This is a genomic window from Pseudomonas sp. MPB26 (genome assembly GCF_046605355.1).
In the GTDB taxonomy this organism is placed as follows: domain Bacteria; phylum Pseudomonadota; class Gammaproteobacteria; order Pseudomonadales; family Pseudomonadaceae; genus Aquipseudomonas; species Aquipseudomonas cedrina.
Genome location: NZ_CP176793.1, coordinates 5,182,192 through 5,297,534, shown reverse-complemented (window position 1 = coordinate 5,297,534; position 115,343 = coordinate 5,182,192). Strand labels below are relative to the sequence as shown.

The following is a 115,343-nucleotide window of genomic DNA, read 5'->3' as shown; positions in this document are numbered from 1 at the left end:
ATTGCCAATGGCATCCGTATGGGGCCATTGATGAGTTGGATACCACGGATGCTACCCGGCACATTGTTAAGTCATTTGTGCGGCGGCTGTAGTTCTGCGTTTTGCCGCTGGGTTATTTCCGAGCTGTTCGGTTTCTGCTGTTCGACCTGGGATCCGACGGGCGGGACAAGCGCAACGGGCGGATGCGCGCGGAGTTCGCCAACGGTGACGTGTGACGGCAAGCTCAAACTGCAGACAAAAAAAATCCCAAGTAGCTGATGGAAACTTGGGATTTAAAAATGCATAAACCGTGGGAGGTGAACGCCCGGTCATAATAGCGATAGAGAAAAGGCGTAACAAGATTATTTTAATCCTTTCGTCGGATTAGAAGCGTTGTAAGTCATTCAATAACCACATGTTTTTTAAGGTCGAGAGTTAGATGAGTGCCACTTTTTGGTGCAACTACGCCGACACTCTCGCTTATAAAAACGGCTATTAGATCCAGAAGAGATCAACTTTAGGACCTACTGCGCCCTGCTCTTCTCGTAACGCACATCGTGTTCCTCAACCTTACTAACCACGGTCCAGCCCAGCCGTCGGTAAAACCCGTTGGCGCGTATTTCGTCGCGACCATCGGTGATCAGGAACAGCCTGTCGTGGTGCTCAAACAGCGCGGCTTCGGCCACTGCCATCAGTTGGCGGCCCAATCCCAGATTCTCGTGAGTCGGCAACACGAACATCGCAAATACCTCACCCTCGGCCAGGTTGACCATGGCAAAGGCGACGGGCCGACCGTCCACTTCGGCGACCCATGCGCAAGGCGCGTCACGAATACTGTCCGCGAGCACTTGCGGCGTGATACCCAGCTCCGCCATCTGCTCGACGCTCAAATGGTTTTGCACCACCGAGGTGCGGATATGGAACAGCGTGTCGATATCGTCCTGCGTCGCCGCGCGGATTAGCGTTTGCATACTGGCCTCCGTTGGAAGACGCGATTGTAGGCACCTACACACACGGTGAATGTGGTGGATTTGTAAGCGCCTGCTGGGTCAAATAACGCTTAACGTGCATTTGCGTTGGCCCCTGCTCGTCGGGTCATTTACGCGCAACTTTATAGCGCACGCAATCCTGATAAAAACTTTGACGAATCGCCTCAGGCTTGAGCCGGGAGCGGCTGTCGTAGGTCTGTTCGGTAATGCCCATGGCCATCATGCGCATCCAGGATTTGTTGAACTTAATGGTCTGGATCTTCTGCCGCGCGGCGTACAGCGACACCCCCGACAGCTTGAGTTCCTGGGCCCTGGCGGCCGTACCGGCGCCCCAACTGCACATGTACTTGTCACCCTCGCGCAGCTCCCGTGCCTGCACGGCAGCCGCGCCGCCGGCCAGGGAGCAGGCGATCAGCATGATTCCAACGTTGCGCATCTGCATCCCTACCCTAACCACCTGAAATAAAAGCGATTCTGGCGAGGATTTGGTTACAAAGGGGCCATTAAAATGCCTTATCGGTTGGCTGTTACCATTGGTAAGTGGCGCTGGCTTGCACGGTGCGCTGTGAGCCGTACCAGCACCAGGAATAGGAATAGCAGGAGGCGACGTACTCTTTATTCGCCAGGTTGGTAGCGTTCAGGGCCAGGCGCAGATTGTCCTTGAGGTTGGCAATGTTCGGGATGTCATAATGCACCGCCGCATCAAACAGCGTGTAGCCCGGCACCTTGAGCGTGTTCGCGGTATCCCCCCAGGAAGACCCGACATAACGCGCGCCCGCACCGACACCAAAGCCCTTGAGGTGGCCGTCGTGGAAGGTGTAGTCAGCCCATGCCGAGGCAGTGTGGCGCGGTATCGCGTAGGTGGTGGTGCCTTCGGCGGCAAGGTTCGGACCTACGCCGATATCACCGATGGGCGAATAGCGCACGGTGTTGTTGGACTTGCTGATGCGGTTATCCAGGTAGGCGTAGGCCGCGGTGATGTCCAGGTTATCGTTGAGACTGGCCTTGCCTTCCAGTTCAAAGCCCCGGGATTGCACCTCGCCGTCCTGGCTCTGGCAACGCCCGCTGCCGCACAGGTGAGTGGGGTCCGGGTCGGTGGTCAGCACATTGGTCTGGCGCAGGTCGAAGACCGCTGCGGTGATAAAACTGTTGCTGCCCGGCGGCTGGTACTTGATGCCGACCTCATACTGTTTGCCTTCGGTCGGCTTGAACACCGAGCCGCCATACCCCGTGCCAGATTGCGGGTTGAACGACTCCGCGTAGCTGGCATACGGCGCCAGGCCGTTATCGAAGAGGTAAACCAGGCCGACTCGGCCGGTGAAGGCCTTGCTATCCAGCGACGACTTGCTCTTGGCACCGCTGCTGATGGTTTGAGTGCTGTTATCGGTGCTGGCCCAGTCATAGCGACCACCCAGCAACAGCACCCACTTGTCCCACTTCATCTGTTCCTGCAGGTAGACACCGGTCTGTTCGCTACGCGACGTGCCGTCGGTGGAATAGGCTGGCACCGGGACCGCTGCGCCGTAGACCGGATCAAAGATGTCCAGAGTTGGTCCGGCTTTGTAGACACCTGAGCCGGAGAGCGTGTCGGTGCTGGTGTTCTGATAGTCCAGCCCCATCAGCAACGTGTGCTGCAACGGCCCGGTATCAAATTTGGCCTGTAACTGGTTGTCGAGCGTGTAGGCATCCATGTCCACATCGCTGGCGATGGTTGAACGCTGGATGGTGCGGTAATCCGATAACAGGATGTTGCTGTAGAGGCTGCGGTAACGGCCTTCGGTGCGCAGGTAGCGGGCATTCTGGCGTACGGTCCACACGTCATCAAACTGGTGCTCAAACGCCCAGCCGATCGAGTAATACTTGCGGTCACTCTTCTCGAAATTCTTCTCGCCATCATAAAAATCCACATCGATCTTGCGCCCGGTCGGGCTATGCAACACCGATCCCCAGGCCGGCACCGAACCGTAGGAAGCGCCCTTGGGGTCCTTCTGGAAATGCCCGAGCAAGGTCAGCGACGTGGCGTCGTCCGGGCGCCAGGTGAAGGCGCTGGAAAGCGACTGGCGGCGGGTCTCGGTGTGGTCCACCTGGCCATCGGCATCGTCGAAAAGCCCGGCCACACGGTAGGAATACACGCCCTGATCATCCAGCGGACCACTCAGGTCGAAGGTCGTACGCTTCTTGTTGAAGGTGCCGTATTCCACGCCCACCTCATGGAACGGCGTGTCCAGCGGGCGCTTGCTGACCATATTGATCACCCCGCTCGGCGTGCCTTGGCCGTACAGCACCGAGGCCGGGCCGCGCAGGACTTCGACGCGCTCCAGGTCAAACGCATCCTTTTGTGGCAACGCGTCCCGGCTGGATGGCATGCGCAGGCCGTCAAGGTAGGTGGCCGGGGAGAACCCCCGGATCGTCAGTTGATCAAGACGCGACGCGGTGGCGCCACGAGTCTCCGGGATCACGGCGGCACTGTAGCGCAGGATCTGGTTGAGGCTCTCGGCGTTCTGTGCGCGCATCTGGTCTTTGGTGACAATCGAAATCGACTGCGGGGTTTCGATCAGCGCGGTGTCGGTCTTGGTGCCCGACAAGCTGCGCGTGGCCACATAACCGGACACCGGACCGGTCGGGCTCTCGGCCTGGTACGCGGCGCTGATGGTGGTGGCCTGCAGTTCCATCGCCCCGCCGTTATCCGGTATGGCTTCCAGGCGATAGCGGTCGGCGGAGATCTTCAAGGCTTGCAGGCCGCTGCCGACGAGCAATTGATTGAGTGCGGCCTCGGTGTCGTATTGCCCGCTCAAACCGTTGCTGCGCTTGCCCCGCGTCAGGCTCGCATCGAAGGCCAGCACCAGGCCCGCCTGCTCGGCCAAGCTATTGAGCGCCTGGCTCAGGTCACCGGCGGGAATCGAGAAACCGCGCACGGTGCTCTCTTCGGCGAAGGAGTTCTGGACAGTCAACAACGGCACAGCGGCAAAAGCCATCGCCACAGACAAAGCCAGTGGATGCAAGGGACGAGCAAGGCGCGACATGGGAAATCCTGCGTAATAGGGGTTCTATTAACCATGACGGCCATGTTGGGAAATCGGGCAAGGATGAGAGCGATTTTTATTTGAGTGCGGTTGCTGCAATCAGCTCTATCGCTTTTTTGTGTAGCTCTTTGGGTTGGTTTTTCGCGGTTTTTTCCCGTACGTAGTCGGCCTTTTCTGAATTTATCAACCGTTCATCCAGCCGCTTTTTGCTGCGGCATGCTCCGACGCCTTGCCCCTCGTCGAGACGTCACGGATGACCCACGCTGCCCACATTGCCCTTATCGAATTTGAGCTCAATGGCTTTCATCAGAGCCTGGAGGTTTATCGCCAGCAGATGAACGCCTGGTATTCCCGTGCGCTGGACTCAGTGAGCCATGCGATGGACATGCCGTCATTGCTGGGAATGGACCGAGTGTTGCGGGTGGGAAATTCGCAGCGTTCCGTGAGTATTTCCGACTCTGAATTTGCCACCGTGGCCCAGTGCCCGGTGGGCGGCGAGCTGAAGATCGAGAGCCTGTTCGAGTCGGTATATGACGTGCCGATCGGCAATATCCCGGCTGAGGTGATCGGACTGGATGACGGCAGTTCCACCCTGATCATGCTGGATGAACAGGGCAAAGGCTCGCACTACTGCGCGGCGGGCGGACGCTATCAGGTGCGGGTGCAGGGTTCAGTTTCCGAGGAGCAGGTGGACGCGCTGTTCGCCTCCTACACCGGGCTGACTTCAGACCTTGAGCAGTGGCTGCGCAAGCAATGGGCAGGTTTCAAACCGCATTGGGAGCAGTCCACCGCGAGTGCGATTGGCAGCGGCGTGCTGGCAGGCAGTTGGGCCGCGATTCGCGATGTGTGGGACAGCATCAAGCTGGTGCAGGCGATTCTTGAAGACCCGTTGAAATTCGTCGAGCAATTGGGTGATCAGGCCGCCCAGTTGGCGCGGATAGCGATTGATACGCCCAAGGTCATGGAACAGGCGATGTTGCTGGCCAGTGATGAAGCGGCGCTGTTCCTGATGGTGCGCACGGCGATGATCTGGTTGGACGCGTTGCCGCCCAGTGAGATCGCCGAGGTGGCCGCCGGTTTTTTTGTGTCGGTGCTGATTGATCTGGTAATTGGCGCGGTGCTGACCATCGCCTTGCCAGCGGCGGGTGTGGCGTATTTGAGTTTGCGGCTGGTCAAGTATGGCGCGCGGACTCTTGAGGCTGCGGTGGGCTTTGTTAAGGGTCTTTTAGGGATACTGACGCAGTTCATGCAGGCAGTGGATCGCTACAAGGCGGTCGCGGTGCGCGGGGTGGTTGGCGGGCTGAAGCAAGGCACGCTGCAGATGCGCTGGAAGGCGCGGCAGAACGCGGTGCTGAAGCAGACAGAGCATGTGGATGACGTGCCTGCTGTTGCTAAGAATCCGGCCGGGGATGCGGCGGTGGCTTCGGACAAGACCGTCACCAATGGTTGCCCGGTGTCGATGGTCACCGGGGAGGAATTGCTGACGCTGACCGATGGTGTGCTGGACGGGGTTTTGCCGTTCGAGTGGACACGGTTGTACCGCACCAGTGCCGTGGAAGTGGATGGCGGGTTGGGGTTTGGCTGGAGTCATTCTTTATCGCATCGGCTGAGTGTTTCCGGTGATTCGGTGGTGTGGGTCGATCATGAGAACCGGTCGACCATCCTGCCCTTGCCGACTATTGCTCGGCCGGCGATTACCAATAGCCTTGCCGAAGCGGCGATTTATTTGGGGTCGTTGCCGGATGAGTTGGTGCTGGCGCAAGCGTCACGTTTCTACCACTTTCGCGACGGTGTGCTGACAGCGATCAGTGATGCGTATGACAACCGGCTGCGTATTTCCCGAGATTTTCTGGGGCGCATTGAGCGGGTTGATAACGGCGTCGGGCGGTCGTTGTTTTTGCGCTACGCGTCAGGCCGCATTGTGGCGGTGGATTACCAGATTGAACGGGCGGTGGACGACGGTCCGTTTGTCTGGGTGACAGAGCAGAACGTTGTTTCCTACGCCTATGACGACCTTGGACGGCTGGTTTCGGCGACCAATGCCGTAGGCGAAAGTGAGGTTTATCGCTACGACGAGCAGCACGTCATTATTGAGCGTGGGTTGGCTGGCGGGGCGAGCTTCTATTGGGAGTGGGAACGGACTGGCAAGGTGGCGCGGTGTGTCCGGCACTGGGCGAGCTTCTCGCAGATGGACACACGGTATGCCTGGGGTGGTGACGGCAGCGTTGTCGTGCATAACGCCGATGGCAGTCAGGAAGTCTATGTCCATGATGATCGGGCGCGCTTGGTGCAACGCATCGATCCGGATGGCGCCCAACACTTCAAATCCTACGACGACAAAGGCCGGCTGACGGTTGAGCAGGATCCGCTCGGGGCAATCACGGCGTATCAGTACGACGAAGTCAGACGCTTGGTGGCGTTGTTTCCAGGGGACGACGAACCGACTTCCTACGAACATGACAACGGTTTCGTACGGGTTGTGCGGCGTGGTGAAGCGGTCTGGAAATACGAGCGTAATAATCAGGGCGACGTTACGCGTAGGACCGATCCCGACGGCAATGCTACGGACTATAGCTACGACAAATACGGCCAACTGGTTGGCGTTTGGTACCCCGACCACAGCTGTCATCGCTTGGCATGGAATGCGCGCGGCCAGTTGCTTGAAGAACAACTGCCGAACGGCGGAACCAAGCGCTATCGCTACGACGATCTAGGCCGGCAGGTTGCGCGCGAAGACGAACACGGCGTGCTGACGCAGTATCAATGGGATGCCGCAGGCCGCTTGCTGAAACTGACTCAACCCGGTGGCGCCACGCGGGAATACAGCTACAACCCCTACGGAAAAATCACCTCCGAACGCGACGAACTGGGCCACGTCACCCGCTACGAATACGCCGACGGCCTGCACCTGATCAGCCGCCGCATCAATGCCGACGGCACTCAGGTCAAATACCGCTACAACAACGCCCGGCTGTTGCTGACCGAGATCGAAAACGAATCAGGCGAAACCTACAAGCTCGACTACCACAGCAATGGCCTGATCCAACAGGAAGTCGGGTTTGACGGAAAACGCACCGCCTACGTCTACGACCTCAACGGCAATCTCCAGGAAAAGACCGAACACGGCGACGACGGCAGCCAGCTAATCACCCGTTACGACCGCGATCACGCCGGGAGACTCGTACGAAAAACCCTGCCCGACGGCAACATCATCGACTATGCCTACGACCGCCAAGGCAATCTCCTCAGCGTCGACGACGGCCACTGGGCTCTCGCCTACGAATACGACCCACAAAACCGCCTCACCGCCGAACACCAGGGCTGGGGCACCCTGCGCTACGACTACGACGCCTGCGGCCAGCTCCAAAACCTACGCCTGCCCGACAATAATCGCCTCACCTTCAACCACGACAAGGGCGGCCATCTCGCCACCATCGGACTGAACGGTGAAGTGCTCACATCACACCTGTTCAAAGCAGGCCAGGAACACCAACGCCAACAAGGCCAACTGATCAGTCGCTACCACTACGATGATCAACAGCGCCTGCACACCCACGCCATCAATCAACAGGAGCATTACCTTTACGAGCGCCACTACGACTACGACAAATCCGGCAACCTCACCCGCCTCAACGACACCCGCAAAGGCGAACACCACTACCACTACGACCCACTGAACCGCCTCACCCGCGTCAACCACTCTCAAGGCGAGCAGGAACGCTTCGCCCACGACCCCGCCGGCAACCTGCTCATGCAAGACCGCCCCGGCCCCGACATCGTCGCCGGCAACCGCCTGATGATCCAGGGCGACCGCCACTACGACTACGACGCCTTCGGCAACCTCATCCGCGAACGACGCGGCAAAGGCCAACAACTCGTTACCGAATACCGCTACGACTGCCAGCACCGCCTGATCGGCCTCACCCAACCCAACGGAAAAACCGCCAGCTACCGCTACGACCCGTTTGGCCGCCGTATCAGCAAAACCGTCGACGGCATCACCACCGAGTTCTTCTGGCAAGGCGACAAGCTCATCGCCGAACACCATGCGGAGCGGCACCGCAGTTACCTCTACGAACCGGACAGCTTCCGTCCGTTGGCATTATTGGAAGGCTTCGGTCCAAAAGAAACCAAGCCCTACTACTACCAACTCGATCACCTCGGCACACCACAGGAACTCACCGCCCCGGACGGCGAAATCGTCTGGTCCGCGCAGTACCGCGCCTACGGCGAAATCACGCGCCTCGACGTAAACAAAATCGACAACCCGCTGCGCTTCCAGGGTCAGTACTTCGATCGAGAAAGCGGCCTGCACTACAACCGCCATCGCTACTACAATCCGGATATTGGTCGTAACTTGACACCTGACCCGGTGAAGCTGGCGGGTAGCATCAACGCATACCAGTACGTGCCGACCCCTACAGGATGGGTGGATCCGTTAGGGCTGGCATGCAAACCTGTGAATTGCCCTCGACAGAGCGCTAAAAAAGAATGGGAATTGAACCCCGCTGTCGATCTCGACTGGCGTAACAAAGACGGAAGCGCCCATGAAAACATGCACAAAGGGTTAGATGAGGCCTTTCGCAGGGCAGGGATACCAAAGCATGATTACAGCGTGACTAAGTGGGGAAAGGATATGAATGGAAAAACTTTTCCAACTGAATGGCGCGTGATAAGAGGTCCAAACAAGGGTGCAGAAGTCAATATAGATGACCCAACGCTTGTTCCTAGTATTGAAGGGCCGCAATCACCGCACATCGGTTATCAAACTCCCGGCAAAAGAGCAGGTGGCGGGGCCACAAGAGGCCATATATTCCTTACACTGCTTCCTGTTAGCCGCTCAAAAATAGGAGTTACTCAATGAGCTATCTTGAAGAAGAAATAGATGAAGTCCTTAACGCTTTAAAGATCAACCACAATAAAACACATAGTGAAGACCTTAAAAAACTCGTAAAAAAAATAACAGGAAAATTCTTTAGATCTGAAAGTCAAATTTTAGATCCTGTCAATCTCATCGAAACAGCCACCGAGTACAACCCAAATTTCTGGAAAGAAATACCAGAACGTATAAAAAAAACAGACCTTATGCTATTGGTTTTCGACACAGACTATAGAGCATGGGAACTCAGGGATGCGCAAGACCTAGCATCAGTCATAGGTGAAACGACCGGCTATCCATTCTGGGTAACGGATCATAACTTAACTTTTTTAGTTTACTTAGATGACCATGACTGCGTGCTCTGGGCATATTAAAATTTTATAAAGAAGGCTTGCAAAAAATGAATTATTTTGACGAAGAAGTTATGACCAACCTAAATAACTTCAACATGACCTTTGAAGTCCTCACAGAGGCCGAGCACGTATCAATAATTAGAAACATCAATGAAAACGTACCGTTTTCGGGGAATAAAGTTGCTTGGGATAAATTATCGGCCAGTAACCACTTTGGGCTCACCTCATCGGATTTGGCGATATCAAATCTAGCCAAAGAAGTTCAAAAGTTCAATGACAATAATCTGATTTTTATCAGTGACTCTGCCTGTGACGAGGCGTACCCCATAAACTTAATGCACATAGACAAGGCACTTAGCATATTCTCAGAAATCCCCCAACATACCTACATCGTATCGAAATCACTGACATGGATTGCATGCATTGCATCTGAAGGAGACTTGGACTTCGCGAGGCCTTTATTAAAGTAAAAAATAAGTAAAACACATCACAACCATAGCCAACTACTCGTGGAGTTTGACTCACCCAACGAAAATGGTATTGCCTTATGGAACGGGCCGACACCAAAAACCGGACATACATTGGATGTAGAGCTGGACATAAATGAAACTTTATCTTGGCAAAAAAACATCACCCCTTCACTCAACAGAAAGTCGCTGATCACTGTTATCAATAACACAATCCAAATAACTGCAAAACTAATTCAAGGCGTTAACGACAGTTGCATAGCGTTAAAACTAGGAGATTCGGTAATCCTCATCGAGGTTGAAGAACCATTCCCTCGAACGTGTGGATTTGCACAAATAACCACAACCAAACTTAACCTATACCCAATAAACATTTAAACTCTAACTCGACAACTAAAGGCAAGAAAACACACAGAAATACCGACGGCACTGAATTACAGAGAACCTTAATCAGGGCTGCTCAGAATCGATGATCCATCACAGCAGGAAAAAACGCTATAGCCTTGCAGGCGTAGTTCCTGATACCGAATATCACCAACCCTAAATTCACGAGAAGAAAATAATGCTAGAGAAAAACAAAAGAATAGTACTTACCGGCGAAGAAGCACTTGACGCTCTTAGAGAGATTGAGTTTATTTAATATCTCTACATAAAATGGGCAGTTACTATGCCGAAAAACCTAGAGCCTTGGAAGAATATCGAAGAGTGACTACTGATTTCATCGACGATTGCGCCGTCACACAGCGCTTGGCAAGAGTCCGCGGGATAATCTCTCAGCACTTTGACGATTCTCTCGGCGATGATGATATGGATGATATAGAAAGACACGTTTCCGATTTGAACCTATGGAAACCCAATCAACCACTGAATCAAACAAAACAAAACCCGCAGCAAATTAGCATCTCAAAAGGTACCATTCAGCAAGTAACTTGCAAGCAAACTGAATTATTAGTAGTTTTTAACGACCAAGAGGGTGAAATGCTACTTATCACATTTTACAATCACAGTGCCTTTAAAGGTATGAATGCGATTGGCGCTGAAATATGCGGCATGGTTGAAGAGAGCGACTCTAACCTTTCGCAAAAATCAGAACGTGCCACGAACATAAAAACTGAGAAAAGCTACTGCTTCAAGGCCAGCAACAGTGGAGAAAGTATTTTTTCAGTAATTGCAGACGGGTATAGAATTGAAAAAATATAACTAAACCCACAAAACCATCCGATACCGTAGAATTTACTTGAAGAATTTAACATCTACAGCATTTACTTTGGCATTCTTTTCTGAGGCCGAGCACACCGCCCTAGTCATAGACGCTTTTAAAAGCGACTTAAACCTCGCAATTTTTCCATGAAGATAAAAATCAATCAATTACATGAGAACCAAGACGAATTACTAGTGACGTTTTGCTCACCGATCGGTAATGGCATTGCCTTGTGGAGCGGGATAAAGCCAACCATCGGGGAAACTCTGTATGTGGAACTGGATATAGATGAAACTTTTTCTTGGCAAAAAAATATTTTTTTATCGCCTGCCAATAAATCTCTTATAACCGTTATCAACGGCACAGTTAAAATAACTGCCAAACTAATCCAAGGCACTGAATACAAATGCGCAGCTTTAAAACTCGACGACTCGATAATACTCATTGAACTTGAAGACCCGTCGCCTCAAGGATCAGAATTTGTTCAAATAAGTACAAGAAAACTCTACCTACACCCTGTGTATATGTGAGCCCGACTCACCCCCACGCCACCACCAACAACCCCACCCCCAACACCAAACACAACGGCGAATAAACCCACGTATCCAACCGCGCAAACCGCGACCCACCCACCTTCTTGAAAAACCCCACCAATTCCGAATCCCCAATCGCCCTGGCAAACATAACCACCGCAATCACACTGATCCACCACTGCAACGCGCCATGGGACACCGCCGAAAAGTACAGCCCAGCCCGCAGGCACACCAGCAAGGCGATCCCCACCAGCCCCATCGCCACCAGCAAGGTGCCCAGCGCCGATGGCTTGAAGGCAGGCCGTGGCCCGCTGGCGAATTCGCCGGGCAATTGCGGGATGGCGGCGAGGCTGCCGAGTTTGCCGCCGGCGGCCCAGTACAGGTGCACCATGCTGATACCGGTAAAAACCCCGACGATCCATCGTGCGATGACAACGCTCATGGCGGATGCTCCCTGGAAAGGTGCGAAACAGGATAGTCGGCCTGCGATTTTTTGCAGGCATTTCGTCGGCGGCTGATGGTAAAGTGCCGCCCCATGAAACTTGCCCGTGCCGACCGCTCGCTCATTGCCTGGACGCTCTACTGCTGCGTCCTGTTCAATGTGTTCGCCTGCAGTATCGGGCATGGTCAGATGGTCGGGATGCAGCTCAATGGCATCGGCGGCCAGTTTTGTACGGTGGACCCGCGCACCCAGGCGCCCAAGCCGTCCAACTCCACCGAAGAGAACCTGCCCACGCTGTCCAAGGCGTTTGGGTGTCCGCTGTGCTCCACCGGCGGCATGGGCCCGGCGCTGAGTTCCAGCTTGAATGTGGCGGTATTGCCGCAGCCCCAGGCGCCACCGCCGGCGGTCGTTCTGGCCGCTGACATCCCTGCCCCCTTCAACTGGCCCACGGCGCATCCGCGCGCGCCGCCTGTTTTCGCCTGATCCCTTCGCTTTCCAATCTGCACTGACCACCGTTTCCGCAAGGAAGCACGGGCGGCTGTGCGTTGTTTTCAAGCCAAGTTTTTCAGGATTCAACCATGAAACATCTACCTCTGTTAGCGGGCCTGTTCGGCTGCCTGCCTGTTTGCGCCTGGGCCCTCGAGTTGGCCCCTACCACCATCGAGGGCGAACAAACCGCCGAGCCTGGCCTGGCGCTGGACCAACCCAGCGGCATGGCGTCGCGGTTGGGCTTGAGCGTGCGTGAAACGCCGGCGTCGGTGGCCATTGCCAATCGCGATGATATCCAGCGACACGGCGCCAAGACCTTCCGCGACACGGCCAACACCCTGCCCGGCGTCAACGCCAGCGCACCGCCAGGCTTTGGCGGATTTGTCTCCTATCGCGGCTTTACCAGCAGCCAGATCACTCAGATGTTCAACGGAATCAGCGTCGCAACCGGCCTGGCCCGGCCCGTGGATGCCTGGATCTATGATCGGGTGGAGCTGGTGGGCGGCCCCTCCTCCTTGATCAATGGCGCAGGCTCCGTGGGCGGCTCGCTCAACTACGTGACCAAGTTGGCCACCCGTGAAGAGCAGGCTGGCGAAGGGCAACTCACGTACGGCAGCCATGACACCGCCGGCATGGCGTTTGGCGTCAACCACGCGCTGACCGAACCCGGTGCCGACGTGCAACATTACGCGCGCCTGGATGTGAGCCGTAATACCAACCACAGCTACATCGACCGTGACACGCGCGAGGCCTGGAGCCTGGCTTTTTCCCTGCTCAGTGACCTCACCCCCAACCTGTCCCACACCCTGGCGCTGGAATACCAGGACGAGCACGAAGACAGCCCCTACTGGGGCACGCCGGTGCTGAACCCCAAGGTCGGCGAGTTGAAGATCGACAAGCACAACCGTTTCAATAACTACAACGTCGCCGACGGTCGCTATGAACAGCGCACGGTCTGGGCGCGCTCGATCATCGACTACCGCATCAACGACAGTACCACCCTGAAAAACACCCTGTACCACTTGGACAGCCAGCGCGATTACCGCAACCTGGAAACCTACCAGTACAACATGAGCAACAGCGCCGTAAACCGCTCGACCGCCTACCAGGTGCGCCACCAAGGCGAACAGCAGGGCGACCAGTTCGAGCTGCGCCACGATGCCCATGTGTTCGGCCTGTCGACTACCTGGTCCGGCGGTGTCGAGTACAAGGTCAACAGCACCACCAACACTCCGCTGAACGTTCCGGGCAACAGCACGGTGGACCCGAACGCCTTCAACCCCGGCCACTTCTATGACATCCCGCGAACCCGGGAACGCTTCGGCAAGGACAAGACCAACCAAGTCACTACACGGGCATTGTTCGTAGAAAACCGCCTGGGGCTCACCGATACCTTGTCGCTGCTGACGGGCCTGCGTTATGACGCCATTGACCTGGATGTTACCAACCATCGCGCAGTCACAGCGACCAACCCCCGCCACTTCAAACGCAGCTGGGAGCCGGTGACCGGTCGCGTGGGCCTGACCTACCAATTCATCCCCTCGGCTAATGTGTATGTGCAATACAGCACAGCCGCCGAGCAACCGAGCACCACCACACAGGTGTTTGATGTCTCGACAGGCAAACAGTGGGAAGTGGGCAGCAAGTTCGACTACCTGGACGGCCTCGGCTCGGCGACTGTTGCCGCCTATAGGATCGAACGCAAGGACTTTGCCGTGGCCGATCCGCAGGACCCGACCAACAGCATCCCGGTCGGCGCGCAGTCATCCAAGGGCATCGAATTGGCCAGTTCATTGCGCATCACGCCAAGGCTGCTGGCGGAAGGCAACTTCGCCTGGGTGGACGCCAGGTACGAGGACTTCAATGAAAAAATCGTCACTGGCGCGGTGGTCTCACGCAAAGGCAACACGCCGACCAACGTCCCCCGGCGCGTGGGTAACCTGTGGCTGACGTATGAGTTTGCCGAAGATTGGCAAGGGGGTGTGGATGCGCGATACGTGGCCCAGGTGTATGCGGATAATGCCAACACGCAAACGGTGCCGGCCTACACGCTGTTCGGGAGTTTCCTGCGCTATCAGGTGAATTCGCACACCTCGGTGACGGGCCGGGTGCGCAACCTGACGAATGAGGTGTATGCCGAGTTTGCCCATGTATCGCCGGCATATTACCTGGGGTCGCCAAGGACCTTCGAGCTGGCCATACAGACCCATTTCTAACATGTGAATACAATCAATGTGGGAGCAGGCCCGCTCCCACATTTGATCTTCATTTGGCAGTGCTGGCCGTGTTCTACTTCAGGCTTGCCTCGACCTTCTGCGCCACATCCTCAGTCAACCATGCCTTCCACACTTCAGGATGCTCCTTGAGGAACGCCTGGGCCGCTTCCCGTGGCGCGGTGTGTTTTTCGCTCATGGCCGCCAACGCTTTATTCAGCGGCTCAATGGGAAACTCAACCTTCTCAAAGAACTGAGCGATCTGCGGATGCGCCTTCTGGAACGGCGTAGACACCCCAATACTCAACTTCGATGCCAACGAGCGCGTTGGTTTCGGATCGGGATTGTCCGCATCCGTCAGGGTCTTCCAGGCCTCGGCGTCGAACGGTGGTTCCTCCAGCTGGATCAGCTTGTAGCGCCCCATCAGCGGCGTCGGCGACCAGTAGTAGAACAACACCGGCTTGCCGCGGCGGATCGACGAAGCGATCTCGGCATCCAGGGCCGCGCCCGAGCCACTGCGGAAGTTCACGTAGCTGTCATCCAGGCCGTAGGCCTTGAGCTTCTGTTTGTTGACCACTTCCGAGGTCCAACCGATGGGGCTGTTGAGAAAGCGCCCCTTGCCTGGGGATTCCGGGTCCTTGAACACGTCCTTGTAGCGCGCCAGGTCTTTCACGTTCTTGAGGTCCGGCGCCAGGGGCTTGATGCCTTTGGCAGGGTCGCCCTTGACCACGTATTCAGGCACCCACCACCCTTCGGTTGCGCCCTTGACCGTATCGCCCAGGCCGACCACCTTACCTTCAGCCTCGGCCTTGACCCACACCGGACTGCGGCCGGCCCATTCTTCACCGATCACCTGGATGTCGTTCTTCGCCAGGGCGGTTTCCAGAGTAATGGTGGTACCCGGTAAAGTGTCGGTGGGCAGGTCGTAGCCCTTCTCGACAATCACCCGCAGCACTTCGGTGATAAGGCTGCCGCTTTCCCAGTTCAGGTCGGCAAAATGAATCGGCGCCTCGGCGGCGTTGGCCGGCAGCGTCGTGACTGAGAGTCCAAGGGTGGCCAGGGACGCAGCCAACAGCATTTTCAATCCTTTCATGCCTTTGCACCTCGCGTTATCGCAGCCAATGGCAGGCGGCTTTGCTGCGTATGCGCGAAGCCTCTGAGTAGTTAAGGCAACTCAACTGTAGTAGAGGTTCCGCACCGCGGGTGTTTGAGGTAGCTGATGTTCATTCGCTGGCCTTGAAGGTCACCAGTTCACCCTTGCGCCACTTGGCGGCCTTGCCGGTCACGGCCTTCAGGGTTTTGGTCAGGCCTTCCTGCAGTTGCTCATTGGCGGCGAACACCAGCATCACGCTGTGGCCTTCCTTGAACACGATGCCCTGGCCCTCGGCCGAGGACACAAAGGCGTAGTCGCCCAGGCCATAGACAGTCAACTTGATGTCACGGAACTTCAATTCGAACTTGCCGCCTTCGCGACTGGGCAATACCGCCGCGCGGAAGTGATCACCGACTTTGAGTTCCAGGCGAGGTTTGTCATCCACCACCATCGCCGCTTCGGTGTCGATTTCGGCGATGTAGATGCCTTCCGGCGTCTGCTCGGTGATGTAAACGAAACGGGATTGAAATTGTTTGACCAACTTTGCGCGCAAATCACCCAGCACGAACAACGCGTGCATATCCAGATTACTGACTGCCAAGGAAACGCCCCCACATCGAAAAGAGCGCTGTCCGCCGGAGCGGGCAGCACAAAAAAACGGCCATTACGGCACGATCACATCACTCATTCTTTTGAAAAAAACTGAAGAAGACCCTGCTGTCGCGCCATAAGACCCGTACAGACGTACGCAAAGAACTTGTGCAAGGTCACCAGGCACCACAGGAGAACACAGGTTCACTGGCCCGAGAATACGGACCGATCCACTTCAGAGAATAACCCAGTTAAAAATGCAGTTTTCCGACACGCAAACACAAATAAACACGCCGCGATGGAACCGGGCGCTGGCCGCCGACGACAATACTAAAACAGCAACCCCGATCAAAACCACTCAAAAACGCAGCAATACAGTCATGCGGATCGATCGAAAGGAGCAAGCCATGCAACAATCAACCCATAACGCTATGTCTTCGCACACCTGTTCATCCTCTCGGGACGACGTTCAATACTACCGTTTGTACAGCTTTGACGGGCACTCGGATTCCGTCCTTTACCAGGTCGTGCCCGCCGGCAGAAATTTCTTCCATATCCGCGAAGTGCTCAGCGGCCGCATAAAAGGCTTTCGCAGCGACCATGTCAAGGCCTGTGAGTTGGCAAAAAAACTCGAAGCGATGTTGCAGGCGCCCCATGGCGCAATCGTTTCGTCAGCCCGATAACTTAACTGCGCCGCCGCCCCCTAACAACTGCCATACTGGCCCGTCCACTGAAGTGTGTGCCCTGCGGGCAGACTTCACCAGTGCAGTTATCTCCAAGGGAAGGCTCTACGTGACGGAATTTGATATTGGCGAATTTTTCATCCATGGCGACGCAAGGGAAGTAGACGGCGAGTTCCAAGCGGTGATCGTAATGCGGGCCAAGCCACCGCTGACCACCGTCACCACGCACCAAGTGGAAAAAGACCGCTGGTTCAAAACCTTCGACACCGCGGCCCTCGCGGCAAAAGATGCTGCGAAGGCCCTCAAGGCCGCCGTGGATGCCGGCGCGCTGACCTCCTGAGAATCCAATAGAACTCTGCTGCGTCCCAAGCCTCCCATGCAGACACACTGAACCGCATGGAGAATCTATGGACACCACGACCCCTACGCTTGAAACCCTGTTTGAACAACTGGGCCTGGATTCGAGCCAGGACGCGATTGAGCGGTTCACTGCCGAACACCGCCTGCCGGATGATGTGAAACTGATCGACGCACCGTTCTGGAGCGAGCAACAAGCGAGCTTCCTGAGGGAGCAATTACACGTAGACGCCGAATGGGCGCCGGCGGTTGACGACCTCAATGCATTGCTGCACGAGTCTCCGGTCGCCTGATCAAAAGCGGGCTGCCTGACAGTTCCAGGCAGCCCTCCTCCCTACTTTGCGCCCTTGACTGCCTCGGGCTTGTAGCCGAGGCGCAAGCCGCCCCAATGTCGGCCGTTGACCATGATCGGCACCGACAGATCGTGCATCAACTCCCCGGTGTCGCGGGTGTAGGTTTGCAGCAAGACGGCCTGTTGATGGCTACCGCAACGAATCCCGGTGCGGTCTTCGAACTTGCGCTTTGTGCGGTTCTGCACGGCATCCACTTGGGCATCGCCCGTCAGCGCCTGGGAAAACGCTTTATTGTGCGTCGGCACGTAGCCCTGAGGCGTGCAGGCAATGGCAAACACCAACCCTTCATGCCGTGGCAGCAGCGCCTCCTGAATCGCCGGCAACACCTGGTCGGTGTAACCGTCAAAGCGCGTGTGATATTTGCTCGGGCTGGTGTTGCCAATCGGCGTGTAACTGCGGTCGAACAGGTCATCCAGGCTGATGCGGTTCTGTTGCACATCGGCCTCGAACTGCGCGGCAATCTGACTGGCACCTTCGCGGGCCAGGTCGTAGATACGCTGGTGATAGTCATCCAGCCCGACTTCGGCCAGGCGCTCGCTGATGGTTTCGGCCTGGCCTTCCATCTGCACGGCAGCGTCGGCCAACTGACGGGTTTGCTGGTCACTGACGGTCAAGTCGCTGCGCATCTGCTCCACGGCATGGAACAGGCTGTCGAGCTGGGTGCGATTGGTGTCGGTGCCCTGGGCGATTTCATTGACCTGACCTTCCACATCCGCCGCCAGGCTGGCGATGCTTTGCAGGTGTTCCCCGGCGTGCTCCACCTGCTCCACGCCGGTGTGCAGGTCCGCCGAGAGCTGGCGAATCTGCTCGACCACTTGTGCGGTGCGTTGCTGGATATCCGCCACCATCACCCCGACCTCATCCGTGGCCGTCGCCGTACGGCCCGCCAGGCCACGCACCTCATCGGCCACCACGGCAAACCCGCGACCATGTTCACCGGCCCGCGCCGCTTCAATGGCCGCGTTGAGGGCGAGCAGGTTGGTCTGGTTGGCGATGGACTGGATCACCAGGGTCACCCGCTGGATTTCCTCACTGCGTTGGCTTAAGGCTTCGATCAGTTCACGGCTGGCGTTGGCGCGCTGGCTGAGCTGGTGCATGCGGGTGATCGATTGGGCCAGCACTTCGCGGCCTTCGATGCTGCGCTGGTGGGCCTGGCTGGCGGCCCCAAGGGCCTCGCGACTGAGCTGGGCGGTGACCTTTTCGGTGCCGATCATGACTTCGGCGCTGCCGACAATCTGCTTGGCCGCGCTTAACTGCGACTGCAAGCGAGCCGCCAATTGCTTGACCGAATAGGCCACGCCGGCAGCGGACAATGCGTTGTGGCTGGTGGTATGGGACAGGTCGCGAGTCAACTCGCCAATGGCATCGACAGCGTCGGCAGACGCCACAACGGGCGTACGGCTTTTCAGGCGAGGCAGCCAGATCACCAGCAACGCCAGGGGCAGGCAGAGGTAAAGCGGCAGGCTGGCCAGTGCCAGGCCCAGCAATATCAGCACCAGGGCGGTGCTTTGCGCAAGCGGCGTCAACCAGCCGGGCAACGTGCGCGCCGCCGCGCGCGGTGGCACAGCTGCGCCTATCAGAGATCCGTCTCCAGCCATCTTCGTCACCCCGCTGCTTGTCGTTATTGTCGCTGCATTAAACGCCACTATCGGGCCATTATCCATGGGCCTTTAGTGGGGTAGCTTGCAACAGATCAATAGACCGGGCGTAACGGGTCTTTCCCTGGGGAACCGCGCTGCGATCCCCCAGCTTTACGGCATCAGGCTTGACGCTGGTGCTTGTCGATCTGCTCGTGGCGCTCTTGCGCTTCGATGCAGTATTTGGTGGTCGGGCTGATCAGCAGGCGCTTGAGGCCGATTGGCTCGCCGCTGTCGTCGCACCAGCCAAAGGAGTCTTCCTTGATGCGCTCCAATGCGCGTTCAAGCTGCGGCAGCATGCGCTGGTCACGGTCGATGGCATTGACCAGCCAGGTGCGCTCTTCTTCCACAGAAGCGGCGTCGGCCGGATCGGCCGGGGTGTCCAGGCTTTCAATGGCGATACGGTTCTGTTCAATGCGCTCGTGGTGTTCCACTTTCATGTCCTGCAGCAACTTCTCGAAAAAAGCGTGCTGTTCGGCATTCATGTAGTCATCCGCCGGCATGGCCAGCAACTTTTCCTTTGTCATTGATTTCTCTATAAAAAATACGTGCATTAAGGCGAATAAGGGAGCGTTCCGGCTGACCTTTGCAGGCCTCGGAAAGGCGCCGTCCATTTCAAGCGCCACCCGGCACTCAATTTACGAGGGGCGGCAGTCTAAGGCCGACTTGAGGGCGCAGCAACTGAAAAGACAGGCAATTTTTCCGAGATAACCCCCAAAAGCACCAGGACGGGCTCGGCGAATGGTTATCGGAGTGCGTTTATAGCAAGAAATTCAGTGTCGTGGAGCTATATAGAAGACAAACGGTTGTTAATCGGCCAGCAATAGCTAACGCACGTCACCACGCAGAAAGGATTTAGCTACCGACCCTGCACTTTCGCAGTGAAAAAGGAGCTTTCATGACCCTCTTCACCTCCCCTGCTGCGCACGCCGTTGCAGCACAGTTCGCCACACGCCCGACCTTCGCCACCGTGGCCCGCCAACTACTGGAGTCCGCGCTCGCGCAAGCCTTTGCATCCTTGTCCATCGACCTCGACCGCACGCAACTGGCCGTCCCGGTCGCGGGGGGCGGCTGGGCGCTGTACCCGCTGCTCCCGCGCGTGCTGGCCTTTCTCTCAAGCGGCAGCGCGCTGGACATGCACGACAGGGATGGACGTCGCTGCTTTCTCAGTGACGCGCCACCCACCGCGCTCAAACTCGCCAATGGGCAACCGCTCGACGTCGCGGAGGTTGAAAAGCTAATCAAGACGCTGCCCTGGACCTTGCCCATCGCATTGCAAAACGCCCTGGCCGACTATTGGAGCCAGGCAGCGGACCGTGACAGCTCGCGATGGCGCTGGCTCAGTGACGCGCTGGCGGACGTCCTCTCGGTGTGCGCCACCCACCAGGCGGACCTGACCCGTCACGAGCGTGACATCCTCTACCAACTGGTCGCTCACCCGGAACGGGAACAGCGCATCGACCGCTTCGATGCCGACGCGGCTCACGTGTATTTCCCCTACGCCACCCTCACCGACGGCAACCGCACCCAGCATGTGCTGGGCCCGGACATGCTGGTGCTGTGCCCGCTCAATGGCCGTCCGCGTGCACTGCTGTGCCAGCCGGCGGGAACCTGTGAGCGCTTTGCCAGCGCCGACGCCGCCTTGCAAGCCTGGGCTGAGCGGGCAACCCAGGATCGCGTGGTGCGCCAGATTGCCCTGCACCGTTTCGAACCGGACGGTCATCTGTTCGAGACCCAGGCCGCGATCGTCCTTGAACAGCAGTTGCAACAGCTCGAGGCGCTAGAACTGCCTTCGACCCAAGGTCTCGACCCCCTGCAAGCGGTGTACCGGCAAATTTCAGAGCCGGCCAGTGCTTTGTCCCCTGTCTCGACGGCCAACCCGGCGGTGCTGGCGACGCTGCGCCCGCAGGTGCCGGCCTGGCTGAAACAAGCCTCACCCGCCGACCAGGCACTGTACCGCCACTACAGCCTGGCCTTGGCCAGTGCGAAAAAGCGCAGCGAAGGGCGTACTTTCCTCAGTGACATTGCCGATATCCGCACCTTCAGCCATGACGCATTGCGCCAATGGCTCGCGGCACAGGACGTCAACGCGCCCCCTCCCGACCCTGACGACCTGATCCTGACCTTCAACGTGGCGGCCGGTTATCCGGGGGGAGCCGGCTTTGTCGAGCGCGTGCAGATGAGCCTGACCGACCTGGCGATCCGCAACCTGCAAGGCCGGCCGCACGGGCAAATGACCGTGACCCACCGCAACAATGTGCCACTGCCTGTATGGTTGACCTCGGACGCCATCACCCGCAGCGGCGGGCTTATCCAACAGGTCGATATTGGCAAAACCTATCCGGACTTGCTCAAGTCAACCTTGCTTGGCGATAACGAGGCGGTGCGCCTGCGGGAAAAGCGCTTCGCCGCGCACACGGTCGCGCAGTTGCCGTTGCAGGCGCTCGAGTTGCACCTCAAGGGCGAACAAGGGTTTACGGCCCGAGGTGCCGCCTGCGTGGCAGCGCTGGTGGCCAGCAACGCCAGCGAACGTCAAGTCGAAGGCAACGCCATCGTGATCCGGCATTTGAGCCTGGTGCGCAAACCCCTGGCAACGCCCGACATCGTGACCAACATGTACGTCATCGAGGCGGAAAACGGCCAGCTCGGGCCGCATATTCTTTACCGCCCCCTGTACGCCGACAGCCTGCGTGAATTTACCGACCGCGCGCACTTGCTCGCCGCGATCGCCAGCGCTGGTGAGCTGCAGGCCAGCGTGTTGACCTGGCTGTCTGATGGCGCGCGGCCGATCTACGACAATGGCGGCTTCGAGCAACCGCACTACGTGCGATTCGGCCTTGGTGATGAGTTTGAACTGCCCGAAGTGCCGCAACCGGCCACCCTGGGCACCGACGGCGCCAGTGACGAACTGCTGCAATTTCACGCCAACGGCCAACTCATGGAGTACCTGTACGGCGCCAATGCACGGGCGTTGATCGACCAGGCGAACCGCGAGTCGGTGTCCAATGCCGAAAGCCGTTGGGCCGTGTTTCTGGAAGGCGCCAGCCTTCTGTTCAATACCTTGCTGCTGCCGCTGGCACGTGGTCCGTTGATGGCGGCGGGCTGGTTGCTCAGTCTGATGACCGCTGCCAGCCGCGACATTCCCGGCCTTGTGAGCGAGGATCCGGTGACCCGCGAGCTGGCTCTGGTGGACCTGCTGCTCAACGTCGGCATGTTGATGTTCGAACTCGCGCCCTCCTCCGTGTCGCCTTCGCCCACCGTGCCGGCAGACATGCAATGGCAGTCGCTGCGCTCGCCTTTGTTGCGCAGGCCGGCCGACGCTTGGCCCGAACCACCCGCGCCCACCGTGCAACAAGGCACGGTCCTGCTCGGCGGCGCAGGCCCGGGGCTTGCGGATACGGTGTTCGACTTCAGCTTTGCCAGCGCACGTAATCGTCTCACCCCCAGCCAGCAAGCACGCTTGCTGCAGTTCCAGGCACCCACACCACCGAATCTGGACAACGTCGTGCTCAACGGCCCCCGGCGAGGCCTCTATTCTCATTACCGTGACTGGTACGCCCTGGTCGAATCCCACTGGTACAAGGTGCGCCCGGAGGCAGACGGGGCGGCGCTGATTATCCACCCCTATGACAGCACCCATCAGGGGCCGTACCTGCAAGCGGACGCCGAGGGCAACTGGTCGCTGGACCTGCGTTTGCGCCTGCGCGGCGGCATGCCGCCCAAGCGGATTGCCGCAGCGCTCGAGCACAAAGCCTTGCGCATAAAGCAGCTGTCGCAGGAACAGGCCAACTTTCTCAACCCCCGGCAGGAAATGCGTCAAGGCCGCCTCGTACCGATCAAGAGCCTGCAGCAAGCGCTACAGGACAAGGCCGACAACGCGCAGCAACTGATGGACCTGGCCGCCAACGACCCCAAATACACCGAAAAGGCCCGCGCCAGCACCCGCAAGAACTTCGAGGCCGTCCTGCAAGAACAGATGGGCGCGTACAAAGGCCTGCTCGACACCCGCGAGGAACGCCTGAAGCTTCACATACCGCTGCCGGACAGCGCGATCGCGGCATTGCTGGAAAACATCGTGAACAATGCACGCAAGTGCGTGGTCGTCGCCGCGATGGATCGAAAGGCCTTGCTTGCCGAATACCCGGACATGAGCGCCGCCTGGACCACTCAGTTGAGCACTATGCCGTTTCTCACCGCCCCCGAGCGCTACGACCAGTTTCTCAAGGCGTTGACCGAGATCAATGAGCGCCAGATTCAGGCATTGGACATCAAGGATCGCGCCCTGCTGGAACTGTTCTCGCTCAACCCGTCCGGCAAGGACGCTTATAAGCGCCTGACGAAAGACCGCCCGGAGAATGAGCTCCGCGTACAGACGGTCAAATACGCGCAATTGTTGAACTTGAAACCCTTGAGCCAGAAACACTGGCGGCAACACACCATCATCGCCCACGACACACTCGACCCGCTTGGCACGCATGTGCTGACCCACGCCGAATTGAACAGCCTGAGCCTGACGCATGCCGACCGCCTGGCTGTGCTCGACAGCCTGTTCGAGCAGTACGGCCGGGCGATCGATGCGCTGCAGGGCGTCGCGATGATTCACGCTGAAGACCTGGAGATGGACTACTTCCGCCGTCTCCAGGCGCTGGTGGAATCGCTCTACCAAGATGTATTGCAACAACTCGCCGCCGAAGTCAAACCCCAGGCCAACGTTGAACAACCTCCGCCCATGCGGCCGTTGGTGAGCCTGGGCAAACCGACCAAAAAAGTCATCCGTACACGCACGCACGGCGTCCTGATCGGCGACCTCAAACCGGCCGGGACTGCCTTGCCGATCGACGTTGTCGAGCTACGCTCGGGGATGAGCGACCAGGTGCTGGCGACCTACTCCGAACATGAGAGCGGCTGGGATGAGGTGCTTGAGGTACGCCCTTCAAAGCCGTCGCTGCCTCCCGACACACGGCCCCTCAGTAACGTCAAAGGCGAAGCGCGCAAACGACTCAAGGCCCTGGAGGCGACCATCAAGCGCGAGGAAGGCTACGCCAGAGTCTCCCGGTACCCCATCGAAATCCAGGAGAGCCTGGATTATGAAGCCAGGCGTTTTGACGTGCTGGCAGGTGAATTGGAGCGCGCCATCGCGGCACAACCAGAAGAGCAGCCAGCTACCGATGATGATCGAGCGCTGGCCGCTCGCCTGCGTGCGGCAGTTGACCGGTTGACGGCCACCGGCAAATCACTGCGCATCAAACGCACCCTGGAATTACCACCCACCTCGGCGCATCTTCAGTTCCTGCTCGAAGCGGACAAAGTCCAGCTTGCAAGGCTGGGCGAGCGCATCGCACTGCGTGGGGAACGACGTGATTTCATCCAGGAATACGCCGTTAACGACAAGCACGGTTTTCCGCTGTGGTACGCCCATTTCCACTACCCCAAGGCGGACACGCCCAAGCTCGAGTACGCCATCGCCCACCTGAAAACCAAGGAACAGCGCCGCGAGAGTTATTACTCGTTGCTGGCCAAGGCCGAGAGCGCACAAAGCGTGGTGGATGTGCATCGCGGCGAGATCAGCCGCGCGTTGGCCGAGCGCCGCTTCATGCCGCTGGCGCCTTGAATACTGTGGGAGCTGGCTTTCCTGCGATGGCCATAGGTATCTACACAACTGCTTGCTGTTGCTGTTGCTCTGGCTTTTGATCTTGATCTCAGGCGCCCCGTCAAACACGCTGGCCGAACGCAGGCTTGATCCGTGGGTAACCCGGCAGGACGCCGGGTTAGCCGCCCCGCGCCATGGATGGCGCGTGGCGGCGGCCCACGGATTCAAGCCTGCGTTCGGGCACACCGAGCCTAAGCGAGGTGCCGAGTGTTGGGGCAAGAGCGTTTTGCTTACTTTTGCGCTTTTCAAAAGTGAGCCGCCGTAAGGGCGGAACCAATAGCAGTCGTTACCGCAGAAATGGATATGTACTCGGTCAGATCCAAAAAATCGTCGCCTGACAGACCGCCATCGCAGGCAAGCCAGCTCCCACATTTGAACCGGGATAGACATAAGAGATCGGTCGCCCCTCAGCGATGGCAATAGGTATCTACACATCTCTGTAGTGAGCGGGCTTGCCCTAATGCCAGTCAGTTAAGCGCAATCCCCTGTGGGAGCGGGCTTGCTCGCGAAAGCGGTGGGTCAGTAAACATCAATGTTTGCTGTGCCGACGTCTTCGCGAGCAAGCCCGCTCCCACATTTGATCTTCGTTGATTTAAGCATTGCGTTCACTTAACTGATCGGCATTAGGGCTTGCCCTAATGCCGTTCAGTTAAGCGCAGATACCCTGTGGGAGCGGGCTTGCCCGCGATAGCGGTGGGCCAGTCAACATCAATGTTTGCTGGGCCGACGTCTTCGCAGGCAAGCCAGCTCCCACATTTGATCTTCGTTGCTTTGAGCATTGCGTTTGCTTAACTGAACGGCATTAGGGCAAGCCCCGCGCTGGGCTGCGAAGCGGCCCCAATAAATACACCGCCGAGTGTCAGGTAGAACTGGGTCGCCTGTTGTGGGGCTGCTTCGCAGCCCAGCGCGGGACAAGCCCGCTCACTACAGAAAATTTTTCGGTCTTTTGTCGATCAAATCAATGTGTACAGGTGAGGCAGAGCGTCACAGGATGGGTCTGCCTCCGATTCAGCGCTTGAGCTTGCGCTTGTTGCGGTACTGGTCGATCACTACCGCCACCACAATGATCAGGCCCTTGATGATGTCCTGGATATAGGCGTCCACCCCGACAAAGGTGAACCCGCTGGCCATCACCCCCAGGATCAGCGCGCCGATCACGGTGCCGGTGATGCGCCCTACCCCGCCCGCCAGGCTGGTACCGCCGATCACCGCGGCGGCAATCGCATCCAGCTCATACGACATGCCCATGCCGGCCTGGCCGGTGGCGGCCCGTGCCGAAGCCACCACGCCGGCCAGGCCTGCGAGCAAACCGGCGATGCTGTAGACGATGATCAGGTGGCGCTTGACGTTGATGCCCGAAGTGCGCGCCGCCTGCATGTTGCCGCCGATGGCGTAGGTGTACTTGCCGTACTTGGTGTAGCGCAGGGCAATATGGAAAATCACCGCCACCACCAGGAAGATGATCACCGGCATCGCGCCATGGCCGATGGCCGTGTAGGAGTCCGAGAGCATGCTCACCGGCTGGCCTTCGGTGTAATAACGCGCCAGGCCACGGGCCGACACCATCATGCCCAGGGTGGCAATGAATGGCGGGATGCCCGTGACGGCGATGATGCTGCCATTGATCGCCCCCGCCAGCAGCCCCACGCCAAGGCCCATCGCCACCGGGATCCACACCGGCAGGTCGGTCAGGCTCGGAAACACCGCCCGGGAAAAGTCAGAGGTTTGCGCCAGGCTGGCAGCGATCATCGCCGACAGCGCGAGTACCGAGCCCGAGGACAAGTCGATGCCGGTGGTGATGATGACCTGGGTCACACCAATCGCCAGCAGGCCAATGATCGACACTTGCAGGATCATCAGCACCAGGCGCTGGGAGTTCATCAAGAAGCTCTGGTCACGCACGATCCAGCCGAACAGCTCAAACACCAGGCCGATGCCGATCAGCACCAGGAAGATACTCAACTCGGTGGGCAAGCGACGCCGTTGCTTGGCCGGGGCCGTGGCAGGCTTGTTGTCTGTTATTGCGTTCATAGCCAATCACCTTCTTATTCTGTAGTCAGTGGACTGCCGTCATTCCGGAAGCCAACTGCATGACTTTTTCCTGGGTCGCTTCGCTGCGGTCCAGGGTGCCCATCAGCTCGCCTTCGTGCATCACCATCACCCGGTCGCTCATGCCCAGCACTTCGGGCAGCTCCGAGGAAATCATGATCACCGCCATGCCTTCGCTGGCAAGGAAGGAAATCAAGCGGTAGATCTCAGCCTTGGCACCGACGTCAATGCCGCGAGTCGGCTCATCCAGGATCAGCAGGCGTGGGTTGGTCATCAGCCAGCGCGCGAGCAAGGCCTTTTGCTGGTTCCCGCCGGACAAGGTGTCGATGCACTGCTCGAGGGACGGGGTTTTCACCCGCAATTTCTTGCACATGTCTTCGCACAGCGCGCGCAGGGCTTTTTGCTGGATAAAACCGTTGCCCGAATAGTGCGGCAGCACGGCCATCTCCATGTTTTCCAGCACCGACAGGCACGGGAACAGGCCACTGAGCTTGCGGTCCTCGGTCAACAGCGCAAAGCCCTTCTCGATGGCCATGTGCGGGTCCGTGATGCGCACCGGTTCGCCGTCGAGGGTGATCTGCCCGCCGCTGCTTGGGGTGATGCCGAAAATGGTTTCCGCCACATTGGTGCGGCCCGAGCCCATCAAGCCGGCAATGCCGAGGATTTCCCCGGCGTGCAGGTCGAACGACACGTCCTTGAACACACCGTCCAGGCGCAGGTCGCGCACCGACAGCAGCAGCTCGCCGATCGGCGTTTCGCGCACCGGGAACAGCTGGCTCAGCTCACGCCCGACCATCATCGAAATCAGGCTGTCGCTGTTCATGCTGTCGGCACGCTGCAGGCCGATGTACTGGCCATCGCGGAACACCGCCACTTCATCGGCGATGGCAAACACTTCGTTCATTTTATGGGTGATGTAGACGATGCCTTTGCCCTGGGACTTGAGGTCGGCAATGATCGAAAACAGGTGGGCCACTTCTTTTTCGGTAATGGCCGACGTTGGTTCATCCATGATCAGGATGTCGGAATCGTAAGACACGGCCTTGGCAATCTCGACCATCTGCCGCTCGGCGATGCTCAGGTTGCCCACCTGTTCTTCCGGGTCCAGGTTGATGCGCAGGCGCGCCAGCAACTCGGCGGTACAGCGGTGCATTTCGCGGTGGTTGACCATGTGCAAACCGTTGAGCTGCTCGCGGCCGATCCAGATGTTCTCGGCGATGCTCATGTGCGGCATCAGGTTTAGTTCCTGGTGGATCATCGCGATGCCGGCCTTTTGGGCGTCCAGCGGCGTGTCAAACCGGATCGGCTTGCCGCGCAGGCGAATCTGGCCGGCGTCGGGCTGGTAGATACCGGCGATGATTTTCATCAGGGTGGATTTGCCGGCACCGTTCTCGCCCATCAGCGCCAGGACCGAACCTGGGCGTACGCGCAATTGCACGTCCGCCAAGGCAACGACACCGGGAAAGCCTTTGCTGACGTTGACGATTTCCAACAGGTAGGGTTCTTCCAGCTCAGGGGACAGCGTACCGGGAGGCTGGGAAGACGTCGCTTGAGCGAGCATAGGGAAGTTCTCCTTCTGCAGGGCGGCCGTGACCGCCCTGCCGGCTTATTGTTGTTATGTCGGGGCTATTTGAAGTCTTTGACGTTGTCCGGGGTGATCAATTGGTACGGAATGATCACGTTCTGCTCGACCGGCTCGTTCTTCGCCATCTTGCGCGCCGCTTCCACCGAACCGACCGCTTGCCCTTTGGCGTCCTGGAACGCCGAGGCGGCCATGTCACCCCGGGTGATTGCATTCAAGCCATCCGGCGTGCCATCAACCCCCGCGATCAATACGCTGCCCGGCTTGGTACCTGCGGACTTGAGGGCCATGGATGCACCGATCGCCATTTCGTCGTTATTGGCCAGCACGGCGTTGAACTCGCGGCCCTGGGTCAGCCAGTCGTTGACCAGGGTCATGCCGCGGTCACGCAGCCAGGTACCGGTCTGTTCCTGCTCGATCTTGATGTCGGGGTATTTAGCCAGAACCTCTTTCACGCCTTTGGTCCGATTGGTGGTGGCATTGTTGGCCAGATCACCCAGCAAAATCACGATTTTGCCCTTGCCGCCCATCTTTTCGGCGATGTACTGCATTTGCATCCTGCCCGCTTCGAGGTCATCGGAAGTCACCGCTACCACGCCCTTGGGCAAGTCTTTCTGGTCGGGACGACGGTTGACGAACACCAGCGGGATGCCGGCCTTGCTGGCGGCATTGATGATGTTCTTGGTCGACGCGGTATCCACCGGGTTGACGATGATCGCATCGACCTTCTGGCTGATGAAATTCTCGACCTGGCTCAGTTGCTTGACCACGTCGGCGCGCGCGTCTTCGAACTGCAATTGCACGCCGTCACCCTTGGGATAGGACTTGGCTTGCTTGTCCATGTCTTCACGCAGGTAGGTGAGGAAGGTGTCATCGAAGGCGGACATGCTCACGCCCACTTTGAGGTCGGCAGCGCATGCGACACCGCTGCCCAGCATCAACGACAGGGCCAGCGCGGTAAAACGGATCGGGGTCTTCATGAACGGTCTGTCTCCACTTTCTTGTTGGTTTTTTGGACGTAGCGTTTATCAGATATGAGCTCAGAGCGAAGATGACGGCAGTCGAACCACCGGTGCTCCCGGAATGCAGCACACCAGCGCGCCTTGGTTTTCGACGCACAGCATGTTGAGAAAGGAGAAATAGAACGGACGGGCGCGGGGCAGGCCGCGTGGCTTGTGGGCAGGGCGTAAAACGCGCAGTACAGCGTTGAAGATTTTCATCTGACGGTACCTGGTTGTTTTTAATCTTGTTTTTGTTGAGTCGCTCGAATCGCGTCCGAACGTACTTTCTGCAACCTGGAAAAGACTTTATTGGAAAAAAATTTCCATATCAACATCTTTTAGAATTTTGTTCTATTTCTGTGGAAATCTCCTACAGCGCCGCCATGTCGATGACCTGCCGGCGCTCCGCGCTGAGACGCGCGGCATCCAGTACACGGGTGGTTTCCAGCGCGTCATGGGCATCCACCGGTAACGGCCCCTGCCCTTGCACAGCTGCTTGCAACTGGCGATAGAACTGCGTCCAGCAACCTTTCTCCGACGGTACCCGTTCGCGCTCCGGGCCTTGTTCGAACCAGCCCCAGCGCCGATGTTCCTCGGCGCCCCAGTGCTCGCCTTCGGTTTTTGGTGATTTGCCGGCCATCAGCGCTTCTTCCTGACCATCCAGGCCGTCGACGGTGTAACAGCCCAGGCTGCCGCTCACACGAAAGCGCGGCGCCTGGCAGTTTTGCAGGGCATTGCCCCACAGGTGGGAAATCACGCCGTTGGCGTGGGTCAGGGAGACAAAGAAACCGTGGTCGATGCTGGGGTGTTCGGCGGTGTAATGCAGTTGCGCAAACACCCGCTCCACCGGGCCGAACAGTTGCAGCGCCTGGTCCACCAAGTGGCTGCCCAGGTCGCGCAACCACCCGCCGCCGCTGGCATTGCCCACCGCTTGGGGGCCGTAGCGCTCCACGCGGGATTCGAAACGGCTGATCTGGCCGAGGGCGCCGGCGTCGATGAGTTTGCGCAGGGTCAGGTAATCCGAGTCCCAGCGCCGGTTCTGGTAGACGCTCAACAGCACTTCATGGCGCTCGGCGGCGGTGATCAGCGCCTGGGCCTGCTCGGCATTGGCGGCGAAGGGTTTGTCGCTTACCACCGCCACGCCGTGTTCGATAGCCTCCAGCACCAGCGCCGGGCGGCCTTTGAGGGTGGTGGAAATGACCAGCGCATCGACACCGGCTTCAACGAGCTGGCCGATGGAGTCGAAGGCTCTCACGCCGGGGTGATCGCTGTGCAATTGCTGGCGGCGTTCGGGTGAACGGGTCACCACGCCGACAAAGGTTGCGCCTGGCAGGGTTGCCAGTAACGGGGCGTGGAAGAAACGCCCGCCGTGGCCGTAGCCGACTAGTCCGATTCGCATAATTCACTCCTTGTATGAAGTGCAAACCCGAGCAAAATGTGGGAGCGGGCTTGCTCGCGAATGCGGTGGGTCAGCTGCAAATTCAGTGACTGACACTGCGCATTCGCGAGCAAGCCCGCTCCCACATTTTTAACCGAGTTCTTCAGTGGGTTAGCCGTAAAAGCGCGGACGCTGCGGCAAGCTGACCTTCACAATCTGCTCGCTGCCCTGGGCTTCGATGCACGCATCCGCCGCCACCGCCGCGGCAAAACCATCCCACGCCGACGGCCCACCGACCTGGCCGGCGCGCACGCTGTCGATGAACGCCTGCAACTCCACGTCGTAGGCACCGATAAAACGGTCCTTCCAGTCCATCAGGATCGCGTTGGACAGCTTGGCCCCGCTGCGCAGTTGCACCTGGGACGGCTCCGGCAACTTGGCGATGCCGGTCTCCCCCACTACTTCGCACTGGATGTCGTAGCCGTACTGGCAGTTGACGAAGACCTCCACATCGATGCGCGTGCCCTTGGCGGTTTCCAGCAACACGATCTGCGGGTCGCGCAAATGAGCCAGCGCTTTGCTGGTCTTACGCGGGAATACCACTTGCACCGACACGTAGTCGTCATTGAGCAACCAGCGCAGCACGTCCAGCTCGTGGATCAAGGTGTCGGTGATCGCCATGTCGGTCTTGTAGTTCTCACCCACCGTTGGGTTGCGGTGCGCGCAGTGCAGCATCAGGGGCTCGCCGATCTGGCCGCTGTCGATCACGGCCTTGAGGGCGCGGTAGCCTTCGTCGTACGGGCGCATGAAACCGACCTGCACCAGGCGCTTGCCATGGGCCACTTCGGCCTCGACGATCCGGCGGCAGCCCTCGGCGGTGACGGCCAGGGGTTTTTCGCAGAACACCGGCTTGCCGGCGGCGATCGCCGCCAACACGAACTCCTCATGGCTCGGGCCCCACGAAGTGACCAGGACCGCCTCGACCTGCGGCGACTGGATCAGCGCATGGCCGTCCGCGTACACCTCGGCGTCCAGCTTCAACTCGGCGACGACCTTGGCCGCTTGCTCAAGGTTGATGTCGGTCACCGCCACCACCTGGCTGTTGAGCAAGGTCTGGCTGCAACGGCGAATATGGTCGCGGCCGATGGCGCCCGTACCGATGACACCTATGCGCAGTGAATTAGAAAGCAAAGACATGCAAACACTCCTTTTGTTATTAGTACTGCCGGGCTTTTGCCAATTGTTCATTGAGTTTTTTCGCGGCGGCGTTCGTGCGTTCGCTGGTGGACACCTGCGCCACGCCGACCCGCCACCACGACAGGTAGCCGTGGACCATGGTCTTGGGCAGCACCTTGATATCGATCAGCGTCGACACCGTCTGCGTGCGCGCATCGGCCAGGGCCGCTTCGAGTTGTTCCACGGTGCTCACCTTGTAGGTCTTGCAGCCGTAGGCCGCCGCGCTCATGGCGAAATCCACCGGCACCAGGCCGCCGTCGAGCTTGCCGCTCTCGGGGTTGCGGAAGCGGAACTCGGTGGCGAAGCTGTCCATGCCGTTGCCGATCTGCAGGTTGTTGATACAGCCGAAGGCCATGTTGTCGAGCAGCACCACATTGATCTTGCGCCGCTCCTGGATCGAGGTCGCCAGCTCCGAATGCAGCATCATGTAGGAACCGTCACCCACCAGGGCGTAGACCTCTTTGGTCGGCTCGGCGAGTTTCACGCCCAGGGCGGCATTGATCTCGTAGCCCATGCATGAATAGCCGTATTCGACGTGGTAGGTGTTCACGCCCTTGCTGCGCCAGGCACGCTGCAGGTCGCCGGGCAGGCTGCCGGCGGCGGCGACGATGATGGCGTCGTCGGCCAGGGTCTGGTTGAGCACGCCCAGCACGCGGCTTTGGGTCAGGCAGGAGCCGGTCAGTTCGATGAATTCACGTAGCACCGCGCGGTCCAGGTGGTCGTCGACCTCGGGCACGAAGCCGTCGCCGGCATACTCCACCTGATGCACGCGATCCACCTCTGCGTCCAACTGCGCCTTGGCGTCAGCGACCTGCTCGCCCCAACCGGAACGGTAATCCCCCAGGGCATCGGCGAGCGCTTGCAGGGCGGTTCGCGCGTCGGCCAGCACCTGCACGCCGTCGAGCTTCAAGGCATCGCAGGGGCTGATATTGAGGTTCAAAAACGTCACCTCGGGGTGCTTGAACAACGACTTGGACGAGGTGGTGAAGTCGGTATAGCGCGTGCCGATACCAATGATCAGGTCGGCCTCGGGCGCCAGCAGGTTCGCCGCCAGGCAGCCGGTTTCACCGATCCCACCCACGTTCAGCGGGTGACTGGAAACCACCGCGCTTTTGCCGGCCTGGGTTTCGGCGAAGGGGATATCAAAGCGCTCGGCAAACGCCTGCAACGCAGCATTGGCGCCGGAATACTTCACGCCGCCGCCACAGATGATCAGCGGTTTGCGCTTGCCGTCAAAGGCGGCCAGCGCATCCGCGATCATCGCGGCGGTGGCCGGGCGACGGTCGATGCGATGCACGCGTTTTTGCAGGAAGTAATCGGGATAGTCCCAAGCTTCGGCCTGTACGTCCTGAGGCAAGGCCAGGGTCACGGCGCCGGTTTCGGCCGGGTCGGTGAGCACGCGCATGGCGTGAATGGCCGCCGTCATCAACTGCTCGGGACGGTTGATGCGGTCCCAGTATTTACTCACCGAGCGGAACGCGTCGTTGGTGCTGATGCTCAAGTCATGGAACTGCTCGATCTGTTGCAGCACCGGGTCGGGCTGACGGCTGGCGTAGACGTCGCCCGGCAACAGCAACAACGGGATGCGGTTGGCCGTGGCGGTCGCGGCGGCGGTGAGCATGTTGGCGGCACCGGGGCCTACCGACGCGGTGCACGCGTAGATCTTGCGGCGCAGGTGCTGCTTGGCGAAACCGATGGCGGCATGGGCCATGCCCTGCTCGTTGCGGCCCTGGTGGACAACCAGGTCACCGCTGTCCTGCTCCAGGGCCTGGCCCAGGCCCAGCACGTTGCCATGGCCGAAAATCGTGAATACGCCGGCGACGAACTTGCTCTGCACGCCGTCGACTTCGATGTATTGGTTATCCAGGAACTTCACCAGAGCCTGGGCCATGGTCAATCGTGTTGTGGTCATGTTCGCACCTTGTATGAATGCAAATCTGTCGATCAACGGTAATCCAGTGTGGGAGCTCCCACAGGTTGTTCGGCGTCAGGTCCGGGAGTTGTTCAGGTGGGCCATGCTCGCACCCAACGCCTGCTGAATATCCGCCAACCCATGCACGCTCTCGGCAAACGGCTCGAACGACAGGTAACCGCTGTAGCCGCTGCTGAGCAAGGTGTCGATCTGCGCCGCATTGCCGAGGATGTCCCCCTCGCCTACCAGCACACGGTGGCCGTCGCGTATCGCATTGAGCGGCGCCTCGGCGTCTTCCACGCCGGAGATATGCACCAGCCCGGTCAGCTCCGGGAAGAACTCCTGCTCGCCGGCCAGGTGATGGTGGAAGGTGTCATGCACCAGGCGGAATACATCCAGGCCGCCGATGGACTTGATCGCCTCCACTGCCACGCGCTTGCGCCGCATGGCGCACTCTTCAAAGCCCAGGGGTTCGATGAAACCCATGATCGCGTACTCGCGCAGGATCGGCGCCAACTCGCTTAACGCCGTGCGAAGGCCGGCCGCGCGCTGGGCTTCGTTGCGCGTGTCGCCGGGCTCATTGAACGGGCACATCACCAGGCCCTGGGCACCACATTCGCGGGCGTAGGTCGCCAGCGCTATCGCCTGGGCACGGCGTTCATCGTTCCACACATCAAAGGGGTACAGCGCGTTGATCGACAGCACCGTAATGCCCTGCGCCGCGCACAGTTCGCGCACGCGGCTGGCCGGGGTGCCGAATTCGATTTGGCGGTCCGCCAGGTCGTTGCGGATCTCGATGGCATCGCACTTGAGCGTGGCGGCCAACTGGATGAAATCCGGCAGGGACAGGTGCGGCGCGACCATGCGGTTCAGGGCAAAGCGTAAAGGCGACTTCATTGTTATTGTTCTCCGTCCGGAACCGCTTAGAGGTCCAGCAGCCAACTGTGCTGCGGGTCGTTGTGGAAATGCCAGGCGCGCTTGGGGCCGGCCATCACGTTCAGGTAATAGGACTCGTAGCCATACGGCACGCTGACCGGGTGATAGCCCTTGGGCACCACCACCAGGTCGCTGTTTTCCACGGCCATGGCCTGGTCGATGCTGCGATCGTCGGTGTAGACGCGCTGGAACACGAAGCCCTGGGGCGGGTTGACCTGGTGGTAGTAGGTTTCTTCCAGGAAGCTCTGGTGCGGCAGGTTGTCGGTGTCGTGCTTGTGCGGCGGGTAGCTCGACGAATGCCCGGACGGTGTGCGTACCTCCACCACCAGCAACGAGTGCGCCGGCTCGCTGTCGGGCAGGATGTCGCACACGTAGCGGGTATTGGCGCCTTTGCCGCGCACGCTGCGCTTGCAGTTTTCCGGGCGAATCAGGCGCGGCGCGTAGCCTTGCGCGCCGGGTGCCGCGCAGACGGCGATCTGCACATCGCTCAAGGCGGTGACCTGGGCGTCGGTGCCCGGCGGCAGGTACGCGGCGAACGGCGATTTGTCTTCGAAGACCGATTGGCGGTCCCCCAGGTTCTGCCAGTTGAAACCTTCGCCCTCGATATTCACGCGACCGCTGAGCAGTACCAGGCACAGCTCTTTGTCGCCGGCGCTGACCGGCAGGGTTTCGCCCAGGCTCAGGCGGTAGGCGCGAAAACCCACATACTCCAGGCGGCCTTCTTCCAGGGCGACCAGGGTTTTGCCGCCTTTGCTGCCTTTGACCAACAAGCTCATTTTCCGGTCCTCTCATTCAAAAGAGCACGTAACGTGTCATAGCCTTTTTTCGCATATATATAGCTGGGCGCGACCGCCGGGTCCTGCTCGGCCTCGACCACCAGCCAGCCTTGATATTTCGCGGCCAGCAGCACATCGAGCAATGCGGCGAAGTCGATATCGCCATCGCCCGGCACGGTAAAGGTGCCGTTGACGATGCAATCGGGAAAGCTCCACATCTGGTTGCGCGCCAGCTGCACCACCGCTTTGCGCACGTCCTTGAAATGCACGTGGCAGATGCGGTCGATGTGTTTGCGCAACACCTCAAGCGGTTCACCGCCACCCATGTAGCAGTGGCCCGAATCGAACAGCAGGCCGACTTCGGGGCCCGTGCGTTTCATCAACTGGTCGATGTCTTCCGGGGATTCGACATAGGCGCCCATGTGGTGGTGGTAGGCCAGGCGCACGCCCTGGGACAGGGTAAAGCGCGCCAGTTCAGTGAGTTTGTCCGCATAGTCCTGCCAGGCCTGCTCGCTGTGAAAGCGCGGGCGTTCGATCAGGCGGATGCGCGAACCCTGGATCGAATCGGCGACCTCGCCGTAGACCAGTACCGTGGCGCCGTTGTGTTTCAACAACTCGACATGGCCGGCGATGGCCTCGATTTCTTCCGCTACCGAGCGTCGGGCCAGGCGGCTGGAATACCAGCCGGAGACCAGGACCAGGTCGTACGGGCGCAATACATCGCCAACGCCCTTGGCGTCCTTGGGGAATTTACCGTTGAGTTCGAAACCTTCGTAGCCGATTTCCTTGCCTTCGCTCAGGGCGGTGCTCAGGGGCGTCTCGCCGCCCAGGGCCGGTAGGTCGTCGTTGCTCCAGGAGATCGGGTTGATGCCAATTCGGATTGCGGGCATGGCTGCACCTATTGTTTTTATCTAGAGATCACTGGGATCTGCTTTATGTGGGAGCGGGCTTGCTCGCGAAGGCGGTGTGTCAGTTAACAGATTTATATCTGATGTACCGCATTCGCGAGCAAGCCCGCTCCCACATTGGATTGCATTTCAAGTTGAGACTCTGACTAGGCCCTGGCACTGCGCCAGGCATTGATCAGCTGTTCGAAGGTAGCCTGGACACGCTGGATCAGAGTCTCATCGTCAATCTCCCCCGCCATCCACGCGCGGCTCGGCTCCTGGAAAATCGTGCGGCCCACGGCGAAGCCCCGGCAGGTGGTGCTCAGGCGTGCCTGCCGGAAGCCCTCGGCGAGGCATTCGGCCGAGGCATTCAGGCCCAGCAGCACCACGCCACGGCAGTACGGGTCGCGCTCATGGATCAGCGCGTCCAAGCGCTGCCAGTCTTCGGCCGACTGCGCTTCGATCTTCCACCACGCCGGGTAGATGCCCAGGTTGTACAGGCGCTTGAGGCTGCGGTAGAGCACGTCCGGGTAAGTGGACGGATGATCTTTGGGCGGGATGACTTCCAGCAGCAGTTCATGGCCGCTGACGATCGAGGCCTCGTATACCGCCTTGAGTTGCGCCTCTTGCTCCAGGCGCAGCAATGGTTCGTCGTCCGGGTGGAATTGCACCAGGCACTTGATGATTTGTTCCTGGGGCCAGGCGATCAGGTTGCTGCCAATCGAGCGGCCATGTTCGAACGCCAGCGGCCGCGAGTTCTGCACTTCCACCGGGCGCGCGATCCACCAGCCGCGACCGCTGGCGGCGTTGAGCGCGTCCTGACCGAAGCGCTGGTCGGCGAGCAGGCCAACATCGGCGTCGACGCCCTGCTCGCTCAGTTTGCGCTCGACACGCTCGATGGCCTGGATAAACAGTTGCTTGGCGTCACTGATGCGCGCCGGGTCCTGACCGCCTTTTTGCGCCAGGTCCACCAATTGCCAGCGGTGGTCGAAGGCAAACACGAACAACTGCTTCCAAGCCTTGCGCGGCACGGTCACACGGTGCAGGCGTTGCAGAGTCACATCCTGGTCGGGCCGCGTGATCGGCACCGGACTGTTGAACAGATACTCCAGCTCCGCAGGCGTCGGCATGGCCGGGGCGCAGGCGTGGCGCGAAACGACCAGGCCACCGCAGGCGTTGGCCAACTGGCTGCAACGCTCATCGCTGGCATCGTTGATCCAGCCGCTGAGGAAGCCCGACATAAAGGCATCGCCGGCACCCAGTACATTGAGCACTTCAACGCGTACACCGGGATAAATGGCACCGTCTTCGAGCTGCGCCGGGATGGCACCGTGGATCACCGTGCAACCTTGCGGGCCGAGCTTGACCACCAGGGTCGCCGGGGTCAGCTCGCGCACTTTACGCAGGGCGGTGAGCAAGTCTTCACTGCCGCCGGCGATCAGGAATTCTTCTTCGGTGCCGACGATCAGGTCAAAGCGCGGCAGGATTTTCTGCACATGCTGGCTCACATTCTGGTCGGCAACAAACCGGGTCTCGCCATCCGCCTTGCCCGCCAGGCCCCACAGCACCGGGCGGTAGTCGATATCCAGCACGCGCTTGACGTTGTGCCGCGCGGCGTAATCCAGGGCCTGAATGCTGGCCTTGTAGACGCCGTCGGTGGAGAAATGCGTGCCGGTGATCAGCAGCGCCTTGCTCGAAGCAATAAAATCTTCATGAATGTCTTCGGCGCGCAGGGCCATGTCGGCGCAGTTTTCGCGGTAGAACACCAGGGGGAAGGTTTCGCGGTCCTTGAGGCCCAGCAGCACCAGGGCGGTAAGGCGCTCCGGGTCGACCTTGATACCGCTGACATCGCAGCCTTCACGAGCCAGGGACTCCACCAGGAAGCGGCCCATATGGTCGTCGCCGACCCTGCTCAACATGGCCGATTTGAGCCCGAGTCTTGCGGTGCCGAAGGCGATATTGGCGGAGGAACCGCCAAGGTACTTGGCGAAGCTTGCAACGTCCTCAAGCCGCGCGCCCACTTGCTGTGCGTAAAGGTCGACGCCCAGGCGCCCGAGGCAAATCAGATCCAATTGACGCCCACTGGCAAAACGAGTCTGGCCCATGCTGGCTCCTGTTATTTTTATCAGCCTGCGTTGTGCCGCCGTGGCGACGGCAAACGCTCTTGGTGCAAGCAGACTAGAACGTCCGGCTGCACCAATCAATATTTATTCCATATATTTTTTCAGTAGAATATTTTTTCCATTAAGCTTGCACAGGATCACTCCAGCCCCACTGCATCGTTTCAGCAGGCCGCGCCGCCCGTGATGCCGAGGTATTTTTTTGCGCCTACCCTGTAGACTTGCGCCACCCATCAGCGCATCAGAAGAAACTGTCAGAAGGATTGCCCATGTCCCGCACCGATCACGAGACCGCCCTGGAAGAACCTGTCGCCAGCCCTCCGATCAATGCCGACCGTCTGTTGCAGCTGATTACCGACGAATACGAGAGCCTGCCGCGCCAGCTCAAGCGCATCGCCAGCTACATGAGCCAACAGAGCGACCGGATCATGGTCGACCGCATCAGCGACATCGCCCGCGAGTGCGAAGTGCACCCGTCGGCCATTGTGCGGTTTTCCCAGCGCTTCGGGTTCAGCGGGTTCAGTGAGATGCAGGCGCTGTTTCGCGAGGCCTACACCCACAAGACCACGCCGGTGCAGAACTACCAGCAGCGCATCCGCAGCATGATCGCCAACAAGTCGCAAAAGGCCAGCGGCGGCGACCTGGCGCGCGAGTGCGTCAACGCAACATTGTCGGGTATCGAAAGGCTGGGGCTGGAACTGGATGACGTGGCCTTCGACAAGGCCGTGGACCTGGTGGTCAACGCCGATAATATCTATGTGGTCGGCGTACGCCGCTCCTTTGCGGTGGCGGACTACCTGGTCTACAACCTGCAGCACACCAACAAGCGCATTCACCTGGTCTCCGGCCTGGGCGGCAGCTACCGCGAGCAGATGCGCAGCGTGCGTGCCAATGACCTGGTGATCGCCATCAGCTTTACGCCCTATGGCAAAGAGACCCAGCACTGCCTGCGGATTGCCCAGCACCACCAGGCCAAGACATTGATCATTACCGACAGCAACCTGTCGCCCCTGGCCAAGCGGGCGAACGCGGTGTTGTTGGTCAATGAGGGATCATCGTTTGCCTTCCGCTCGCTGAGCGCCACGCTGTGCCTGTGCCAGGCGTTGTTTATCGCGGTGGCGTATCGGTTGGAGTTGAAGGTGGATGAGATTCATGAGCAGGTGGGGTTTGATGACTGACAAATGTGCCTGACGTTTGTCTGACACGGCGCAGAACCAAATGTGGGAGCGGCGGTGCGACGATTCGACTTGCTCGCGAATGCAGAGTGTCAGTCACCAGATGTGCTCGCTGGTACACCGCATTCGCGAGCAAGCCCGCTCCCACACTGGAACGGGCGTTGCTCAAATCACATAAAGATCGCGATCAGAATGATGATCGGAATCGGAATGCCGAGGAACCACAGAAGTAATGAGCGCATGATGTTCTCCTTTTATTAACGGACAAAATGTTCGGTTTCGACATACACCACTGCATCCCGGCGGCGACCGCCGAAGGTTGCAGCGAAGCTGGCGAAGAAGGCGCCAATCAGCAGCGCGATAAACATCCACAGCGACGTATAGGCGGCCACTTTGGCGGCAGTGTCGGCGGCTTGTTTGGCTTTGAGCTTGGCGTCTTCGACGGCTTTACGGGCATCGCCGTAGACCTTGTCGATACGCGCCTCGGCATCGGCCTGGCTGAGGTTGGTGCGCTGGCTGATCAAGTGGGCCAGGTAGGCGCGGTCTTCAGCAGCCAGCTCACCGTTGTTGCTCACGGTGCGACCGAGAATCCGTGCGACCACGCCGTGTACCGCATCGTCGCTGACCGCCGCAGGACGATCATCGCGAAACAGGCTGTCGACGTAGTAATCAAGGTGATCAGCACTGCCATTGGCCGCGGAACCGGCGGCTTGGGTCATGCCACCCGCGGCACTCGATACCACGCTGGCACCGGCTTTCACACCGCCGCTGACGGCACTGCTCACCGAACCGACCACCAGCATTGCCGTGATCAGCGTGGCCACGGCCCAGGCCAGGAAACCGTGGGCGGTATCGCGAAAGTACACCTCATCGCCATGCATGTTGGCCCACTTCACTCGCAACCGGCCGGCAATGTAGCCGCCAAGCCCGGACGCGACGATCTGGGTAAACGCCAGCCAGATAATTGTGGAGATGCCAAGCCCCTTGGCGCTGATACCGCTGTCGGCCCACGGCGATACCGCCGAAAAGCCCAGGCCGAAGCCCAGCAATACCAGGATCAGCGACAACGCCGCCGCCGCAGCGGCCCCGGCAAAGATCGCCCCCCAGGATACCCCGGAGAGCGTGCTCGACTCTTGCAGCGTGGATGAAGAGGTGATCATTGTTGTTTTGCTCCCGGCAGGAAAAATAGTGTTACAAGTCTCAAAAGAGACAGTGCAGGCACCATGCCAGTCGCTTCAGATTTTAAAATCTTTATATTTCAATAAGTTAACTAATTTGAACTAACACAAACCATGCAAGTTGCAAGAAGTGACCGATTTAAGCGGGCGTTATGCATCCCCCCACACGCCTGTCACTGTCCGCCCATGAAAGTTGTGTCAGTTTTGCCAAAGTGAAGTTTTATTTAGGAAGCGTTCAGCCATTTCTTGGCAAAATGCCCGCACTTCAGTGTGAATCGCTCACCAGGTAATCCTATGACCCGTATTTTGACCATCGAGGATGACGCCGTAACGGCCCGCGAGATCGTCGCGGAGCTGAGTAGCCATGGACTGGAAGTAGATTGGGTAGACAACGGCCGCGAGGGCCTGGTGCGTGCCGTGAGTGGTGATTACGACCTGATCACCCTCGACCGCATGCTGCCGGAACTCGATGGCCTGGCCATCGTCACCACCCTGCGCACCATCGGTGTGGCGACGCCGATCCTGATGATCAGCGCCCTCTCCGATGTCGACGAACGCGTGCGCGGCCTGCGGGCCGGCGGTGACGATTACCTGACCAAGCCGTTCGCCTCGGATGAAATGGCCGCCCGCGTCGAAGTGCTGCTGCGGCGCAAGAGCACGGTCAAGGAGTTCGAAACCGCCCTGCGCGTGGCCGACCTGGAGCTGAACCTGATCAGCCGCGAAGCCAGCCGCGCCGACCAACCGCTGAGCCTGTTGCCCACCGAATACAAGCTGCTTGAGTTCCTGATGCGCAACACCGGGCAGATCCTGTCGCGGATGATGATTTTCGAGGAAGTCTGGGGCTATCACTTCGACCCGGGCACCAACCTGATCGATGTGCACATCGGTCGCCTGCGCAAGAAAATCGACCCGCCGGGCCTCACGCCGCTGATCCGCACGGTGCGAGGCTCCGGTTATGTCATTGCTGAACCCCTCTAAGGGCTGGCGCTCTTCCAGCAGCCGTTTGCTGGCGCTATACAGCTCGTTATTCGTGGCCTGGAGCTGCATCCTGATGGGGGTGCTGTATTTTGAGGTGTCGGGTTACCTGGGCGATTTGTCGCGCCATTCCCTGCTGCAGCGCCAGCACCTGTTCCAGCGCTTCGACGGCGAAGAATTGGTGGAGGCGCTGACCACCAGCATGACCTTCGACATGAAGGGCGTGGACGCCTATGGCCTGTTCGACGAGCAATTGCGCCCCCTCAGCGGGCCAATCCGCGCAGTGCCGTCGGACCTGCCCCTGGACGGCAAAATCCATGCCCTGGCCAATTGCGTCGACTCCGATGATCCCAAACTGCCCGAGGACAGCTGCGACGCCGTGGCCACCCACACCGCGGACGGCCGCTGGCTGGTACTGGTGCGTGCCAACGGTTCGCTGTTCGGCGTGACCCGGATTATCTGGCATGCCCTGCTGTGGGCGCTGTCGCTGACGATCATTCCGGGCGCGGCCGGCTGGCATCTGTTGCGGCGCCGCCCGTTGCGGCGGATTCGCGGGATCCAGGCCAGCGCCGAAGCGATCGTCGCCGGCGACCTCACCCACCGCCTGCCGCTGTCGAACCGCCGCGATGAGCTGGACATGCTCGCGGCCATCGTCAACGCCATGCTGGACCGCATCGAAAAGCTGATGAACGAGGTCAAGGGCGTCTGCGACAACATCGCCCACGACCTGCGCACCCCGCTGACTCGCCTGCGCGCGCAGTTGTATCGCATCAAGCAGGAAGCCGAGGCAGAGTCGGACTGCGCAGTGAAGCTGGACGACGCGATTGCCGAGACCGACACCTTGATGGCGCGCTTTCGCGGGCTATTGCGTATCTCCGAACTGGAAGACCACCAGCGACGCTCCGGTTTCCTGGTGATGGACCCGCTGCCGCTGTTGCGCGAGTTGCACGATTTTTACCTGCCCCTGGCGGAAGAAGGCGAGCTGCAGCTGGTGCTGGAAGCGCCGGACTCGCTGCCCTGGATCACCGGCGACCGCGCACTGCTGTTCGAGGCCCTGGCCAACCTGCTGAGCAACTCGATCAAGTTCTCGCCGCCGGGCGGCGAAGTGAGGTTGCGCGGGGTCAACGATGCCGGCAGTACTCGCATCGAAGTGCACGACTCCGGACCCGGCATACCGGCGGCCGAGCGCAAGGCGGTGTTCCAACGCTTTTATCGCGTGGACGAAAGCGACCAGCAAGGTGGGTTCGGCCTGGGCTTGTCGATTGTGGCGGCGATCATCAACTTGCATGGGTTCAAGTTGGAGGTGGGCGCCAGTGCAAGCGGTGGGGCAAGGCTGATGCTGGAGTGCCGCCAGCAACTCATGCCCGAAGCCTGAGATCGCCTCGGTCAACCTGTGGGAGCTGGCTTGCCTGCGATAGCCATAGGTATCTACACAATTTTCAGAGGCTGGCGAATTACCCTGTGGCGAGCGGGCTTGTCCCGCGTTGGGTGGCGAAGCCGCCCCAATAAAGACACCGCGCAGCTTCAGACAAACCCAATTCACCTGGTTTGGGGGCCGCTTCGCAGCCCAGCGCGGGGCAAGCCCGCTCACTACAAAGATGCGTAGATACCTATGGCCATCGCAGGCAAGCCAGCTCCCACATTGGGTTTGCGGTGTTTGAAAGATCAGGCCGGGAAGTTGGCGCGCAGCGCCTCTAATCCGCCGCTGTACACGCCGGCAAACAACGCTTCGACCGCCGCATCTTCAGTCCCGGCCGCCGGGGTAAACACGCCAGACCAGGTCACCTTCGCCGACGACTCCGTCAGCGCCTCGACCTGCAACGTTGCCAGGTAGGCACTCACCGGAAACGGCGACTGTTCAATGGTGTAGCTGTAGGTGCGCGCCACGTTATCGAATGTCTGCAAGCGCTCGACGATCACGCCGCCGTCGGCGGTGCTCAGGTGTCGCAAGCGGCCCCCTTCGCCGGGCTCGCTCTTGGCGATAAGGGGTAGCCAGTCCGGCAGGCTGTTGAAGCCCCCCACCAACTGCCAGACCTGGTCGGCCGGCACCGGGATTTCAATTACGGAAGATGCTGTTGGCACGGTAAATCTCCAAAAATCGTAGGAAAACGTCGCCCAGCCTGCCACGCCCGAGGCATCAATGCATCCATTGATACAGGAGGGAGCAAGCCCCCTCCTTCCCTTGCTGGCAGGTCAGGGCAACGATTTGAGGAAGGTATTGACCAATTGGTTCACCCGTTCCGCCGCTTCCAACTGCACCATATGCCCCTGCCCCGGCAGAATCTGCACCTGGGCCGGCAACCCCTCGGCATGCGTCGCCGGGATGATTGCGTCATCGCTGCCCCAGATCACCAGGCTCGGCTGTCGCCCCACCCCACCGCGCAGATCGAGCTTCTGCCGCCCGCCCTCGAACAGTTGCTGATTGAGCTGGCGCAGGGCTTGGTCCACGCCTTCGAGCCGCTTGAACTTGAGCATGTCCTCCAGCATCTGCCGCGTCACCAGCGCAGGGTCGCTGAACAATTGGGTCAACTGGGGCTTGAGGGCATTGCGGTTTGTTGCGCCGGCAAAGCCTTGCAGGTAATCACCGTTGATATCCGGGCCCAGGCCGGCGCTGGCGATCAGGGTCAACGACACGACGCGCTCGGGTGCCTGGGCGGCAACCGTCAGGGAAACCAACCCGCCCATGGAATGCCCGGCCAGGTGCACGCGGTCGAGCTTGAGGTGGTCAAGCAGGGCCAACACCGCCTGGCTCAGCTCCTGGGCATCGGCGCTTTGCAAATGCTTGCCCGACTCGCCATGCCCCGGCAGGTCCAGGGCGATCACACGGCGCTCGGCGGCCAATGCCGGTTGGTTGAACAGCCAGTTGTTCAGGTCGCCACCAAACCCGTGGACCAGCACCAACGGCGTGCCGCCTTCGCCCTGGTCGAGATAACGCAGCAAGCGCCCGCCTATCTCGGCTTTCTGCGCAGTTGGCCCAGAGGCTTCGGCCTCGGCTGCGCTGGAAACAAACCCGGCGTTGAAGCGTTCAATCACAGCGTCAATCTCGGCTTCCGTGGCCTCGCCTTCCACGACGATCCCCAGCAAGGCGCCGACCGGCAAGGTCTCGTCGCTCAGCGCCAATACCCGGCGCAATACACCACTGAATGGCGCCTCGACGCTGCTGGAGATTTTGTCGGTCTCTACGTCCAGCACCTCCTCGCCTTTCTCCACCCGGTCGCCGGGTTGCTTGAGCCAGACATCGATGCGCCCTTCGGTCATCGACAGCCCCCACTTGGGCATGGTCAGGGTGTGGATCATGCGGCGTTCCTCTTGTCGGCGATCTTCAGCACGGCGGCTTCGATCTTCGCGGCGTTGGGGATGTACAGGTCTTCCAATGCGTCGGAAAACGGCACGGGGGTGTGCGGCGCGGTGACCATCTCAATCGGCGCGCGCAGGGAAGAAAACGCCCTTTGCGCAACCAGCGCACTGATATCGGTGGCGATCGAACAGCGTGGGTTGGACTCGTCGATCACCACCAGCCGCCCGGTTTTCTCGACGCTTTCAAGGATGCTGTCTTCGTCGAGCGGACTGGTGGTGCGCAGGTCCAGCACTTCGCAGTCGACGCCCTGGCGGGCCAGGTTAGCGGCGGCTTCCAGGGCGATATGCACCATGCGCCCGTAGGTCACCAGGGTCACGTCCTTGCCTTCGCGCACAAAGTTGGCTTCACCGAACGGCACGGTGTACAGCTCTTCCGGCACCTCGCCTTGCAGGCTGTAGAGCATCTTGTGTTCGAGGAAGATCACCGGGTCGTTATCGCGGATCGCCTGGATCAGCATGCCCTTGGCGTCATAGGGCGTGGCCGGGCACACCACTTTAAGGCCGGGAATATGCGTCCACATCGAGGTGAGCATCTGCGAGTGCTGGGCCGCCGCACGCAGGCCGGCGCCGTACATGGCGCGGATCACCAGCGGCGTGGTGGTCTTGCCGCCGAACATGTAGCGGAACTTGGCGGCCTGGTTGAGCAACTGATCGAGACAGCAGCCGATGAAGTCGACGAACATCAACTCGCACACCGGGCGCATGCCACGGGTGGCCGCGCCAACGGCCATGCCCACGTAGCCGACTTCGGACAACGGCGCGTCCAATACGCGCTCGGGAAATTCCGGGTAAAGGCCTTTGGTCACCCCGAGCACGCCGCCCCAGGCATCCTGTTCGCCAGGGGCGCCGGTGCCGCCGGACACATCCTGACCGATGATGAAAACGCTCTGGTCACGGCGCATTTCCTGGGCCAGGGCTTCTTTGATTGCCTGCTGATAGCTGATTTTGCGAGCCATGAAAATTCTCTCCGAAGGTTATTCTTATTAGCGGTAGGCGACGTAGACATCACTGAGCAGGTCGGCGGCCTGGGGCTTGGGGTCGGACTTGGCCAGGCGCACGGCGTCTTCGATCAGTTGCGCGACCTCGCCGTCGATACGCTCGAATTGCGCCGCATCCAGCCAGCCTTCGGCGTTACAGCGCTGGCGGAACAGCGCCAGGCAGTCAGCGTTCTCGCGCAGGTTCTTCACTTCATCGGGGCCGCGATAGGTTTGCGCATCACCTTCGAAGTGGCCGTAGAAGCGGCTCAGCTTCACTTCCACCAGCGTCGGCCCCTCGCCGTTGCGCGCCCGCTCTACCGCCACGCCCAGCGCCTGGTGCACGGCGAAGAAGTCATTGCCATCGGCGATAACCCCCGGCATGCCAAACCCTGCGGCGCGATCGGCGATGTCCTTGCACGCCACCGACCAGCCGGAACCGGTGGCCTCGGCATACCCATTGTTTTCCGCGACGAACAGGCACGGCAGTTTCATGATTGACGCCAGGTTCATCGCCTCGAACACAGCGCCCTCGTTGGAGCCGCCGTCGCCAAAAAACGCCACGGCCACGCCTTGGCTGCCCTTGAGTTTGGCGGCCAGCGCGGCACCGGCCGCCAACGGCGCACCCGCGCCGACAATGCCGTTGGCGCCGAGCATGCCTTTCTCTTGATCGGCGATGTGCATGGAGCCGCCCTTGCCGCCGCACACGCCGGTTTTCTTGCCGTAGATCTCGGCCATCATGCCGAACACGTCAACGCCTTTGGCGATGCAATGGCCGTGGCCACGGTGGTTGGAAGCGATGCAGTCGTCATCGTTGAGGTGGGCCATGACCCCGGCGGCGCTGGCTTCCTGGCCGGCGTACAGGTGCACGAACCCTGGGATTTCGCCCGTGGCGAATTCCACGTGCAGGCGCTCTTCAAAATCACGGATGGTGCGCATCACGGTATAGGCATGCAGCAATTGATCGGTGGACAGGTGGGTGGACATCTTGTTGTTCTCCAGGTTGTCTCGACACACAAAAGGCTGGCTGCGGCCAGCTGCAAACCCTTCAGCACAGCCTGTGCCAACGCCTTGGAAAATCTGCCGAAGCCTTGATCCAGAGCAGTGGCGCGCGGTTGTAACGGCGCTCCAGGCCGGCGCAGAATGAGACGCCGCATTGCAGCCTGCAGGCCGCGTCTCAGGCGGGATGAGACGCTGCGTCTCATCCCGTGCACTTGGTCAGGCCCTGCTTGTTCCGCCCGATGCATGCGCGCTTAATGGCGGGCATAACAACAAAGACCGAGAACCGGAGGCCTTATGCTCGCCGCGAACTCCAGAGAGCACGTCGACTGCGTCAGTCGCGTGGTCCGCAATGCCGATCGCCTGCCCCAGGCGCCGGTGCCGTCGCTGATTTTCGATTCCTGGCGGCGTTCCATGGAACAGCACAACCTGGACCCCGGCTCGCTGCAGGGCCCGCGCATCCTCAGTGAACCCTTGCTCAAGGAATGCCGCGAACGCGCCGAGCTGTTCATGCGCATCGCCAGCGAAGAAGTCGCGCAACTGCACCACCGCGTGCGGCATGCCGACTACTGCGTGATGCTCACCGACGCCCAAGGCCAGACCATCGACCACCGCGTGGACACCGCGATTCGCACCGACTGCCGCAAGGCCGGCCTGTACCTGGGCACTTGCTGGTCGGAAGCCGAAGAAGGCACCTGCGGCGTGGCCACGGTGCTGACCAGCAAGGCGGCAGTGACAGTGCACAAGCGCGACCACTTCCGCGCGGCATTTATCGGCCTCACCTGCTCCGCCGCGCCGATCTTCGACCCCCAGGGCAACCTGCTGGGGGTGATGGACGCCTCGGCGCTCAAGTCGCCGGATGATCGACGCAGCCAGCACCTGGTGCGCCAGATGGTGGCGCAGAGTGCACAGGCCATCGAAAACGCCTTCTTCATGCACAGCGCCCGCGAGCATTGGGTGCTGCAGGCCCATGGCACGCCGGGTTATGTGGACAGCCAACCCGACCTGCTGCTGGCGTGGGACCAGGACGGTCGCCTGCAGGCGTTGAACAGCAAGGCGCGCCAGGCGTTGCGTGTGTGCTTCGGCCAGGTGCCGGAGCATATCGGCGAGGTGTTCGACCTGGACGCGTTGCGCGCGGTGACCGACCAATCGGCCCAGCATTTGCCTTGGCGAGGCACGCCCGGCGCCCTGCACGTGCGCGTCAACGCACCGCGCCGCAAACCGCCGCGTGCGCCACGGGTTCCGCAGGTCGATGCGCGCGTGGAAGAGCACCTGCGCCTGGCCGTGCGGGTCAAGGACCGTAACCTGCCGGTGCTGGTGCAAGGTGAAACCGGTGCCGGCAAGGAAGTCTTCGCCCGCCAGTTGCACGAACACAGCGCCCGTCGCCACGGCCCGTTTGTGGCGGTGAACTGTGCGGCTATCCCGGAAAACCTGATCGAAAGCGAGCTGTTCGGCTATGTCGCCGGGGCCTTTACCGGCGCTTCCAGCAAAGGTATGCCGGGGCTGCTGGTGCAGGCCGATGGCGGCACCTTGTTCCTCGATGAAATCGGCGACATGCCCCTGGCTTTGCAGACGCGTTTGCTGCGGGTAATGGCCGAAGGCGAAGTGGCGCCGTTGGGCGCGGCGAAAACCCGCGCGGTGGACATCCAGGTGATCTGCGCCAGCCACCGCGACCTGTCGGCGCTGGTCAGCGCGGGCAGCTTTCGTGAAGACCTGTACTTCCGCCTCGGCTGCGCGCGCTTCTGCCTGCCGCCGTTGCGCGAGCGCACCGACAAGCTGGCCTTGATCAACCGGCTGCTGGAGCAGCAAGCGCGCAGCAGCGGCGTCGCCGTGGGTATCGGCCAGGCGGCGCTGGAGTTGCTGCTGGGGTATGCCTGGCCGGGCAACGTGCGGCAACTGCGACATGTGCTGGCCTATGCCTGCGCAGTATGCGAAGGCGCCACGCTGCAAGTGGCGGACTTGCCGGTGGAGGTGCGTGGCGAGAAGGCTGACGGGCGGGTGGAAGACAGCCTGAGCCCAGAGCGCCAGGTGGTGCTGGAGGCGTTGATCCGGCATCGCTGGAAGCCGTTGCCGACGGCCCAGGCGCTGGGCATCTCAAGGGCAACCCTGTATCGCCGGGTCAACCAGCTTGGCATCGACATGCCTGGCAAAACCAGTTGATGTGACGCGGTCAGAAGGTGGGAGCGTACAGCCGAGCGACAGGTATCGAGCTGGCGAAACGCGGGCCAAATGTGGGAGCTGGCTTGCCTGCGATGCAAACACCTCGGTGTAACTGATACACCGTTGTGATGCTATCGCAGGCAAGCCAGCTCCCACATAAGCCAGCTCCCACATCAAACCGAGCGGGCCTTGGGCATCAGCGGTAGACCAGGCCGCCGTCGATCAATGGCGCTTGCCCGGTCATGTAATCGGCGTCCGGCCCGGCCAGATAGGCGACCAACCCCGCCACATCCTCCGGCGTTTGCGCACGGCCCAGGGCGATGCCCTCCACATATTTCTTGTAGGTCGCGCCCACTGGCGCCCCGGTAATGTCAGCCATGCGCTTATCAATCTCCACCCACATGTCGGTGCCGACCACACCTGGGCAATAGGCATTGACCGTGATCCCGTCGCTCGCCAGTTCCTTGGCCGCCGCCTGGGTCAGCGCCCGCACGGCGAACTTGGTGGCCGAGTACACGCCCAGCAGCGCAAAGCCTTCGTGCCCGGCGATCGAGCAGGCGTTGATGATCTTGCCCTTTTGCTTGAGCGCCTTGAATTTCTTGCCGGCCGCCTGGATGCCCCACAACACGCCCTGCACGTTGATGCCCAGGGTGCGTTCGACTTGTTCAGGGCTGACATCGAGCAGCGAATCGATCTGCGCGACCCCGGCGTTGTTGACGATGATATCGAAGCCCCCCAGGGTCAGGTGCGCGTGTTCCACCGCCGCGATTACCTGTTCGCGCTTGGACACGTCGGCGACAAACACCGAGGCCTTGCGTCCCAACGCCACGACTTCGGCGGCCACCGCTTCGAGCTTGGCGCCATTGATGTCCACCAGGGCGATATCGGCCCCGTCCTGCGCCAGCCGCAGGGCGATGGCCCGGCCAATGCCTTGCCCGGCGCCGGTCACCAGCGCAACTTTTCCAGCGATCACTTTTCCAGCGACACTCATGGCTATCTCCTGCAAATGATGAGGGAAGCCTCGTCTATCGCAAGTACGCCTTCGCCTGTCGAGGCGCGGAGGGATTGGTGTGTGGGTCGAGACGGGATGTCTCAAGGCACGAACCCTTCTCGCACCCTTGTAAAAGTGTCCGCTTGTGCCTAGCTTATGCGCCCCCCATCCTGCGCTTTAAGGCCCTGCCCCATGGTTGTGCGTTTTCGTCCCGTCGTCACCTCAGGTTTCGCCCTCGGCCTGTTGCTCAGCGACGGCATCGCAAGCAGCCTGGCGGCTGAGATCGAGCTGCCGGCGGTGACGGTCCAGGGCCAGGATGAGTCCGGCTACCGCAGTGAAACCGCCTCGGTGGGCGGCTTCGATGACGCGCCGCTGCTCGACACCCCGGCCTCGATCAGCGTGATCAACGCCGCACTGATCAAAGACCAGCAGGCGCGCCTGCTCAGTGAAGTACTGCGCAATGACGCCTCGGTGGGCGACAGCTACGCCCCAATCGGCTACTACGAAAATTTTGTGCTGCGCGGCTTCTCGCTGAACGCGGCGAGCAGCTACAAGATCAACGGGCGGACCATCACTGGCGAGCAGAACGTCGCCTTGGAAAACAAGCAGCAGGTGGAAGTGCTCAAGGGCCTGGCGGGCCTGCAAAATGGCATCTCCGAGCCCAGCGGCGTGATCAACTACGTGACCAAGCGCCCGGAGGACGTGCGCTCGGTGACCGTCTCCAGCGACGATCGCGGCAGCGGCTACATTGCCACCGACGTCGGCGGCTGGTTCGGCAGCGAGCAGCAATTTGGCCTGCGCGCCAACGTGGCCCATGAAGACCTCAACACTTATGTCGAACATGCCAACGGCCAGCGGGACTTCGTGTCCCTGGCGTTCGACTGGAACATCAGCCCCGACGCCGTGCTGCAATTGGATGCCGAATACCAGAGCAAACAGCAACGCTCGGTGCCGGGCTACCAGTTGCTGGGCGGCACAACGGTGCCACAGGATGCCTCGCCGAAAAAACTGCTGGGGCACCAGAGCGGTTCCAGGCAAGTGGGCATCGATGCGCTGAACCTCAACGGCACGTTCGAATACCGCTTCAGCGACCAATGGAAAGGCAGTATCAGCGCCGCGCGCAGCAAGGTGGTGATCGATGACTACAGCTCGTTTGCCTGGGGCGGTGCCACCAGCGGCGTCGGTAATACCTTCACGCCCGAAGGCAACTACGACATCTACGACTACCGAAGCCCCGACGACACCCGCCGTGACGATGAAGTACAAGCGGCGATGACCGGGCTGTTTGACACCGGCGGCCTGGGCCATGAACTGACCTTCGGCACCAGCGCGTTCCGTCGGGTGATTGACAAACGCAAGCCGGTCAACGAGTGGATCGGCAGCGGCAGTATCTACGCCGATGCCCCCACCTTCTCCCCGACCGATGTCCCGCTGAACGACAGCCATCGCACCCTGGACAGCCGCCAATACGGCCTGTTCGTCAGCGACCGCATCCGCTTCAATGAGCACTGGCAGACCATCCTCGGCGGCCGCGAAGTACGCCTGGATGAACAGGCCTTCGATAACAATGGAAGCCTGGCACGCCATACCCGGCAATACGTGTTCCTGCCCCAGGCCTCATTGATCTACAAACCGATTGAAAACATCTCGCTGTACACCGCCTACAGCAAGGGCCTCTCCCTGGGCGGCACCGCGCCGTGGTTCGCCGGCAACGCGGATCAAACCCTGGCGCCGACCACCTCGCGACAGATCGAAGCCGGGGTGAAATACGACTGGCGCCGCATCAGCTTTGCCGCAGCCGTGTTCCAGACGCGCCAGGCCTACCAATATGCCAGGCCCGACGGCGCAGGTGCCTTCACCTATGTGCAACAGGGCGAACAGAAGAACACCGGGCTGGAACTGTCGGCCAATGGCTGGGCCACGCAGCGCCTGCAGATCGCAACCAGCGTGGCGGCGATTCGTGCGCGGGTGAGCGGCAGCGGCACCCCCGAATACGAAGGCCATCAGGCGATCAACGTGCCCACGCTGCGCGCCAGTGTGTATGCCGATTATGCGCTGCCCTGGGTGAACGGCCTGGCGGTGCTGGGCGGTGTGCAGTACAGCGCGAAGAAATACGCCAACCGCACCGGGAATGTAGAGGTGGGAGATTACGCGGTGGTCAATGTGGGCAGCCGTTACACCACAAAGGTGGACGGTTATGAGACGGTGTTTCGCCTGAGCGTCGACAACCTGTTCGACAAGCGCTACTGGCGCGACGCGGGTGAGTACATGGGCGATGACTATTTGTTCCAGGGCGCGCCGCTGACGGCGCGCCTGAGTGCCTCGGTCAATTTCTGAGGTTTACTGGGGCATCTTGCGAAAACCCACCGCCAGCCGGTTCCAGCTGTTGATGGTGGCGATGGCCACGCTCAGGTCGACTTGCTCCTTTGCGCTGAACTCGGCGCCCAGCGCGTTGAAGTCTGCATCCGGGGCGTGGGTCTGGCTGAGCAGCGTCAGGCTCTCGGCCCAGGCCAGCGCGGCGCGTTCACGTGGGGTGAAGAACGGCGTTTCCCGCCAGGCCGACAATGTGTACAGGCGACGCTCGGTTTCACCGCCCTTGCGGGCATCGGCGGTGTGCATGTCCAGGCAGAAGGCACAGCCGTTGATCTGCGACACACGCAGGCGCACCAGTTCCAGCAACGGCAGCTCGATGGACAGTTTGCCGACGGCGCCTTCCAGAGCGAGCATGGCTTTCATGGCGTCTGGGGAGGCGGTGTAGAAATCGGTACGGGCTTGCATGGTGATACTCCGGAGCGGTGGGGATTGGTCGCCAGGTTAGTCACCGAGGAGTTGGGGAGGAATATCCAATTTCGGGGAAGAATGGGTGACCAATTTTCCGTGAGGTATTACCGGGGCGAGCCTGCTTTTCTGTGGGAGCTGGCTTGCCTGCGATGCAAGCAACTCGGTACATCAGGCATACCCAGTTGATGCCATCGCAGCATGGGTATCTACACGACTTTCAACGGTGTGTGGCTTGGTTAACGGGGCGCCTCAGATCAAGATCAAAAACAAAGCGCGGCGGCCTTAGAGCCGACCGGTATTCATGTCGAACTCGGTTCAAAATGTGAGAGCTGTCGAGCCCCAGCGAGGCTGCGAAGGCGGCGGCACTGCTGGCATTTTCTTCGCCTGCCCCACCGCTTTCGCAGCCTCGCTAAAGCTCGACAGCTCCCACAGGGGGTGAAGTCAGCCTCTGAAAATTGTGTAGATACCTATGGCCATCGCAGGCAAGCCAGCTCCCACTTCGGCTAGACCACCCGCGCCATATGCTCCCCGATCCGCGCCCTCAACCACCGCTCCGCCGGGTCATTGTCATGCACCCCGCTCCACACCATCGATAACTCCGCGGCATCGATCGCAAACGGTGGGTCTTCTGCGCGCAAGGACGTGCCCTCGGTCAACGCGCAGGCCGCATAGTCCGGTACCGTCGCGATAATCTGTGTACCCGCCAGCAACGCCCGCAACCCGCTGAACTGAGGCACCGCCAGTACCACCCGGCGCGCACGGCCGATCCGCGCCAGGTCCAGATCAATGTTGCCGCTCAAATCCCCCGAGAACGACACCATCGCATGGGGCCGCTCGCAGTAATCATCCAGGGTCAGCGGCTCGACCCCGTCATCGCCACGCAGGACCTTGCACGGAATGTCCCGCAGCTTCTTGCGCTTGGCATTGGCCGGCAGTTCAGTGGTGTAGCTCACGCCCACGGTAATTTCGCCGCTGGCCAACAGCGATGACATCAGCAGGTAGTTCGCCCGGCGCACCACCACGATGATGCCTGGCGCCTCTTCGCGCAGTCGGCTGAGCAACGGCGGGAACAGCCCGAATTCGGCGTCGTCGGAAAGGCCGATGCGGAACACCGCACAGCTGGTGGACGGGTCGAAATCCTTGGCGCGGCTGACCGCCCCGGAAATAGTGTCCATGGCCGGTTGCAACTCCTTGAGTATCGCCACCGCGCGTGGCGTGGGCTCCATGCCCCGCCCGTTGCGCAGCAGCAACGGGTCGTCGAACAGATCGCGCAAACGCCCCAGTGCCGCGCTCACGGCGGGCTGGCCCATGAAGAGTTTTTCGGCGACCCGGGTCAGGTTCTTCTCGAACATCAGGGCTTCGAAAATCACCAGCAGGTTCATGTCGACGCGGCGCAGGTCGTTGCGGTTCATGGCGATATCCAAAACGGTTGGCAAGCCCACAGGTAAGCATGCAGGCCGCTATCGGGATTGCATGCCTGTGCTGTCTTTTCCACGTCGGGACCTGGCGAAATTAACAACGATTAACTCGCCAGCCAGACGGCCCGGCAACAAGATTGGCCACGTCTACACTGCATCCATCCACCGGGAACGCTCCCATCGACTGCGGATAATTGTCATGGCCCGACTCGCGCAATATGCCCCTCCTCGTTTATCCGCCACCGGCGGCCTCTGCCCCCGGCGCGAGCGCATCGCCAAGCAATTGATACTCGCCAACCTCGGCGAAAGCCTGGCCATTGCCGACCTGGCCCAGGCCTGCGCGTTGTCGCGCAGCCATTTTTCACGTGCCTTCAAGTGCACCACCGGGCTGTCGCCGCAGGAGTGGATTCGCCAACAGCGTATCCAGCGGGCCAAGGAACTGATCACCAGTTCCTCCATGAGCCTGACGCAGATCAGCCTGGAGTGCGGGTTTTGCGACCAGGCGCATTTTTGCCATATGTTCACCCGCAGCGAAGGCGTCAACCCGATGACCTGGCGAAATCACCACTCACGTCCCAAGTCGCATGTGATCGCAGCCTAGTGGTCTGCGCGCAGCTGGAATATGCTGGCGGCTCCCGACTTTCCGAGCATGGCCCGCCCATGAGTGACCTCAGCGACCAGGCCGTGCATTTCGGCCCCTATCGCGTCCACCCGCGCCAACGCCTGGTGCTTGAGGCGGGTCGCCCGTTGCGTTTGGGGCGGCGGGCGGTGGATATCCTGCTGATCCTGCTGGAGCAGGCCGGCAACGTGGTGAGCAAGCAGGAATTGATCGCCCGCGTCTGGCCCAGGAGCGTGGTGGAAGACGGCAACCTGCGCGTGCATATGGCGGCGCTGCGCAAGGCCCTGGGCGATGGCCAGGCCGGGCAGCGCTATATCGTGACCGTGGCCCAGCGTGGCTACAGTTTTGTTGCGCCACTGAGCATCGAGCCGATGACACTACCCACCGAGGGGGCAGCCCACTTCCAAGGCCACAACCTTCCGTTGCGCCGCACCCGCATGATCGGTCGCCAAGCCCTGATCGACAGCCTGGTTCAGCAACTGCCCGCCCAACGCTTTATCACCCTGACCGGCGCCGGCGGCATCGGCAAGACCACCGTCGCTTTGCGCGTGGCTGAGCTGCTGATCGGGCACTACCGCGACGGCATCCGCCTGCTGGACCTGGCGCCGCTCAGCGCGCCGTCGATGATCCTGCCCAATCTTGCCGCCCTGCTCGACCTGACCCACGCCGAACACGAACCCTTGGCCACCTTTGCGCGCAGCGTGCAGGAGCGCCAGATGCTGCTGGTGATCGACAACTGCGAGCACCTGCTGGACGACATTGCCATGATCTGCGAAACCCTGCTGCGTCACGCGCCCAGGCTGCACATCCTGGCCACCAGCCGCGAGGCGTTGCGTGCCGAGGGCGAGTACGTGCAGCGCCTGGAACCCCTGGCCTGCCCGCCGGCCACCGGTAACCGCGCCCAGGCGCTAGGCTATCCGGCCTTGCAATTGCTGATTGAACGGGCCATGTCCCATCAGGACAGCTTTGAACTGAGCGAAGCCGAACTGCCCCTGGCGATTGATATCTGCCAGCGCCTGGACGGCATTCCGCTGGCAATCGAACTGGTGGCGGCGCAGATCGAGCGCTTCGGCCTGCCCGGGCTGCTGGTGCAGATGGAGGACAACTTCCGCCTGCTCACCCGGGGCCGCCGCAGCGCCCTGCCACGTCATCAAACCTTGCGGGCCACGCTGGACTGGAGCTTTGAGCTGCTCACCGCCTGCGAGCAGATCTGCCTGCGGCGCCTGGCGGTGTTCCGTGGCGGGTTCAGCCTGGCCAGCGCGGCGGCGGTGATTGCCGGGGAACAGGTCGCGCCGGCGCAGGTGCTGGGTTCGATCACGCAGTTGGTGGCCAAATCCTTGCTGAATGTGGAAGCCGGCGATGACGAGATGGTCTATCGCCTGCTGGACATCACACGCACCTATGCGCTGGAAAAACTCAGCACGGCCGATGAGCTGCAGGCTACCCGCGAGCGCCATGCCGAGCGCTGCCTGACGCTGATGAACCAGGCCCAGGACGATTGGGAACTGATCGCGACCCAGCCCTGGATCGACCGCTATGCGCCGCTGCGCGAAGACATCCGCGCCGCCCTCGATTGGAGCTTGAGCGACCAGGGCGTGCCGTTGCTCGGCATTCGCCTGACCGTCAGCGCGATGCCGTTATGGCAAGAGCTTTCACTGCTGCGCGAGCACGGTTTGTACGTGGGCAAGGCCCTGGCGCGGCTCGAACAATCGAGTGCGCCGAGCCAGCGCTTGCACATGGCGTTGCAACTGGCACTGGGCAGTTTTTGCTATCACACCCAGGGCGGTACACCACAGACGATCGAGGCGTTCAGTCGCGCACGGCGCCTGGCGGAAGCCGACAAGGACCTGGCCGGCCAGCTGCGCGCCGTGTCAGGGCAGATGGCGGTGAACCTGTGCTGTGGCAATTATCACGACGCCTTGGCGCAAAGCCTGCACTTCGACCAGCTAGGCCCCCAGGCCGACCCTTTGCTGGCCCTCAGCGCCCAGCGTCTGCGGATGCTGGCACAGCACTTCGCCGGTGCGCAGGCACTGGCGCAGCACACGGCCGAGCAGGTGATCCAGCGCATGGCCCAGAGCGGCCATCTCAATCGTTTTACCCATGGTTTTGGCGTGCAGTACGACCAAAGCGTTGCCTCGCTGACCCTGCTTGCGCGCATCCTGTGGCTACGCGGTTATCCGGAACGTGCATCGCGCACGGCGAGCCAGGCGTTGGCGCTGGCCCTGCAGATCAACCACGGCACGTCGATCTGCTACACCCTGGCCCTGGCCGGAGTGGTCATCGCCCGCTACAACGGCGACCGAGAGGCGGCACGCGGGCATCTGGATCAGTTGTTGCAGCAGGCGCAGAAACACTCGGTGCCGCTGTTCCACACCTGGGCACGCTGCTACGACGGCACGCTGTCGATCGCCGATGTGCAGGGGCTGGGCCTGGTCGAAGATATTCTGCTGACGTTCAATGCCATCGAGGTCAGTGACGCGGTGTTCGAACGCGCCACACAGGGCGCGGCCGGCTGGTGCACGCCGGAAATCCTGCGCCTGCGCGCGCAAACCCTGGCCGACACCGACGCGCGCGAAGCGCTCCTGCTGCAAGCGTTGGCCTTGGCGCGCCAGCAAGGCGCACTTGCCTGGGAGCTACGGTGTGCGACCTCGTTGGCACGCTCGTGGCAGACCCAAGGCCGCATCGAGGCTGCGCACGACCTGCTCAGCTCAATCTACGCGCAATTCACCGAAGGCTTCGCCACCCAGGACCTAGTCGGCGTGCGCAGCTTGCTCGACGAGCTGCAAGACAAACGGCCGGCCTGAAAACGGCCCCAGGTAATGCCCATACCCCTGCTGCAAACGCGCCACCTGCACCGGGTCGCGCAGTTGCTCCAAGGCATAGCTGCGCAGGCAATTGAGCAGGCGGTAACGCGGTTTGCCGGGGCCGGGCTCGAGGGTCAGCAGCGACATCCCGACCAGACGGCCCAGCAGGTAGGACAGGTCGGCGTGTTCCAGCTCGGTGCCGGCGATCAGTTCGCTCAGGGTAGGCAAGGTCACCGCCATCTTGAACAAGCCCAATTGCAGGAACAGCCAGCGTTCGGGCAGGCTCAGGCGCTCGTAGGTCCAGTCCAGGGCGGCGCTGAGGGACCGATGCCGTTCGACCGCCGTGCGACGGCCGCGGGTCAGCACCTGCAAGCCGTTGCATAATTGTTGCTGCAAACCGCGCACGCCCAAGGCATCGACCTGGGCGGCGGCGAGTTCCAGGGCCAGGGGAATGCCATCGAGGCGCCGGCAAATTTCACGTAGCGGCGCCAGGTCCTGGGGCCGGAAGACAAAATCCTGTTGGCCCGCACGCACCCGCGCGATGAAAAGTTGCACCGCCGGGTAAACCATCGCCTGCTCGACACTGCCCAGCGCCGACGGTGCAGGCACCGCCAGCCGGGGCACGCGTTGCACCCATTCGCCGGGCGCTTGCAGGGCCTCACGGCTGCTGACCAGTACACTGACCTGCGGCGCCGTTTCACCCAGCACGCGCACCAGATGGCGACAGGCGCCGAGTAACTGATCGGCGCCGTCGAGTACCAATAGCAGTTGGCGGGTGGCCAGTTGGCGGCTCAGCTCGGTGGCGTTCGCGCAGGGCGCCAGGTGCAGCGCCGCGGCCACGTGGCGCAGCAGACCCACCGGAGCCTCGATCGTGGCCAGGTCAACCCACCACACGCCGTCGCGATAGCGCGGCAACACACGCTCGGCCAATGCCTGGGCCAAGGTGCTCTTGCCGACGCCGGCGCAACCGGTGAGCGTCATCAGGCGTAGGCCGAACAAGCGCCGCTGCAGCACGCCCAGCAATTCATCATGGCCTATGACCGGGCTGAGCCGCGCGGCCAGGTTATGCCTGGGCAGTACGCCTTGCACCGCGCCTTGCGCAGGGGCGGCGAAACAGTAGCCGCGTTGCGGGTCGTTGAGAATGAAACGTTGCCCGTCCAGGGCACGGCGCAATGCAGCGATATGCACACGCAGGTTGTTTTCTTCCACCACGCTGTCGGGCCAGACGCGCTCGATCAAGGTAGCCTTGCTGATGTACTGCCCAGGCGCCTGGAGCAGCACCGAGAGGATATCCAGCGCGCGGCCGCCCAAAGGCACCGGCAAGCCAGACTTGCTGACCAACCGCTGTTGCCGGTGAAACACATAGGCGCCAAAGCGCACCGTGCCATCAGCGTCAATCGCCTGAGGGTTGTTCATAGCTGTCATCGCGCTGAAACACCCGGCCTTGGGCGTCTGCGCATCCTTTTCCATGGGCTTGACGCTATCTTGCCAGTTGGCAATGGCAGGACAATGCTGGCACGGGGAGCGATACGGACAATCGGGTGTACGTGACGGACATTCTGTCGTTAACTGAACTGCTGTCGGTATTGGGTCGGGTTCAGCCCCAGTTTTTCGCTGAATAAAAAGCGCATATGCCGCACGCTGCCGAAGCCTGCGTGGAAAGCCACGGTCTTAAGCGGCAGGTCGGTGGTTTCCAGCAACTGCCGGGCGCGGTCGATGCGCGCGCCTTGCAGGAAAGCCATCGGCGTCATCTGCACATCCTTGGCGAACAGCCGCGCAAAATGGCGCGCGCTCATGCCGGCCAGCGCCGCCATGGATTCGATGGTAAAGGGTTGGTCCAGGTGCTCCAGCACATGGTTCTGCACCCGGGTGATCGCGGTTTCCTGGGGAGCGACCGCCGCCGTCAGCGGGCTGAACTGGGCCTGGCCGCCCTGACGTTTCATCACCACCAGCAACACTTTGGCCACTTCGACGGCAACCTGTTTGCCGTGATCCTGGGCAACCACCGACAGCGCCAGGTCGATGCCGGCGGTTACACCGCCCGAGGTGATCAATCGCCCGTCCTGCAAGTAGATGCGGTCGGTTTCAACGATCGCCTTGGGAAAGGCCTTGATCAGCCGATCAGTGTAGTGCCAGTGCGTGGTCACCCGATGATTGTCCAGCAGGCCGGCATGCCCCAGCACAAAGGCCCCGGTGCAGATCGAACCGAAGCGCCGGGACCGTGGAGCCGCCGCGTTGAGCCAGGGCAACAAGGCGGGGTGGCATTCGTTATAGGCGCCGGGACCGCCGGGGACCAGCAGCAGGTCATAGGGGTCCTGGGCCTGGTCGAGCAGCACGTCAGTGTGGACCAGCACGCCATTGGACGCGCGCAAGGGTCCAGCCTCTGTGCCGATGGTGAGGATCTGATAATGCGCCGCCGCCGGCAGATAGCGATTGGCGATCGAAAAGACTTCGAGCGGCCCGGCCATGTCGAGCAGGAGGAAGTCCGGAAACAGCGCCATGGCCACGGTTTTCATATCGGGTATATCCATCAGAGGGAGTGCGGCGGCCATTATGCCACGCTGCTTACTGTCAACTGCAATGAGACAGTTATTCAGATTCCATCTTCTTAATGAATTAGCCAGCAACCATTAATCTTCTTCTCAACGCCGGAGCCCTGCATGTCGCAGCCGCTCCCCTTTGAGGACAAGACCATGCTGACCCTTCGCAGAGCTTCCGAACGCGGCGCCGCCAATCACGGCTGGTTGAAGTCGTTCCACACCTTCTCGTTCGCCAACTACTGGAACCCGGATGAACAGGGTTTCTCCGACCTGCTGGTGATCAACGATGACCGCGTCGCGGCGGGCAAAGGCTTTGGCCAGCACCCTCACCGCGACATGGAGATTTTCTCCTATGTGCTCGAAGGCGCACTGGAGCACAAGGACACCCTGGGCACCGGCTCGGTGATCCGCCCCGGCGATGTGCAACTGATGAGCGCCGGCAGTGGCGTGGCCCACAGCGAATTCAACCACAGCCAGACCCGTGGCGTGCACTTCCTGCAGATCTGGATCGTGCCCGCCGTGGCCGGCGCCGAGCCGCGCTATCAGCAGGAGCACTTCAGCGAAGCGCAGAAACGTGGGCGCTTGCAACTGATCATCTCGCCGGACGGCCACGACGGTTCCCTCAGCGTGCGCCAGGACGCGCGGGTGTATGCCGGGCTGTTCAATGCCGGCGAAGCCGCGACCCTGGACCTGCCGCCGGATCGCCATGTGTACATCCATGTGGCCCGTGGCAGCGTTGAAGTCAACGGGCAGCGCTTGCAGGAAGGCGACGGCGCCCGCGTGCGCGATGAGCGCCAGATCCGCCTGAGCCAGGGCGAAGACGCCGAGGTGCTGGTATTCGACCTGCGTCCGCATGAACGGCCGCAGATGCCATGACCGGCCTTGCGATAGCCCGCGAAAACGGGCTATCGCTCGCGTCGATAGTCACCATCAGCCCAATGAAGTTCTCTTAAAAACTGCAACGCGTAACATCAAACCCATACCAGAGACACCCCAACTTAAACACTCGGAGCACACCCTCATGAAACGCCAAATCTTGCTTAGCCTTGCTTTCTCGGTACTTGCTGCAAACGCATTCGCTCACCCGGTTGTCGCTGAAGGTGGTTCGGATCGCCTGATTGAAAGTCGTGTGGCAGAGAGTGGTGCCGACCGCCTGCTGGAACGTCGTGTAGCCGAAGGCGGTGCTGACCGTCTGCAGGAGCGGGGTCTGGCCGAAGGTGGTGCTGATCGTTTGCAGGAACGGGGCTTGGCCGAAGGTGGTGCTGATCGTCTGCAAGGTAACAACGCTTAACCCCGCGCAGCTTGCGGGACCCCCAAACCGGCCTGATCAGCCGGTTTTTTTTCGCCTTGATCGTTCCCACGCTCCGCGTGGGAATGCCGCCTGGGATGCTCTGCGTCCCGACGTTGGCGCAGGGTGACGCAGAGCGTCACGGGATGCATTACCACGCGGAGCGTGGGAACGATCAAAACAAAGATGTGTAGATACCTTATGGCTATCGCAGGCAAACCAGCTCCCAGCTTTTGACCGCGGTGAGTAAGGCCTCTCCCACAGGGTTTGGTGCCGGTAAAGGCAGTTCATTTAATGCGGTAGTGGAAAGTATTGCGCACCGCCGGCACCGGAACGGGCTTGCCATCGACCATTCTTGGCTGGTAGCGAAAGGTGTTTGCCGCCGCCAGTGAAGGTCTCATGAACAGGGGGTGACAGCCCTCCAGCACCTTGGGGTTTTCCACGCGGCCCTGGGTGTTGACGGTGTACTCCACCGAACAGTCGCCTTCAATGTTCTTGTCCAGCGCACGCTCGGGGTAGTCCGGCGCTTGTTTGCTCAAGGGCTGGTATTGGCGGCTGTCGAATGCAGGGGCGGCCGCCGCGGGAGCGGGACGTGCGCGCTCGGCGGCGAGGCGTTCCCGGGCCTGGCGTTGTTGCTCCAGCTCGCGATTTTGCTGTTCGCTGGCTAACCTTTCCTGCTGTTCGACCTTCTTCTGCTCGACCCGCTTGCGCGCCAACGCGGCTTTCTGGAGTTTTTGCGCCTGGATCTGCGGGTCGACAGTGGGCTTCACGGGGGCAGGAACGGCGACGGGCTCCGGGGTTGGCCCGACCGCCACCGGTTCAGGCGCTGGAGCTGGAGCCGGCGGCAGCATCACCAATTGGGTATGCATCACCTTTGGCACTTGCACCTGCGGTTTTTCCGTCGACCACTCCACCATCAGGGCCGCCAGCACGCCCACATGCAGCATCACCGCCAGGCCCGCCGCCACGCTGTTCCTGCACAACCCGGACGTCGCCCGGGGCGCCATCGCCAGTGCCGGGCCGTGCATGATCATCGCCGTCATTGCACTGCCTCGGTCACCAGCCCCAGGTTGCTCACACCGCCCTTCTGCAACACCGCCATGGCCGCGACCACGCGACCGTAGCCGGCGTTTTCGTCGGCGCGGATATACACCTGGGTGTCACTGCGCGCCGCCACCACCTGCATGACCTTGGCGCCCATTTCGTCGAGGGTCACGGCGCTGTCGGTCTGGTGCCGGGTATCGAGTTCACCGCCGAGGTTCCAGTAATACCCCCCGTCGGCCTTCACCGACAACGTAAGGATCTGCTGGCGAGTGTCGGTGGCCAGCGCCTCGGCGGCCACTTTAGGCAGTTCGATCTTTACGCCCTGGGTGAGCATCGGCGCGGTGACCATAAAGATCACCAGCAGCACCAGCATCACGTCGATGTACGGCACCACGTTCATTTCGGCCTTGGGCCCGTGCTTGCGTTGCGGCCTTACTAACATGGGTTCGCTCCAGTTCAGGCGGCCGCGGCCAGGTTGATCGGCGTGCCGCTCAGGGCGCGATGCAGGCGCACCTGCAGTTCGTTGCCGAAGGCGTAGTAACGGGTGAGCAAAGTCTGGCTGCGCGCCGCAAAGCGGTTATAGGCGATCACCGCTGGAATGGCTGCAAACAAGCCGATCGCCGTGGCGATCAGGGCTTCGGCGATGCCTGGCGCGACCGTCGACAGCGTGGCCTGTTGCACCTGGGACAAGCCAATAAAGGAATTCATGATCCCCCATACCGTGCCGAACAAACCGATATAGGGGCTGACCGAGCCCACCGTGGCGAGAAATTGCAGGCCCTTTTCCAGCTCGATTTCCTGTTCGGTGATCGCGACCTGCAAGGCCCGCTCCACACCTTCCAGCACCGCCGGATCGTGGCTGTGCAGGTGTTGATATTCCTGCACCCCCGCGATGAAAATCGGCGCAATGCCACCCTCGCCCGCCTGCACGGTTTCGCGGTACAGCGCCTGCAAGTCGGGGGCGGCGCGAAAGCGCTGCACAAAGCCATTCAACTGGCGCTCCAGACGCCGCAGCACACTGCCGCGCTGGATAATCAGGTACCAACTGAGCAAGGATGCCAACAACAAAGTGACCATCACCGCCTTGACCAACAGGCTGGCGTCACTGATCAGGCCCCAGATCGTCATATGTTCCATTGTCGCGTGCATGGTTGATGCCTCCTCTGCGTTTTAACGTGCAGTGATTAAAAAGTAATGACCGGGTGATGACGGTTCACGGCAACTTCAGCGCGCGGGTCACCTCGGCCCACGGCACGAACTTGAAGTTCTGGGTTTGCTCGGGCATGCGCTTGCGCCCGTCCTGTACCACCAGCAGGCCTTTGCCCCAGGGGCCGCCGAGGTTGAGGGCGGTGACTTCCAGGCCATCGGTTTGCGACGCGCCGTCGATCCCGGCGGCGGCATTCAGGCCGACGCGAAAGGCACCGTGGGAGGCGAACGGTGGTTCGGCATCCAGCACCAGGTAGCTGTCATTGCCTTGGCTGGAGATCACCAGGTAGTCGTGCGCAGTGCTCTGGTACAGCGCCAGACCTTCGACGTCCGCATGCAGTTGCGGGCCGACCTTGATCACGCTGGTAAGCGTGGCCGGCTGGTCGGCGCGCGCATCCACCGCCCAGACGCCGACGTCTTCTTCACCCAGGAACAGGCGCTGGCGCTGGTCGTCGGCGACGCAGCCTTCAGGTTGGCTGTCGACCTTGAACCGGCGCACCAACTCGCCGCGCACACGGCCATCCGGCGCGCTCAAGCGGTATTGCAGGAAGGTGCCATTCTTGCCGTTGGCAATCGCGTAGAGCTCACCGCTGGCGGGCTGGAACAGGCAGATGCCGTAGATTTCCTTGAGCGGCGTTGGCACTTCACCGGCCTCGCGCAACTCGCCGCTTTGCCGGTCGATGCTGAACAGGCTCAGGCTGTTGCGATCGCGGTTGCTCGCCACGGCCAGGTCCACCGTCTGCTGGCCGAGCTTGAAGTTGGGGCGCACGTCGACGTTGTTCAGGCGACCGACCGCCAGTTCCTGCAGCAGCTTGCCGTCCAGGTCGTAAGCCAGCAGGCCCTGCTTCTTGTTGGTACCGAGTACGCGGCTTTTGTTCGGCTGTTCGGGGTGAATCCAGATTGCCGGGTCATCCGCCGCATCGCCCTGGCGGCCAACCGGATCGGTTTGGCGCACAGCGGCGACTTCCGGCAGCAGCGCTTCGGCCGTCACGGGCTTGGCCTGCCAGTTGAGGGTGCCCTGGTAAAGCCTGCCGGTGTCGTCGTCACGCATCAGCAACTGCTGGCCGTTGATAGCCAGTTGCTCGGGCTCCTTGAGGCCCGGCAGCGTCAGGCTGGCGTGTTCGACCCACCGCTCGCCGGTGTGCTGGAACAGGTGCAATCGAGCGGTTTTCGGATCAAGCGCCACCACCCCGCCCGGCACCAGCGCCATGGCGCCGGCTTCGCGCTTGGGGTTGTCGAACAGCGCCACGGGGGTGCGTTTTGCCTCGGCCTCCGGGTGCGCCGGGTAGGCCCACCAGCCGACGTTTTGTTCATTGACCAGCAACTGGTTCGTCGCGTCATCCACCTGGCAGAACTGCGCCGAGGGCGGCAGCGGCACACCACGTACCCGTTGCGGCTCGCTCAACAGGGTCGCGGCGTTGCCGACCAGCCATTGTTCGCCCTTGCCCTCCTCGCCTACCAGAAACACAAACAGGTTGGCCGCGCCGTCACGGTACAGGCACAGGCCGTTGACCGGGTAATCGCGGACGGGCAGGTACAGCGGTGTGCCAAAGGTGTTGGTCGATGGATCGAGGCTGACCAGCAGCGCTTGCTGGCGATTGTTGTCGAGGCTGGCGACCAGCACCTGGGAGCCTGCGGCGCGGCTGTCGAGGCTGCTGAAGCTGCCCGGCAGTCGCGCCCGTTCGGCGCCTGTGCTGTCCAGCCATTGCAGGCCATCGCGGATGCCGGCGGCGAGGCGATCAGTGCTGCCCGGCAGGAAAGCCACCGCCCCGGCGTTCAGGTTGGGGGCCCAAGGGGTCAGCGGCAGATCGGCGGCGAACACGTGGCTGCAGAAAGCCAGGGCCATCAGCCAATACAGCTTGGAAATTTTCATTGGCGTACAAATCCTTCGGAAACTATGAATATCTACTGTGGGAGCGGGCTTGCTCGCGAATGCGGTGTGTCAGGCAGCAGATTTGATAGCTGAACCTCCGCATTCGCCAGCAAGCCCGCTCCCACAGTTGGAATGTGTTGAGTTCAAAAATGGGTGAAGGTCAGGCCTACCTTGTAGGTGGGGCCGTACTCTTCGTACTGGCCGTTGTAGCTACGATGGCCGGTGTAGACGAAGTACGACTCATCGGTGAGGTTCTGCGCCTCGAAGCTCACTTGCAGGTTTTTGCTCAGCGAGTAGCGCGCGCTGAAATCGACGAACGTCTGCGCATCCACATGCAGGTCGTGGGCCTTGTCGTTGATCGAGGCCAATTCGTAGAGATAGGCCGACTTGTAGTTAGCAGAGAGCCTCAGGCTGAGCTTGTCGTCTTCCCAGCCGAGCATCAGGTTGCCGACGGTGTCGGACTGGTTGGGCAGGCTGATGGTGCGTTTGCGATTCGCGCCGCTGGCCGCATCGAAGCCTTCTATATCCGCACTGGAGCGGCTGAACGTGCTGTTGGCACCGACCAGCAAGCCATTCCAGGGCGCGGGCAACCAATCGAACTTCTGCGAGTAGGCCAGTTCCAGGCCGTAGAGCTTGGCGCTGTCGCCGTTGGCGTAGGTGTGGGCTTCGGAAAAGTTGGTCCAGGCCCCGGTGCCGGCCACGTCGGTGTTATAGACGAAGTTCTGGATGTCCTTGTAGAACACGAAGGCCGACACGGTACCGGCGCGGCCCATGAAGTGTTCGATGCCCAGGTCCAGGTTGCTCGACTCCAGGGGCTTGAGGTCCGGGTTGCCGAAGGTGGCTTCGTCATCGTCGATCACAAACCCCGGCGCCAACTGGCCGAAGGTCGGGCGTACCACGGATTTGGTCCAGGCCGCACGCACCTGGGTGTTCTTGTCGATCTGGTAGCGTGCGTGCAGCCCGGGCAGCCAGTGGTGATAGCGGCGCTTGGTTTCGGTGGCGGTGAACACGCCGTCCGTGGCGCCGGTGCCTTTGGCTTCGAACTCGGTGCCCTCGTAGCGCAGGCCGGCGATAAAGCGCCAATCGTCGATATCGAGGGTGTTCATCAGGTAGCCGGCGTTGATATCTTCGCGGATGGTGAAGTCATTGACCCGGGATTCGGTCTGGTCATAGAAGTTTGCGGCGTCGAGGCTGCCGATCAGTTGCTTGATGCCGCTGGGGCTGATGCCTGGGCCGTAGTTGCCCAGGCGGTAGTCGACGCTGCCCTTCTGGAACCGGCCGAGATTGAGTTGATCGGCGCTAAACCCCAGGGTGTCGAAGTCTTCGTAGACCCAGGCTTCCAGGTCATTGTCTTTGTTGCGACGGCTGACCTTGCCGCCGAACTTCACCTGGGAGGCGTAGCCGCTCAGGTCGTAGTCGCGCGCCAGGTCCAGGCGCAGGTTCTTCTCGGTATCCTGGGTGTGCTGTTTTTCCCAGTCGACCTTGTCGAGGCTGAAATTGCGGGGGTCGTAGAAGCCACTGCCAATGATCGGGCGTGGCTTGTCCTTGTCATAGAAGCCACTGCCTGCAAAGTCGCCGCCCTCGAAAGTCGCACCGGCGATGTGCCCCGGGCTGTCTTCGCTGGACTGGCTGTAGCCGGCCTGCCCGCTCAAGGTCCACAGGCCGAGCATGCGTTCGCCGCCAAACACGTAGGATTGGATTTCCTGGGTTTCCTCACGGTTTTTCAGCTTGCGCTTGGCTTCGGCACCGCCCAGTTCACCGGCTGCCAGCGGCTCGGCAAACTCGATGCTGGTGGAGTTGCGGGTCTCGGTGTCGGTGTAGCGGCTGTAAAGGGTGCGCAGGTAATAGCTGCTGAGGTCATCGGGCTTGTAGTCGAAGTTCAGCCCGCCGCCCGCGCGTTCACGGCTGATGTCGTAGTCGCGCTGTTCGAATTCGTTGAGCTTGGCGCCATTGCTGAAGTCCCACGCGCCGCCGGTTTCGACGTTGTCCGAGCCGAAGTCACGCTTTTGCCAGCTCAAGGCTGCGGCCACGCCGAAGTTGTCGATGCCGTCGCCAAGGCTGAAACGGTTGCTCGCGGCGCCGGAAAATTTCGGGCTGGTCTGGCGGCTGTTCTTGTCGTAGCTGGCTTCGGTGCTACCGGTGTAGAACAAGCCCTTGTGGTCGAAGGCCGACAGGCTCTGCACATCGACCGTGCCGCCGAGGGAATTGGCGTCCATGTCCGGGGTGAGGGTCTTGATCACCGACAGCGACTGCACCAGTTCCGAGGGCAGCACGTCGAGGGCCACGGCGCGGCGCGCGCTTTCCGGGGCCGGTACGAGGGTGCCGTTGATGGTCACGCTGTTGAGGTCCGGGCCCAGGCCGCGCACGCTGACGAAGCGCCCTTCGCCCTGGTCGCGCTCCACACTGATGCCGGGCAGGCGCTGCGCCGCTTCGGCGACGTTTTCATCCGGCAACTGGGCCACGCCGTCGGCATGCACCACGCTCTTGATGCTGTCCGCGCTGCGCTGCTCCCTGAGCGCCTGGTCAATGGCAGCCGCCTGGCCGACCACTTCAACGTGCTCGGTATTGGCCACCTCGGCCGCGTTGAGCCGCTCACTGGCAATCGCCAGGGCCAAGGCAGTAAGCGTGAAGCTGACGAGCCCGGTGCGCTTGTACATGCAGTCCTCCCCAAGAATCCATTCGCGCCAGGCAAGAGGCCCGGCAACTGGGAGGGCACGCTAGGGGTGGCGGATGACGGTTCTGTGACAGGGGATGGTGGGAAGGCCCGTAAACCGGGGTTTCGAGGGTCGTATGGCACACAAATGAGCTGAAATGACCCTCGATTAACTGTGGGCTTGCCTGCGATAGCCATAGGTATCTACACATTTTTGTAGTGAGCGGGCTTGTCCCGCGCTGGGTGGCGAAGCCGCCCCAATAAAGACACCGCGCAGTTTCAGACAAACCCAATCCGCCTGGTTTGGGGCCGCTTCGCAGCCCAGCGCGGGACAAGCCCGCTCACTACAAGGAGATTTGTCAGCCTTTGAAAGTTGTGTAGATACCTATGGCTATCGCAGGCAAGCCAGCTCCCACATTGAATCTGTGTTTGGCTGAAAATTGCAGGTATGCCATGAGCTGATTCGACCCCTCGCCAGCGTCATCCAACCGTCACATCCATCTGCTGTGCTGTCGGCCACAACTGGATCATCCAAGGACTCGCGGCCATGTTTTCCGTGCTCAAACCCCACCGCTGGAAACTCTCGCTGCTGCTGATCGCCGCCAACCTCGGGCTGATCCTGCACCTGGCCTGCGGCGAGTTGAAAAGCTTCAGCGAATGGGTGTGGCTGGATATGTTCGGTGAAGGCGGCTCAGCCCTGCTCGCCCTGGTCTGGCTGGGCCTGGTGCTGAAGAGCCGCCCCGCCGGGCGCGTCACCAACTACCTGGCCCTGGGCCTGTCGTGCATCTTTTTCTCCTGGTGGATCGACAGCCTCGACGAATTCATACGCCTGCCCGACAGCATCACCTGGGACCACTGGCTGGAGTCCGGGCCGATGCCGGTGGGCATGGTGCTGCTGACCATCGGCATCTATCACTGGCACCGTGAGCAACTGGCGATCAGTGCGCAGATGGAAAAGCGCGAGCGGCTGTTTCGCGAGCACCGGCTGTTCGACAAACTCACGCCGCTGGCCGGCGCCGATTACCTCAAGCGTCAGTTGGCCGAGAGCCTGCAAGACAGCCAGGACCAGCAGCGGCCGCTGTCGCTGCTGGCGCTGGACTTGGACAACTTCGCCGCCATCAACCAGGCCTACGGGCATGCCGAGGGCGACGCGGTGCTGCAGGCCCTCAGCCATTTGCTATTGCTTAACCTGCGCCGCCATGACCTGCTGTGTCGCCTGGCCGGTGATCGATTTGTGGTGCTGTTGCCCAACACCGGCGAGCGTCACGCCAAGGAGCTCGCGCTGGAGTTGCAGCAAGCGGTCAGCGGCCTGGCCCATAAAACCCGGCAACAGGGTGAACGTCTGCAATTGGCGGCCACCACCGCGGTGGTCATGGCGCTGAACGAGCCGCCCCACGACCTGCTCAAACGCCTCAACCTGGCACTGGCCAGGGCCAAGCAACCGCTGGCGAAAAGCGCCTGAGATGGCCGTCAAAACCAGCTGGTACGAAGCCGACAGCCGCTTCATTCCGGGGCACTATCAACCCGCCACGCTGATCGACCTGGCCTTGTCCCGGGACATCGATAGCCACCGCCTGCTGCGCGGCACCGGGCTGTTCCACGAGGATATCCTGGCCGGCCAGGCACGACTGAGCCCGCAACAGTTCCTCGGCCTGATCGGCAACAGCCGCAAGTTACTAGATGCCGACGACAGCAGCTTTCTGTTCGGCCAACGCTTGCTGCCTGGCTATTACGGCGCCGCCAGCCACGCCCTGGGCCATGCGCAGAACCTGCACCAGGCTCTGGAGATATTGATCCAGCAGCAGGTGCTGCTCAGCCCGTTGGTCACGCTGCAAATGGAATTGGATGAGCACCATGCCTACCTGTATTGGCAGGACAGTTGCGGGGCCGGTGAGCACTGGCGCTTTTTGCTGGAAGCCAGCATGACCTCGCTGGTCGCCATGAGCCAATGGCTGAGCGGCGAGCGCTTGCCGTGGGGGTGCAGCTTCAGCCATGCCGAGCCGCGTTACGTCGAGCAGTATTGGGTGCACTTGGGCGAAGAGACGCGCTTCGAACGGCCGTTGGACATGCTGAGCATCCCGCGCCAATACCTCACCCGCCCCTGGCCAGGCGCTTCGGCCACCGCCGGCCAAGTGGCGCGCCAACACGCCCGCGAGCAGATTGAGTTACTGGGCTTTGCCGCAAGCTTTCTCGACTGCCTCTACGATTACCTGCGCGAACATGTGCGCCAGCCACCCAGCCTGGAACAGGCCGCCAACGCCTTCGCCATGAGCCCGGCCACGCTCAAGCGCAAGCTGCACAAGCATCACACCGGTTTCCAGCAACAAGTGGACCGGGTGCGCAAACAGGTGGCGCTGCACCTGTATCAGGTCAAGGGCTACAGCAATGACGAAGTGGCGGCGTACCTGAACTTCAACGATGCGGCCAACTTTCGACGCTCATTCAAGCGCTGGACCGGCAGTACGCCAAACCTGATCCGCCAGCTCTTCAACAGCCACTAGCCAGGCGCTCGCGCAGGAACTCCACCAGCGCCTGCACCGGCCGCGAGCTTTGCCGGTGCTGCGGATACACCGCCGACAGGGTCAGGGCTTCGGGGGCGAATTCGTCCAGTACGCTGACCAGGCGACCATCCTTCAAGGCGTCGCCGACGATAAAGGTCGGCAGGTACGTCACGCCCAACCCGGCGATGGCGGTATCGCGCAGCAGGTCGCCGTTGTTCACACGCATGCGCCCACTGACATTCAATGCTTGAAGCTTGCCCTTGAAGCGCCATTGCACCTGGCGGCCATGGCCGTAGGGCAGGCAGTCGTGGTCGGCCAGGTCATCGGGCTTATGCGGCGTGCCGCGCAGGGCCAGGTACTCGGGGCTGGCACAGTACACCCGTGGAATGCTGGCGATACGACGGGCGATCAGAGTGGAGTCTTCCAGGGTGCCGATGCGCAATACCAGGTCGTAACCTTCGCCGATCAGGTCCACGGGGCGGTCACTGAGGTCGACCTCCACCGACACCTGGGGATGACGCTGTAAAAACAACGGCAACAGACAGCCCAGATGGGCCATGGCAAACGACAACGGCGCGCTGAGGCGAATGGTGCCGCGGGGCTCGCTGTTCTGGCCGGCGATGCCCTGCTCCACTTGCTCCACCTCACCGAGCAGGCGCAAGGCAGATTCGTAATAACTCTGGCCGAGCGGGGTGACATCCAGGCGCCGCGTGGAGCGGTTGAGCAGGCGCACACCCAGGCGGTCTTCCAGCTGGATCAGGCGGCGGCTGACGAACTGCTTGGACAGGCCCAGTTGCTCGGCGGCGGCGGTGAAACTGCCGGATTCCATGACCTGGCAGAACAGGCGCATGTCTTCGAAGGGGTTCATTGTCGCTTCTCGGTGGACATTTGGCTGTTTTATAACTGGATAGTGTTAGCACCACAAATCAAATGTGGGAGCGGGCTTGCTCGCGAATGCAGTGTGTCAGTCACTGAATATGTTGACTGACCCGCCGCATTCGCGAGCAAGCCCGCTCCCACAGGGGTATTGCAGTGTGCTTGAGAGCAGCTTACTTGGCCGTAAACGCCGAGTAGCTGTTCATCAGGTTGCGATAGTTGGGAATACGCGGCGACAGCAGGTTGGCCAGGCCTTCCATGTCGTTGCGCCAGTCGACTTGCAGCTCGCAGGCCACGGCGAACCAGTTCACCAATTGCGCACCGGCGGCGGTCATACGCGACCAGGCGGCTTGTTGCACGGTTTCATTGAAGGTGCCGGAGGCGTCGGTGACCACGAACACTTCGAAGCCTTCGGCCAGGGCGCACAGGGTCGGGAACGCTACGCATACGTCGGTGACCACACCGGCAATGATGATCTGCTTGCGGCCGGTCGCCTTGACGGCCTTGACGAAATCTTCGTTGTCCCAGGCGTTGATCTGGCCAGGACGGGCGATGTACGGCGCGTCCGGGAACAGTGCCTTGAGTTCCGGAACCAGCGGGCCGTTAGGGCCGCTTTCAAAACTGGTGGTCAGGATGGTCGGCAGGTTGAAGAACTTGGCGACGTCGGCCAGGGCCAACACGTTGTTCTTGAATTCGTTCGGGGAGAAATCCTGTACCAGGGAGATCAGGCCGGTCTGGTGATCGACCAACAGTACGACGGCGTCATCTTTGTTCAAGCGCGAGTAAGTCATGGGTTAACTCCTTTGGTTTTTGATTAAAAGGCAAAGCACGAGCAGCCAAACGCACCCCAGAAGCCCTGGAAGTCGCTGACCGGCACGCTGGAAAGACGGGCTTTTTCATGGCTGTGGGCATGCACGCCGCAGGGGCCGCTGCACTGGTGTACTTGAGCTTGCAACGCTGAAGCCGGACGCCAGTGACCCGGCACCTTGACCACCGGCGACCAGTCCGGCAGCACCGGCACGCGCGGCGGCGCGAAGTCTTCGAAGTCGCCGGCGCCATACACCACGTTGCCGCCGACCACGGTCAGCACCGATTCGATCCACTTGATGGCCTCTTCATCGACGCTGAAGAAGTCCGCCGACAGCGCGGCCACGTCCGCCAACTGCCCGACCTTGATCTGGCCCTTCTTACCCTGCTCGGACGAGAACCAGGCGCTGCCATGGGTGAACAGTTCCAGCGCGGTCAGGCGCGGCAGGCCCTCGGCGTGCAGTTCCAGGCCACCGACGGTGCGCCCGCTGACCATCCAGTACAGCGAAGTCCACGGGTTGTAGCTCGACACCCGCGTGGCGTCGGTGCCCGCCCCGACCGGCACGCCTTCGGCCAGCATGCGCTTGATCGGTGGCGTGGCTTCGGCCGCCTTGGCGCCGTACCGCTCGACAAAATATTCGCCCTGGAACGCCATGCGGTCCTGGATCGCGATACCGCCGCCAAGAGCGCGTACACGCTCGATGTTTTTCGGCGTAATGGTTTCGGCATGGTCGAAGAACCATGGCAGGCCATTGAAAGGAATGTCGCGGTTGACCTTCTCGAACACGTCGAGCATGCGCGAGATGGACTCGTCATACGTGGCGTGCAAACGGAACGGCCAGCGTTGCTCCACCAGGTGACGCACCACCGGCTCCAGCACCTGCTCCATGGTCAACGGCAGGTCGGGGCGCGGCTCGAGGAAGTCTTCGAAGTCGGCGGCGGAAAACACCAGCATCTCGCCGGCGCCGTTGTGACGCAGATAATCATCGCCCTGATGCAGGGTGACGCTGCCGGTCCAATGCTTGAAGTCGCTGAGTTCTTCCTTGGGCTTCTGGGTGAACAGGTTATAGGCGATGCGCACCGTCAACTGCTGGTCCTTGGCCAGTTGTTCGATTACCGCGTAGTCATCGGGGTAATTCTGGAAACCACCGCCGGCGTCGATGGCGCTGGTGAGGCCCAGGCGATTGAGTTCGCGCATGAACTGGCGGGTCGAGTTGACCTGGTATTCCAGCGGCAGTTTCGGGCCCTTGGCCAGGGTCGAATACAGGATCATCGCGTTCGGTCGCGCCACCAGCATGCCGGTGGGGTTGCCGTTGCTGTCACGCACGATCTCGCCGCCCGGCGGGTTTGGCGTGTCCTTGGTATAGCCGGCCACGCGCAGGGCGGCACGGTTGAGCAACGCACGGTCATACAGGTGCAGCACGAACACTGGCGTGTCCGGCGCGGCCTGGTTGAGTTCTTCCAGGGTCGGCATGCGTTTTTCAGCGAACTGGAATTCGTTCCAGCCACCGACCACGCGGACCCATTGCGGCGTGGGGGTGCGATCGGCCTGCTCCTTGAGCATGCGCAAGGCGTCGGCCAGGGACGGCACGCCTTCCCAACGCAGTTCGAGGTTGTAGTTCAAGCCACCGCGAATCAGGTGCAGGTGCGAGTCGTTGAGGCCGGGGATGACCGTGCGGCCCTTGAGGTCGATGACCTGAGTACCGCTGCCCCGCAGGGCCATGGCTTCACCATCGGTGCCCACGGCGACAAAGCGCCCCTGGCTGATGGCGACGGCGGTTGCGCGCGGGTTTTCGCGGTCCACGGTGTGGAACTGGCCATTGAACAGAATCAGATCGGCGTTCATAGGGTTTCCTTTACAGAGGCTTCAAGCCAGGGAGCGAACAGGCGGGTAGCCGCCGGCATCAGCAGGTAAACCACCAGCAGGACGATGGTCAGCGTGACCAGGAAGGTGGAGACCACGTAGTTGGAGAGGAACGGATGGAGCCGCAGGATCGGGCCCCAGATGAAAGGCAGCAGCAAGGTCTGCGGCAAAATCACGAACAGGCTGACCACCGCCTGCTTCCAGCGTGGCGGCTTGGCGGCGCTGTCGGCCAGGGGCGAGAACCAGAACTCGTTGACCGCGCCGATTTCGGTGTTGTCGCCGTCGGCCAGCATGGGGGCGGCTTCGGCGATCAGGGTCTTGCGGTCGGGGGAGTCGAGCCAGGTTTCCAGGTCGGTGGTCGAACGGTAGCGCAGCACACAGGTGAACAGCGCCAGCTTGCCTTGCTTGCCGCGTACCACATCGACACCGAGGTGGCCGGGACGCTGGCCGGCGATGCGCACGATGCGGCGTAGCCAGGCTTCATAATTGGCTTCCTGGCCTTGCTTGATCAGGTGCTTGACCACCAGGGTGACGACTTCGTCGGGGCCGGGTTTTGCTGCTGGGTCCATGGGGTGTCCCTCTGCCTTTGATATTTCAGCGATGAGGGAGTGTGCCGGGGACGGGGGTGGGGAAAATTGGATGTACGTGCTGTTTGGGCTGTTTTGCGTACCGGCTTTTCTGTGGGAGCTGGCTTGCCTGCGATGGCATCGACTCGGTGTGCCTGATACACCGAGGTGTCTGCATCGCAGGCAAGCCAGCTCCCACAGGGGACCTAGGCGGGCTTCAATTTCAGGTGCCGCGCATACCAGGGCCGCTTCGGCACGCGCTTGAACAACCCCTGCAGCCCATCATCCTCGGCACCAAAGGTGATACGCAGCGCAAGCTTCATGGTTTCCGGGTCCATTTCCAGCGTGCGCCCCCTCTGCAGCCCCGGCGTGGTGCTGCAACCATGGGTGTCCGGTCCCAGCCAGGGGTCGCCCACCTCTACCCAGCGCCCCGGCGCGAACCAGGCGACGCCGTTGACCTGCATGCGCCTGACTTCACCGGGGTGGAAGCGTTCATGGGCGCGGAACCAGTCTTCGATGCGGTCGTCGATCCAGCCGTGGAAATGCCAGAACACCGGATTGACGTGGGAAGAAAACGGGTCGCCGAGGAAGTCGTTTTCAGGCGCATACCAGCGTGCGGCAAAGTCCGACGGGTCGCGGGCAAGGGGCACGGGCGCGCCGTTGGAGGGGTCGCGGGGTACCGAGGCCCAACGCATGTGCAGCCAGTCATGCAGGCCCAATTCCATTTCCGAGCCCAACTGCCCCAGCGTCAGCCTGGACAGGTAGCGAGGGTCGCGGTACTGGGACTCCCAGACCTGGAAGTTGCTGTGGTAGGTCTCGGCGGCCTTGATGTCGCTGACCCACTGGGTGTACTCGGCGTCGTCCGGCGCCGACCAGGTGGGCGGCAAGGCAAAGCCGTCGTGGTTGTCGAAGTAACGCAGGAAACCCAGGCGATCACGCTCCAGTGCCGGTTGCGGCTCGGGAAATTGCGGCCACGATGCAATCGCCTGCAGGGAGCGCGCGGTGCCGAGCATGTGCCGGTGCATGAAGAAGAAGTCGATGCCCGAGCCATTGCGGTCTTTACGCTCGCCCCGGGCGTCGCGCTCCTGGCCGCGTGGGCCGGGTTGCCAGCCAATGCCGCGCAGGGCGTCGCGTTTTTCTTCGGAGAGTTTGTGCCACTGGTCGCGCGTGGCGTGCCACAGCTGGTGGAACAGGCGGTGCTCGGGGGAAATCAGCCAGGCCAGCAGGGCCGGGTTGAGGCCGATGCGTTCGCGCGCTTCGGGAAACAACTGCTTGTGGGCAATGAAACGGTTGTCGCGCTCGACCAGCGCCAGCGGCCGGTCCAGGTCAAGGATCTGCCCACTGAGGGTGCCGCTGCCCGCATTGGCGAAGTTGGCCCAGACTTCATCCAGGGTCATCTTGAATTCATAGGCGGGTATGCCGTCGACCGAGTCGCGGTCGATCAGCCGCCAGTAGAGCACGGCGTCCTTGCCCGTCAGGTCACCGAGCACGCGGTAGCGGGGTTCGCCCTCGGCGCGCAAGTGCTCGACGGTGTCCAGGTAACCGCGCAAGCCGCGGCCACGCGGGGCGATGTCGAGCAGCAACTCAAGGCCCTGCGAGGGCAAGCCCTTGAGGCCCGCATCGCGCCCTTCCAGGCGCAGGCTCCAGACGCCCCGCAGGGTGTTCGCCAAGTGCTGGCCGTCGGTATCCGCCAAGTCCACCGTGGCTTCGCCCGGGGTAACGGGAAACGCTTCACGCGTCAGCTCGCGATGGGCATAAAAGGCCGCGGGCACCGCCGCGCCAGTCAGCGCCAGGCCTGCGATAAACCCACGTCGGGAGATGGTCATTGTCTACCTTAGGAAACGGCTTGATCAGAGCTAGAACGTTTGCAGGCCGGGGAAATTTACCGCGCCCTGCCCGCTACCTAAATTTCTCCGGCCGGCGCTCGTTCTTCCCTGATAGCAAAGGCCTCAACTGACTGAGATGGCGATGACAAAACCACGTTCGAAAAAGGCGCTGTATATCGGCCTGCCGCTGGCACTGGCCATTGGCGCCGCAGCCGGCTTCCTGGCCTGGGATCACTGGTTCAGGGGCAACGCCGGCTACCCGTTGGAGGTGATCAGGCAGGCCAACGAGATGCAGGATCGCCTGTTGTCGTTCGACAGCCATATCACCGTGCCCCTGGATTTCGGCGGCGTCGATAACGAGGCCGACAAGGACGGCAGCGGCCAGTTCGACCTGGCCAAGGCGGCACGTGGGCGGCTGTCCGGCGCGGCCTTGACGATTTTCGGCTGGCCGGAAATCTGGAACGGCTCCAACGCCCCGCACAAGCCCACCGACGGTTTTGTCGAAGAGGCCCGCCATGAACAAGAGGTACGCTTCAAGATTATCTCCGGCATGGTGCGCGACTTCCCCAACCAGGTGGGCATCGCCTACACCCCGGACGATTTTCGCCGCCTGCACGGCGAAGGCAAGTTCGCGATCTTTATCAGCATGCTCAACGCCTATCCCTTGGGCAATGACTTGAACCAGCTGGACCTCTGGGCCGCACGCGGCATGCGTATGTTCGGCTTCAGTTATATCGGCAACAACGCCTGGTCGGACTCATCGCGCCCGCTGCCGTTTTTCAATGACTCACCGGACGCGCTCGAGGGCTTGTCGCCGATTGGCCAGCAAGCCGTGCAGCGCCTCAATGACCTGGGCGTGATCATCGATGTGTCGCAGATGTCGACCAAGGCCCTGGAACAAGTGGCGCAACTGAGCCGCACGCCGATGGTCGCTTCTCATTCGGCGCCACGCGCGTCGGTGGACATCCCGCGCAACCTCAGCGACAAGGAACTGCAACTGATCAAGAACAGTGGCGGCGTGGTTCAGGTAGTGGGCTTCCCGGCCTACCTGCGCCCCTTGAGCCAGCCGACCCAGGACAAGCTCAATGCCCTGCGCGCGCGATTCGACCTGCCTCCCCTGCCCAACCTGGCCATGGCCTTGATGCCGGGCGACGCGATCATTGCCGCCTGGCCGGAGCAGAAGTTCGGCGAGTATGCCCAGGGCCTGTACGGCATTCTTGAAGAAGAGCCCAAGGCGACCCTCAAGGATTGGGGCGATGCCATTGATTACACGGTGCGCAAGATCGGTATCGATCACGTTGGCATCTCATCAGACTTCAACGACGGCGGCGGCCTCCAGGGCTGGGAAAACGTCGGCGACATACGCAACGTCACCGCCGAACTGATTCAGCGCGGCTACTCCGAAGCCGACATCGCCAAACTCTGGGGCGGTAACTTCCTGCGCGTGTGGGACCAGGTTCAAAAAGCCGCCAAGCCATTGGCCAACCGCTAACCCCTTAGAAAGAACGTCCATGACCGACCGCCGTACGTTTCTCAAGCAGGCCGGGGTATTTGCCGCCAGCCTGCCACTGGGCGCCGCCCTGCTGCCGCAGGCACTTGCCGCCGCCCCCACCGATGACCCATGGACGGGCTTCAAACAGTTGTTCAACCAGGACCCGGACTACCTGCACTTTTCCAACTTCCTGGTGGCTTCACACCCCAAGCCGGTGCGCGAGGCCATCGAGCGCTACCGCGCGCAGATCGACCGCAACCCAGGGCTGGCCATGGACTGGGACCTGCAGGAAACCTGGAAGCGTGAAGGCCAGGTGCGCGAATGGGCCGGCCGCTACTTGAAAGCCACCCCGGCGCAAATCGCCCTCACCGGCAGTACGTCCGAAGGCCTGGCGATGATCTACGGCGGGATCAAGGTGCGGCCCGACCAGGAAATCCTCACCAGCGTCCACGAGCATTACGCCACGCAGAATGTGCTGGACTACCGCGCGCTCAAGGAAAGCACCCAGGTGCGCCGGATCAAGCTGTTCGAAAGCGCCAACCGGGTGTCCGCCGATGAGGTGCTGGGCAATCTCCAGCGCCATATCCGTCCCAACACCCGCGTGCTCGGCATGACCTGGGTGCAGTCCGGCAGCGGCGTCAAACTGCCCATCGGCGAGATCGGCACGCTGATGGACGAACACAACCGCAACCGTGACGACAAGGACCGCATCCTCTACGTGGTGGACGGCGTGCATGGTTTCGGCGTGGAGAACCTCGACTTCCCGGACATGCACTGCGACTTTTTCATCGCCGGTACCCACAAATGGATGTTCGGCCCACGCGGCACCGGGCTGGTCTGCGCCCGCGACCCGCAAAACAGATACGTGACACCGATGGTGCCGACGTTCTCCGAAGACAAGAACTTCGCCACCATCATGACGCCCGGCGGTTATCACGCCTTTGAGCATCGCTGGGCGGCGGACGAGGCCTTCAAGCTGCACTTGCAACTGGGCAAGGCACAGGTGCAGGCGCGCATCCATGCGCTCAATGCCGAACTCAAAGACCAACTGCTGGCACAGCCGAACATCGAACTGGTCACCCCGCGCAGCGCCGAACTGTCCGCCGGCTTTACCTTTTTCCGGGTCAAGGGCCAGGACAGTGATGCCGTGGCGGCGTACATGATGAAAAACCGCGTGGTGATCGACGCGGTAGACCGTGATGTCGGCCCGGTCATCCGCACCGCGCCCGGGTTGCTCAATTCATCCGATGAGATCCGGCGCTTCATGACCTTGCTGCGCCAGCGTACGTAATGCACACCTTTTCCATTTTGAATGAGAGGACCCCATGAACAAACCCCTCACGGCATTGGCCCTGACAGCCCTGTGCGGCGCCTTGTTGCCAAGCCTGGCCCAGGCCGCCGCGCCGCAACCCGGCAAGGTGTTCAAGGACTGCAAGGACTGCCCGGAAATGGTGGTACTGCCCGCCGGCACCTTCACCATGGGCACGCCGGACGATGAAGTCGGCCGCGAGCCGGATGAAGGTCCGATGCATGAAGTGACCTTTGCCAAGCCGTTCGCCATGAGCCGGTTTCATGTCACTGCCGGTGAATGGGACAGCTATGTGCGCCAGACCGGCGTGAAGATCGCCGACGGCGACACCCGCCCCGGCCGCGAATGCATCGCCAGCAAGCCGCGCTACCCCCAGGGCCCGCGCCAGCCGGCGGTGTGCATGGACATGGACGACATCAAGCAGTACGTGGCCTGGCTGTCGAAGAAAACCGGCCACGCGTACCGCATGGTCAGCGAAGCCCAGCGTGAATACGCCGCGCGCGCCGGCTCCACCGGGCCGTTCCCGTTTCCGTTCGACGAGGGCAAAGGCTACAGCATCGCCGGGCACGCCAACACCTACGGCCCCGCGGATGGCTATAGCTACTCATCGCCGGTGGGCAGCTACCCGCCGAACGCCTTTGGCATGTACGACATGCATGGCAACGTCTACGAGCGGGTCGCCGATTGCGAACATACCAATTACATCGGCGCGCCCACCGATGGCAGTGCATGGACGGAGCCTAATTGCGAGGGCTACATGATTCGTGGCAATGACTGGGGCGAGGCGCCAGTGTTCTCGCGCTCGGGCAACCGCAACACCATCTACCCGCAGACACGTGGGGATTGGATCGGGTTTCGGGTAGTGCGCGATCTTTAAGACGACACCGTTCAATGTGGGAGCTGGCTTGCCTGCGATAGCGGTGGGCCAGCAACACAAAGGTGACTGACAGACCGCTATCGCAGGCAAGCCAGCTCCCACAGTTTTGAACCGTGTCCGCTTTAGACGTCTTGCTTGGCCAACAACGCCAGCCCTTCATGCAACGCCGGGAACAGGCTGTTGTTGAAGTTGTTCCAGCGCAATTCAAGGATGGTGTCGTCCGGCGAGATCTCGGTTTTGAGCACGTCGTGGAACACCTCACCCGAATCAATCCCATTGTCCACATAATGGAAAGAGGCACCGGTCAGGTACAGCGGCTCCGACGGCTGGGTGGCCTTGGTCGCCCAATCCACCACCGTTTGCCCGCGCGCGCCGTACAACGCGTTCCAGGTCGCATAGGCACCTCGGCGTTCGTAAGGCGATTCAAGGCGGGTAATGCCCGGATGGATGTTCATGATGCGGCGTGAAAACGGTGCACCGGGGCGCACCAGCTCGTCCAGGATCACCAGCAAACCGTCGAGCACCACGACATCGGCCTTCAACTCCACCAGCGTGTCGTGCAGGCGACGCTCGAAATCCTGCTTGCCGGCGATGTGTTGCGCGCTGCCCCTTGGCAGGCGCCGGTAGGTGGACGGCACGCTCAGCAGCAAATCATTGACCAGCCGGCCCTGCACGCGCAGGTCGGCCGGGTACAGCCACTGGCGGCCCGGCTTGTAGGCAAATCCGTAGTCGCTGACCAACTGCTGGTCCCGCGGGTTCTGCTCGTCATCGTCGTATACCACGCCCACCAGGTTGTAGGCCTCGCCCAGTGGCGTGTCATTCAGCGCTCCCGCCAGGGATTCGAGCACCGACATCATGTAGCGCTCGTGGTCCTTGTAGGCCACCGGCTGCCCGGCCTTGTCGGCCGCGGCGTTGCGCAGGGACCACACGTACACCAGATTCTTTTTCGTCATTGTTTCGCTCTCGCTGGATAGATCAGGCACGCGCCGATACGCGTGCGCCTACACCACAAGAACGAACCAGCCCCCTGGCAATTTATCCGCCACCGCCACCGCCGGGCACGCGGCGCTAAATAGTCGCGCCAATCCTTCGTTTGTCATGGGTAAGGGTCTGTGTGCCCAGCCCCCTCTTTTTCATTATTCCGGGAAGTATTTATGACCGACCCCAAGCGCGGCGCCTTCAAAGGCCTGCTCGCATTGCTCAGGCCCTTTCGCAGCATCGTGAGCGTCTCCATTGCCCTGGGCATGGCCGGTGGCCTGGCGATCACGTTGCTGCTGGCGACCATCAATAACGCCTTGCACTCCTCCACCGGGATGACGCAGGGGGTGATCCTGACGTTTGCAGCGTTGTGTGTGCTGGCGCTGACCAGTTCGATTGTGTCCGATATCGGCACCAACTATGTGGGGCAGCGGATCATTGCCGCCCTGCGCAAGGATCTGGGTGAAAAGGTGCTATCGGCGCCCATCGAGCAGATCGAGCAATACCGCTCCCACCGGCTGATTCCGGTGCTGACCCACGACGTCGACACCATCAGTGACTTTTCCTTCGCGTTCACCCCGCTGGCCATCGCGACCACGGTGACGCTCGGCTGCCTGGGCTACCTGGCGTACCTGTCGGTGCCGATGTTTTTGATGATGGTGGTGGCCATCGTGATTGGCAGCGCCGTGCAGTTCATCGCCGGAGGCAAAGGCATCCAGGGCTTCGACCTGGCACGCAGCCATGAAGACGAGCTGCAGCGCTACTACAGCGCCATCGCTTCCGGCGCCAAGGAGCTGCGCATGCACCGGCCGCGGCGCTTTCGCATGAACACCCACCGTATCCAGGCAACTGCGGATCTCATCGCTGATATTCAAGTGCGCTCGGTCAACACTTACATCCTCGCCAAGACGTTTGGCTCGATGCTGTTCTTCGTGGTTATCGGCCTGGCCCTCGCCATGCAGGCGTATAACCCAAACCCGGACCCGAGTGTAATCACTGGTTTCGTGCTGGTGCTGCTGTACATGAAAGGCCCGCTGGAACACCTGCTGGGTTATCTGCCGGTGGTGGGCAAGGCGAAGATTGCCTTCGCCCGTATCAGCGAGTTGTCGGAGCGCTTCTCCTCGCCCGAGCCGCACCTGTTGATGGATGACAGCGAGGCGCCAACCCGGATCGTCAACAGCCTCGAACTGCGGAATGTGAGCTACAGCCCGCCGGCAGTGGATGGCAGCGAGCCGTTCCACCTTGGGCCGATCAACCTGAGCATCGCCCAGGGCGATATTGTGTTTATCGTCGGCGAAAACGGCAGCGGCAAGACCACCCTGATCAAACTGCTGCTGGGGCTGTACCCACCACTGTCCGGCGAAATCCTGCTTAACGGCGAGGCCGTCACCGATCTCCAGCGCGATGATTACCGCCAGCTGTATACCACGGTATTCGCTGATTATTACCTATTCGATGACCTGGTACAGGGCAGTGCCACCCAGTCCCTGGACAGCGCCACTAAATACCTGGAACGCCTGGAGATAGCGCACAAGGTCAGCGTCAAGGACGGCGTGTTCAGCACCACCGACCTGTCCACCGGCCAGCGTAAGCGCCTGGCGCTGGTCAATGCCTGGCTCGAAGAACGCCCGGTGCTGGTGTTCGACGAATGGGCCGCCGATCAGGACCCGGCCTTCCGCCGGATTTTCTACACCGAGCTGCTGCCGGACCTCAAGCGGCTGGGCAAGACCATCATTGTGATCAGCCATGACGACCGCTATTTCGACATCGCCGATCAACTGGTGCGCCTGCGTGCCGGCAAAGTGGTGCATGAAATGGCAACCGCGTGAAGTTTCTTTTCCGGTTTTTCGAAGGAGGAACGTCTCACTAATGGTAAATGAGAACCAACCTCAATTCGCTTATAGTTTGCCCACTTAAAACATAGAAGAGAAACCATTCATGCCAGCACGACTCGGTCTCAGCCCCCTGAGCAAAGCGCTAACCATGCGCCGGGCCCTGAACATCAACCTCCTTCCGAGCGCGCTTGCCCTTGCGGTATCGCTGCCGGTCGCCGGCTATGTGCAGGCGCAGGAGATCGAGCTGGACATTCCCGCACAGGCACTGGGGAGTGCACTGCAGGAATTTGGCCGCCAGGCAGACCTGCAGGTGCTGTATAGCCCGACTGACGTGGAGGGGAAAAAAAGTACTACGGTCAAAGGCAAACTGGATCCTCAGCAGGCAATCAATGCTTTGCTCGCAGGCACATCGACCATCCATACACTCAGCGGCAACGCCTTGACCGTCACCGCCGCCGGCGCTTCCGCCGGGCTGGAGCTGAGTCCCACCCAAGTGACGGGCAACGTGCTGGGCAACATCACCGAGGACTCCGGGTCGTATACGCCGGGGACTATCGCCACGGCCACGCGACTCACCTTGACACCGCGGGAAACCCCGCAGTCGATCACCGTGATCACCCGTCAACATATCGAGGATTTCGCCCTCAATAACGTTGATGACGTGATGCGCCACACACCAGGCATCACTGTGTCGGCGTATGACACCGACCGTACCAACTACTATTCCCGTGGTTTTTCGGTCAACAGTTTCCAGTACGACGGTATCCCATCCACGGTGCGCAACGTCGGTTATTCGGCCGGCAACACCCTCAGCGACATGGCGATCTATGACCGCGTCGAAGTGCTCAAGGGCGCTACTGGCCTGCTCAACGGTGCCGGCTCGCTGGGCGCGACCATCAACCTGATCCGCAAGAAGCCGACTTCGCAATTCAAGGGCCACGTCCAGTTGGGCGCGGGGTCCTGGGATAACTATCGCAGCGAAGTGGATGTGAGCGGGCCGCTGACCGAAAGCGGCAATGTCCGAGGCCGTGCGGTGGCTGCGTACCAGGACAAGAACTCGTTCATGGACCACTATTCGCGCAAAACCGAAACCTACTACGGCATCACCGAGTTCGACCTGTCGCCCGACACCATGCTGACCGTCGGCTTCGACTATCAAGACAACACGCCTAAAGGCTCCAGTTGGTCCGGCTCCTTCCCGCTGGTCAACTCCAACGGCAGCATCAACAAGATGTCCCGTTCCTACAACAACGGCACCACCTGGAGTTCCTGGGAACAAAATACCCGAACCGCCTTTGCCATGCTTGAGCATGACCTGGGTGATGGTTGGGTGACCAAGTTCCAGCTCGACCACAAGATCAACAGCTACCATGCCGACCTCGGCTCCATCCAATTCGTGGAGCCCCAGGCGGATGGCACCGCGCAGATCAACGGCCAGAAATATACCGGCGACACTAAAAGTACTTCCGCAGACCTCTACGCCACCGGGCCTTTCAGCCTGTTTGGCCGTGAGCATGAGCTGGTGGTGGGTGGGTCGATCGGCACTTCGCACTGGAAAGGCAAGGGTTACTGGGCCCCAACGTGGCCGCAGGGCAACATCGTCGATTTCTACAACTGGAACGGCAAGATCGACAGGCCGATCTATGGTCCTGCACAGCAGTACACCGACGACACCATCCGCCAGTCCGGTACCTACATGACCGCGCGGTTCAACGTGATGGACGACCTGAACGTGATCCTCGGCGGACGCGTCGCCAACTACCACGTCACAGGCCTGAACCCGTCCTACAAGGAAAGCGGGCGGTTCGTACCTTACGCCGGCGCGATCTACGACCTGAACGAAAATTTCTCGGTGTACACCAGCTATACCGATATCTTCCAGCCTCAGGAGAGTACGTATAAGGACCGCAACCAAACGCTGCTGGAACCGGACGAAGGGCAAAACTACGAGCTGGGTCTGAAGGGCGAATTCTTCGAAGGGCGCTTGAACAGTAGCCTTGCCTACTTCGAAGTGCATCAAGACAACCGCGCCGTCCCGGACGATGCCTACAATAACCAGACCCCGGCCCCGCAGAACTACGCGTTCAAGAGTTCCAAGGCCGTCACCAAGGGCTACGAAGCAGAGATTTCCGGTGAGTTGAGCCCAGGCTGGCAAGTACAGGGCGGTTACACCCACAAGATCGTACGGGACGCGGACAGCAAGAAAATCTCTACCTTCGAGCCGGAGCATCAGGTCAACCTGAACACCACCTATAAGCTCAAGGGCGACCTGGACAAGTTCACCATTGGCGCAGGGCTGCGCTGGCAGAGCAAGGGCTGGTACGAGATCTACAATTCTCCGCTCGACAGAAACCAGGACATCACCCAGGAAGCCTACTGGCTGGTTGACCTGATGACCCGCTACCAGATCACCAAGAGCCTGTCGGCGACCGTGAACGTCAATAACATTTTCGACAAGTCCTACTACACCAACGTTGGCTTCTATAACTCGGCTGCCTACGGCGAGCCGCGCAACGTGATGTTCAGCACTCGCTGGGACTTCTGACGTAACACCTTGATCGTCTGCGATGCCTGATCCGAGCCCGATGAGAGCCCTGCTTTCACCGGGCTTTTTCATGCTTTGCCCTGACCGAAACCAAGCGAAAAAAACCCGGATCCATGATCCGGGTTTGTTGTTGGAGCGGCGCGTTACGCCATGGCGGCCACCAGGCTGGCGATAAACTCGGAATTGTCGATGATGCCGTCATGATCCGTCTCGATCACCACCGAACGCTCGATTCGCCCCTGAATAATCGTGTTTGCCATGTTCTGCTCGATCAGGTCCTTGAACTGTCCGGCGCGGCTCAGCGACGCCCACCAACAGCTGACCGGAGCCTTGATAGGCTTGAAGTCCGCGGCCGATAGACGCTCACTGAGCGCATGGTCGATCGCCCAGGAAATCTGCGCCTCGTTACCGCGCAGTAACTCTTCCTTGATGTCGATGAAAGCCTGGCCCAGGTGCTGTTCGGCCCAGGCGACGAAGGCATGCCACTGGGCAGCGTCATCGTTGATGTCGCGCAGGCACTGCTGCCAGGCTGCCTGAATCTGCTCGGCAAATGCCGGAAACATCACGCCCAACAAAGCCGCACGCCGCTCATTGACCGATACTTCGCGATCATCTTCCGTGACCACCGCCTGCCAATAGGGCTTAAGCCATTGCGGCGGCGCGGCGTCGACCCATCCGACAAACTCCACGTCGCGTCCCGCTTGCTCCAGCACGTAGGCGACTTCCATCGCCAGGTTACCGCCCAGTGACCAGCCTGCCAGGCGGAAGGCGCCTCGGGGTCGCGCCAGCATGAGCTGCCCAGCGTAGTCCTCGACCATGGCCTGCCATTCGGGCACCTCTGCGCCGTCTTCGGCCAATGCGCGGCAGATAACCCCGAACACTGGGCGTTGCTCCCTGAGCGCCAGGGCAATCGCGGTGTAGCAATGTACCGAGCCAAAACTTGGGTGGAACATGAACAGCGGGGTGCCTTCGGCCTGGCTGTTGAGCTTGACGATCAACGAAGTACCGGCCTCGCCCCGCAGACAGTTGACCTGCCCACGGACTGTCGGGTTAAGCATCAACTGGCTGACAGATAAACCGACACCGCTGACTTTTCTGATACGTTCCTTGAGCATCAACACCAACAAGGAGTGGCCGCCCAACTCGAAGAAGTTGTCGTTCAGCCCTACCCGCTCCACATCGAGGACATCACGCCAGATCGCCGCGACCTGCCGCTCAAGCACACTGTCGGGGGCCTGGTACGCTTGCGATCCCTGCGCCTCGGGTTTAGGCAGCGCTTTGCGGTCCAACTTGCCGTTGGGGCTCAGCGGCATCTGTGTCAGTACGACCCACTGCGTCGGTACCATATAGTCCGGCAGATGCCTGACCAGGTGCTCACCCACTCGCGCTTTCCAGTCATCACGCGGCTCCTGCAACACCAAGTAACCGACCAAGTGCGTCCCGTCGACCGCTAGCACTGCTGCTTCGCGCACGCACTCATGCTCCAGCAGGCGCGCCTCGATTTCACCCAATTCGATGCGCAAGCCACGCAGCTTGACCTGGTGATCGATGCGCCCGGCGTATTCAATGACTCCGTCATCGCGATAGCGCGCCAGGTCACCGCTGCGATACAGGCGGCCACCGCTGCCGAACGGGTCGGTTACGAAGCATCCGGCGGTCAGCGCTGGCCGACGATGATATCCTCGCGCCAGCCCGACGCCTCCCAGGTAGAGCTCGCCCAGCACACCGATCGGTGCAGGTTCCAGGTTGCTGTCCAGCACATAGCAAGCCAGGTTGGCGATCGGTCGGCCAATCGGTACGACATCGGCCCGTTCATCCACGCAGGTCCAATGGGTAACGTCGATGGCCGCTTCAGTCGGCCCATACAGGTTGTATAAATTCACGCTTGGCAACCTGGCGAACACTTGTTGCTGGGCGTCCACCGGCAGCGCTTCGCCGCTGCACACAATTCGTTGCAGGCTGTGGCAAGAGCCTACGCCAGCATCCTGCAAGAACGCTTGGAGCATGGACGGCACAAAATGCAGCGTCGTGACGTGTTCGGCGTTGATCAGGCTCACCAGCCTGGCCGGATCACGATGGTCGCCCGGCGCTGCCACCACCAGGCGCGCACCGGTCATCAACGGCCAGAAGAATTCCCACACCGACACGTCGAAACTGAAAGGCGTCTTCTGCAGAACGGCGTCATTCCCCTCCAGGCCATACGCCTGCTGCATCCAGCACAGTCGGTTGGTAAGTGCCGAATGACGGTTACCCGCCCCTTTGGGCTGTCCGGTGGAGCCTGAGGTGTAGATCACATAGGCGAGGTTTTCGCTGTGGACGGTGACATCCGGATTCTGCTCGGGGTAAGCCTGTAACCACTCCGCGCCCTCCTTCAGCACCACAGGTTGCAAGCCCTCTGGAATCGGCAGTTGCTCCAGCAGGTGGGCCTGGGTCAACAATAGTTTCACGTCACTGTCTTGCAGCATGTACGCCAACCGATCACGGGGGTAGTCGGGGTCCAACGGCACATAGGCGCCCCCCGCCTTGAGCACCGCCAGCAGGCCGACGACCATTTCGATTGAACGCTCGACTGCAAGCCCCACCAGCACATCCGGCCCCACCCCGACGGCTATCAGGCGATGCGCCAAGCGGTTCGCCCGGCGGTTCAGCTCTGCGTAGCTCAGTGCCTTCCCGGCAAATACCAAGGCCACTGCGTGTGGCGTGCGCACGACTTGGGCCTCGATCAGTTGATGCACAGCCAGGTGTAACGGATAGTCCTCAGCTGTGCCGTTCCAGGCGTGCAAAACCCTGTGGCGCTCGGTCTCGGCCAACGATGGCAGCGTCGCCAAACGCTGGGCGCCATCCACCGCCATTACCTGCAGCAACTGCTGGAAGTGCTCGGCCAGTTGTGCAATATGTGTCGCGGTGAACGCCTGACGGTCGTAATTGAACTCAAGGCCCAGGGTTTCACCGATGCCAAGCAGCACGGTCAACGGGTAATGCGTTTGTTCCAGGCTGTGGACCGCACCAAATTTCAGCCCCGAAGGCGCGCCCTGTTCCAGCGCTTCAGACACCGGGTAATTCTCGAACACCAGGATGCTGTCGAACAGCGCCTCACCGCCCCACCCCGCCCAGCGCTGGATCTCGAACAGCGGCGTATCCTCCTGCTCACGCAAGCGCACGTTTTGCGCCTGGATCTGCTGCAGCCATTGGCTGACTGACATTTGTGCGTCCGGCGTCGCAACCACAGGCAAGGTGTTGATGAACAAACCGACCTGCTGTTCGATACCCCGCAGTTCCGCCGGACGACCGGCGACGGTAGCGCCAAACGCCACAGTGGCCTGCCCGGTGTGATGCTGCAGCAGCAACAGCCAGGCGCCTTGAACCAGCGTATTGAGGGTGACCTTATTACTTTGGGCGAATGCTTTGAGGCGTTCGGTCTGGTTCGCGTCCAGGCTCAGACGATGCTCGCCGTTGACTGCCAGGGTTTCGCCTTGCACAGCCGGCAGACCACGGGCCAGACGCGTCGGTTCCTGCAAGGTCCGCAGTTGCTCTTTCCAGAACGCCTCGCTGACCGATTTGTCCTGAGCCTGCAGCCATGCGATGTAATCACGGTAACGGCCGACAGGCGCACGCAGCGGTTCGCCGGCGTAATGCTGCAACACCTCACCAAACAACTGCGAACCACTCCAGCCATCCATCAGAATGTGGTGGTTGGTATAGATCAAGTGATAGCTGGACGGCCCGGTACGCACCACCGTCAAGCTCAACAAGGGCGCCTGTTCCAGCACAAACCCTTGTGCTCTTGCCGACTCGGCCAGGCTATCAAGCGCCACATCGCTGTCCACGCGTCCCTGCCAATCAAGCTCGACAAACGGCATGCGCAGCTGTTTGTAGACCACCTGCAAAGGCTGCTCAAGCTCGGCCTGCCAAAGGAAACCACTGCGCAGAATCTCATGGCTGTCGACCGCCGCCTGCCAGGCTTGACGGAACCGTGGTGCATCCAACCCTTCGACATCGATGCGCATCTGGTTGATGTAGTCACCCGAACCTTCGCCGTACAGCGACTGGAACAGCATGCCTTGCTGCATGGGCGACAGCGGGTAAAGGTCTTCGACATCAGATAGAGCCAGCGGCAACGCGTCCAGTTGTACCTGGGACAGTCGCGCCAAAGGGAAGTCCGAGGGCGTCACACCCTGGTGCACGCAGCAATGCTCGATAAATGCCTTGAGTTCGGCGGCATAGTCGTCCGCCAGGCGTTGCACGGTCGTCTCACTGAACATCTGCTGGCTGAAGCTCCAATTAAACTTCAACTCGCCAGCGTAGACCTGGCCGTTGATTTCCAGCCAGTTGCCCAATGGCGCCTCAGTGCTCTGCTCGGCACCACTGGCGTCGCCCGAGGGGGCGAACAATCCTTGTTGTCCGCCGCCTTCAAAGCTGCCGTCGAATTGGCCCAGGTAGTTAAAGGTGATACGTGGGTGCGGCAGTTCACTCAGCGCCTGTTGTGCCTCGGCATTGCCCAAGTAACGCAGGGCGCCAAAGCCCAGGCCCTTGTCGGGAATCGCCCGCAACTGTTCCTTGATCTGCTTGAGTGAACCGGCCAGAGATTCGGTCGGGGTCAGCTTCACAGGGTAGAGGCTGGTGAACCAGCCAACGGTACGGGTCAGGTCGATTTCATCGAACAGGCCTTCGCGGCCATGGCCTTCCAGGCGGATCAGCATCGACTCGTCGCCGGTCCAGCGCACAATCACGCGAGCCAGTGCGCTCAACAACAGGTCGTTGATTTGGGTGCGGTAGGCGCTCGGCGCGTCCTGCAACAGGCGCCGAGTGAATGCCTGATCCAGATGGGTCGTCACACTCAGCGCATGCCGGTTGCTCAAGTTGGCCTGCGGATCAGCTCCGGGCAGGCCCGTCGGGCAGCCCTGCAACTGCACCTGCCACCAGGTCAGTTCCTGCTCCAGCTTCGCGCTGCGCGCATAGGCTTGCAAGCGCCCGGCCCAGGCTCGGGTCGCGCTGGTCTTGGCTGGCAGGATCACTGGGGCACCTTGCGCAATGTGGTGGTAAGCCGTTTGCAGGTCTTCCAGCAGAATGCGCCAGGACACGCCGTCCACCACCAGGTGGTGGATCACCAGCAATAAGCGCTGGGAACCATCGGCCATGTCGACGAGCACCGTACGCAGCAGCGGCCCCTCACTCAGGTCGAGACTGCGCTGGGCTTCTTCACCCAAGGCGTCCAGTTCTTCAATGGTATTCAGCGTGGTCTGCCACAGGATCTGCTCGGCCTGATGTTGCTGCGGCCCTCGATACGCCGCGCTCCAGCCTGCGGCGCCCTGTACGAAGCCGATGCGCAGCGCGTCGTGATGCACGATCAAAGCCTCTAGCGCCGCCACCAATACCGGCGCCTGCAATGCCTGATGTGGCCGTAATACTACGGACTGGTTCCAGTGATGGCGCTGGGGAATGTCATCGGCGAAAAATGCCTGCTGAATCGGTAACAATAGTAACTCGCCCGTCAATGGCGATTGATCCAGCACGACCGCGCCCTCACCTTCCCGGGCGACCGCCGCCAGGCTCTGCACCGTCTGATGCTGGAACAGATCCTTGGGCGTAAAGTGCACACCGGCCTGGCGGGCACGGCTGACCACCTGGATCGAGATGATCGAGTCGCCTCCCAATTCGAAGAAGTTATCATGCACACCGACTTGTGGCAGGCGTAGCACGTCGCACCAGATCGCGGCGATTTTCTGCTCCAGTTCACTCTGCGGCGCCACATACACCTGCTGCATCTGGCTCACATCCGGACGCCGCAGGCCCTTGCGGTCGAGCTTGCCGTTCGGCGTCAGCGGCATGCGTTCAAGGAACATCAGGTGCGTGGGCACCATGTAGTCCGGCAGACGGGTTTTCAGGGCGCGACGCAGGGCTTCGCGGCATGCCGACTGGGCGACTGAGTCGTTGATGAGCAGCGGGTCCAACGGTACCACGTAGGCGACGAGTTGCTTGCCGCTCGGGCCTTCCTGGGCAATCACCACGGTTTCGCCCACGCTGTCCTGCTCGCGCAGGCGCGCTTCGATTTCGCCGAGTTCAATACGGAAACCACGGATTTTTACCTGATGGTCAACACGCCCCAGGTAATCCACCACACCATCCGGGCGGCCCCGGGTCAGGTCACCGCTGCGATACACGCGGCTGCCGGGCTTGCCGAACGGGTCCGGCACGAAGCGCTCGGCGGTCAGTGCCGGACGCTCCAGGTAACCGCGGGCCACGCCCTCGCCGCCCAAATACAACTCACCGGCTACACCGATAGGTTGCAGGTTGAGTTGCGAATCCAGCACGTAGCCGCTGCGGTTGCCCAGCAACGTGCCGATGGGGGCGTAAACCGCACCGCACGGGTCGCCTTTGCGCGCCTTCCACAGCAATGGCGTGACCACGGTTTCGGTCGGGCCGTAGCCGTTGAACAGGTAGGTCGGTTTCAGTGCGCGCCAAGCCAGGTCGTAGCTGGCCTGGGCTACCGCGTCACCGCCAAAGCAATACACACGAACGGCTGGAGGGTTGCCGTCACGCTCGGCATGTTCGGCCAGTTGCTGCAGGTATACCGGCGGGAACACAGCCATCGTCACGTTATGGCGGTGCATTTGTTCATAGGTGTATTCCGGCAACCACAGGCTGTCATCACGGATCAATACGCTCGCGCCGTTTATCAGCGGGTGCATCCAGCCTTCGTGGGCGCCGTCGAAGGCGAACGACATGAAGTGCAGCTCGCAATCGGCCGGTGACGTTTCATACCGCTCGCCAGTGGCGATGATGTGCGCCACCAGCGGGCCGTGGGACACCGCCACGCCCTTGGGCATGCCGGTGGAGCCGGAGGTGTAGATCACGTAGGCCAGGTTGTCGCCGTCCAGGGTCACCGCTGGCGCGGTGTCGCTGTAATCGGACCACGCCTGCGCCTGGTCGACGGCGAGCGCCTCCAACCCGTCCGGGATAGGCAGCCGCTGTTGCACCGACGAATGGGTCAACAGTAGTCGGGCGCGACTGTCCTGCATCATGTACAGCAGGCGATCACGCGGGTATTCGATATCCAGCGGCACGTACACGCCGCCGGCCTTCATGACCGCAAGGAACGCCACCATGATCTCGGCACTGCGCGGCATGGCAATCGCTACGCGCACTTCCGGGCCTACACCACGGGCGATCAGTGCATGGGCCAGGCGGTTGGCCTGGCGGTCCAGCTCACCGTAGGTCATCTGTTGCTCGGCGAACTTCACCGCCACCGCGTCAGGGGTTTCCCGAGCGCGGTCGCCCACCCGCTCGTGCACCAGGCGCTGAGCCGAGAAGCCAGAGCCGGTGCGATCCCAGAGTTGAAGAATCTGCTGCTGCTCGGCGGGGTCCAGCAGGCTCAATTGGCTGAGGTGTTGCCGTGGGTTGGCAACCATGCCCTGCAACAGATTCTGCCAGTGGCGTGCCATGCGTTGCACGGTGCTGGCTTCAAACAGGTCCTGTGCATAGCCCAGCGTGGCCCAGATGCCTTCGGTGGACTCCTGGATATCCAGGTCCAGGTCGAAATGCGCGGTCTTGCTTTCCCACTCCAGCCCTTCTACCGAAAGCGTGGGAAGTTGGTGTTGGAACTGCGCCTGGCCGACATCGGTCTGGTGGTTGAACATGACTTGGAACAGCGGGTTGTGGCTCAGGCTCCGCTCGGGTTGAAGCGCCTCCACCAGTTGCTCGAACGGCAGGTCCTGATGGGACTGCGCATCCAGCGCGCGTTGACGGGTCTGCTGCAACAGCTGCTCGACACTCATCTGGCCATGAAGATCGGCCTTGAGCACCTGAGTGTTGACGAAGAAACCGATCAGCCGCTCGGTCTCGCTGCGATTGCGGTTGGCGATCGGCACCCCGACGCGGATCTCTTCCTGGCCGCTGTAGCGGTACAGCAAGGTTTGGAACGATGCCAACAGCAGCATGAACAGGGTTACGCCCTGCTGCTGTGCCAGGGCTTTGAGGTCCTGGGTCAGCGTGGGTGCCAGCTCGACAGCCAAGCGCGCACCACGGTGGCTTTGCACGGCCGGGCGCGGGTGGTCGAAGGGCAACTCCAGCACGCTCTGCTCACCGCCCAGCATGTCGTGCCAGTAGGTCAGTTGACGCTCTTTCTCGCCCGCCTCCATCCAGGTGCGCTGCCACAACGCGTAGTCCGCGTATTGAATCGGCAGCGCCGGCAACTCAAGGACTTCGCCCTGGCTGTAAGCCGCGTAGAGTTGCACCAGTTCCTCGACCATCAGTTGCATCGACCAACCGTCGGAGACGATGTGATGCTGCACCAGCACCAGCACGTGCTCGTCAATGGCCAGACGAAGCAGCGACACCCGCAGCAACGGACCCTGTTGCAGGTCGAAAGGCTGTGCGATCTCGGCTTCGACACGCGCCTTGAGTTCACCTTCTGCCACATCATCGCGCGCGATTTGCAACGAAACCTGTGGTTCAACGATTTGAACCGTGCGGTCGCGCTCCTGGCGCAAATGGGTGCGCAGACTTTCATGGCGCGCCAACAAAGCGTCGAAACTGCGTTGCAAGGCCGCCAGGTCAAGCTGGCCTTTCAAACGCAGGGCGCTGGGGATGTGGTACGCGGCGCTTTGCGGCTCCAGTTGCCACAAAAACCATTGACGCTCCTGGGCATAGGACAGCGGCAATGGCTGGTCCCGCCCTACCGGCACCAGGGGGGGCGCTTTCGGTGCAGCAGGGTCCTGGGTCGTCAGCGCGGCGACAAACCCAGCCAGGCACGGCTGTTCGAACAGCATCTTGAGCGGGACTTCCAGGCCCATGGCCTGACGAATGCGCGACACCACCTGCATGGCCAGCAGGGAATGCCCACCCAGTTCGAAGAAATGATCCGTCAGGCCCACACGCTCGACGCCAAGGATACCGGCCCAGATCGTCGCAACCTGCTGTTGCAGCTGCGTAACCGGAGCCTGCCACGCCTGTAGCGCCACGCTGACGCCGGGATTGGGCAGCGCCTGGCGGTCGAGCTTGCCGTTAGGGTTCAGCGGCATGCGGTCCAGGAAGATCAGGTGCGCCGGCACCATGTAATCGGGCAGTTGCTGACGCAATGTGGTCTTAAGTCGCTCAGCGACCGCAAGTTGCTGCTCTTCGGACAGCGGCTGCGCCGGTACCAGATAAGCCACCAGTTGGTTGTCGGCAGCCAGCAGGAACGCCTGGCGAACAGCCGCCTGAGCCAGCAGCAACGCTTCGATCTCACCTAATTCGATACGGAAACCACGGATTTTTACCTGGTGGTCGACGCGGCCGACATATTCAATCACCCCGTCAACGCGATAACGCGCCAGGTCGCCGGTGCGATAAAGACGCTCGCCCAGCCTGCTGAACGGGTCGGCGACAAAACGCTCGGCGGTCAGGCTTGGACGGTGCAAATAGGCGCGAGCCAAGCCGCTGGCACTTGCAATATAAAGCTCGCCCACGGCTCCGACAGGCAATAGGTTAAGGTCGCCGTCCAGCACATACAGGGCCCGTCCCGGCAACGCGTGGCCGATCGGGCTGGCAGTGGCGCCGATCACCGCGTGGTCGTTGCTGCAGTCGAGCACGCTGGACACCACGGTGGCCTCGGTAGGCCCGTACGTGTTGAGCAGACGCACATGCCCCAGCCCTGCACGACACCACATCGCCGGCCCGTCCAGCGGCATGGCTTCGCCACCGATATGAACCTGGCGCAACGCGCCGTACGGCCGCGGCCCCGCCGCCAGGCAATCGTGCAGGAACAGTTTCCAATAAGCCGTCGGCAAATCGGCCAGGGTGATACCTTGGCCGATGATCTGCCGGTACAGGTCAGCGCCGTCCCACAGTTGCGGGCCACGCAACACAACGGTCGCGCCCAGGGTCAAGGCCGGGTAGAGCTGCTCGACAAAACCATCGAAGTTCAAGGTTGCGAACTGCAACACCCGATCATCCGCGACCAGACACGAGTAATCGGCAGCGATGCCAGCGAACTCGCTCAGCGCCGCATGGCTGATGGCAACGCCTTTGGGCTTGCCGGTGGAGCCCGAGGTGTAGATCACGTAGGCCAGGCTGTGCGGTTCGAAATCGACAGCGGGATCGTGATTGGCACACCGTGCCAACTGCGCGTCGGCCACGTCGATCTCCAGGGCTGCCAAATGCGCCGGCAGCGGTAAGCTTTGACGCAGGTGGGATTGGGTCAGCACCAGGTGCACACCACTGTCCTCGATCATATGCACCAAGCGTTCACGCGGGTACTCAGGGTCAAGGGGCACGTAGGCGCCACCCGCCTTGAGCACGGCGAGCAAGCTGATCACCATGGCAAAGGAACGCTCAACCGCGATCCCTACCAGCACTTCCGGGCCTACGCCCTGGGCAATCAAATAATGCGCCAGGCGATTGGCCTGGCGGTTCAACTCACCGTAGCTGAGCGTCTGGTCATCCAGCACCAGCGCCTGACGTGCCGGATGTTCGCGGGCCTGGGCTTCGAACAGCTGGTACACGGCTTGAGGCGCAGCGGCGGTGGCTGGAGTGTTCCAGTGCGTGAGCATCAGGTGCTGTTCCTGCTCACCCAGCATCGGCAGTTCACAAAGACGGCTGTGGGGGGCATTGACCACGGCCTGGAGCAGGTTTTGCCAATGTTGCGCCAAGCGCTCGATGGTTGCAGTTTCGAATAAATCGGTGGCGTAGGTCAGCGCCGCCCAGATGCCTTCGGTCGATTCGTGGGTGTCCAGGCTCAGGTCGAAATGCGTGGTCTGGCTCTGCCAGTCCAGCTCCGCGACCCGCAGACCAGGTAATTGCTGGTCGCCGCGCCCGCCTTGGGCGTCGGTCTGGTGGTTGAACATCACTTGGAACAATGGGTTGTGGCTCAGGCTGCGCTCGGGTTGCAACGCCACCACCAACTGCTCAAACGGCAAATCCTGGTGCGCCTGCGCTTCCAGGGAGCGACGCTTGGCCTGTTGCAGCAGCTCGGCAAATGTCATCTGCCCGTCAAGGTCAGCCTTGAGCACCTGGGTATTAACGAAAAAGCCGATCAGCCGCTCGGTTTCCACGCGGTTGCGGTTGGCATTCGGCACGCCAATGCGAATATCCGACTGGGCGCTGTAGCGAAAGAGCAGGGTCTGGAACGACGCCAGCAACAACATGAACGGCGTCGCGCCCTCTTGCTGCGCCAGGTGCTTGATACTGGCCACCAGCTCCGGCTGTAAATGCATTTGCAGGCTGGCGCCACGATGGCTTTGCTGCGCCGGACGCGGGTGGTCGAAAGGCAACTCCAACACCGGTTGTTCACCGCCCAGCAGCTCCTGCCAGTAAGCCAGTTGACGGGCGCTCTCCCCGGCTTCCATCCAACTGCGCTGCCACAGGGCATAGTCGGGGTACTGAATCGGTAAGCCCGGCAGTTGCACATCCTGGTCTTGGCTGAAAGCGGCGTAGAGCTGCACCAGTTCGTTGGCCATCACCTGCATCGACCAACCATCGGAAATGATGTGGTGCTGCACCATCAGCAGTACATGTTCGTTTCCAGCCAATTGCAGCAGGATTACGCGCAACAGCGGTCCCGCTTGCAGATCGAAAGGCCGGGCGACTTCGGCTTCGACCCGCGCCATCAGTTGCGGCTCATCGGCAAGGTCTTGGTGGATCTCGACGTGAGCCTCGGGCACTACGTATTGCAGCAGACGTTCGCCGTCCTGTAGCAGGCGGGTGCGCAGGCTTTCGTGGCGCGCCACCAGGGCATCAAAACTGCGTTGCAGGGCGGCCTTGTCCAGGCGCCCGCTCAGGCGCAGGGCACCGGGGACGTGATACGCGGCGCTTTCAGGGTCCAATTGCCAAAGAAACCACTGGCGTTCCTGGGCGTAGGACAGCGGCAGGTGCTCACCGTCCTCGCGGATCGAGGCAATCGGCAATTGAGCGAAGCTCATGCCGCGGCTTTGCAGGCGCTGGTAAAACTGCTGACGCTGTTCCAGAGGCAGGCGAAGAAAGCGCGAAACCAGATCGATATTAGGGTTGGAAAGCATGGTTCAAATCGCCTCTAGTTCGCTCAAAAAATCACGAAGGTCATCAAAATCTTCCGCGCTGCCGGCGCGGAAGGTGGCGGCGGCCTGCACGTAGGCGCGCAGCGTTTCAGTGTGGAACACTTCCACCAGCGGCACTTCAAGCCCCAGTTCGGCCTGGACCCGCGAGGTAATCTGGATCGCCAGCAGGGAGTGGCCGCCTACCTCGAAGAAGTTGTCGTTCAGGCCCACCTGCGGCAGGCGCAGCACGTCGGCCCAGATCGCGGCGATCTGCTGCTCCAGCTCGGTTTCGGGAGCGACATAGGCCTGTTGCAGCAGGCTCGCATCCGGTTCGGGCAGGCCCTTGCGGTCGAGCTTGCCGTTGGGGGTCAGCGGCATTTGCGCCAGGAACATGAAATGCGCCGGCACCATGTAATCCGGCAGGCGGGTTTTCAGGGCCCGGCGCAAGCTGTCGCGGAACTCGGCCTGGTCGGCCAGGCTGGCGTCTGCGGGCACCACATATGCGACCAACTGCTTGCCGGTCGGGCCGTCCTGGGCCACCACCACGGTTTCGCCGACGCTGTCCTGCTCGCGCAGACCGGCTTCGATCTCGCCCAGTTCGATGCGGAAACCACGGATCTTCACCTGATGGTCGACACGGCCGAGGTAGTCCACCACGCCATCCGCACGGCCACGGGTCAGGTCGCCGCTGCGATACACGCGGCTGCCGGGCTTGCCGAACGGGTCCGGCACGAAGCGCTCGGCGGTCAATGCCGCACGCTCCAGATAACCCCGCGCCACGCCCTCGCCGCCCAGGTACAACTCACCGGCCACGCCGATCGGTTGCAGGTTGAGGTGCGCGTCCAGCACGTAGCCGCTGCGGTTGCCCAGCAGCGTGCCGATCGGCGCGTAGACCGCGCCGCACGGGTCGCCCTGGCGCGCCTTCCACAGCAGTGGCGTCACCACGGTTTCGGTCGGGCCGTAGCCGTTGAACAGGTAGGTCGGCTTGAGTGCGCGCCAGGCCAGGTCGTAGCTGGCTTGGGCGACGGCATCACCGCCAAAGCAGTACACGCGCACCTTCGGTGGATGACCGTCACGTTCGGCATGTTCGGCCAGTTGCTGCAGGTACACCGGCGGGAACACGGCCATGGTCACGTTGTGGCGATGCATCTGCGCGTAGGTGTATTCGGGCAGCCACAGGCTGTCATCGCGGACCAGCACGCTCGCTCCATTGATCAGCGGGTGCATCCAGCCTTCGTGGGCGCCGTCGAAAGCGAACGACATGAAGTGCAGTTCGCAATCGGCCGGGGACGTTTCATACCGTTCGCCAGTGGCGATGATGTGCGCCACCAACGGGCCGTGGGACACCGCCACGCCTTTGGGCATGCCGGTGGAACCCGAGGTGTAGATCACGTAGGCCAGGTTGTCACCGTCCAGCTTCACCTCAGGTGAGGTGTCGCTGTAATCGGCCCAGTCTTCGGTGCGGTCGATTGCCAGGGTGTCCAGCCCTGCGGGAATCGGCAGTTGCTGCAAGGCACGGCTGTGGGTCAGCAGCAACTTCGCACGGCTGTCCTGCATCATGTACAGCAGGCGATCACGCGGGTATTCGATATCCAGCGGCACGTAGACGCCACCGGCTTTCATCACCGCCAGGAATGCCACCAGGCTCTCGGCACTGCGTGGCATGGCAATCGCCACGCGTACTTCGGGGCCGACGCCACGGGCGATCAGGGCATGGGCCAGGCGATTGGCCTGGCGGTCCAGTTCACCATAGGTGAGGGTTTGCGCGTCGAATTTCACGGCCACTGCTTGAGGGGTTTCAGCGGCGCGGTCGGCGACACGTTCGTGAACCAGGCGCTCGGACGAGAAGCCCGCGTCCGTCTGGTTCCACAGCTGCAGGATCTGCTGTTGCTCGTCCTCGCCCAGCAGGTTCAATTGGCCGATGGTTTGCTGTTGGTCGGCAACCATCGCCTGCAGCAGGTTCTGCCAGTGACCCGCCATGCGCTCGATGGTCGCGGGAGCGAACAGGTCGGTGGCGTAGCTCAAGGAGGCACGCAGCATCGCCTGGCTTTCCTCCACGTCCAATGCCAGGTCGTACTGGGCCACGCCTTCATCCCAGTTCAGCACGCTGACGTCGAGTCCGGCGAGGCGCTGCCAATGACGATCGGCCGAGGTCACGCGATGGTTGAACAGCACCTGGAACAGCGGGCTCAGGCTCATGCTGCGCTCGGGCTGCAGCGCTTCTACCAACTGCTCGAAGGGCAGGTCCTGGTGAGCCTGGGCCTCAAGGGAACGCTGGCGCACCTGTTGAAGCAATTGCACCACGCTCATCTGCCCGTGGATATCGGCCTTGAGCACCTGGGTATTAACGAAGAAACCGATAAGCCCCTCCGTTTCCAGGCGATTGCGGTTGGCAATCGGCACGCCGACGCGCACGTCTTCCTGGCCACTGTAGCGGTGCAGCAACGCCTGGTAGGACGCCAGCAGCACCATCGGCAAGGTGACTCCGGCGCCCTGTGCCAGGCTACGCAAACCCAACAGAAGCTCTGGGCGCAGCTCGATGCCCAAACGCGCGCCACGATGGCTTTGTACGGCAGGGCGCAGATAGTCCAAAGGCAACTCCAACACCGGCTGCTCGCCCCCCAATCGGGCCTGCCAGTAGCCCAGTTGACGGGCCTTCTCGCCGGCTTCCATCCAGCTGCGCTGCCACAGGGCGTAGTCGGCGTACTGGATCGGCAAGGCCGGCAAGTCTGGCGCTTGGCCCTGGCTGAAAGCGCCATACAGGTGCACCAGCTCTTCGACCATCAATTGCATTGACCAGCCATCGGAGACGATGTGGTGCTGCACCAGCACCAGAACGTGATCATTTGTGGCCAGGCGCAGCAACGTGACCCGCAGCAGCGGCCCGCGCAGCAGCTCGAACGGCTGCGCAACCACCTCAGCGACCCGCGCTTTCAGGCTGGATTCATCAGTGTCAGCCAGCTCTATTTCGATCAGTCCCGAGTCTTCAATGACCTGCACCGTGCCGGCTGCGTCCTGGCGCACATGGGTGCGCAGGCTTTCATGGCGTGCCAGCAAGGTGTCGAAACTGCGTTGCAGTGCAGCCAGGTCCAGGTGCCCTTTCAAACGCAATGCGCTGGGGATGTGATACGCGGTGCTTTGCGGGTCCAGTTGCCAGAGGAACCATTGGCGCTCCTGGGCATAGGACAGCGGCAGCGGTTGACTGCGGTCGACCTTGAGCATGGCTGGCGCACGCACGCCCTCCTCGCCCAGGGCGCGCACGAAGTCACCCAGCAGCGGATGTTCGAACAGGGTCTTGAGCGCCACTTCCAGCGCCAGCGCCTGACGAACCCGCGACATCACCCGCGTGGCCAACAGCGAATGCCCACCCAACTCGAAGAAGTGGTCGTCAAGGCCGACCCGTGGCAGGTCCAGCACCTCGGCCCAAATGGCCGCGATCTGCTGCTCACGCGGTGTTACTGGCGCCACATGGCCTTTGCTCAAAAGCACCGTGTTCACCGGTGGCAATGCCTTGCGATCGAGTTTGCCGTTGGGGGTCAGTGGCAGGCAGTCGAGGAATATCAGGTGCGCAGGCACCATATAGTCCGGTAGACGCTCGCGCAGGGCCGTCTTATAAACCTCAGGGGCATCGGGCGCGGAGCTGACCAGGTAGGCGATCAAGCGGTCGTTGTCAGCCAGGACCACGGCTTCGCGCACCCCCGCCTGCTCACGCAGGCAGGCTTCGATTTCGCCCAGTTCGATTCGGAACCCACGCACCTTGACCTGATGGTCGACGCGGCCGATGTATTCCACCACGCCCTCGGCTCGGTAGCGGGCCAGGTCGCCGGTGCGGTACAGCCGCTCACCTGGCGTACCATACGGGTTCGGCACAAAACGCTCGGCCGTCAGCGCGGGGCGCTCGTGGTAACCACGCGCCAGGCCGACACCGCCGATCAGCAGCTCACCGGCCGTACCCAACGGGCTTGGCGTCAGCCCCGCATTGAGAATGAACAGCACGGTATTGGCGATAGGCCTTCCGACGTAAGGCTGGGTGTCGTCCAGACGATGGGCCGCCGACCAGATGGTGGTTTCGGTGGGGCCATAGAGGTTCCACACCGGCCCTTGCAGGTCGAGCATGCGTTGGGCCAAATCCTTGGGCAGGGCCTCACCGCCGCACAGGCACTTGATACCGCGCAGCAATCGGGCATGCGGGCTTTCCAGCAGCATGCGCCAGGTCGACGGCGTGGCTTGCAGCACGTTAGCCGACTGGCTGTGCAGCAGGTCGATGATCGCTTGCGGGTCGAGGGCCAGTTCCTGGCCACTCAGCAACACCGCAGCGCCGACCGCCAGCGGCACGTACAGCTCAAGGGCGAAGATGTCGAACGAGAACGTCGTCAGCGACAACACCCGGGCGTCAACGCCGATATCAAGGGTGCCGGCCATGCCACAGGTAAAGCTGCACAGCGCCTGATGACGCACCATCACACCCTTGGGTCTACCGGTGGAGCCGGAGGTATAGATGACGTAGGCCAGGTGATCCGGTGTGACGTTGACCTGCGGGTTGCGATCGGCGCCGTCGTGCGCTGGGACGTTGCCATCATCGACCATCAGCACCTGCAAACCCTGCGATAGCGCCAGCCTGCCGTCCAGGTGCGGCTGGGTCAGCAGCACCCGCGCGCGGCTGTCTTCGAGCATAAAGGCCAGGCGGTCCGCCGGGAATTGCGGGTCGAGCGGCACATACGCGCCACCGGCCTTGAGGGTCGCCAGCAAGCCGACCACCATGTCCAGGGAACGCTCGACATGCACCGCCACCAGTACGTCTGGCCCCACACCCGCCGCGACCAGGCGATGGGCCAGCCGGTTGGCGCGGCGGTTGAGTTCGCCGTAGGTGAGGGTTTGTCCGTTGAACTGCAGCGCCAGTGCATCCGGCCGGGCCAGCGCCTGGGCCTCGATCAAGTGATGCACGCAGCGCTCACGGGGATAGTCGACAGCGGTGTCGTTCCAGGTTTCGACCATCTGGTGCCATTGCGACACACTGAGCATGGTCAGTTCATCCACGGCCTGGGCGGCATCACGCACTACCGCGCGCAACAGGTTTTGCCAGTGCTCGGCCAGGCGTTGGATAGTCGCGGCGTCGAACAGGTCGGTGGCGTAGGTCAGGGATGCCCACAGGCCTTCGGCGGATTCTTCGGTCTCAAGGTTCAGGTCGAACTGAGTGCTTTGCCCCGCCCAATCCACCGCCTTGAAGTCCAGGCCAGGCAACTGCGCCGGGGCGGCACGCAAGCTGTCCTGATGGTTGAACATCACTTGGAACAGCGGGTTATGGCTGAGGCTGCGATCGGGCTGCAGGGCTTGCACCAGTTGTTCGAACGGCAGGTCCTGGTGGGCCTGGGCCTCCAGGGCACGCTGCTTGACCTGGACGAGCAATTGGTCGAATGCCATGTGCCCGTGCATGTCGGCCTGCAACACCTGGGTGTTGACGAAGAAACCTACCAGACGCTCGGTTTCCAGGCGATTGCGGTTGGCGATCGGCACGCCGACGCGGATCCGGGACTGACCGCTATAGCGATGCAGCAGGGTCTGGAACGACGCCAGCAGCAGCACGAACAGGGTCACATCCTGACGCAGGGCAAGGGCCTTGAGCTCAGAGACAAGCGCATGGTCCAGAGGAATGTGCTGGCGCGCACCGCGATGGCTTTGCACCGCCGGCCGTGGATGATCCAGCGGCAACTCAAGCACCGGATGCTCAATGCCGAGACGCATGTGCCAGTAATCGAGTTGACGCTGTTTTTCGCCGGCCGCCATCCAGTGCCGTTGCCACTGGGCATAATCGGCGTACTGAATGGGCAACGCAGGCAATTGAGCCTGGCCCTGATCCTGATAGAGCGCCATCAATTCGTCGACCATCACCTGCATCGACCAACCGTCGGAGACGATGTGATGCTGGGTGATTACCAGCACATGGTGCTCGGCCTCGACCTCCAGCAACCTGACGCGCATCAACGGGCCATTGACCAGGTCGAACGGGCGCTGGATTTCGTGGGCCACGGCATATTCGATCGCCGAGGCCTCCACCTGCTGTTGTTCGATCAGCACGGCCAGGCTTGGGTGAATTACCTGCCAGGTGTGCTCGCCTTCCTCCACAAAGGTGGTGCGCAACGGTTCATGGCGTTGCACCAGACACTGCAATGCCTGCTCCAGCGCTACGACGTCCAATCGACCGCGCAGATGTAACGCGCTCGGGACATGGTAGGCGGCGCTTTGCGGGTCCAGTTGCCACAGGAACCATTGGCGCTCCTGGGCGAAGGACAGCGCCAGGGGTTGGCCACGCGGCACAGCCACCAACGCCGGTGCCGAGTCGGCTTGCAACCCTGCGCAAGCCGCCGCGAAGCCTTCCAGGGTCGGTTGCTCAAACAGGGCGCGCAATGGCACTTCCAATTTCAGTTCATGGCGCACCCGGGAAATCACTTGGGTGGCCAGCAGCGAATGGCCGCCACGTTCGAAGAAGTGGTCATTGAGCCCGACGTTCTCCACCTGCAACACTGCTTGCCAGATGGCGGCCAATCGCGTCTGCAGGACATCGCGTGGCGCCAGGTAGGCCTGGCGCACCTGGCTCAGATCCGGCGCCGGTAACGCGCGGCGGTCCAGCTTGCCGCTGTTATTCAAGGGCAAGGCGTGCAGGACGACCCAGTGGCCAGGCACCATGTAGTCCGGCAGGGACTGACGCAAGGTGGCCGCCAGGGCCTGTGAATCCAGGGTTTGCCCGTTAGCCGGGACCACATACGCCACCAGGTGAGTGCCCGTCCCGCTCGATTGCGCGATAACGGCGACTTCACGCAGCTGCGGCAGCGCTTGCAGGCTGGCTTCGATCTCGCCCGTTTCCACACGGAACCCACGGATCTTGACTTGATGGTCGATGCGACCGACGTACTCCAGCGCACCCACCGCGTTGTAACGGGCCAGGTCGCCGCTGCGATACAGCCTTGCTCCCGGCACAGCGGAAAACGGGTCCGGCAGAAACCGTTCTGCGGTCAACGCCGGGCGGTCAAAGTAGCCTTGGGCAAGGCCCTGCTCGGCACCGATACACAACTCGCCGACGCCATCGGTGGCCAGCAGTTCGAAACCGCTGTCGAGCACATACAACGAACGACCCTTGATCGCCCGGCCAATCGGCACGCCAAACGCATCGCTGGCATCGGCCAAGCGGCAATCATGCACGCTGGACACCACGGTGGCCTCGGTGGGCCCATAGGTGTTGACCAGGCGCACACCGCCCAAGCCGGCGGCGAACCAGGCGCGCAACCCTTCCACCGACATCGCCTCGCCTCCCACATGCACTTGGCGCAGGCTGCCCAGCGTACGCTGGTCGATGGCGCATTCCTTGGCCAGCAAATACCAGTAAGCAGCGGGCAAATCCGCCAGCGTCACGCCTTGCTCGACGATGTGCCGGGCCAGTTGCCCGGCGTCCCACAATTCATCGCCGCGCATGACCAATGCGGCGCCCACACACAGTGGCGGGAAGCACTGTTCGACGAAGCCATCGAAGCTGAAGGTCGCGAATTGCAGCACGCGATCCGTAGCGCTCAACCGGCTGTAGGCCTCGGCACTGTCACAGAACTGGCCGAGGGCAGCATGGTCGATGGCCACGCCCTTGGGCAGCCCGGTTGAACCGGAGGTGTAGATCACATAGGCCAGGTCGGCAGTGGCTGCGTGGTTGGGTGGATTGGTTGACGGGTAGCCTGCCAGCTCTGCGCCGGACGCCGTGAAGTCCACGCGCTTGAGCCCACGGGGCAGCGCCAGGTCGGACAGCAGCCCGGTTTCGCTGAGCAGCAGGTCCAGGCGGCTGTCCGTCAGCATGAAGTTCAGGCGTTCGGCAGGATAGTTCGGGTCCAGTGGCACATAGGCAGCGCCGCTTTTGAGCACTGCCAGCAGGCTGACAATCAACTGCGGGCCGCGTCGAGCCGCCAGGCCGACGCGCTGGCCTGGACCAACGCCCTGCTCCAGCAGGCGATGGGCAAGACGGTTGGCCTGCTCATTGAGCTGCGCGTAGCTCAAGCACGTAGCGCCCGCCTGCACCGCCAGCGCGTCAGGCGTGGCGGCGGCCTGGGCCGCAATGCGTTCGTGCACGCGAAGACGATGCTGGACGGTACCGGGCGATTGACTGAGGGCGAGCACGTCGCGCCGCGCAGTTTCGTCAAACAGGCACAGGTCGCCCAGGGGCGCCTGGGCATTGGCGAGCATCTGCGCCAGCAGGTGTTGCAGATTGCCGCTCAGTCGAGCGATCTGTTGAGCGCTGAAACGCGCCTGATCGTAGCCGAATTCGAGGCGCAGGCTGGCGCCCAACTCGATGCCCAGGGTCAGTGGATAATGGGTCCGTTCGTGGTTGTGCAGGCGGCCGAACGTCAAGCCTGCGGGCGCGCCTTGTTTCAAGGCTTCGGCCACGGGGAAGTTTTCGAATACCAGCAAGGTGTCGAACAGTGCACTTCCCTGTTGTCCGGCCCAGCCCTGGATGTCATAGAGCGGCACATGCTCGTGATCACGCAGGCTCAGGTTGAGGGCTTGCAGCGCCTCCAGCCAGGCGGCAACCGACAGCGCCGGCGAGGCCGCGCTGACGATGGGCAGCGTATTGATAAACAGGCCCAGTTGCTGCTCGATGCCCGGCAAAGGTGCCGAGCGCCCCGCGACGGTGGCACCGAAGGCCACGCAGTCCTGCCCGGTATAGCGTTGCAGCAACAGACTCCAGGCCCCTTGAAGCACAGTGTTGAGCGTGACTTTCTGGCGACGGGCAAACTCGGCGAGGGCACACGTGAAATCTTCGCCCAGCACCACCTGATGGTCAGCCATCCCTTGGCCTTCGGCCGGTACACGCAGTGCCTGCGCCAGCAAGGTTGGCGCTTGCAACGGTGCCAAGGTGGCCTTCCAGAATTTCTCGCCTGAAGCTTGCTGTTGCAGCCAGCCCAGGTAGTCGCGGAACTGCCCCAGCGGCGCCGGTACGGTTTGCCCGGCATAGTGAGCAATGACTTCGCCCAGCAACTGCGCATTGCTCCAGCCGTCCATGAGAACGTGATGGCTGGTGAAGATCAGGTGCCAGGTGCTGCCGGCACCGCGCACCAGCATCAGGCGAAACAACGGCGCCGTATTCAGCGCGAAACCTTTCTCACGCTCGGCAGCGGCGAGCGCATCGAAATCGGCACCGATGTCTTCGATCACGTGCAGCTGCACATCGGCTTGGCGCTGGATCACCTGATGGGCGCTGTCCAGGCCGAGCCAGTGAAAGCTGCTGCGCAGGATGTCATGGCGATCCAGCGCGGCTTGCCACGCACGGCCGAACACCAGCAGGTCCAAACCTTCGATGTCCAGGCGCAACTGGTTGATGTATGCCTCGGCCTCAGGCTCATACAGCGTGTGGAACAACATGCCCTGTTGCATCGGGGACAACGGGTAGATATCGGCAATGGCCGGTCCCCCGAGGGGCAAAGCGTCCAATTGCTGCTGGGTCAGGCGCGCCAGCGGAAAGTCCGAGGGCGTGACCTGCCCCGCCGGTGTGGCGCAGCAATGCGCGATCAGGGCCTTGAGCTCAGCCGCATAGTCATCGGCCAGGCGTTGTACAGTTGCCGCCTCGAACATCGCCCGGCTGAAACCCCACCGCAGCGCCAGTTCCCCGCCATACACCTGCCCTTCCACCGTCAGCCAGTTGGCCAGCGGCGCTTCAGGATCCTGGGCCTGGCCGCTGCCCTGGGTGGCCGGGACGAACAGCGCCGACTCGTTGAACTGGCGGTCGAACTGGCCCAGGTAGTTGAAGGTGATGCGTGGCGCGGCCAGGTTCGACAAGGTGGCGCGAGCGTCAGGCGTGCCGAGGTAGCGCAGCACGCCGTAGCCGAGGCCTTTGCCCGGCACGGCGCGCAGTTGCTCCTTGACCGATTTGATTGCGCTCGACAGCTCGCCATCGGCCTCTAGGCGCACCGGAAACAGGCTGGTGAACCAGCCGACGGTACGGCTCAGGTCAACCGAGTCGAACAGGTCTTCGCGACCATGACCTTCCAGCTGGATCAACGCGGCGGGCTGGCCGCTCCAACGCGTGATGACGCGCGCCAGTGCGGTCAGCAACAGGTCGTTGACCTGGGTGCGATAGGCCGCCGGAGCGTCTTGCAGCAGTTGACGGGTGTGTTCGGCGCTGAGGCGGATTTCGAGCTGGCTGCCCAGTCGGTTTTGCAGGCCGCCCTGGGGGTTGTCGCAGGGCAGCTCGGCGGTCGCGGTCTGCGCCTGCCAGTACGGCAGTTGAGCGTCCAGGGTCTGCGCATGGGCCTGCAACTGTTGCGCCCAGTGCTGATAGGCGCTGGTCTTGGCCGGCAGTGCGGCGTTGCTGTAAGCCTGTTGCAGGTCTTCGAGCAGGATGCGCCACGACACGCCGTCTACCACCAGGTGATGCACCACCAGCAACAGGCGTTGGCTGCCATCGGCCATGGCGATCAGGACCGCACGCAACAGCGGGCCCTGTGCAAGATCGAGGCTGCGCTGGGCTTTGTCGCAAAGTGCGGCCAACTGAGCGTCGTCGGCGGCCTGGGTTTGCCACAACTCGGGCGTTGCCACCCACTCGGCATGGGTTTGCAGCCAACCTTGCGAATGGCGCACAAACCGCAGGCGCAGGGCGTCGTGATGGTTGATCAACTGGACCAGGGCCGCTTCCAGACGTACAGGTTCGAGGGTTTCACGCGGGGTCAGCAGCAACGACTGGTTCCAATGTTGACGCGCCGGGATCGCCTGTTCGAAAAAACTGTGCTGCACGGGGGTCAGCATCACCTCGCCGGTGACCGGCCCTTGGTCGATAACGCTCGCTTGCTCAAAGGTCGCCACGCGCGTCAGGCTGCGGATGTTCTGGTACTGGAACAAGTCCCGTGGGCTGAGGCGAATGCCCGCCTGGCGGGCACGGCTGACCACCTGGATGGAGATGATCGAATCACCGCCCAGCTCGAAAAAGTTGTCGTCCAGGCCGATCTGCGCGGCACCGAGCACATCGCTCCAGATTGCGGCCAGGACTTTTTGCAGCGCGTTTTCCGGTGCGGCATACGCCTGTTGTGGCGTGGCGTCGGGTAATGGCAAGGCCTTGCGGTCGAGCTTGCCGTTGGCGGTTACCGGCAGCTTGGCCAGGTGCACCATATGGGTCGGCACCATGTATTCAGGCAGGCTGTCGAGAAGCCACGTCTTGAGGTCGGCCGGAGCCTGGTCTTCCAGCACCAGGTAAGCCACCAGTTGCTTGCCGCCCTGCACCAGCACAACGGCTTCGCGCACCGACGGGTGTTGCAGCAGGCGCGCCTCGATCTCGCCCAGCTCGATCCGCAGGCCGCGCAACTTGACCTGATGGTCGAGACGGCCCAGGTACTCGATCACACCGTCGGCGCGCTGGCGCACACGGTCGCCCGTACGATACAGGCGTGCGCCGTCATCGAAGGGGCTCGGCACAAAACGCTCGGCGGTCAACGCCGGGCGCCGATGGTAACTGCGCGCCAGGCCGATGCCGCCCAGGTACAGTTCGCCGCTGACGCCGGCGGGCACCGGGTTGAGCTGTGCATCGAGCACGTAGGTACCTAGGTTGGCGATGGGCCGGCCGATGGGCACGCTGTCGGCGCCTTCGTCGATGCAGGTCCAGTGAGTCACGTCGATGGCGGCTTCGGTCGGGCCGTAGAGGTTGAACAAAGCAACCTGCGGTAACTTGGCGAACACCTGCAGTTGCGCATCCAGCGGCAGGGCTTCGCCACTGCAGACGATGCGCTGCAATTGGGTGCAAGCCTGTACACCCGGCTCATGGATAAAGGCCTGGAGCATCGAGGGCACAAAGTGCAAGGTGGTAATGCCTTGCTGCGCGATGGTCTCGATCAGGCGTGCCGGTTCGCGGTGTTCGCCTGGCGCCGCAACGACCAGGCGTGCGCCGGTCATCAGTGGCCAGAAGAATTCCCACACCGACACGTCGAAGCTGAACGGGGTTTTCTGCAGCACTGCATCGCTGGCATCCAGGCCATAGGCTTGTTGCATCCAGCACAGGCGGTTGACCAACGCGCGATGGCTGTTGCTCGCCCCCTTGGGCTTACCGGTGGAACCTGAGGTGTAGATCACGTAGGCCAGGTTCAGCGCGTGCAGGCTGACATCCGGCGCTTCGGTGCCGTAGCTGTCGAGCCAGCCGTCGGGCTGGTCCAGGGCGATCACCTGAATGCCCCCGACAGGCAGCAACGGCAACAGGCTGTGCTGGCTGAGCAGCAATTGGATGCCGCTGTCCTCGACCATATAGGCCAGGCGTTCCCGGGGGTATTCGGGGTCCAGCGGGACGTAGGCGCCACCGGCCTTGAGAATGGCCAGCAGGCCCACCACCATTTCGATGGAGCGCTCGACGCAGATCCCCACCAGGGCGTCAGGGCCGACGCCCTTCTCGCGCAGGGCATGGGCCAGTCTGTTGGCGCGCGCATCAAGCTGGGCGTAAGTCAATGTGGTAGCGCCGAACACCAGCGCCGGTGCATCGGGCGTGGCGTGCACCTGGTCTTCGATCAGGTGATGAACGCCGCGCTCGGTCGGGTAAGTCCTGGCTGTCTGGTTCCAGGCGTGGACCAGCACCTGCTGTTCGTCCGGGGCCAACATCGGCAACTCGCCGATACGCTGCTCACCGTCGGCGACCATGGCCTGCAACAGGCTGAGCCAATGCCCGGCCATGCGCTGGATGGACGCGGCGTCGAACAGGTCAGTGGCGTAAGTCAACGCGGCGTGCAGGGTGCCGGATTTTTCGTAGGTGTCCAGGGTCAGGTCGAACTGGGTGGTGCGGGCTTGCCATTCCACCAGCGCCAGCTCCAGGCCGGAGGCGGTGCTGACCGAGGCGATATCGGCGACGACCGGCTGGTGGTTGTACATCACCTGGAACAGCGGCGTATGGCTCAGGCTGCGCTCGACCTTGAGCGCCTCCACCAGACGCTCGAATGGCAGCTCCTGATGAGCCTGGGCGCCCAGCGCGTGTTCCTTGATGCTTTGCAGCAGTTCGTTGACGCGGGTTTGCCCGGTCAGCTCGGTGCGCAGGACTTGGGTATTGACGAAAAAGCCGATCAGCCCTTCGACTTCGGTGCGGTTGCGGTTGGCGATCGGCACGCCGACGCGGATATCGCCCTGCCCGGTATACCGATGCAGCAGCACGTTGAAAGCGCCGAGCAATAACATGAACAGGGTGACGTTGTGCTTTTGCGCGCAGGTGCGCAACTGTGCGGCCAGCTGCGGGTCGATCGCGAAATCATGACGCGCGCCCCGGTAGCTAGGCATGGACGGACGCGGACGGTCCGTCGGCAGTTCCAGCACGGGGTGCTCATCACCCAGGCGCGCCTGCCAATAGTCGAGCTGGCGGGCCTGCTCTCCCGCTTCAAGCCAACGCCGCTGCCACAGGGCATAGTCACCGTACTGGATCGGCAAGGCCGGCAGTTGCGGTTCGGCATTGCGCTCGTGGGCGTCGTAGCAGCGGATGAACTCGTCGATCAGCACATTCATCGACCAGCCATCGGAAACGATGTGGTGCAGGGTCAGCAGCAACACGTGCTCCTGCGCAGCGAGCTTGAGCAATTGCACACGCAGCAGCGGGCCGTTTTCCAGGTCGAACGGCAGCAGCGATTGACGGGTCGCGGCTTCGCTGACGGCCTGTTCACGCTCGCGGACGGCCAGCTCACTGAAATCCAGGTGCTCTACCGCCAGCGACGGCTCAAGGGCGACTTGCATCAGACGCTCATCCGCTTGGCGCCGGAACACGGTGCGCAATGTTTCATGGCGCGCGACCAGGCTGGCAAACGCCTGCTCCAGCGCGCCAAGGTCCAGCGTGCCCTTGAGCCGTACGGCACCGGGCAGGTTGTAGGCGCCACTGGCGGGGTCCAATTGCCACAGGACCCACATGCGTTGCTGGGCGTAGGACGGCGCCTGGCGATCCTCCACTTCCACTCCTGCCGGAATCGGAAACCGGGAAAAATCCACGCCCTCTTTCTGCAAGGCCTGCAGGAACAGTTGGCGCTTTTCCAGGGGCAACCCGATAAACCGGCGAGCAAGTTTCAAGGAGTCTTCAGCATTCATTTCTTGGAGTCCGGAGCAATAGGCAGGAAGCACAAAGGCACGTCGTCCCTATAAAACGAACCGCAGAGGGAAAAATTAGCGAGGGATGGGAGGCGTGGCGTGAGGTGTCATCAGGGGTTACATCAATTTCAGGAAGACCACACAAACCCGAGCTAGCATTGACGAACACCACTTTTTGCAACTACATTTAGTTACAGGCAAGGATCGCCGTGTCCAAAAATGAAAAGCTGCTGGCCAAACTGCTCAACGAGCACATGGCATTTACCTGGCCCGAGCTCGTAACGCTGTTGCGTTGGCTCGGCTACACACAGATTGAGGGGGCTGGAAGCCGCGTCAAGTTCGACATCGGTGACCCCAGTGCAATGATCACGCTGCACAGGCCCCACCCTGGCAACGAACTGAAACACTACATTCGGCGCCAGATCATTGAGCAATTGAGATCAGGAGAACTGATTCAGTGAACAACCAACTGAAACACAAAGGCTACATCGGCTCTATCGAAGCCAGCCTCGAAGACAACTGCCTGTTCGGCAAGATTCTGTTCATCAAGGCGCTGGTGAGCTACGAAGGTAAAACCGTCGCCGGACTGGACGCCGCTTTTCGGGCGGCGGTCGACGATTATCTCGCCACCTGCCAGACCCTGGGGCACACACCGGAGAAGCCGTGCAAAGGCTCCTTCAATGTCCGGGTCGGCCATGACCTGCACCTGGCGGCGGCGCTGGCGGCGACCCGTAAGAAGGTGACGCTCAACGACCTGACCCGCCAGGCGTTGAATGAATTTCTGCAGCATCACAGTGCCGATGCCTGTCCGGCGATTGGCTGAGTCAGTCCAACCTGCGAAACCCCAAGACCGCTGAGCCCAACACCACCGTCCCCGCTGCCAGCGCGACCCAGAACCCGCTGGTGGCGCCAAAATGGTCGATCATCCAACCGGAGCTGGCGGCACCGATGGCCACGCCGATGCTGAGACCGGTTATCAGCCAGGTCATGCCTTCGGTCAGGCGGCTGGCGGGTACGATGCGCTCCACCAGCGCCATGGACACGATCAGGGTCGGCGCGAAGAACAGCCCGGAGATAAAGATCGCCACCGCCAGCCCGGGAATGTCTGTGACCAGCAGCAACGGCAAGGTGGTCAACGCCGTGGCCACGCCGCAAAACAGGAACTGCCGGGGCAACGACGCCTTGAATTTGAGGGTACCGAACGCCAGCCCCGCCAGGCACGAGCCGACGGCATACACCGACAGCACAATGCTCGCCGCCGCCGGCTGGCCCTGGTGCTGGGCAAAGGCGACGCTGACCACGTCCACCACGCCGACAATCACGCCCATGGCCAAGAGCAGGATCATCAGGATCAGCACCGGAGGCGAAGCGATCAACCAACGACCGTGATGCTCCTGATGCTCATGCAAAGGAGGTTCGGTCGCGCGTTGCATTACAAAAGTGGTGACGCCCACGGCCAGCAACAGCGCTGCCACCAAAGGCCCTGCTTCCGGGAACAACACGACACTCAGCCCCACCGAAATCGGCGGGCCGACGATGAAGCACACTTCATCCAGCACCGACTCCAGGGCAAATGCGGTTTGCAGCTTGGGCTGGCCCCGATACAACTCGGTCCAGCGCGCCCGCACCATGGCCGACATATTCGGCATGCAGCCGGCCAACGCGGCGAACAGGAAAAGCATCCAGTCCGGCGCCTGCAAACGGGTGCACAACAGCAACATCAACAAAGCCCCGCCGCCGATCAGCGCGGCAATCGGCAGCACCCGGCCCTGGCTGTAGCGGTCCACCAGCCTGGATACCTGTGGCGCGCAAAACGCCGTGGCCAGGGCAAACACCGCCGCCACCGAACCGGCCAGGCCGTAACCGCCATGGACCTGCGAGAGCATGGTAATCAAGCCGATGCCCGTCATCGATACCGGCATACGCGCCAGCATGCCGGCCAGCACGAAAGCCCGTGCGCCAGGGACCTGAAACAATTGCGCGTAGGGGTTCGCCATGAATCAGCAGCCTTCTTTCATTAAGTGCGCATCCCTTTATTACACCAACCGCTTGATCTGCTTGTGCCGCCACACCAACCGGTAATAGGCGGTCTGCAACCCCAGCATTGCCAGGTAGGTCACCGGAAACGCCATCCACACCCCTTCCAGCCCGAAGTGAGCGTTGAACAGGTACGCCATCGGCAGCTCGACACAGAGCACGCAGAAGATCGAGATCAACACCGGCATCAACACCACGCCGCTGGCGCGCATGATCCCGCCGACCACGGCCTGGAAGCCGAATATCAGGATGCTCCACAGCATGATATGCAGCAGGTGCTCGGCGTTGACCCGTGCCGCTTCGTCGGTGATGAACAGGCCGAGCAGCCAGTGGGACATCAGGTAACCCAGCACGATCAGGCCACCGGTGAGGCCCATGTTGATCAACAACCCGGTACGCAGGATCGGCCCGATACGTTCCGCGCGCCCCGCGCCGATCGCCTGGGCGCCAAGGATCGAGGCGGTGATGGCAATCGACAGCGCCGGGAACTGCACGTAGTTGACGATCTGCGTTACCGCGCCGTACGCCGCCGTGGCCTGGGAGCCGTGGCCGTTGACCAGGGCGAGAATGACCAGTTCCGACAGCGACAGAACCACCATTTGCAGGCCGGTGGGCAAGCCGATGCGCAAGACCTTTGCGAGAATGACGCGGTCCAGGCGCAACGCCGCGAGCAATTCGCGATCCGGCGCCATCACGTGGCTTTTATGGCGCAGGCGCAGGACCAGAAACAGCATCGCCAAGGCGTTACCCACTAACCCGGCATACACCGCACTCTGGATGCCCATGGGCGGCAGGCCAACCCAGCCGCGAATCAGCGCCGGGGTCAGCAGCAGGCCGACCAGGGTCGAGACCATCAGCGCCAGCAACGGCGAGATGGTGTCACTGACACCGCGCAGCAGTTGGGTGTAGAGAATAAAGACCAGCAGCAGCGG

The 115,343-nt window shown here is 61.6% G+C and carries 74 protein-coding genes (2 of these 74 only partly in view); 30 read left to right on the top strand and 44 right to left on the bottom strand.

Features of this window, described 5'->3' with window-relative positions:
* Positions 1–92, top strand: partial view of an NUDIX hydrolase gene (locus tag ACLH0H_RS24185; RefSeq protein ID WP_411382458.1) — the 3' portion only. Its footprint begins 271 nt before the window's first position; only the last 92 of its 363 coding nucleotides appear in the window; its start codon lies off the left edge, out of view; the stop codon is at positions 90–92.
* A 411-nt stretch (positions 93–503) separates the two neighbouring features.
* Here ACLH0H_RS24185 and ACLH0H_RS24180 read toward each other — a convergent pair whose 3' ends face one another.
* The 3 genes from ACLH0H_RS24180 to ACLH0H_RS24170 form a co-directional block, all read right to left on the bottom strand.
* Positions 504–950 (bottom strand): GNAT family N-acetyltransferase, encoded by a 447-nt coding sequence (locus ACLH0H_RS24180; RefSeq protein ID WP_411379950.1) that lies wholly within the window; start codon positions 948–950, stop codon positions 504–506.
* A 124-nt stretch (positions 951–1,074) separates the two neighbouring features.
* Positions 1,075–1,404: a hypothetical protein gene (locus ACLH0H_RS24175; RefSeq protein WP_026139966.1), complete on the bottom strand. Its 330-nt coding sequence runs from the start codon at positions 1,402–1,404 to the stop codon at positions 1,075–1,077.
* Between the two features lie 91 nt (positions 1,405–1,495).
* Positions 1,496–3,991: a TonB-dependent siderophore receptor gene (locus tag ACLH0H_RS24170; protein WP_411379949.1), complete on the bottom strand. Its 2,496-nt coding sequence runs from the start codon at positions 3,989–3,991 to the stop codon at positions 1,496–1,498.
* A gap of 253 nt (positions 3,992–4,244) precedes the next feature.
* Here ACLH0H_RS24170 and ACLH0H_RS24165 point away from each other — a divergent pair, with 253 nt between their 5' ends.
* The 5 genes from ACLH0H_RS24165 to ACLH0H_RS24145 all read left to right on the top strand — a co-directional run bounded on the left by ACLH0H_RS24165 (position 4,245) and on the right by ACLH0H_RS24145 (position 11,421).
* Positions 4,245–8,855 (top strand): polymorphic toxin type 47 domain-containing protein, encoded by a 4,611-nt coding sequence (locus ACLH0H_RS24165; protein ID WP_411379948.1) that lies wholly within the window; start codon positions 4,245–4,247, stop codon positions 8,853–8,855.
* Entirely contained in the window at positions 8,852–9,244 is a 393-nt protein-coding gene (locus ACLH0H_RS24160) for a hypothetical protein (RefSeq protein WP_411379947.1), read from the top strand. The genes ACLH0H_RS24165 and ACLH0H_RS24160 overlap by 4 nt, the downstream gene beginning before the upstream one ends.
* Before the next feature lie 26 nt (positions 9,245–9,270).
* Positions 9,271–9,693 (top strand): hypothetical protein, encoded by a 423-nt coding sequence (locus tag ACLH0H_RS24155; RefSeq protein ID WP_411379946.1) that lies wholly within the window; start codon positions 9,271–9,273, stop codon positions 9,691–9,693.
* A gap of 702 nt (positions 9,694–10,395) precedes the next feature.
* Positions 10,396–10,890 (top strand): hypothetical protein, encoded by a 495-nt coding sequence (locus tag ACLH0H_RS24150; RefSeq protein WP_411379945.1) that lies wholly within the window; start codon positions 10,396–10,398, stop codon positions 10,888–10,890.
* Positions 10,891–11,037: 147 nt separating this feature from the next.
* Entirely contained in the window at positions 11,038–11,421 is a 384-nt protein-coding gene (locus ACLH0H_RS24145; protein WP_411379944.1) for a hypothetical protein, read from the top strand.
* 7 nt (positions 11,422–11,428) lie between these two features.
* On the opposite strand, the gene ACLH0H_RS24140 is transcribed toward ACLH0H_RS24145, so the two are convergent.
* A complete protein-coding gene (locus ACLH0H_RS24140; protein WP_411379943.1) occupies positions 11,429–11,866 on the bottom strand; it encodes a DUF3995 domain-containing protein in 438 nt (145 codons plus the stop codon).
* A gap of 93 nt (positions 11,867–11,959) precedes the next feature.
* Between ACLH0H_RS24140 and ACLH0H_RS24135 the strand changes: the two genes are divergently transcribed.
* Positions 11,960–12,349, top strand: a complete 390-nt coding sequence (locus ACLH0H_RS24135; protein ID WP_411379942.1) for a DUF2946 domain-containing protein — start codon at positions 11,960–11,962, stop codon at positions 12,347–12,349.
* A gap of 95 nt (positions 12,350–12,444) precedes the next feature.
* The gene (locus ACLH0H_RS24130) at positions 12,445–14,571 is read left to right on the top strand and encodes a TonB-dependent receptor (protein ID WP_411379941.1); all 2,127 of its coding nucleotides are present in this window, start codon (positions 12,445–12,447) and stop codon (positions 14,569–14,571) included.
* Between the two features lie 73 nt (positions 14,572–14,644).
* On the opposite strand, the gene ACLH0H_RS24125 is transcribed toward ACLH0H_RS24130, so the two are convergent.
* Positions 14,645–15,661 carry an ABC transporter substrate-binding protein gene (locus ACLH0H_RS24125; protein WP_411379940.1) on the bottom strand — a complete coding sequence of 339 codons (1,017 nt, stop codon included), beginning with the start codon at positions 15,659–15,661 and terminating at the stop codon, positions 14,645–14,647.
* A gap of 130 nt (positions 15,662–15,791) precedes the next feature.
* Positions 15,792–16,262: a hypothetical protein gene (locus tag ACLH0H_RS24120; RefSeq protein ID WP_016975554.1), complete on the bottom strand. Its 471-nt coding sequence runs from the start codon at positions 16,260–16,262 to the stop codon at positions 15,792–15,794.
* A gap of 247 nt (positions 16,263–16,509) precedes the next feature.
* Here ACLH0H_RS24120 and ACLH0H_RS24115 point away from each other — a divergent pair, with 247 nt between their 5' ends.
* The 3 genes from ACLH0H_RS24115 (at position 16,510) to ACLH0H_RS24105 (ending at position 17,585) form a co-directional block, all read left to right on the top strand.
* Positions 16,510–16,935, top strand: a complete 426-nt coding sequence (locus ACLH0H_RS24115; protein WP_411379939.1) for a hypothetical protein — start codon at positions 16,510–16,512, stop codon at positions 16,933–16,935.
* 109 nt (positions 16,936–17,044) lie between these two features.
* Positions 17,045–17,275: a hypothetical protein gene (locus tag ACLH0H_RS24110; protein WP_076952489.1), complete on the top strand. Its 231-nt coding sequence runs from the start codon at positions 17,045–17,047 to the stop codon at positions 17,273–17,275.
* 67 nt (positions 17,276–17,342) lie between these two features.
* Positions 17,343–17,585 (top strand): DUF2789 domain-containing protein, encoded by a 243-nt coding sequence (locus ACLH0H_RS24105; protein WP_411379938.1) that lies wholly within the window; start codon positions 17,343–17,345, stop codon positions 17,583–17,585.
* A gap of 41 nt (positions 17,586–17,626) precedes the next feature.
* Here ACLH0H_RS24105 and ACLH0H_RS24100 read toward each other — a convergent pair whose 3' ends face one another.
* Positions 17,627–18,859, bottom strand: coding sequence for a methyl-accepting chemotaxis protein (locus ACLH0H_RS24100; RefSeq protein WP_411382457.1), 1,233 nt, complete (start codon positions 18,857–18,859; stop codon positions 17,627–17,629).
* A gap of 545 nt (positions 18,860–19,404) precedes the next feature.
* On the bottom strand, positions 19,405–19,809 hold the full coding sequence (locus ACLH0H_RS24095) for a TraR/DksA family transcriptional regulator (protein WP_003191666.1): 405 nt from the start codon (positions 19,807–19,809) through the stop codon (positions 19,405–19,407).
* 371 nt (positions 19,810–20,180) lie between these two features.
* Between ACLH0H_RS24095 and ACLH0H_RS24090 the strand changes: the two genes are divergently transcribed.
* Entirely contained in the window at positions 20,181–24,893 is a 4,713-nt protein-coding gene (locus ACLH0H_RS24090; RefSeq protein ID WP_411379937.1) for a dermonecrotic toxin domain-containing protein, read from the top strand.
* A gap of 1,047 nt (positions 24,894–25,940) precedes the next feature.
* Here the strand turns inward: ACLH0H_RS24090 and ACLH0H_RS24085 are convergent.
* The 11 genes from ACLH0H_RS24085 to ACLH0H_RS24035 form a co-directional block, all read right to left on the bottom strand.
* A complete protein-coding gene (locus tag ACLH0H_RS24085; protein ID WP_076952492.1) occupies positions 25,941–26,963 on the bottom strand; it encodes an ABC transporter permease in 1,023 nt (340 codons plus the stop codon).
* A 25-nt stretch (positions 26,964–26,988) separates the two neighbouring features.
* Positions 26,989–28,542 (bottom strand): sugar ABC transporter ATP-binding protein, encoded by a 1,554-nt coding sequence (locus tag ACLH0H_RS24080; RefSeq protein WP_411379936.1) that lies wholly within the window; start codon positions 28,540–28,542, stop codon positions 26,989–26,991.
* A gap of 65 nt (positions 28,543–28,607) precedes the next feature.
* On the bottom strand, positions 28,608–29,543 hold the full coding sequence (locus ACLH0H_RS24075) for a sugar ABC transporter substrate-binding protein (RefSeq protein ID WP_411379935.1): 936 nt from the start codon (positions 29,541–29,543) through the stop codon (positions 28,608–28,610).
* A gap of 60 nt (positions 29,544–29,603) precedes the next feature.
* Positions 29,604–29,783, bottom strand: coding sequence for a hypothetical protein (locus ACLH0H_RS24070; protein ID WP_411379934.1), 180 nt, complete (start codon positions 29,781–29,783; stop codon positions 29,604–29,606).
* A gap of 151 nt (positions 29,784–29,934) precedes the next feature.
* On the bottom strand, positions 29,935–30,963 hold the full coding sequence (locus tag ACLH0H_RS24065; protein WP_411379933.1) for a Gfo/Idh/MocA family oxidoreductase: 1,029 nt from the start codon (positions 30,961–30,963) through the stop codon (positions 29,935–29,937).
* Positions 30,964–31,113: 150 nt separating this feature from the next.
* Positions 31,114–32,139: a Gfo/Idh/MocA family protein gene (locus ACLH0H_RS24060; protein WP_411379932.1), complete on the bottom strand. Its 1,026-nt coding sequence runs from the start codon at positions 32,137–32,139 to the stop codon at positions 31,114–31,116.
* A 19-nt stretch (positions 32,140–32,158) separates the two neighbouring features.
* Entirely contained in the window at positions 32,159–34,090 is a 1,932-nt protein-coding gene (iolD, locus tag ACLH0H_RS24055; RefSeq protein ID WP_411379931.1) for a 3D-(3,5/4)-trihydroxycyclohexane-1,2-dione acylhydrolase (decyclizing), read from the bottom strand.
* A gap of 75 nt (positions 34,091–34,165) precedes the next feature.
* Entirely contained in the window at positions 34,166–34,987 is an 822-nt protein-coding gene (locus tag ACLH0H_RS24050; RefSeq protein ID WP_411379930.1) for a TIM barrel protein, read from the bottom strand.
* Between the two features lie 26 nt (positions 34,988–35,013).
* Complete coding sequence (gene iolB / locus ACLH0H_RS24045) at positions 35,014–35,802, bottom strand: 5-deoxy-glucuronate isomerase (RefSeq protein WP_411379929.1); 789 nt, start codon at positions 35,800–35,802, stop codon at positions 35,014–35,016.
* Positions 35,799–36,692, bottom strand: coding sequence for a myo-inosose-2 dehydratase (iolE, locus tag ACLH0H_RS24040; protein WP_411379928.1), 894 nt, complete (start codon positions 36,690–36,692; stop codon positions 35,799–35,801). The genes iolB and iolE overlap by 4 nt, the downstream gene beginning before the upstream one ends.
* Positions 36,693–36,856: 164 nt before the next feature.
* Positions 36,857–38,794, bottom strand: a complete 1,938-nt coding sequence (locus ACLH0H_RS24035) for a bifunctional 5-dehydro-2-deoxygluconokinase/5-dehydro-2-deoxyphosphogluconate aldolase (RefSeq protein WP_411379927.1) — start codon at positions 38,792–38,794, stop codon at positions 36,857–36,859.
* A gap of 284 nt (positions 38,795–39,078) precedes the next feature.
* On the opposite strand from ACLH0H_RS24035, the gene ACLH0H_RS24030 reads away from it, so the two are divergent.
* On the top strand, positions 39,079–39,987 hold the full coding sequence (locus ACLH0H_RS24030) for a MurR/RpiR family transcriptional regulator (protein ID WP_411379926.1): 909 nt from the start codon (positions 39,079–39,081) through the stop codon (positions 39,985–39,987).
* Positions 39,988–40,241: 254 nt separating this feature from the next.
* Here the strand turns inward: ACLH0H_RS24030 and ACLH0H_RS24025 are convergent, their stop codons facing one another.
* The gene (locus ACLH0H_RS24025) at positions 40,242–41,144 is read right to left on the bottom strand and encodes a hypothetical protein (protein WP_411379925.1); all 903 of its coding nucleotides are present in this window, start codon (positions 41,142–41,144) and stop codon (positions 40,242–40,244) included.
* Positions 41,145–41,456: 312 nt separating this feature from the next.
* On the opposite strand from ACLH0H_RS24025, the gene ACLH0H_RS24020 reads away from it, so the two are divergent.
* A complete protein-coding gene (locus ACLH0H_RS24020; protein WP_169376992.1) occupies positions 41,457–42,140 on the top strand; it encodes a response regulator transcription factor in 684 nt (227 codons plus the stop codon).
* The gene (locus ACLH0H_RS24015; RefSeq protein ID WP_411379924.1) at positions 42,118–43,512 is read left to right on the top strand and encodes a sensor histidine kinase; all 1,395 of its coding nucleotides are present in this window, start codon (positions 42,118–42,120) and stop codon (positions 43,510–43,512) included. The genes ACLH0H_RS24020 and ACLH0H_RS24015 overlap by 23 nt, the downstream gene beginning before the upstream one ends.
* A gap of 290 nt (positions 43,513–43,802) precedes the next feature.
* Here ACLH0H_RS24015 and ACLH0H_RS24010 read toward each other — a convergent pair whose 3' ends face one another.
* The 4 genes from ACLH0H_RS24010 to ACLH0H_RS23995 form a co-directional block, all read right to left on the bottom strand.
* On the bottom strand, positions 43,803–44,219 hold the full coding sequence (locus ACLH0H_RS24010) for an SRPBCC family protein (protein ID WP_411379923.1): 417 nt from the start codon (positions 44,217–44,219) through the stop codon (positions 43,803–43,805).
* Between the two features lie 111 nt (positions 44,220–44,330).
* Positions 44,331–45,434 (bottom strand): acetoin dehydrogenase dihydrolipoyllysine-residue acetyltransferase subunit, encoded by a 1,104-nt coding sequence (locus ACLH0H_RS24005; RefSeq protein ID WP_411379922.1) that lies wholly within the window; start codon positions 45,432–45,434, stop codon positions 44,331–44,333.
* Positions 45,431–46,450 (bottom strand): alpha-ketoacid dehydrogenase subunit beta, encoded by a 1,020-nt coding sequence (locus ACLH0H_RS24000; protein ID WP_411379921.1) that lies wholly within the window; start codon positions 46,448–46,450, stop codon positions 45,431–45,433. The genes ACLH0H_RS24005 and ACLH0H_RS24000 overlap by 4 nt, the downstream gene beginning before the upstream one ends.
* Before the next feature lie 27 nt (positions 46,451–46,477).
* On the bottom strand, positions 46,478–47,455 hold the full coding sequence (locus ACLH0H_RS23995) for a thiamine pyrophosphate-dependent dehydrogenase E1 component subunit alpha (RefSeq protein WP_169376987.1): 978 nt from the start codon (positions 47,453–47,455) through the stop codon (positions 46,478–46,480).
* 309 nt (positions 47,456–47,764) lie between these two features.
* On the opposite strand from ACLH0H_RS23995, the gene ACLH0H_RS23990 reads away from it, so the two are divergent.
* Positions 47,765–49,627: a sigma-54-dependent Fis family transcriptional regulator gene (locus ACLH0H_RS23990; RefSeq protein ID WP_411379920.1), complete on the top strand. Its 1,863-nt coding sequence runs from the start codon at positions 47,765–47,767 to the stop codon at positions 49,625–49,627.
* A gap of 196 nt (positions 49,628–49,823) precedes the next feature.
* Here the strand turns inward: ACLH0H_RS23990 and ACLH0H_RS23985 are convergent, their stop codons facing one another.
* Entirely contained in the window at positions 49,824–50,618 is a 795-nt protein-coding gene (locus ACLH0H_RS23985; RefSeq protein ID WP_076952511.1) for an acetoin reductase, read from the bottom strand.
* 192 nt (positions 50,619–50,810) lie between these two features.
* On the opposite strand from ACLH0H_RS23985, the gene ACLH0H_RS23980 reads away from it, so the two are divergent.
* Complete coding sequence (locus tag ACLH0H_RS23980) at positions 50,811–52,955, top strand: TonB-dependent siderophore receptor (protein ID WP_411379919.1); 2,145 nt, start codon at positions 50,811–50,813, stop codon at positions 52,953–52,955.
* A 3-nt stretch (positions 52,956–52,958) separates the two neighbouring features.
* Here the strand turns inward: ACLH0H_RS23980 and ACLH0H_RS23975 are convergent, their stop codons facing one another.
* Together ACLH0H_RS23975 and ACLH0H_RS23970 are read right to left on the bottom strand one after the other, a co-directional pair.
* Entirely contained in the window at positions 52,959–53,396 is a 438-nt protein-coding gene (locus ACLH0H_RS23975) for a carboxymuconolactone decarboxylase family protein (protein WP_411379918.1), read from the bottom strand.
* Positions 53,397–53,902: 506 nt separating this feature from the next.
* Positions 53,903–54,811, bottom strand: a complete 909-nt coding sequence (locus tag ACLH0H_RS23970) for a LysR family transcriptional regulator (protein ID WP_307400905.1) — start codon at positions 54,809–54,811, stop codon at positions 53,903–53,905.
* Positions 54,812–55,016: 205 nt separating this feature from the next.
* Here ACLH0H_RS23970 and ACLH0H_RS23965 point away from each other — a divergent pair, with 205 nt between their 5' ends.
* The gene (locus ACLH0H_RS23965) at positions 55,017–55,418 is read left to right on the top strand and encodes a helix-turn-helix domain-containing protein (protein ID WP_411379917.1); all 402 of its coding nucleotides are present in this window, start codon (positions 55,017–55,019) and stop codon (positions 55,416–55,418) included.
* Positions 55,419–55,477: 59 nt separating this feature from the next.
* A complete protein-coding gene (locus ACLH0H_RS23960) occupies positions 55,478–58,240 on the top strand; it encodes an ATP-binding protein (RefSeq protein ID WP_411379916.1) in 2,763 nt (920 codons plus the stop codon).
* Here the strand turns inward: ACLH0H_RS23960 and ACLH0H_RS23955 are convergent.
* Positions 58,187–59,710 carry a winged helix-turn-helix domain-containing protein gene (locus tag ACLH0H_RS23955; RefSeq protein ID WP_411379915.1) on the bottom strand — a complete coding sequence of 508 codons (1,524 nt, stop codon included), beginning with the start codon at positions 59,708–59,710 and terminating at the stop codon, positions 58,187–58,189. The genes ACLH0H_RS23960 and ACLH0H_RS23955 overlap by 54 nt on opposite strands.
* A 95-nt stretch (positions 59,711–59,805) precedes the next feature.
* Complete coding sequence (locus ACLH0H_RS23950; protein WP_411379914.1) at positions 59,806–60,756, bottom strand: GlxA family transcriptional regulator; 951 nt, start codon at positions 60,754–60,756, stop codon at positions 59,806–59,808.
* Positions 60,757–60,933: 177 nt separating this feature from the next.
* On the opposite strand from ACLH0H_RS23950, the gene ACLH0H_RS23945 reads away from it, so the two are divergent.
* Together ACLH0H_RS23945 and ACLH0H_RS23940 are read left to right on the top strand one after the other, a co-directional pair.
* Positions 60,934–61,656 carry a pirin family protein gene (locus ACLH0H_RS23945; RefSeq protein ID WP_411382456.1) on the top strand — a complete coding sequence of 241 codons (723 nt, stop codon included), beginning with the start codon at positions 60,934–60,936 and terminating at the stop codon, positions 61,654–61,656.
* Between the two features lie 145 nt (positions 61,657–61,801).
* Positions 61,802–62,071 (top strand): hypothetical protein, encoded by a 270-nt coding sequence (locus ACLH0H_RS23940; protein WP_411379913.1) that lies wholly within the window; start codon positions 61,802–61,804, stop codon positions 62,069–62,071.
* A 284-nt stretch (positions 62,072–62,355) separates the two neighbouring features.
* Here the strand turns inward: ACLH0H_RS23940 and ACLH0H_RS23935 are convergent, their stop codons facing one another.
* The 5 genes from ACLH0H_RS23935 to ACLH0H_RS23915 all read right to left on the bottom strand — a co-directional run bounded on the left by ACLH0H_RS23935 (position 62,356) and on the right by ACLH0H_RS23915 (position 68,848).
* Positions 62,356–63,111, bottom strand: coding sequence for a TonB family protein (locus ACLH0H_RS23935; protein WP_411379912.1), 756 nt, complete (start codon positions 63,109–63,111; stop codon positions 62,356–62,358).
* Positions 63,108–63,554 (bottom strand): protein TolR, encoded by a 447-nt coding sequence (tolR, locus tag ACLH0H_RS23930; RefSeq protein WP_411379911.1) that lies wholly within the window; start codon positions 63,552–63,554, stop codon positions 63,108–63,110. The genes ACLH0H_RS23935 and tolR overlap by 4 nt, the downstream gene beginning before the upstream one ends.
* 14 nt (positions 63,555–63,568) lie before the next feature.
* On the bottom strand, positions 63,569–64,261 hold the full coding sequence (tolQ, locus tag ACLH0H_RS23925; RefSeq protein WP_076952551.1) for a protein TolQ: 693 nt from the start codon (positions 64,259–64,261) through the stop codon (positions 63,569–63,571).
* 64 nt (positions 64,262–64,325) lie between these two features.
* Entirely contained in the window at positions 64,326–66,191 is a 1,866-nt protein-coding gene (locus ACLH0H_RS23920; RefSeq protein WP_411379910.1) for a phytase, read from the bottom strand.
* A 143-nt stretch (positions 66,192–66,334) separates the two neighbouring features.
* Complete coding sequence (locus ACLH0H_RS23915) at positions 66,335–68,848, bottom strand: TonB-dependent receptor (protein ID WP_411379909.1); 2,514 nt, start codon at positions 68,846–68,848, stop codon at positions 66,335–66,337.
* Between the two features lie 543 nt (positions 68,849–69,391).
* Here ACLH0H_RS23915 and ACLH0H_RS23910 point away from each other — a divergent pair.
* The gene (locus tag ACLH0H_RS23910; RefSeq protein ID WP_411379908.1) at positions 69,392–70,306 is read left to right on the top strand and encodes a GGDEF domain-containing protein; all 915 of its coding nucleotides are present in this window, start codon (positions 69,392–69,394) and stop codon (positions 70,304–70,306) included.
* Position 70,307: 1 nt separating this feature from the next.
* Positions 70,308–71,345, top strand: a complete 1,038-nt coding sequence (locus tag ACLH0H_RS23905; protein WP_411379907.1) for an AraC family transcriptional regulator ligand-binding domain-containing protein — start codon at positions 70,308–70,310, stop codon at positions 71,343–71,345.
* On the opposite strand, the gene ACLH0H_RS23900 is transcribed toward ACLH0H_RS23905, so the two are convergent.
* From ACLH0H_RS23900 to ACLH0H_RS23880, 5 genes are all read right to left on the bottom strand, one after another.
* Positions 71,332–72,213 carry a LysR family transcriptional regulator gene (locus ACLH0H_RS23900; protein ID WP_076952556.1) on the bottom strand — a complete coding sequence of 294 codons (882 nt, stop codon included), beginning with the start codon at positions 72,211–72,213 and terminating at the stop codon, positions 71,332–71,334. The genes ACLH0H_RS23905 and ACLH0H_RS23900 overlap by 14 nt on opposite strands.
* A 181-nt stretch (positions 72,214–72,394) precedes the next feature.
* Positions 72,395–73,012, bottom strand: coding sequence for an isochorismate family cysteine hydrolase YcaC (ycaC, locus tag ACLH0H_RS23895; RefSeq protein ID WP_076952557.1), 618 nt, complete (start codon positions 73,010–73,012; stop codon positions 72,395–72,397).
* 23 nt (positions 73,013–73,035) lie between these two features.
* Positions 73,036–74,874 (bottom strand): amidohydrolase, encoded by a 1,839-nt coding sequence (locus ACLH0H_RS23890; RefSeq protein ID WP_411379906.1) that lies wholly within the window; start codon positions 74,872–74,874, stop codon positions 73,036–73,038.
* A complete protein-coding gene (locus tag ACLH0H_RS23885; protein WP_411379905.1) occupies positions 74,871–75,461 on the bottom strand; it encodes an antibiotic biosynthesis monooxygenase in 591 nt (196 codons plus the stop codon). Before ACLH0H_RS23885 ends, ACLH0H_RS23890 begins: the two co-directional genes overlap by 4 nt.
* A 203-nt stretch (positions 75,462–75,664) precedes the next feature.
* Positions 75,665–77,284: a PvdJ/PvdD/PvdP-like protein gene (locus tag ACLH0H_RS23880; RefSeq protein WP_411379904.1), complete on the bottom strand. Its 1,620-nt coding sequence runs from the start codon at positions 77,282–77,284 to the stop codon at positions 75,665–75,667.
* Between the two features lie 142 nt (positions 77,285–77,426).
* Here ACLH0H_RS23880 and pvdM point away from each other — a divergent pair, with 142 nt between their 5' ends.
* The 3 genes from pvdM to ACLH0H_RS23865 are packed head-to-tail and all read left to right on the top strand — an operon-like array spanning position 77,427 to position 80,962.
* A complete protein-coding gene (gene pvdM / locus ACLH0H_RS23875; protein WP_411379903.1) occupies positions 77,427–78,776 on the top strand; it encodes a pyoverdine-tailoring dipeptidase-like protein PvdM in 1,350 nt (449 codons plus the stop codon).
* A gap of 19 nt (positions 78,777–78,795) precedes the next feature.
* Complete coding sequence (locus tag ACLH0H_RS23870; RefSeq protein ID WP_411379902.1) at positions 78,796–80,067, top strand: aminotransferase class V-fold PLP-dependent enzyme; 1,272 nt, start codon at positions 78,796–78,798, stop codon at positions 80,065–80,067.
* 34 nt (positions 80,068–80,101) lie between these two features.
* Positions 80,102–80,962 (top strand): formylglycine-generating enzyme family protein, encoded by an 861-nt coding sequence (locus tag ACLH0H_RS23865; RefSeq protein WP_307400943.1) that lies wholly within the window; start codon positions 80,102–80,104, stop codon positions 80,960–80,962.
* 122 nt (positions 80,963–81,084) lie between these two features.
* On the opposite strand, the gene ACLH0H_RS23860 is transcribed toward ACLH0H_RS23865, so the two are convergent.
* On the bottom strand, positions 81,085–81,915 hold the full coding sequence (locus ACLH0H_RS23860; protein WP_411379901.1) for a formyltransferase family protein: 831 nt from the start codon (positions 81,913–81,915) through the stop codon (positions 81,085–81,087).
* A gap of 201 nt (positions 81,916–82,116) precedes the next feature.
* Between ACLH0H_RS23860 and ACLH0H_RS23855 the strand changes: the two genes are divergently transcribed.
* Both ACLH0H_RS23855 and ACLH0H_RS23850 read left to right on the top strand, forming a co-directional pair.
* The gene (locus ACLH0H_RS23855; RefSeq protein WP_411379900.1) at positions 82,117–83,769 is read left to right on the top strand and encodes a cyclic peptide export ABC transporter; all 1,653 of its coding nucleotides are present in this window, start codon (positions 82,117–82,119) and stop codon (positions 83,767–83,769) included.
* A 154-nt stretch (positions 83,770–83,923) separates the two neighbouring features.
* The gene (locus ACLH0H_RS23850) at positions 83,924–86,320 is read left to right on the top strand and encodes a TonB-dependent siderophore receptor (RefSeq protein ID WP_411379899.1); all 2,397 of its coding nucleotides are present in this window, start codon (positions 83,924–83,926) and stop codon (positions 86,318–86,320) included.
* Between the two features lie 143 nt (positions 86,321–86,463).
* Here the strand turns inward: ACLH0H_RS23850 and ACLH0H_RS23845 are convergent, their stop codons facing one another.
* On the bottom strand, positions 86,464–98,202 hold the full coding sequence (locus ACLH0H_RS23845) for a non-ribosomal peptide synthase/polyketide synthase (RefSeq protein WP_411382455.1): 11,739 nt from the start codon (positions 98,200–98,202) through the stop codon (positions 86,464–86,466).
* A 114-nt stretch (positions 98,203–98,316) separates the two neighbouring features.
* Positions 98,317–112,374, bottom strand: coding sequence for a non-ribosomal peptide synthase/polyketide synthase (locus tag ACLH0H_RS23840; protein ID WP_411379898.1), 14,058 nt, complete (start codon positions 112,372–112,374; stop codon positions 98,317–98,319).
* A 209-nt stretch (positions 112,375–112,583) separates the two neighbouring features.
* Between ACLH0H_RS23840 and ACLH0H_RS23835 the strand changes: the two genes are divergently transcribed.
* A complete protein-coding gene (locus ACLH0H_RS23835; RefSeq protein WP_076952570.1) occupies positions 112,584–112,835 on the top strand; it encodes a type II toxin-antitoxin system HicA family toxin in 252 nt (83 codons plus the stop codon).
* A complete protein-coding gene (locus ACLH0H_RS23830) occupies positions 112,832–113,197 on the top strand; it encodes a type II toxin-antitoxin system HicB family antitoxin (RefSeq protein ID WP_411379897.1) in 366 nt (121 codons plus the stop codon). Before ACLH0H_RS23835 ends, ACLH0H_RS23830 begins: the two co-directional genes overlap by 4 nt.
* A 1-nt stretch (position 113,198) precedes the next feature.
* Here ACLH0H_RS23830 and ACLH0H_RS23825 read toward each other — a convergent pair whose 3' ends face one another.
* Positions 113,199–114,371, bottom strand: a complete 1,173-nt coding sequence (locus ACLH0H_RS23825) for an MFS transporter (protein ID WP_411379896.1) — start codon at positions 114,369–114,371, stop codon at positions 113,199–113,201.
* A gap of 39 nt (positions 114,372–114,410) precedes the next feature.
* Positions 114,411–115,343 carry the 3' portion of an MATE family efflux transporter gene (locus ACLH0H_RS23820; protein ID WP_411379895.1) on the bottom strand. Its footprint extends 423 nt past the window's final position, so only the last 933 of its 1,356 coding nucleotides appear in the window; its start codon lies off the right edge, out of view; the stop codon is at positions 114,411–114,413.

Excerpts from the sequence above, each read along its gene's own strand:
- ACLH0H_RS23940 (WP_411379913.1), top strand. The coding sequence starts at position 61,802 with ATGAAACGCCAAATCTTGCTTAGCCTTGCTTTCTCGGTACTTGCTGCA.
- ACLH0H_RS23910 (WP_411379908.1), top strand. The coding sequence starts at position 69,392 with ATGTTTTCCGTGCTCAAACCCCACCGCTGGAAACTCTCGCTGCTGCTG.
- ACLH0H_RS24065 (WP_411379933.1), bottom strand. The coding sequence starts at position 30,963 with ATGCGAATCGGACTAGTCGGCTACGGCCACGGCGGGCGTTTCTTCCAC.
- ACLH0H_RS23975 (WP_411379918.1), bottom strand. The coding sequence starts at position 53,396 with ATGCAAGCCCGTACCGATTTCTACACCGCCTCCCCAGACGCCATGAAA.
- ACLH0H_RS23890 (WP_411379906.1), bottom strand. The coding sequence starts at position 74,874 with ATGAACGCCGATCTGATTCTGTTCAATGGCCAGTTCCACACCGTGGAC.
- ACLH0H_RS24160 (WP_411379947.1), top strand. The coding sequence starts at position 8,852 with ATGAGCTATCTTGAAGAAGAAATAGATGAAGTCCTTAACGCTTTAAAG.
- ACLH0H_RS23970 (WP_307400905.1), bottom strand. The coding sequence starts at position 54,811 with ATGAACCGCAACGACCTGCGCCGCGTCGACATGAACCTGCTGGTGATT.
- ACLH0H_RS23960 (WP_411379916.1), top strand. The coding sequence starts at position 55,478 with ATGAGTGACCTCAGCGACCAGGCCGTGCATTTCGGCCCCTATCGCGTC.
- ACLH0H_RS23825 (WP_411379896.1), bottom strand. The coding sequence starts at position 114,371 with ATGGCGAACCCCTACGCGCAATTGTTTCAGGTCCCTGGCGCACGGGCT.
- ACLH0H_RS24115 (WP_411379939.1), top strand. The coding sequence starts at position 16,510 with ATGCAGTTTTCCGACACGCAAACACAAATAAACACGCCGCGATGGAAC.
- ACLH0H_RS24070 (WP_411379934.1), bottom strand. The coding sequence starts at position 29,783 with ATGAAAATCTTCAACGCTGTACTGCGCGTTTTACGCCCTGCCCACAAG.
- ACLH0H_RS23870 (WP_411379902.1), top strand. The coding sequence starts at position 78,796 with ATGACCGACCGCCGTACGTTTCTCAAGCAGGCCGGGGTATTTGCCGCC.
- ACLH0H_RS24140 (WP_411379943.1), bottom strand. The coding sequence starts at position 11,866 with ATGAGCGTTGTCATCGCACGATGGATCGTCGGGGTTTTTACCGGTATC.
- ACLH0H_RS24005 (WP_411379922.1), bottom strand. The coding sequence starts at position 45,434 with ATGATCCACACCCTGACCATGCCCAAGTGGGGGCTGTCGATGACCGAA.
- ACLH0H_RS23920 (WP_411379910.1), bottom strand. The coding sequence starts at position 66,191 with ATGAAAATTTCCAAGCTGTATTGGCTGATGGCCCTGGCTTTCTGCAGC.
- ACLH0H_RS23965 (WP_411379917.1), top strand. The coding sequence starts at position 55,017 with ATGGCCCGACTCGCGCAATATGCCCCTCCTCGTTTATCCGCCACCGGC.
- ACLH0H_RS24170 (WP_411379949.1), bottom strand. The coding sequence starts at position 3,991 with ATGTCGCGCCTTGCTCGTCCCTTGCATCCACTGGCTTTGTCTGTGGCG.
- ACLH0H_RS24000 (WP_411379921.1), bottom strand. The coding sequence starts at position 46,450 with ATGGCTCGCAAAATCAGCTATCAGCAGGCAATCAAAGAAGCCCTGGCC.
- ACLH0H_RS23990 (WP_411379920.1), top strand. The coding sequence starts at position 47,765 with ATGCTCGCCGCGAACTCCAGAGAGCACGTCGACTGCGTCAGTCGCGTG.
- tolQ (WP_076952551.1), bottom strand. The coding sequence starts at position 64,261 with ATGCACGCGACAATGGAACATATGACGATCTGGGGCCTGATCAGTGAC.
- ACLH0H_RS24085 (WP_076952492.1), bottom strand. The coding sequence starts at position 26,963 with ATGAACGCAATAACAGACAACAAGCCTGCCACGGCCCCGGCCAAGCAA.
- ACLH0H_RS24075 (WP_411379935.1), bottom strand. The coding sequence starts at position 29,543 with ATGAAGACCCCGATCCGTTTTACCGCGCTGGCCCTGTCGTTGATGCTG.
- ACLH0H_RS23950 (WP_411379914.1), bottom strand. The coding sequence starts at position 60,756 with ATGAAAACCGTGGCCATGGCGCTGTTTCCGGACTTCCTCCTGCTCGAC.
- ACLH0H_RS24165 (WP_411379948.1), top strand. The coding sequence starts at position 4,245 with ATGACCCACGCTGCCCACATTGCCCTTATCGAATTTGAGCTCAATGGC.
- ACLH0H_RS24145 (WP_411379944.1), top strand. The coding sequence starts at position 11,038 with ATGAAGATAAAAATCAATCAATTACATGAGAACCAAGACGAATTACTA.
- ACLH0H_RS23980 (WP_411379919.1), top strand. The coding sequence starts at position 50,811 with ATGGTTGTGCGTTTTCGTCCCGTCGTCACCTCAGGTTTCGCCCTCGGC.
- ACLH0H_RS23915 (WP_411379909.1), bottom strand. The coding sequence starts at position 68,848 with ATGTACAAGCGCACCGGGCTCGTCAGCTTCACGCTTACTGCCTTGGCC.
- iolB (WP_411379929.1), bottom strand. The coding sequence starts at position 35,802 with ATGAGCTTGTTGGTCAAAGGCAGCAAAGGCGGCAAAACCCTGGTCGCC.
- ACLH0H_RS24020 (WP_169376992.1), top strand. The coding sequence starts at position 41,457 with ATGACCCGTATTTTGACCATCGAGGATGACGCCGTAACGGCCCGCGAG.
- iolD (WP_411379931.1), bottom strand. The coding sequence starts at position 34,090 with ATGACCACAACACGATTGACCATGGCCCAGGCTCTGGTGAAGTTCCTG.
- ACLH0H_RS24125 (WP_411379940.1), bottom strand. The coding sequence starts at position 15,661 with ATGAAAGGATTGAAAATGCTGTTGGCTGCGTCCCTGGCCACCCTTGGA.
- ACLH0H_RS24155 (WP_411379946.1), top strand. The coding sequence starts at position 9,271 with ATGAATTATTTTGACGAAGAAGTTATGACCAACCTAAATAACTTCAAC.
- ACLH0H_RS23855 (WP_411379900.1), top strand. The coding sequence starts at position 82,117 with ATGACCGACCCCAAGCGCGGCGCCTTCAAAGGCCTGCTCGCATTGCTC.
- ACLH0H_RS24095 (WP_003191666.1), bottom strand. The coding sequence starts at position 19,809 with ATGACAAAGGAAAAGTTGCTGGCCATGCCGGCGGATGACTACATGAAT.
- ACLH0H_RS24090 (WP_411379937.1), top strand. The coding sequence starts at position 20,181 with ATGACCCTCTTCACCTCCCCTGCTGCGCACGCCGTTGCAGCACAGTTC.
- ACLH0H_RS24030 (WP_411379926.1), top strand. The coding sequence starts at position 39,079 with ATGTCCCGCACCGATCACGAGACCGCCCTGGAAGAACCTGTCGCCAGC.
- ACLH0H_RS24080 (WP_411379936.1), bottom strand. The coding sequence starts at position 28,542 with ATGCTCGCTCAAGCGACGTCTTCCCAGCCTCCCGGTACGCTGTCCCCT.
- ACLH0H_RS24105 (WP_411379938.1), top strand. The coding sequence starts at position 17,343 with ATGGACACCACGACCCCTACGCTTGAAACCCTGTTTGAACAACTGGGC.
- ACLH0H_RS23935 (WP_411379912.1), bottom strand. The coding sequence starts at position 63,111 with ATGACGGCGATGATCATGCACGGCCCGGCACTGGCGATGGCGCCCCGG.
- ACLH0H_RS23995 (WP_169376987.1), bottom strand. The coding sequence starts at position 47,455 with ATGTCCACCCACCTGTCCACCGATCAATTGCTGCATGCCTATACCGTG.
- pvdM (WP_411379903.1), top strand. The coding sequence starts at position 77,427 with ATGACAAAACCACGTTCGAAAAAGGCGCTGTATATCGGCCTGCCGCTG.
- ACLH0H_RS23885 (WP_411379905.1), bottom strand. The coding sequence starts at position 75,461 with ATGGACCCAGCAGCAAAACCCGGCCCCGACGAAGTCGTCACCCTGGTG.
- ACLH0H_RS24050 (WP_411379930.1), bottom strand. The coding sequence starts at position 34,987 with ATGAAGTCGCCTTTACGCTTTGCCCTGAACCGCATGGTCGCGCCGCAC.
- ycaC (WP_076952557.1), bottom strand. The coding sequence starts at position 73,012 with ATGACTTACTCGCGCTTGAACAAAGATGACGCCGTCGTACTGTTGGTC.
- ACLH0H_RS23880 (WP_411379904.1), bottom strand. The coding sequence starts at position 77,284 with ATGACCATCTCCCGACGTGGGTTTATCGCAGGCCTGGCGCTGACTGGC.
- ACLH0H_RS23905 (WP_411379907.1), top strand. The coding sequence starts at position 70,308 with ATGGCCGTCAAAACCAGCTGGTACGAAGCCGACAGCCGCTTCATTCCG.
- ACLH0H_RS23985 (WP_076952511.1), bottom strand. The coding sequence starts at position 50,618 with ATGAGTGTCGCTGGAAAAGTGATCGCTGGAAAAGTTGCGCTGGTGACC.
- ACLH0H_RS23850 (WP_411379899.1), top strand. The coding sequence starts at position 83,924 with ATGCGCCGGGCCCTGAACATCAACCTCCTTCCGAGCGCGCTTGCCCTT.
- ACLH0H_RS24035 (WP_411379927.1), bottom strand. The coding sequence starts at position 38,794 with ATGGGCCAGACTCGTTTTGCCAGTGGGCGTCAATTGGATCTGATTTGC.
- ACLH0H_RS23945 (WP_411382456.1), top strand. The coding sequence starts at position 60,934 with ATGCTGACCCTTCGCAGAGCTTCCGAACGCGGCGCCGCCAATCACGGC.
- ACLH0H_RS24175 (WP_026139966.1), bottom strand. The coding sequence starts at position 1,404 with ATGCGCAACGTTGGAATCATGCTGATCGCCTGCTCCCTGGCCGGCGGC.
- ACLH0H_RS24180 (WP_411379950.1), bottom strand. The coding sequence starts at position 950 with ATGCAAACGCTAATCCGCGCGGCGACGCAGGACGATATCGACACGCTG.
- ACLH0H_RS24100 (WP_411382457.1), bottom strand. The coding sequence starts at position 18,859 with ATGATCGGCACCGAAAAGGTCACCGCCCAGCTCAGTCGCGAGGCCCTT.
- ACLH0H_RS23860 (WP_411379901.1), bottom strand. The coding sequence starts at position 81,915 with ATGACGAAAAAGAATCTGGTGTACGTGTGGTCCCTGCGCAACGCCGCG.
- ACLH0H_RS24130 (WP_411379941.1), top strand. The coding sequence starts at position 12,445 with ATGAAACATCTACCTCTGTTAGCGGGCCTGTTCGGCTGCCTGCCTGTT.
- ACLH0H_RS24135 (WP_411379942.1), top strand. The coding sequence starts at position 11,960 with ATGAAACTTGCCCGTGCCGACCGCTCGCTCATTGCCTGGACGCTCTAC.
- tolR (WP_411379911.1), bottom strand. The coding sequence starts at position 63,554 with ATGTTAGTAAGGCCGCAACGCAAGCACGGGCCCAAGGCCGAAATGAAC.
- ACLH0H_RS23840 (WP_411379898.1), bottom strand. The coding sequence starts at position 112,374 with ATGAATGCTGAAGACTCCTTGAAACTTGCTCGCCGGTTTATCGGGTTG.
- ACLH0H_RS24060 (WP_411379932.1), bottom strand. The coding sequence starts at position 32,139 with ATGTCTTTGCTTTCTAATTCACTGCGCATAGGTGTCATCGGTACGGGC.
- ACLH0H_RS23900 (WP_076952556.1), bottom strand. The coding sequence starts at position 72,213 with ATGAACCCCTTCGAAGACATGCGCCTGTTCTGCCAGGTCATGGAATCC.
- iolE (WP_411379928.1), bottom strand. The coding sequence starts at position 36,692 with ATGCCCGCAATCCGAATTGGCATCAACCCGATCTCCTGGAGCAACGAC.
- ACLH0H_RS24015 (WP_411379924.1), top strand. The coding sequence starts at position 42,118 with ATGTCATTGCTGAACCCCTCTAAGGGCTGGCGCTCTTCCAGCAGCCGT.
- ACLH0H_RS24025 (WP_411379925.1), bottom strand. The coding sequence starts at position 41,144 with ATGATCACCTCTTCATCCACGCTGCAAGAGTCGAGCACGCTCTCCGGG.
- ACLH0H_RS23865 (WP_307400943.1), top strand. The coding sequence starts at position 80,102 with ATGAACAAACCCCTCACGGCATTGGCCCTGACAGCCCTGTGCGGCGCC.
- ACLH0H_RS23955 (WP_411379915.1), bottom strand. The coding sequence starts at position 59,710 with ATGGAAAAGGATGCGCAGACGCCCAAGGCCGGGTGTTTCAGCGCGATG.